Below are 115,343 nucleotides of genomic sequence, written 5' to 3' on the forward strand. Positions count from 1 at the left end.
AAAAAACCTCACAACTTGCTATTTTACAAGCAAAATATAGCTTAATTCAGGCAGAAAACGCCGTATATAGTTCAATGGCGGGCTATTATTCCCGTTAATGATGGTTAAATAAGGAAGTTTTGGCTTCCTTATTTTTTTACTCGGTTTATGAAAAATGAAAAAACAACTGACTTTTTATTTTATCCGCCATGGCAGAACCCTTTGGAATGAACAGGGTTTAATGCAAGGACATGGCGACTCGCCCCTCACGGAACAAGGCATTTTAGGCGCATAAAAAGCAGGAAAAGCATTACAGTCTATCCCCTTTGTCGCAGCTTATTCCAGCATTTTAAAACGCACCATTGATACGGCAGAATACATTATTGGCGAACGCAATATTCCGCTTTTCCAACATAAAGGGCTAAACGAACAATTTTTTGGAAAGTGGGAAGGTCAATGGGTTGAAACCTTGCGTGAGCAGGCTGAATTTAAACAAATGTTAAGCGATCCGGCAAATTACAAAGCCGAAACAAACGGTGGTGAAACCTTTGAACAACTCGCCGAGCGTGCCATGGCAGCCTTGCAGGATATCATAAAAATTCATGACAAGGGCAATATTCTCATCGTTTCCCACGGCCATACATTACGCTTACTTCTCGCTCTACTTGGCGGTGCGACCTGGCAAAATCACCGAGAAGAAGGTAAATCCGTTTCCCTGCTCAACACCGCTATTAGCGTTGTGCATTACGACAGTGAAAAAGGATTTAGCGTTGAAAAAGTCAATGATGTGGGGCATTTGGGAAATCTCCCCTAGCCCCTCTTTGTAAAAGAGGGGGATCTGTAAATCTCCCCTAGCCCCTCTTTGCAAAAGAGGGGAAGCTGTTCCAAATTGGTTCTACGCCCTCGGGGAGATCAAGATTTTTGCCTAATTCCACCCAACCGCAAGGAAAATGGAAATCCGATCCCACCGAGCCGAATAAACCAAACTCATTTGCCCAGCGGGCGAGCATTTGGCGTTGGTCTTTGGTTTGGCCGTAGCCGGAAATTTCCATGGCATCACCGCCCCAAGTTTTGAAATCAGCAATTAATTTGCGTATCCACTTTCCCGTTAGCTTGTAACGCAAAGGGTGTGCAATAACCGCCATTCCCCCTGCGGCCTGAATGGTTTCAATGGCGGTGGGAATATCCACCCACTCCGCTTTAACAAAAGCGGATTTTCCTTGTCCTAAATAGCGTTTGAAAGCCTGTCCGTCATTCGACACTTTACCAAGTTGGACTAAATATCGGGCATAATGAGCCCTTGTTACCTCTCCATTCGCCAAGGCTTTTGCGCCCTCATAAGCATTGGGAATACCGGCTTTTTCTAATTTCTCCCCAATTTCTTGCGCTCTTTTCTCACGCAGGGCTTTTTGCTTTGCCAAAAGTGCGGTCATTTTCGGGTGCGTTTTATCAAAATTCAGCCCCACAATATGAATTCCCCGCCCTTCCCAAGTGGTAGAAATTTCCACACCGGTAACCAATTCGATCCCCACCTCTTTTGCCGCTAAACGTGCCTCATCAATGCCGCAAACCGTATCATGATCGCATAATGCCAGCACATTTACGCCTTGCTCTGCGGCCCGTTGTACCACTTCAGTGGGGCTTAACACGCCATCTGATGCGGTGCTATGGCAATGTAAATCGTATATTTTTGTCATTATTTAATGGTTTTTACTAATTCTTTCACTAATTTCGGCCCGTGATAAATTAACCCGGAATACACCTGCAACAATTGAGCGCCGGCGGCCATTTTCTCTTGGGCATTTTGCACGCCATCAATGCCACCGCTACCAATAATCGGGATTTGCCCTTTCAATTCTTCATTTAATCGTTTAATGATCGCTGTGCTTTTCTGTTGCAACGGTTTACCACTTAATCCGCCCTGCTCTTCGGCATTTTTCAAACCGGCGACATTTTCACGGGAAACGGTGGTATTGGTGGCAATCACCCCATCCATTTTATGACGAACCAAGGCATCGGCAATTTGCACCAATTCTGCTTCCGACAAATCCGGTGCAATTTTCACCGCAATCGGCACATATTTATTATATTGATCCGCCAAAATTGCTTGGCGAGCCTTAATGCTTTGCAATAAATCATCAAAATAATCGCCGTATTGCAACTGACGCAAATCCGGCGTATTTGGTGATGAAATATTCACCGTAATATAACCGGCATAGTTATAGGCTTTATTCAAACAGAAAATATAATCGTCTTTGCCGTGTTCTAATGGGGTTTGTTTATTTTTACCGATATTGATGCCAATCACCCCACGATAGCGTGCTTTTTTCACATTTTCGATCAAATAATCAATGCCGTTATTGTTAAACCCATTGCGATTAATAATGCCTTCCGCTTCAATCAAACGAAATTGGCGGGGCTTCGCATTGCCATCTTGGGCAAGAGGGGTCACCGTGCCGACTTCCACGAAACCAAATCCCAACGCCCCAAAACCATCAATGGCATCGCCATTTTTATCCGCCCCCGCTGCTAATCCAATAGGGTTTGGAAAACGCACGCCCATCACGGTTTTCGCCAAACCTTTTGGCGTGCCAATAACGGATCTCAATAGTGGCTGCAACAACGGATGACCGGCAAATTTTAAACATTGGAGGGTGAAATTATGGGCGGTTTCCGCATCCATTTGAAAAATACATTGACGGAATAATTTATACATACTCGTTTATCTCTCAGGATAGTTGACTGTAAAAAAAGTGCGGTCAAAATCAACCGCACTTTGAAGATAGGGCTGTATTTATGAGTTGACTTTACGGCGTGCAATGGCCGCATCAGAAAGCTGTTTGAGTAAGATTTCTGTATCTTCCCAGCCGATACAGGCATCGGTGATGCTCTGTCCATAGGTGGCAGCTTTGCCGTTGACTAAATCTTGGCGGCCTTCCACTAAGTGGCTTTCAACCATTACACCAAAAATCTGTTTTGATCCGCCTGCGATTTGTTGGCAGACATCGTCACAAACTTCCATTTGTTTTTTAAATTGTTTGCTGCTGTTGGCGTGGCTGAAATCTACCATCACATGAGGAATACGGCCGGTTTTCTCAATTTCAGCACAGACTTTTGCCACATCTTCGGCACTGTAATTTGGCCCTTTATCGCCACCGCGTAAAATGATGTGGCAGTCTTCGTTACCTTTGGTTGAAACAATGGCAGAATGGCCAAATTTTGTAACCGATAAGAAATTATGAGGCGCTTCTGCCGAACCTACCGCATCTAATGCCACTTTTACGCCACCATTTGTGGCATTCTTGAACCCTACGGCACAAGATAAACCGGAAGCCAATTCACGGTGAACCTGTGATTCGGTCGTGCGTGCACCAATCGCTCCCCAGCTCATGAAATCGGCGACATATTGTGGGGTAATCATATCCAAAAATTCACCAGCTGAAGGGACGCCAAGATTATTAATATCAGAGAGTAATTTACGGGCAATGCGTAACCCGTCATTTAAACGATAAGTATCATTTAAGTAAGGATCGTTGATTAAACCTTTCCAACCCACTGTGGTGCGTGGTTTTTCAAAGTAAACACGCATAATAATTTCTAGGCTGTCTTTGTATTTTTCACGCAAAGGTTTTAAACGATTGGCATATTCCACGGCAGCTTTTGGATCATGAATAGAGCAAGGGCCAATAACCACTAGTAGTCTGTCATCTTTACCATGAATAATATTGTGTGCCTCTTGGCGGGTTTGTTTAACCAGTGCCGCAGCTTCTTCGCTGGCAGGGAATTTTTCTAATAAGGCGATTGGCGGTAAAACCTGATCAATCTTTTCGATACGCGTATCATCATTTGCGACAACGATTTTAACTTTTTCTTTTGTCATACATCACTCTCTTTTATTTTTAAATATTGTGTTTGAAAATTGCAAATACTCTACACTTATTTCTTGTACTAGTAAACTAGTTCATTGTGAAATAATTTACGTTTGTTTAATGACTACTCAACACTCGAGCCGGTTGGAGTTTGGCTGCCCGACTTGCCGGATAAAGGCTCGCCAAAAGACTTAAGACTAACGCTGCCACTAAAACTAACAAAACATCTTGCCAATGAAGCTCGCTAGGAAGAAAATCGACAAAATAAATGCCATCCGATAGCAATTGCTTTCCGGTTAAATATTCTAAGCCTTGAATAAGCGAAGTTAAATTCAACGCTAAAATGACGCCAAGAACGATGCCTATTAAACACCCTTTCATTCCTGCTTGCAAGCCGTACCATATAAAAATACGTTTAATAAATCCATTATTCGCCCCCAGTGTACGCATAATAGCAATGTCGCCTTGTTTATCTTTGACGGCCATAATCAATGTGGAAACGATATTGAAACAAGCCACCCCGATCACAAGCACCATTGCAATATACATGACAGTGCGGATCAGTTGAATATCACGATACATATAACCGAATTTAGCAATCCAGTTTTGCACATAAAGCAATTGTGGATAATCGTTCAGCTCAGAATAAGTCAGTGATTGAACCCTAAAAGGATCAGCAACTTGAATCTCTACACCACTAATTTGATCTGCCCGATAGCCCAGTAGGGCTTGTGCCTGTGGCAATGAAAGTAGGGCATAACTGTGATCAAGCTGACCGTCTAAACGCAAAATACCCGTGACTTGCACACGCTCTCGATGGGGTTGGGATAATTGTGCTTCCTCATTAGGTTGTGATATTAACAAAGAAACCCAATCGCCCTCTTTCACCTCAAGGGCTTTGGCAATACCGGAACCCAGTACTAATCCGCCCTCTTTTGCAAATTGTTGCCAGCCATTTCCCTCCACAAATTTTCCGAGTGAACTCACTTGATCTTGTGCAACTTTATCCACCCCTTTCACTTGCACGACTTTGAGTTTGTTGCCGTTTTCAACCAATGCCGTGAAACTAACAAAAGGTGAAAGTGCGGTGATTTTTTCATTCGTTTTTAACTTTTCTGCAAGGTTTTGCCAATGATTAATGGTTTTCTCATCGGCACTTTCATTCACCGTGATTTCAGCATGGGGAACCACCGCTAAAATACGTTGATTTAACTCCCGCTCAAAACCGTTCATGGCACTCAATCCTACAATCAATACGGCCACACCCAACGCAATGCCAATCGCTGAGAATTTGGCAATCAGTGCCACTAAGGGATTTTTTTGCTTACCACGCTGATAACGCCAGCTAATAAAAAACGGAGTATTCATTAGATACCTTCCCTTAATACCCCATCTTGCATCGTTAGACGGCGGGATAATTTTTCTGCTAAAGCCATATCATGGGTGACTAACAAAAAAGCGATATTTTGTTCTTGATTTAATGTTTGAATTAACTCAAAAATGCTTTCTGTGGTTTTATGATCCAAATTTCCCGTGGGTTCATCCGCCAATACTAAAGCGGGATGATTCACCAACGCTCGGGCAATGGCGACACGTTGACGCTCCCCCCCTGAAAGGGCTGAGGGACGATGAGCAATGCGATGACTTAACCCCACTGCATTGAGCATTTTTTCAGCACGATCTTTCGCCTCTGTTTTATTTTGGCGACCAATCAACAGCGGCATCATCACATTTTCAAGGGCTGAAAAATCGGCCATTAAATGATGAAACTGATACACAAAACCCAAATGCTGATTTCGCAATTTTGCCAACTCCGCTTCAGAGGCTTTTTGCAGTGACTGCCCTTTAATGAACACTTCCCCACTAGTTGGCTGATCTAAGCCGCCTAAAGTATGCAACAGCGTGCTTTTCCCAGAACCGGAACTGCCCACAATGGCCACCAATTCATTCGGTTGCATCGCAAAAGATACCCCTTTGAGTACTTGAGTTTGGTTATCACCTTCTTGATAAAATTTACTGATATTTTCGCACTGTAATAGATACTGACTCATACTTTACTCATAGCGTAATGCTTCCGCCGGTTCTGTTTTTGCCGCACGATAAGCTGGATAAATGGTTGATAATAAAGATAATAAAAGAGAAAAAGCAATGACAAAGCAAATTTGCCATCCCTCTAATGTGGTGGGTAAAAATACACTATTTGGATTGATCGCAGCAATGATCGAGGTCAAATTCAGCGTAATCAACACCCCCAATAGCGCCCCAATTAAGGTTCCGACCAATCCCACAAGCAGTCCTTGATAAATAAATATCGAACGCACTTTCGATTTTGTTAAGCCTTGGGTTTGCAAAATGGCGATTTCTCCTTGTTTATCCACCACCATAAGGCTTAGAGAAGTGACAATATTAGAAATCGCTACCACGATAATGAGGCTAATTAATAACCCCATCATATTTTTTTCCATACGCACTGCTTGGAAAAATTCGCCTTTTTGTTCCCGCCAATCGGTGATTTGTTGCTGAGGGAAATAGGTGGGCAATTCCGTAATTAAGAAAGGATCGGTCAAAAATAAACGGTAGCCTTGTGCTTGTTCCGGTTGAATACGCATTAGTCGCCCAATATCCGATAAATTGGCAAAGGCTTGATAACCGGATGCTTCGCTATAATCGAAATAAATGTCACTTACCGTAAATAAACGCTGCATAGGCACTCGCCCAAAGGGAGTGTATTGGCTGTTTTCCGTTATCATTAAACGAATTTTATCGCCCACATTTACGCCTAGTTTTTCCGCCAACTGATTGCCAATCACCAATTTAAATTCACCGGCGGGCAATAAGCGGTTAAAAGAAACCTGATCTAGGCTTTCCAATAAAGGATCATCAGAAAAGGCTTGTATGCCAATCACTTGCCCGGCACTCACGCCTTTGGCGGTTTGATAAATCACCTTTGTGGTGTTAATCGGCACGGCTTTTTGCACAAAGTGCGGTGGATTTTCTAACGGTTTTTTTATCGAAATCGGTTGTGCTTGGCTTACAATGGCATGGGGAATGGAGGAAAGCACCTGTTGCTTTTGATAGCCCTCCAATCCATTCATTACCGAAAGGACGATAATCAATGCCATCACACCTAAAACAATGCCTAAACTGGCGAGGTTCGTGACTAATCGACCAAAGCGATCGGCACTTTTCGCTCGCCAATAACGTAAGGCAATAGAAAGAGAAATGGGTAAATTCATATTACTTTTGGTTTAATTGTGCGACAAATTCTTCCATATTTTGCGTCACTTTTTTCACTAATGTCGTCACCGCACTATCACTCGCCCAAGCAATATGAGGCGTGATAATTAAGTTTGGCATGGTTTTTGCCGCAACAATCAATGGATTGTCTTTTTCCGGTGGCTCTTTAATCATCACATCTAAGGCTGCCCCCCCTAAATGCCCACTGGTTAATGCGTTTAATAACACCTTTTCATCGACTAAAGGGCCACGTCCTGTGTTAATTAAAAACGCCCCTTTTTTCATTTGTGACAGGGTTTCTTCATTAATTAAATTTTCAGTACTTGGTGTTAATGGACAGTGCAACGTAAGAATATCCGCTTGCTTTAATACCTCACTAAAAGGGGTATATCCCTCACGGCAAGTTGCCGCATCTTTATGTTCGGCATAAAGCACATTCATTCCCAAAGCTTGCGCTAAACGGCCCACTTCCGATCCTAAACAGCCTTTTCCTACCACTCCTAAGGTAGAACCCCGCACATCGGTAATAGGATAATCGAAGTAACAAAACTGTTGGCTTTCCCCCCATTTTGCCGATGTTTGATCACGCAGCCAACCGGCAAGACTGTGTTTTAAGGAGAAAATCAACCCCAACACATGCTCCGGCACAGTAACACTTGAATACCCTGTCACATTCTTCACTTCAACGCCCAATTCTTTTGCAGCAACTAAATCAATGTTATTAGTTCCTGTGGCGGTAATCGCAATGAGTTTAAGTTTCGGCAATTGCTCGAGAGTTTTACGATCAAAAATCACTTTACTGGTGATCACAATATCCGCATCTTTCGCCCGTTCAATGGTTTGGGAGGCGGAGGTATGAGGATATTCAATCCATTCATGCTCAAAGTTTGGGCGAGGAATAGGAATATGTTTTGGAATAGCCGTACTGTCTAAAAATACAATTTGCATGATGTTCTCCTTTTTTGAGTTAAAAGTGCGGTCAAAATTTCGGTTATATTGCAAATGCACAAAAACAGTCATTTCAATGAAATGTGGGGCACACTGTGTGTCCGGTTATCATCTATTTTATAGTGGACACACGCAGTGTGTCCCTACAAATAAACAACATATCATCTCAAAAAAATCTTCCTATTTTTAACCGCACTTTGCCATTAAATTGAGGTATCCAATTCCGGGAAAGATTTGACTAAATCGTCAATGGCTTTCATTTGTGAAACAAACCCTTCCAAGGCAGACAACGGCAAGGCTGATGGGCCATCACATTTGGCTTGATTTGGGTTTGGGTGGGCTTCTAAAAATAAACCGGCAATGCCCACTGCTAAACCTGCTCGAGCAAGTTCTGTCACTTGCTCACGGCGACCACCTGATGCGGCACCAAAAGGATCACGGCATTGGAGTGAGTGGGTTACATCAAAAATCACCGGGCTTCCTTTTGATACTTTTTTCATCACACTGAAACCAAGCATATCAACGATTAAATTATCGTAACCGAAATTTGTTCCTCGATCACAAAGAATGACTTTATCATTGCCACATTCTTCGATTTTTTCCACAATATTGCCCATTTGACCCGGGCTTAAAAACTGGGGTTTTTTCACATTAATCACCGCACCAGTGCGTGCCATGGCTTCCACCAGATCCGTTTGGCGGGCTAAAAAGGCAGGAAGTTGGATCACATCCACCACATCGGCTACCGGCTGACATTGATAAATTTCATGCACATCGGTGATGATTTTCACGCCGAAGGTGGCTTTTAATTCTTGGAAAATCTTTAATCCTTCTTCCATACCCGGTCCTCGGTATGAATGAATAGAGGAACGATTAGCTTTGTCAAAAGAAGCTTTAAAAACATAAGGGACATTGAGTTTTTCCGTCACTTTCACATAGGCTTCACACACCTGCATTGCCATATCACGACTTTCAAGGACATTCATTCCGCCAAAAAGCACAAAAGGTTTGTCGTTTGCTACGTCAATATGACCAATTTTTACACATTTGTTTTGCATAAGTTTTCCTTATTAATGAATAGACTGGCGATCTTTACCCATCTCGCCTTTCAGTTCTAAAAGTTGTACCCGAATCAAGGCAGCCGTGGGATCTTTCGGGCATTTATCCACAAAATATTCTAAATCCTTCAATGCTGCAGGATAAGCCCCAATTTGTGCCAATACAATTCCCCGATCACGGATATGGTAGGGATCTTCAGACCAACGAATGAGGTGTTCGATATAACGAAATGCGATCTCATTGTGTTCTTCCCGAATAAGGGCGTTTTTAGCAAGCTGCTCAAACCGCTCAGTCAAAAGTTTAAAATCTGCCCGTTCCAGTTCCTGTGGTTGCATTTGCGCACCAAACCCAAAGGTGGCTTCATACAATTGTTGTAATTTTTCTTGAGAAATATCGCTCCCGTTCCAAGGATCGATAAAGATCACTTTGTCATCAAGCTCTATGCGTAAAATTAATTGGGTAGGAAAATTGACCGGGTAAATCGGTAAATCAAAGACCTCGGCAAGATATAAGATGATCGCCCCTAGGCTAACCGGCATTCCCTCACGATATTCTAAAACATAGGGCAAATAGAGATTTCGTGCATAAAAATAATGTTCTGGATCGCAATGAAAGCCCCAGTCATCATAGACTAATTGCAGAAGACGATAAATGCGATCTTCCACTGTCCAATCCGGTGAAATTTCACGACGTGCTTTGCGAACAAAATGCCCCATTTTGCCACGCAATTGGGCTTCTGAGCTTTCATCATCAGAAACAATATGATAAAAACTCACAAATTCATCGTATAACGCTCTTCGATTATATTTCATGACTTTTCCAAAAACCGTAGGTAACCCGCTCATTGTCACCATAATCACGAAGGGTTGCAATCTTTTCCCAATGATTTTTCGCAAAAATTGACCGCACTTTTTCGCCTTGTTGCCAGCCATGTTCCAATAACAATGCGCCACCCTCATTCAAATATGCTGGGGCCTGTTCAATGATGTGGCGTAAATCACCATAGCCTTGTTCGGTTGCCACTAAGGCAGAAAGGGGTTCAAAACGCACATCACCTTGGCTTAAATGTTCATCGTTTTTATCAATGTAAGGAGGATTGCTGACAATCAAATCAAACGTTCCTTCAACCTGTTCAAACCATTGGCTTTGGAAAAAAAGCACATTGAGTTGATTTTTTTCTGCATTTGATTTTGCCAATGCCACCGCTTCAGGGATCACATCAATCCCAATAACCGTTAATTCGGTCGCTTGTTTTTCACAGATCCTTGTTAATTCTGAGGCCAAGGCCAAGGCAATTGCTCCTGTCCCCGTGCCAAGATCTAAGAGGCGAAAGTGCGGTGGATTTTTTTGCAGTTTTTCCTTTGCTATCCTCAATGCCTGTTCAACCAAAATCTCTGTATCAGGACGAGGGATTAAAGTGCTTTCCGCAACATTTAATGACAATGACCAAAATTCTTTTTCGCCTAAAATATAGGCAATTGGTTCGCCTTTTAAACGGCGATCTAAAAGTGCGGTTAAATTTGACCGCACTTTTTCCTCAATTTCCGTTTCGTCAAAGGCTAAAATCTGTGTACGGGATTTTCCGGTGGCAAACTGTAATAGTACCAACGCATCGGTTTTGCCATTTTCTTGTGGGTTGGCTTGGTTTAAGGCATTTGAGGCTTGTGCCAACCATTGTTGATAATTCATGATTTTGTAGTTTGAACAACCTGTGTGCCAACAATTAAATCCGTTAAAGAGCGGCGATCATCACGCACAAGCGCCACAATTCCACTGATAATGAGTAAAAAACTTGTCCAAGCAAACAGAAAATCAATGGCTTCCCGCCCAAGATATTTGCCAAAGCTTAAGGGTTGTTGACTTTGATAATCCAATACACGCAACCCTAACCAGCGTTTTGCGACAGTTTGTCCATAGGTTTTGATGAAATAAATTTGCAAACCTAAACACAGTAAAATAGACAATAAGCCGATAAAATCCCCAAACATAAAGCCCAAAGCGAGGATTACCCATGACAATACGTTATTCATCAAACTGGCAAGCCAGCGTTTAAAACGGCTTGCCAGCACCGGCTGTGAGGCTTGAGAATATGAAGAAAATTCTGCATCTTGCATTTTTTTATCCTTTGGATTTTCAACGAGCATTTTATTTTTCCCTAAAAGTAAAAAAGAGCATCTGAGATCAGATGCCCTATCCGTTAATTTGTTTCAGATAATGCCGCCAACTGATCTGCCTGATATTCCGTGATAATCGGTTGGATCAGCTCATCAATTTTACCGTTCATCACTTCGTCTAAACGATAAAGAGTTAAATTTATGCGGTGATCGGTCACCCGCCCTTGTGGATAGTTATAGGTGCGGATTTTATCTGAGCGATCACCTGATCCTAATAAATTACGGCGCATATCCGTTTGTTCTGCCGCTTGGCGTTCTTGCTCTGCTTGAACAATGCGTGAGGCAAGCACAGACATGGCTTTCGCCTTGTTTTTGTGCTGTGAGCGTTCATCCTGACATTCCACCACGATCCCCGTTGGAATGTGAGTAATACGCACTGCAGAATCGGTGGTATTAACGTGTTGCCCCCCCGCACCTGATGAACGGTAGGTATCAATACGCAAATCCGCAGGATTGATTTCCGGCATTTCCGATTCCGGCAATTCCGGCATCACGGCTACGGTGCAAGCGGAGGTGTGAATACGCCCTTGCGATTCGGTTTTCGGCACACGTTGTACACGATGCCCGCCCGATTCAAATTTGAGCTGACCATACACACCTTCACCACTAACTTTTACAATCACTTCTTTATAACCGCCCTGCTCGCTTTCGTTAGCACTAAGCATTTCCACACGCCAGCGTTTGCTTTCCGCATAACGGCTATACATACGGAATAAATCACCGGCAAAAATGCCTGCTTCATCGCCCCCGGTTCCGGCACGAATTTCTAAATAACAGTTATATTCATCATTCGGATCTTTTGGCAATAAGAGAATTTGAAGCTGTTGTTCCACCGCTTCGATTTCCTCTTTGGATTCGTCAATTTCCATTTGTGCCATTTCTTTCATTTCCGGATCATCGAGCAACAATTGTGCTTCTTCCACGTTGCGATTAAGCTGTGTCCAGCGATGAAAACATTTCACTACATCTTCCAGTTGTGCATACTCTTTAGAATAAGCACGAAATTTATCTTGATCACTAATCACCGAAGCATCGCCGAGCAAGGCTTCTAATTCTTCATAACGTTCTTTTAAACTTTCAAGTTTTGCAATAATGGATTCTTTCATCTTCTTTATTCTTTTCTCTTTCAAACCGCCAATAAAATCGGCGTATTCTAGCTGATTTTAAGGAAAATTGACAGCCTAGAAAGTGCGGTCAGTTTTGGCTGCGTTTTTTCAACATAGGCTTTGGCAACGGTGTCGAAACCCTAAATCACACCTAGTAGTGAGGGATAAAATAATTAAATTCGAGTAACATCAAATTTGCTTAAATCAATGCGATCTTCTGTGCCATAAAATTCAGCTAAGGCTTTTCGTAACTTTTCTGCCCGTTTAGGCAAGCCTTTTTGTGCATAGATTTTAACTTGTTCATAAACCGCTTGTTTGAAAGGTTGGGTATCCCCGGGATTGCCATTGAGATTATCGGCACTGGCAAAATAACGAAAACCGGCAGCAGTAGCAAGAATCCACTCTAAAGCTTGCGGTTTGACTTCCACTTTTTCAAAATCACGCTGGCGTTCCTCAGAGCGTCCATCCGGTTCATACCAATAACCAAAATCTTCTAATTGACGGCGTGCTTTGCCTGCCACCAGCCAGTGGGCAATTTCGTGCAATGCACTACTATAAAAGCCCCGTGCAAAATAAATGGCATGATAAGGCACATCTTCATTTGCCGGGATATAGATGGGTTCTTCGCCCCCTTTGACAAGGCGGGTATTATATTCTTGTTCAAAACATTGATTAAAAATGGCGATAATATCGGCGAGTTGATGTTCCATTTGTCATATAAAAAAGTGGGAGAAATCACGCTCATTGAGCATTTCATTCAAACTAAAAACAGGCCGGCAGTATATCACAAGAACGCTTTGCCCGTGAAATCGCTGAGGGGAATTTTCGTCCGTTATATGCGCTTCCCTTACCAATGGGACAATATAAAAAAACCAAGTAGGTGACATCCCTACTTGGTTCTTTAATTTTTATGCTGACATCATTTATCGCCAAGCTTTGAATTGGTTAATCAATCCGTTTGTTGAGCTGTCATGGCTTGATACCTTTTCACTGCCCGCTAATTCCGGCAGGATACGGTTAGCCAGTTGTTTGCCCAGCTCCACCCCCCATTGATCAAAGCTGAAAATATTAAAAATCACCCCTTGAACGAAAATTTTATGTTCGTACATGGCAATCAATGCCCCCAATGTGAATGGCGTAATTTTTTGCAGTAAAATCGAATTGGTCGGTTTGTTACCGGTAAACACTTTAAATGGAACGATGTCCTTCACTTCCTCTAAAGTTTTACCCGCTTTCACAAATTCCGCTTCCACCTCTTCTTTGGTTTTACCAAAGGCAAGGGCTTCCGTTTGGGCAAAGAAGTTAGACAACAATTTGTTATGATGATCCGCCAATGGATTATGGCTTTGTGCCGGTGCAATAAAATCACAAGGAATTAACGTTGTGCCTTGGTGAATTAATTGATAGAAAGCATGCTGACCGTTTGTACCCGGCTCACCCCAAATGATTGGGCCGGTTTGATAGCTATCAATCGCATTGCCGTTCCGATCCACATATTTACCATTTGATTCCATATTGCCTTGTTGGAAATAAGCGGCAAAGCGGTGTAAATATTGGTCATAAGGCAAAATAGCTTCCGTTTGTGCGCCCAAGAAATTAGTATTCCACAATCCCACAAGCGCTAATGTGGTCGGGATATTTTGTTCAATCGGGGCAGTGCGGAAATGTTGATCCATTTCATAGGCCCCCGTCAATAATTGCTCAAAGTTCTCAAACCCAATGGAAAGGGCAATAGATAAACCAATGGCAGACCATAGGGAATAGCGTCCCCCTACCCAATCCCAAAATTCAAACATGTTATCCGTATCAATACCAAACTCTGCCACCGCTTTGCTATTGGTAGAAAGCGCAGCAAAGTGTTTTGCCACCGCACTTTTATCTTTGGCAGCAGATAATAACCAATCACGCGCACTTTCGGCATTGGTCATGGTTTCTTGTGTGGTGAAGGTTTTCGAAGCCACCAAGAAAAGCGTGGTTTCCGGATTGACTTTCTTCAAGGTTTCAGCGATATGCGTGCCATCCACATTAGAAACAAAATGCATACTGAGATGATTTTTATAAGGACGTAGGGCTTCGGTCACCATATAAGGGCCTAAATCCGACCCACCAATCCCGATATTCACCACATCAGTAATGGCTTTTCCGGTATAACCTTTCCATTCCCCGGAAATCACACGCTGGCAAAATGCTTTCATTTTCGCCAAAACCGCATTCACTTCCGGCATCACATCTTTTCCATCAACGATCACCGGAGAATTAGCCCGATTACGCAAGGCGGTATGTAATACAGCACGGTTTTCGGTACGGTTAATTTTTTCCCCACTAAACATGGCCGCTTTGGCACTGTCTAAGGAACATTCTTGTGCCAGTTGGCGAAGCAGTGAAAGGGTTTGTTGAGTGATGTTGTTTTTTGAGAAATCGACTAAGATTTGATCCTGAAAAGTTAAGGAATAATCTTGAAAACGATCTTTTTCTTTTTGGAATAAATCACCAATAGTGACATTTGCCAATTCGCTTTGGTGCGTTTCTAGTGCTTTCCAAGCCTTTGTCGTGGTCGGATTGATATTTTTCATTGTCTTTCCCTCTCTATAATTAAACATTAATCTACATACTCGGTGATAACCCTTGGCGTTAATTTCGTAATCAATTCGTAACTTAATATGCCGGTAAATTGAGCCACGGTTTCAATCGGTAATGCCTTACCCCATAAAATCACTTCATCCCCCACCTGATCTTGGCTATCCGCCCCTAAATCAACCGTTAACATATCCATAGAAACCCGCCCGACAATCGGTACGATACGTCCGTTTAAGTAAACCGGGGTTCCCTCCGGGACATCACGGGGATATCCATCGCCATAACCAATCGCAACCACGCCGATTTTGGTATCATTTGGGCTTGTCCAAATTCCCCCATAGCCTACCGGCTCGCCTTTTTTATGATGACGTACGGCAATCAGCGAAGAGGTTAAATCCATCACCGGGGTTAAGTTAAATTCTGACCCTACGGTATCGGTTGGCGAAATACCGTACATAATAATACCGGGACGAATCCAATCTAAATGTGAGGCAGGCCAAAATAAAATCCCGCCTGAAGCCGCAATACTCCGCTCACCGATTTTATCTTCAGTGGCGGAAAGGAAACGCTCAATTTGGCATAGGGTATAATCAGACTCTAGTTCATCAGCACGGCTAAAATGGCTCACGAAGCCTAAGTGCGGTTGAATTTGGGGGAGTTTTTTCAATGCTTGATAAAATTCATCCACCTCTTCCAAAGCCACCCCCAAGCGGTGCATGCCGGTATCAATTTTAAGCCATACTTTAATTGGGCTTGGGAGGCTTGCTCGTTTTAAGGCTTCCAATTGTTCATGATTATGCACAATGGTTTCAATATTATTCACCGCAAGGATCGGCAAATCCTTTTCATCAAAAAAACCTTCGAGCAATAAAATCGGTTTTGTGATGCCGTGTGAGCGCAAAGCCAGTGCTTCTTCTAAACGGGCGACACCAAAACAATCTACCGTCTGTTCGAGTGTCGATGCCACAAAGACCACGCCATGCCCATAGGCATTGGCTTTCACTACGGCGATAATTTTACTCTGCGGGGCTTTTTGTTTAATGACGGCTAAATTATGTTTTAAGGCTTGAGAACTAATCTTTGCCGTTGCCGGTTTTACGTTCATTATTTATCCTTAATAATTATCATAATACTCACGTTGTTCAGCAAGATTATCAAAGCGGGAGAACTGTCCGTTAAATTTTAATCGCACCCGTCCAATCGGGCCGTTACGTTGTTTACCGATAATAATTTCTGCTACCCCTTTATCTTCCGAGTTATCGTTATAGACTTCATCACGATAAATAAACATAATCAAATCGGCATCTTGCTCGATAGAGCCGGATTCACGCAAATCCGAGTTAACAGGACGTTTGTCTGCACGTTGCTCAAGGGTACGGTTTAACTGAGAAAGGGCAATAACCGGCACTTCTAATTCTTTGGCTAAGGCTTTTAAAGAACGTGAAATTTCGGCAATCTCTAAAGTACGATTATCAGAAAAAGCCGGAGCGCGCATAAGCTGCAAGTAATCCACCATAATCAAACTTAACCCCCCATTTTCACGGTAAACACGGCGTGCCCGAGAACGTAATTCTGTTGGGGTTAAACCGGAAGAATCATCAATGTAAAGGTTATTTTTTTGTTTAAACATCCCAAATACACTGCTGATTTTATTCCATTCAATTTCATCCAACCCCTGCCCTGTCCGAATTTTGGTTTGATCCACCCGAGCCAGTGAAGCAATCATACGCATCATAATCTGTTCGGCAGGCATCTCTAAGCTAAACACTAGCACCGGTTTTTCACTTGCCATTGCGGCATTTTCACAGAGGTTCATCGCAAAGGTGGTTTTTCCCATGGAAGGACGGGCAGCGACGATGATCAAATCGGAAGGTTGAAGCCCGGCGGTTTTTTTATCCAGATCGGTAAATCCTGTTGTCACGCCTGTTACGCCGGAATGATTGTCTAATTTACTCAAGGTATCAATGCGGTTAATCGTATTTTCCAATACCTGGATGACATTTTGCGGCCCCTCACTGTCAGTACTCCGCTTTTCTGCAATGGCAAATACCTCACGCTCTGCCTCATCTAAAATCAGTTTAATATCTTGCCCTTTGGGTGAGTAACTGTTTTCTGCAATACGGTTACCTACGGCTATCAGCTCTCGCAAAATGGCTTTTTCACGCACAATATCCGCATAAGCCAAAATATTAATGGCATTGGGGGTATCGTTTGATAGCTCGGCAAGATAAGCAAACCCACCCACTTGCTCACTCATCCCCTTATTTTTTAATGCTTGATCGAGGGTAATAAGATCAATCGGTGATTGGTTTCGTATTAATTCTTCCATAGTTTGGAAAATCATACGGTGGGCAAAGGTATAAAAATCATCGGCAATCACCCGTTCGGCAATACCGTCCCAATGTTGATTGCTTAACATAATCCCGCCTAATACGGCTTGCTCGGCTTCAAGAGAATGAGGAGGAATGCTCACTTGGGCGGTTTGTTTATCGGATGATTTAATTTGTGGTTGAGATGCCATAAATACGTTGAGGTATAACAAAATTAGTGGCTATGATACCGCAAATAGCAGGGAGATTTAAGAAAAAAGTGCGGTCAGAAAAGACAAAGTTTTTTGAATGTTGGCTTTGCCAACAGCACCGAAGAGGTGAATAAATCACTTTGCTAATTGTTTTATCTGATGATGTTTTATCCCCCTATAAAAATAAAAAACGGTGGGAAAACCCACCGCTCTTTCTTCTCAATTTGCTGATTACTCAACGATTAAAGTACGACATACATTCGTATGTTTGATAGTTTCATCACCTTGAGTGAGTAATACCAAATCACCGGAATTTAAGTAGCCTTTTTCTTTCAGTAAAGCAATCGCGGCTTGTGCGCCATTCGCACTACGAGATTCTGTATCGCTAAATACCGGCGTTACCCCACGGTATAAGGCACAAAGATTAAGGGTTTCTTGATTACGGGATAAAGCGAAAATCGGCAACCCGGAGCTGATACGAGACATATATAATGCCGTACGGCCTGAATGGGTTAAGGTGATAATCGCCGCAATGCCTTTCATATGGTTAGCAGAATACATTGCCGACATCGCAACAGCTTCTTCAATATCTGTAAACTCTTTATCCATACGGTGACGGGAAACGTTCACACTTGGCATTTTCTCTGCCCCCAAACAAACACGCGCCATCGCAGCCACAGTTTCTGCCGGATATTGACCTGCAGCCGTTTCTGCTGAAAGCATTACCGCATCAGTTCCGTCTAACACCGCATTCGCCACGTCCATCACTTCTGCACGAGTTGGCATTGGGTTACTAATCATCGATTCCATCATTTGTGTCGCTGTAATCACCGCACGGTTTAATTGACGTGAACGACGGATTAATTTTTTCTGCACCCCGACTAATTCAGGATCACCAATTTCAACCCCTAAGTCACCACGAGCCACCATAATCACATCAGAGGCTAAAATAATGTCATCCATCGCCGCATCATCTACCACAGTTTCTGCACGTTCCACTTTTGCCACAATTTTCGCATTTAAACCTGCTTGTTGTGCCAGTTCACGGGCATAATTGAGATCAGCACTTGAACGAGGGAAAGACACGGCCAAGAAATCCACACCAATGCGAGCCGCTGTAATGATGTCTGCTTTATCTTTTTCCGTTAAGGCATCAGCCGATAAACCACCGCCTAATTTATTGATCCCTTTATTATTGGATAATGGGCCACCAACCGTTACTTCGGTAAAGACTTTCGCCCCTTCTGTGGATAACACTTTTAATTGCACACGGCCATCGTCTAATAAAAGAATATCACCCGGCACCACATCTTGCGGAAGGGTTTTGTAGTCTAAACCGACAGCCTCTTGATTACCTTCACCTTTTGGTAATTCCGCATCAAGAATAAATTTATCTCCGACATTTAAGAAAATTTTGCCATCTTTGAAAGTAGAAACACGAATTTTAGGCCCTTGTAAATCCCCTAAAATTGCCACCGTCTTACCTAATTTTTTCGCAATAGAACGAACACGTTCAGCACGCTCGATATGATCTTCAGGCGTACCGTGTGAGAAATTCATACGCACTACGTTTGCACCTGCCGCAATAATTTTCTCAAGATTATTATCGCGATCGGTTGCCGGTCCCATGGTACATACAATCTTCGTTCTTCTTAGTCTTCTAGACATTATTCTACTCCGTCAATATTAATATAAAAAAATAAAACCAACTCGCTCAAGCCTTTTGAGCAGAGTAAATCGGCGCGCATTATACGCTTAAAAAAACGCAAAATCAAAAAAGAGTTCCCCCTTTTCCCTCTTCGTTTTTTGTATATTTTTTTAGCATCTATAACAAATACCAAAGAAATTTCTTGTCTTAATAAAAAAAACTGTTTATTATCCACGCCATTCGATGCGACTATAGCTCAGTTGGTTAGAGCACCACCTTGACATGGTGGGGGTCACTGGTTCGAGTCCAGCTAGTCGCACCATCACTTATTTCAACGCCGTTCAATAGCGTTCAAAACAGAAACATAATAGCTAGATTTATCAAGGATCTAGCTATTTTTTTATCCGTTTTCGTTCAAAATTAACAATTAAGGATAATCATGCAACTTCCTGCTCTCCAATCTGCAAAATTAATTCGCCGTTATAAACGTTTTCTCGCGGATATTGAATTGCCCAATGGTGAAGTCATCACCATTCATTGTGCAAATACCGGTGCCATGACCGGTTGTGGCGAAAAAGGCGATACGGTTTGGTATTCTCATTCCGACAGTCAAACCCGAAAATACCCTCACTCTTGGGAACTCACCCAACTTGCCAATGGACAACTGTGCTGCATTAATACTCATCGTTCAAATCAGTTGGTGTTAGAAGCTCTGCAAAACAAGCAAATTAAAGAATTAGCGATGTATGATGAAATCTATCCTGAAGTCAAATACGGTGAAGAGAACAGTCGAATTGATTTTTTACTTAAAGGTGAAAACTTACCCGATTGTTATGTAGAGGTGAAATCCATCACCTTAGTAAAAGGCAATCTGGGGATGTTCCCAGATGCGGTTACTACAAGGGGACAAAAACATGTACGAGAGCTATTGGCAATGAAAAAGCAAGGTCATCGGGCCGTCGTACTTTTCGCTGGTCTGCATAATGGATTTGATCGTTTTAAAATCGCTGAATATATCGATCCCGATTACGATCGACTATTAAAAGAGGCTATAGCACAAGGTGTTGAGGCCTATGCTTATGCAGGTGAGTTTGAAATTTCAGCGGGAATTCCTACCGCACTTTCTTTAACCGAAGCCGTGCCATACATGAAATGATTTTTGAGAATTATTTTCATTTAGTTATTGACAGTGTTATTGATAATAATTATCATATCGACATTCTAATAACAACAAGCTGGTTTCAATAAAAAATATTCAGCGATAATCACTCCAACATTCCCGCCTATTTCCCACAAATAGGCTTTTTTTTTGTTCACAAATTTTTAAGATTCCCTATAATAAGCCCTTCTCAAAATCATAATTAGGAAATCAATAATGACTGATATTAATACTGTTCTCGCAGAACTGAAGCGTGGCACGGATGAAATTCTTTCCGAAGCAGATTTAATTGAAAAACTTAAAGAAAATCGTCCGTTAAGAGTAAAATTAGGTGCTGATCCTACTGCACCGGATATTCACTTAGGGCATACAGTCGTACTCAACAAATTACGCCAATTCCAACAGTTAGGTCATGATGTATATTTCTTAATTGGTGATTTTACCGGTATGGTGGGCGATCCTTCCGGCAAAAATACCACCCGCCCTCCCCTTAGCCGTGAAGATGTATTACGCAATGCGGAAACCTACAAAGAACAAATTTTCAAAATTCTTGACCCACAAAAAACCAAAATTGTTTTTAATTCCGAATGGTTAGGTCAATTAGGCACAGAAGGGATGATCCGTCTTGCCAGCAACTATACCGTTGCCCGTATGCTTGAACGTGATGATTTCAAAAAACGCTTTAACAACAATCAACCTATTGCGATTCACGAATTTATTTATCCACTCTTGCAAGGGCACGATTCTGTGGCATTAGATGCGGATGTGGAACTGGGCGGTACAGATCAGAAATTCAATTTATTAGTGGGACGTGAATTACAAAAATCAGCGGGTAAAAAACCACAGGTGGCGATCACCATGCCATTGCTTGTGGGCTTAGACGGTGAGAAAAAAATGTCCAAATCCCTCGGTAACTACATTGGTGTGACCGATGCGCCAAATGATATGTTCGGTAAAGTGATGTCGATTTCCGATGAACTAATGTGGGATTGGTATAATCTGCTTTCATTCCGTCCGCTAAGTGACATTGAACAACTCAAAAGTGATGTCAAAAATGGCAAAAACCCACGAGATGTGAAAATTTTACTTGCCAAAGAATTAATTGCCCGTTTCCACGATGAGGCGGCAGCCAATGCCGCAGAGCAAGAATTTATCAATCGTTTCCAAAAAGGTGCGATGCCGGATGAAATGCCGGAATTTACCTTTAATGGTGAAATTGGATTGGCAACGCTGTTAAAAGAAGCGGGGTTAGTGCCTTCCACATCTGAAGCGATTCGCTCAGCGCAACAAGGTGGCGTGAAAATCAATGGTGAAAAAGTTGATAATGTGAAAGAAAATGCGCCAAAAGGCACTCATGTTTACCAAGTGGGTAAACGTAAATTTGCACGAGTAACCGTGGAATAATAAAACACATCGAAAAATAACCGCACTTTTAAGGTGCGGTTTTTTCTAAAAGCAGAAGGCGAAAAGCATAAATCATTGATGCCTTCCTCTATTTATAAGGAAAATGACTATGAGCCATAAAATTTGGGTAACCGGTGATGCTGTGGTGGATCTCATTCCGGACGGTGAAAATCATTATTTACGTTGTGCCGGGGGAGCACCAGCAAATGTGGCAGTCGGCGTTGCCCGTTTAGGCAGTGAAAGTGCATTTATCGGCCGTGTAGGAAATGATCCACTCGGTCAATTTATGCAAGAGACCCTAAACTCGGAAAAAGTGGATACCTCCCATATGATTTTAGATCCGCAACATCGCACTTCAACAGTGATTGTTGGGTTAGACAACGGTGAACGCAGTTTCACTTTTATGGTCAATCCAAGTGCTGATCAGTTTCTGCAAACCAGTGATCTCCCGCCATTCCAAAGTGGGGAATGGTTACATTGCTGCTCTATCGCCCTCATTAATAACCCATCACGGGAAGCCACCTTTGAAGCCATTCGCCGTATCAAAGTAGCGGGGGGATTTTTCTCTTTCGATCCGAATTTGCGTGAGTCGCTGTGGTCGAGCCTAGAGGAAATGAAAACCGTGGTCATGGAAGCGGTCGCTTTAGCGGATGTATTAAAATTTTCCGAAGAAGAACTCACCCTTTTAACTAACACGGACAGTCTTGAAAAAGCCTTTGAAAAAATCACCGCACTTTATCCGGAAAAACTCATTATCGTTACTCTTGGAAAAGAGGGGGCGTTATATCACCTTGCCGGTAAAAAAGAGATTGTTGCGGGTAAAGCTTTAAAACCGGTTGATACAACCGGCGCAGGCGATGCTTTTGTGGGCGGATTATTAGCCGGTCTTTCTCAACATGAAAATTGGAAAGAGAACGACATATTAGTGAAAATTATCCGCCAAGCCAATGCTTGCGGAGCCTTGGCAACAACGGCAAAAGGGGCAATGTCAGCGTTGCCAAATAAAACACAATTAGCTGAATTTTTAGCAACCTCATCCAAAGGTGTGTGATTATCTCACTCACCTTCTTATTAAAGTGCGGTCATAAACGGAGGTATTTTTATGAAACTATGGTATTCCGATTCCAGCCCTTATGCGCGAAAAGTACGCACTGTGATGTATTATCACCAATTACAAAACCAAATTGAATTGTTACAAGCCACCAGTGGAATGGACAAAAATTCCCCCCACAATCAAGATAACCCCCTTGGGCGTTTACCTGCGCTTCAAATGGAAAATGGCGAATGGTTATACAACAGCTCACTGATTGCGGAATATCTCGATCATTTGGGTTCACAACCTTCTCTGTATGGTAGTGGGGAGCAACGTTGGCAAATTCTCCGGTTACATTATTTAGCCGATGGCGTGTTAGAAAATGAAATCGCCGTGATACCGGAGAAACGCCTACGCCCTCAATCAGAATGGTGGTTAGAGCGCCATCAACAAATTTTTCAGCGTACCGAACAAAGCCTTATTGCCATAGCGCAGTCGATTGATGTATTCGGTGAAGCGCTCAATATCGGTACAATCAATGCGGTCTGTGCCATTGATTTTCTGCTCTTCCGTGACGACTGGACGCATGCCTCTCAGCATTCCGCTATGGCCTCATTAAAATCTTGGGCGGAAAAAATGAATGCTCGCTATGCTTGTTTAAATGAAACTTATCCCAAATAGGACAACAATGATTATTTTCAATAACGGCAAATACAAAAGTCTTCTCGCTGCCGAACAAGGTGAACTTGATAGAATACGCAAAACAGTAGAAAGCGATAGAAATTTCTATCCGGTCTACCACCTTGCGCCTCCCACTGGGCTATTAAATGATCCGAATGGGCTGATTTTTGATGGCGAAAAATACCACCTTTTTTATCAATGGTTTCCCTTCGATGCCATCCACGGAATGAAACACTGGAAACATTTTATCACGACTGATTTCCAAACCTACCAAACCGCTGATGATTTAATCCCTTGTGAGTTATTTGAATCTCACGGTTGCTACTCCGGGGGGGCGTTAAAAGTGGGCGATAAACTGGCGATGTTCTATACCGGCAATACCCGCCGCCCGAGTGATAATCAACGCGTGCCTTATCAAAATTTAGCCATTTTTAACTTAGAGGGTAAATTGTTAAGCAAACGCCCCTTAATCGAAAATGCCCCTAAAGGTTATACAGAACACGTTCGAGATCCGAAGCCTTATTTCACAAAAGAAGGGAAAATCCGTTTTATTTGCGGGGCTCAACGTGAAAACCTTACCGGTACGGCTATTATTTTTGAAATGGATCATTTAGATGATACGCCACGTTTAATCGGTGAGTTGTCCATTCCTGCCTTTAATAATCAGGCGGTATTTATGTGGGAATGTCCGGATTTATTGAAATTGGCGGAGAAAGATATTTTTATCTGGTCACCACAGGGTAAACCTCATGAAGCACATCAATTCCAAAATAACTACCACGCCACTTATGCCATTGGACAATTAAAGGGTAATGAACTGGAGGCAGAGCACATTGCCGAATTGGATCAAGGCTTTGATTTCTATGCCCCTCAAACCTTTAGTGGATTGGAAAATAAAGCAAGCACCATTATGTTTGGCTGGATTGGCTTGCCGGATTTAACTTATCCAACAGATCAATTCAAATGGCATTCTACTCTCACTCTACCCCGTGAAGTGTGGTTAAACGACAATCGGTTATACCAACGCCCGATTGGCAAAATTTATGAAAAAATGACCGCACTTTCTACACAAACCTTACAACAACAAAGCCTCATTGCGCAGTTAGATCGTGCTTATTTGAAATTTGATGCGCAAAATCAGCCTTTCACCTTATCTTTCTTCACCAATGAAAGAGATGAAACTTTAAGGTTATCTTATAAAAACGGCTTAGTTTGTTTGGATCGCAGCCAATCCAAGCAAACGGAGCTGATGGAAAAATTTGGCGGGCAACGTTATTGTGAAATCGCCTCTCTTTATACCGTAGAAATTTTCTTTGATCGATCGATTGTGGAAATATTCTTAAATGACGGCGAAAAAGTGATGACCTCAAGATTTTTTATCGAAAATCGGGAAAACCTTGTCATATCTGATCGAGCCTTGACCGTTGAAATTGGCTATCCCCGGGCTATTGAATATTTTCATTCATAGTGGGGAAAAGAAAAAGTGCGGTCAGTTTTGACCGCACTTTGAAAGAAAAGTATTAACGATTGACGCCCCAATGACGGGTATCTTTATCAAATTTCATTCCTGAATGAGAACCTTCCGAACCATTAAAATACACATCTTTATTGGCACAAGCTGAAATCACCAATGCACCGACAATAACGAGTAATAATTTTTTCATAATACTGACCTTTTACTTCAATTAACATCGGCGCAAATTGTAACACAACACAAATTATTCCACAGCTTTATTTATTAGAACCTTCCGGATGCAAGCCAATTCCTTGATGACGCTCTTGTAATTTTGCAATCACATCACGCCATTCCAACCCTTGATGATGTAACAAGACGGTTAAGTGATAAATCAAATCGGCCGTTTCACTCACGATTTCCTGCTCCTCTCCCATCACGGCGGCTAAAGCAGTTTCAACCCCCTCTTCCCCAACTTTTTGGGCAATTTTCTTCATTCCTTTAGCATGAAGTGTCGCTGTGTAAGAGCTTTCAGGATCAGCATTTTTCTTCTCAGAAAGTGTGCGTTCCAATTTTGCAAACCACGTCCAATCCCCCTCACATTGGGTTTCAAATTGATGAAAACAACTTTCCGCTCCCGTGTGGCAGGTTGCACCAATAGGATTGGCTAAAATCAATAAGGTATCCTTATCACAATCAAGACTCATATCCACCACATGAAGAAAATTCCCCGAGGTTTCGCCCTTTGTCCATAAACGTTGTTTGGTACGAGAATAGAAAGTGACCCGCTTTTCATTTAAGGTTTTTTCCAATGCCTCGGGATTCATATAACCGAGCATGAGCACTTCGCAAGTTTTTGCATTTTGTACAATCACCGGTAAGAGATTATCGACTTTTTGCCAGTTGATGTTTTGCATATTTATTCCTTATCAAACCTAGCACGCTAAGTTGTGCGAGGTTACGCATTATTAAATCTGTATATCGGTGGCGACACCATTGAACTATACATGGACGATTGCGACAACGTCGCTATCGGTATTCGTAGAGATTAGCTTCTCACTTCCACGCCTTCCTCAGTCAAATATGCCTTCAACGCCCCAATTTGAATAATCTGTTTATGAAACACACTCGCCGCCAATGCACCGTCTACGTTGGCTTCAATAAAGGCATCGCGGAAATGCACCATTTCTCCTGCTCCGCCTGAAGCAATTAAAGGCACGTTGCAAATTGACCGCACTTTTTTGAGCTGTTCCAAATCATAGCCCTTTCTTACACCGTCTTGGTTCATCATATTTAGCACAATCTCACCGGCGCCTCGTTGTTGCACTTCTTTGACCCAATCAAGCAACTGCCATTGAGTTTGGTGGGTGCGTTTTTCATCACCTGTATATTGATTAACCCAATATTTCCCCGTTTCCTGCTCAAACCAACTATCGATCCCGACTACAACGGCTTGCACACCAAAACGATCCGCAAGTCGGGAGATCAAAGTGGGATCAGCGAGAGCGGGAGAATTGATCGAGATCTTATCCGCCCCAAAGGCAAACAGTTTTTCCGCATCTTCTACCGTCTTGATACCGCCTGCCACGCAAAACGGAATATCAATCACTTGGGCGACACGCTCCACCCAGCTTTTATCCACGGTGCGACCGTCTGATGAAGCCGTAATATCATAAAACACCAACTCGTCCGCCCCTTCCTGTGCATAACGTTGTGCAAGCGGGACAATGTCACCGATAATTTCGTGGTTGCGAAACTGCACGCCTTTTACTACTTGACCGTCTTTCACATCTAAACAAGGAATTATCCGTTTTGCCAACATTCGATCGCCTCCGCCACATTAAATTTTCCTTCAAGCAACGCCCGCCCTACAATCACACCAGCCACGCCTGTGCCTTTCAATGCTTCAATATCTGACAGACTTCCAATCCCCCCTGATGACTGAAATTGTACCTCAGGAAAAGCGCTACAAATTTCACGATAAAGCGCCACATTTGAACCAGCCAGCGTGCCATCACGGGAAATATCAGTGCAAAGAACCTGTTGTAAGCCGACTTCTCGGAAATCCTGAATTAAGGCTTCGAGTGAAACACCACTTGCCTCTTGCCAACCGCTAATCGCAATAATTTTTTGACCGTTTGCATCAATATTGACATCTAACGCCAATACAAATTTTTCTGCACCATATTTGCTAAACCAGCTTTTGACTAATGCCGGTTGCTTAACGGCCGTTGAGCCAATCACCACCCGATTTGCCCCAACTGCCAGTAAATCTGCCACATCTTGCTCTGAGCGAATACCACCGCCCACTTGGATCGGACATTGGACTTGCGCGATAATGTCACCAATCAGCTTGGTTTGGCGTTTGGCTGGGTCTTTCGCCCCAGTTAAATCCACCAAATGAAGCTGTTTGGCTCCCTGTTTCACATAATCCTGAAATTGTGCCACCGGGTTGTCACTATATAAGGTTTTTTGAGCATAATCGCCCTGATATAACCGCACGACTTGACCATCAATTAAGTCAAGGGCGGGGATAATTTGTGAGGTTTGCATATATTCTCCTATTCCTAGGGTAACAAGTTACCCTAGGTTAATCATAAACCTATCCCTTTGGGATAGTTATAAATGCTTTTCAAAATAGCTGTCGTTAAATGGTAAATCTTCTTCAAGAAAAAGATGTTTCATTTCATCAATAAAATTTTGAGAACGATGATGCTCTTTTTGTTTTTTAATATAGTTAATAATCTTTTGTTTATCTCGTTCGCCATAACTTAACGCACAATAACCAACAGACCATTCTGTAAAATCAGGAAATAAATCCGAGTGACTATCTAAAAATTGATGTGTCGTTATCTTTAATTTTCGAACAAATTCGGCAACAGACAATGTTTGATGAATACCGACAAATAAATGAATATGATCCGGCATCCCGTTTATACGATATAAAACACAGTGATGTTCCTGCGTAAATTTCCAAATATAGCGATACAATTCTTTCTCATATTGTTCATTAATACTTGACACACCGTGCTTTGTCCGAAAAATAATATGATATAACAAACGTGTATAGCTCATTTTTTCCTACCTCTACCCCAAGGGGGTAGGTTTATGCTTAACCTAGGGTAACTGCTTACCCTAGGCACAACAAATTACTATAATCCGAGGGTATAAATACCCACGGTTACGCATAAACATGTCCCTCTTGGAAACATATCTAGGGTAGTTTTGTTACCCTAAGCAGAAAAAAATTACAAGCTCCACTTCTAAGTTTTCGACCTCAATCACAAAACTAAATTTTTTCCACAAAATTCCGCAACAATAACGCTCCATTCTTCCCCGAGCGCTCGGGGTGGAATTGCACGCCGTAGAAATTATCTTTAGCAATAGCAGCAGAAAAATCTACGCCATAATGGCTGGTGGCGATAGTATTTTCATTCGGGCTGACTGCATAGCTATGCACAAAATAGAAATAGCTATTTTGCTCAATGCCGTCAAACAGTGGGCAGCCCTCCGTATAACGCACCTTATTCCAGCCCATATGGGGCAAAGGCAAACCTGTATCAGGAATTAACGCCGTTTGGCTTGGCATTAGATTCAGGGTTTCTACGTTACCCTCTTCGGAAAAAGCGGTCATTAGCTGCATCCCCAAGCAAATGCCCAACACGGGTTGGCGGAGGTTTTGGATCACCTCAATTAGCCCTCGTTCTTGTAAATTTTTCATTGCTGCAGCAGCCGTTCCCACCCCTGGCAGAATCAGCTTATCGGCAGATTGAATTTTATTGAGATCACTTGTGATCTCAGCCACATATCCCAATCGGTCAAAAGCGAATTTGACAGAGGAGAGATTGGCGCAGGCGGTGTCGATGATGGTGAGCATAAGTTATCCTAAAATTTAAAGAAATGGTGATGCTATCGTTATAATATCTGCAATAAAAGAACTTAATTTAGGGACTTTTTCTTTTACTTGTTCTAGAAAGTTTAAATCATTAATATCTTGTTTATTATTATCTAATAAATTATTTTCAATATTTTCTATTGAATTAATCAACTTAATAAAATCATTTCTTTCAAGAACATAGGAATTATTAATAATCTCTGATTTATTTGATTTTATACTCACAATAGCTTTTTTTGTATTAATAGTTATTTGAGCCACATTATTTATATTTACATTGCCTGAATCAATAATCATCTCTTGTTCTCTCATAAGAAGCACTTCTGCATAGTAAGGACCCAAAAATTTATTCAATAAATTTCCTATAAAATCTCCATCTTTTTTCCAGAACAATCCTTGTTCTGAATTTATAACTCTGTAATGTATATCATTGAAATATACATCTAAACCATGTTCTCCATATGCTAATTGGAATGCTTTCATAAATAAATCTCTATCCTTTTTAGAATATTCATATAGAATCTTAAAATTTGCACCATCTGGTTTAAGACCAGTGTTATTTCTTTCATTTAAATATTTAAATGCTTCATCTCTGTTCATTATATATTCCTTATAATATATAAAAGTTTTAAATTTACAAAAATCTTATAGCTCTAACCACACTTTAGATAAAATAGGCAAACTTGCTTAGTGTTCACAACACTCCCTTACTACTCGGCAACTCACTCCCATCAATTCTTATCGCCTGTCTTAAGGTTCTGCCAAACACTTTAAATAAACTTTCGATTTTGTGGTGGTCGTTGTCGCCTTTAGCTTTGATGTGTAGGGTGGCAAGCATAGTAAAAGCGATAGATTGGAAAAAATGCTCGGTCAATTCGGTGCTGAAATCGCCTACTTTATCCCGTTTAAATTCTGCTTTAAATTTAATAAACGGGCGACCCGATAAATCCAAGGCACATTGGGCTTTACATTCATCCATTGGTAGCACAAAACCAAAGCGGGCAATGCCCCGTTTATCGCCAATGGCTTGTTTTAATGCTGTGCCAAGTGCAAGGGCGGTATCTTCCACCGTGTGATGTTCATCAATCCACAGATCGCCCTTGCAAGAAATATTCATACGGAAACCACCGTGGGTGGCGATTTGGTCGAGCATATGGTCGAAAAAGCCCACGCCTGTGTTGATTTCGTTTACGCCGGTTTCGTCTAGCCACACTTCAACTTTGATATCCGTTTCTTTGGTTTTACGTTCTACAATGGCGTGGCGTGGTGGGCGTTCGCCGATATTGGTGACCGCTTCGCCTAATAATTTTTCCGTAATCAGCTCCCAGTTCAGTTTTTCCGGGTGATATTGCAATGCTCGAATGCCTAGATTTTCCGCTAATTGCACATCGGTGGCACGGTCGCCAATCACAAAAGAGCGGTCAGGATCGAATAAGTTTCTATCGATATATTTTTGTAATAGTTTGGTTTTCGGCTTGCGACATTCGCAATTATCCTCGGGTTTATGTGGGCAGATCAGCACCTTATCAAACTCGATACCCTGCGAGTTAAACAACGCCATCATCGCATTGTGTGGCTTGTCAAAATCTACTTGCGGGAAAGAGGCCGTGCCTAAACCGTCCTGATTGCTCACCATCACCAAACGGTAGCATTTTTGCAATTTCAGTAGGGCGGGAATCACGTTCGGCTCAAATTTGAGTTTTTCTAAACTGTCGATTTGAAAATCGGTTTTCGGTTCATCAATCAATGTGCCATCACGGTCGATAAAAAGGGTTGGTTGCATGTTATTCTCCTGTGTTTGCTCATATCCCTAGGGTAACTACCCTAGGTTAAGTATAAACCTACCCCGTTGGGGTAGCCTGTTCTCACTAATATTTCTATCACTTGTTCCCCCACAAGGGGAACGACTATAGGTAACCGTGGGTATTTATACCCACGGATTACAGTAATTTTTATTTCTTACCAGATAAAGCACTGATCGCCTCAATCACCCGCTCATTCTCCTCTTCCGTTCCCACAGTAATCCGAATACAATTTTGCAAATTCAATGCTTTATGTTGATCTCGGAGGATAATCCCTTGTTCCCAAAGTGATTGAAACACTTTTTGTCCGTCTTTGAATTTCACTAAAAGATAGTTGGCTTCGCTCGGGTAAACCTGATCGACAATCGCTAAATCTTCAAGATTTTTTTGCAATTCGGTACGGTTTTTTAGGGTTTCTGTTACCTGATTTTGCATTTGGCGTAAACCTTGTGGTTGCAAAGCTTGAGCGGCAATATCGGACACTGGCACAGGCAGCGGATAGGGTGCGATCACTTTTTGTAAGATTTGGATCAATTCCGCATTGGCAAGGGTAAATCCACAGCGCAATCCCGCCAATGCAAAGGCTTTGGAAAGGGTACGGATAATCGCCAAATGCGGATAATTTGCCAATTCAGTTACCATGGTGGCTTCAGGGCAAAAGTCGATATAGGCTTCGTCCACCACCACAATCGCACGTCCTGCGGTCATTTGTAATAGCGTTAGTAAATCTGAGCGATTAAGCAAATTACCCGTTGGGTTATTCGGGCTACAAACAAACACCACTTTCACATTATCAAGCTGACGTTCAATTTCCGCTAAATTCAATTGAAAATCGGCTGTCAACGGCACGGTTTTACAGGCAATGCCACAGGTTTCGGCACTCACCGCATACATGCCGTAGGTAGGCGGGCAATACAACACCTGATTGTCCGCCTCGCAAAAGGCACGGATAATCAGCTCTATGCTTTCATCCCCACCACGGCTCACTAACACATTATCAGGCAAAACACCGGCGTAGGTAGCATAGCCCTCCACTACGGCTTGCGGTTGCGGATCGGGATAGCGGTTAAAAGTGCGGTCGGTTAAATCAAAATTTGGTGAAGTCGGATATTCATTCGCATTCAGCCAAATATCTCCTTTTCCACCTAATCGCCGTGCGGATTGATAGGGCGTAAGTGCTTGAATGTTTTGACGTGATAACTTATTGATGTTCATTGTGTTTACCTTATTTTAGAAAAATTAATCTGCTTTTTTTAGCATATGCATAATCAGCCGAATGAGCGTTTCTTTTTGCTTTGGATCAGATTCTGCCACGAGAAGTGTAAGTGCCGCCAAGCCAGTATCATTTATCACAGGGTGATGTTCAGCATTAAACAATCGGTGATTTCGATGTAAAAAATCAATAAAGAGAAAGGCGCCGCTACGTTTATTACCGTCCGAAAAAGGATGATTTTTTACCACAAAATAAAGCAAATGCGCAGCTTTAGCTTCAATGGTCGGATATGCAGGTTCGCCAAAAACCGTTTGATCCAAATTACCTAAAATAGCGGCTAACCCCTCTTCTCTTTCTCGCCCGAATAAATCAGAAGCCTCGCCTTTTTCGATAAGTTGTTGCTTAAGCAATTGCAATGCCGAGCGTGCTTCATTGACTGTTGGCAATACACCACCCATTTGCGTTTTGGGTTCGCTTAAAAGCCCCTCGTCATATTGTTGTAACCATAAAAACGTTTGAGCATAACGACTGACAATATCAACCAACCCTCGGCCACTTTCCACTGTTAATTCAGAGGATCGTGCGGTTTTTTGAATTAATGCCAATGCTTGCTCCAACTCCACTGCATTTTGTTGCAAACGTTGTTGATTCAAGGCATAGCCTTTGACAAGATAATCTTTCAATCGAGCGGTTGCCCAACGTCGAAATGCTACACCTTGGGGGGATTTAATTCGATAGCCGACAGAAATAATCGTCTCTAGATCGTAAAATGTCACAGGACGATCTGCAGAAGCAATATGCATTTTTTGCATATTGCTTTTTTCATTGAGCTCACCTTCTTCAAGAGCGTTAGCAATATGACGTGAAATCACAGATTGATTTCGTCCGAATAATTGCACCATCTGAGCCTGTGAGAGCCAAACAGTCTCACTTTCAAACCGCACCTCCACTTGGGCTTGTCCGTCTTGGGTTTGGTAAATTTCAATTGGGTTTTGCATTTTGGTTCTCCTTTTATTAATTATTATTAATGTCAAATTACATCTTCAACTTCGCCAGCCTCACTTCCACCGCCAGTCTGTGCGCTTCAAGCTGTTCGGCACTTGCCATTGCCATGACGGTGGGTGCAAGGGTTTGGAAACCTTGTGGGTTGAGTTCTTGCACCGTCATTCGTTTGCTGAAATCCGCCAACCCTAGGCTTGAATAGGTGCGGGTGTAGCCATAAGTGGGCAGAACATGGTTCGTGCCACTGGCATAATCGCCCATACTTTCGGGTGAATATGCCCCTAAGAAAATTGATCCCGCATTATCAAGACTATTCAACAATGCCCGTGGATTTTGTGTTTGCACCACTAAATGCTCCGGCGCATATTCGTTGCTGATATGGACGGCTTGTTCAATACTTTCTGCAATGAAAATGCGGCTGTGGGCGAGCGCTTGCTCTGCGGTCTCTTTTCTAGGCAAGTTTTCAAGCTGTTTTTCAATGGAAAGTGCGGTCGCTTTTGCCAGTGTTTCACTGTTGGTGACTAAAATCACTTGGCTATCTACCCCGTGTTCTGCTTGGGAAAGAAGGTCACTTGCAACAAAATCAGGATCGGCAAATTCATCGGCAATCACCAAAACCTCTGAAGGCCCAGCCGGCATATCAATGGCAGTGCCTCGTTGCATCACTTGGCGTTTCGCCTCTGTTACAAAAGCATTGCCCGGCCCGAAGATTTTATCCACTTTTGCCACGGTTTCTGTGCCTTGTGCCATCGCAAAAATCGCCTGCGCCCCGCCCACTGTGTAAATGGTTTCCACACCACAAAGGTTTGCCGTATAAAGAATTTCATCTGCAATCGGTGGAGGGGAACAAAGCACAATTTTTTTACAACCGGCGATTTTGGCAGGAATGGCAAGCATCAGCACTGTCGAAAATAGCGGGGCTGAACCACCGGGGATATACAATCCAACCCGTTCAATCGGGCGGGTCAGCACTTGGCAACGCACACCGGGTTGTGTTTCGATATCAATTTCTTGATTTTGTTGTGCCTTGTGAAAGGCTTCGATATTCGCTTTTGCTTGTTGAATGGCTTGACAAAGTTCCGGTGAAATTCGAGCGCTTGCGGCTGCAATTTCCTCCTTTGATACGATGAGTTTTTGTAATTTCACTTTGTCGAACTTCTCCGCTAATTCAAACAAAGCGCCATCGCCATTTTGTGCCACGTTTTCACGAATAGTATCCACCGCTTGTTTAATGCTCTCTCCCACAGTTTGAGCCGGACGGGAAAGTGCGGTCATTTTTTCCGAAGTTTTTAAATTGTTCCAAATTAATGTTTGCATATGTTTTATTCCTCTATTCTTAATCTTGCTATTTTTCCCTTCTTTACCACCTTTATGAAATTTCCGTGAAGCAAAGAAAGTAACAAAATCACGCCATCATTTTTTCAATCGGTAACACTAAAATGGAGCTTGCGCCAATGGCTTTGAGTTGCTCCATCGTTTCCCAGAAGAGATTTTCTTGGCTAACAACGTGCATAGCGACCTGATTAGTGTCGTGTGCAAGAGGCAAAATGGTCGGGTTTTCAACGCCCGGTAAAAGGGCAGTAATTTCTTCAAGTTTATTTTTCGGGGCATGAAGCATGATATATTTTGATTCAGCCGCTTGTTGAACCCCTTGGATACGGGTGAGCAATTTATCAACGAGGCGTTGTTTATCCGTGGATAAGGCTTCTGCACGCTGAATTAAACAGGCTTTGGAGCGATAAATCACTTCCACTTCTTTTAAGCCATTGGCCTCCAGTGTTGCACCGGATGAAACCAAATCACAAATAGCATTGGCGATCCCCGCACTAGGCGCTACCTCCACCGAACCGTTCAGCAAACAACTTTTAAAGGGTACGCCTTGTTCTGCCATGTAACGTTTCAATAAATTCGGATAAGAGGTAGCAATACGGGCATTGGCAAAATCTTGTACGCCTTGGTAATGACAATCACGATCAATAGCCAAAGAAAGTCGGCAACCACCAAAATCAAGCTGACGGAGTTTTTTATATTGCACTGTTTCGCCCATCGCAAGACGACCCAGTTCTTCCTCTTCAAGCACATTTTCACCGATAATGCCAAGATCGACGACGCCATCAAAAATCAGTCCGGGAATGTCATCATCACGCACCCGTAAAATTTCAATAGGCATATTTTCTGCATAAGCCATTAAACGTTGCTCATTCCAATTGATTTTCACCCCACATTGTTTTAGAAGTGCGGCACAATCTTGACTAAGACGCCCCTTTTTTTGCAAAGCAATGCGTAAACGATTTGATGTTTGTGTTGTGTTTGTCATTGTTATTTTCCTATTGTTGTTAAGTTTAAAAAAACAAAAACCCCTCGAAAGTTTCCTTCCGAGGGGTGATGATTTGATGATGTTATCGCACTCGGAAGACCATTTTGTTATCTTCCAGCCACAAAAACACGCCTGAAAGATAATCAGGTGTGGTGATGATGGCGATAAGTACGGTTCATTTTCATCGTAAATTCCTTTAAAAATTAATTTCCCTCGAGTTTATGCTTAAAACGGCAGGCAATGCAAGCATTATTTTTAATATTTTTTAAATTTCCTCAAAAAATCAAGATAACTTGATAAAATCTCCCGCAATCTCTAAAATGCCCGCTCAACGTTGTAGTTCGCAAACCTCCTACATAAAAAAACTAGGTACAATCTCATGAATATTTCAAACCCAAACCGCAATCGAAAAGCGGTTGTCATCTTTTCTGGTGGGCAAGATTCCACCACCTGTTTATTCCAAGCTATCGCCGATTACGGCAAAGAAAATGTCGAAGCCATCACTTTTCAATACGGTCAACGCCATGCTATTGAGCTGGAAAAAGCCCGTTGGATCGCCCAAGATCTCGGCATAAAGCAAACCCTAATGGATACCTCGGTGATAAACACCATCACCCATAACGCCCTCATGGATAAACAGACGAAAATCGAACAAAAAAATAACGAGCTTCCCAATACCTTTGTTGATGGTCGAAATGCCTTATTTTTACTTTATGCTGCCATTTATGCCAAGGGGCAAGGCATTCAAGACATTATCACCGGCGTATGCGAAACGGATTTTAGCGGTTATCCCGATTGCCGTGATGTATTCATCAAATCCATGAATGTCACACTCAACCTTGCTATGGATTATGCCTTCACTATTAAAACACCGTTGATGTATCTCACTAAAGCCCAAACCTGGCAGCTTGCCGATGAATTAGGTGTATTCGACTATGTGCGCACCCACACCCATACCTGCTATGAGGGCATCGAAGGGGGCTGCGGACAATGCCCAAGTTGTCGATTACGCAACCAAGGCTTATCGGAATATCTCGCACAAAAAGGGAATGGCAATGTTTAAAATATCCAAAGAATTTAGTTTTGATATGGCCCATTTGTTAGACGGTCATGATGGAAAATGTCAAAACCTGCATGGCCATACCTATAAGTTACAAGTGGAAATGAGCGGAGATTTATCCCCATCCGGCACAAAAAAATCCATGGTGATGGATTTTTCCGATCTCAAAGCGATTGTGAAAAAAGCCATTTTAATCCCTATGGATCACGCCTTTATTTACGATGAAACCAACGAGCGTGAAAGTAAAATTGCGCAATTACTGCAAGAACTCCATTCTAAAACTTTCGGTGTCCCTTTCCGCACCACCGCTGAAGAACTGGCCCGTTTTATTTTCAATCGATTGAAATACGATGAAAAATTGCCGGTTTCCACCATTCGCTTGTGGGAAACCCCCACTTCTTTTTGTGAATATTCGGAGTAAAGTGCGGTGAAAAATCAAAACATTTTAGAACCGCATTTTAATATCGTGGAAATTTTTGAAAGCCTGCAAGGGGAAGGTTTCAATACAGGTATGCCGAGTATTTTTGTGCGTTTTGGCAAATGCAATCTCACCTGCCCTTGGTGCGATACCGCCTATAACCAATTTGAACGCCAATCCGCCTCGCAAATTTTGGCAAAAGTGCGGTCATTTTCTGCAAAGAATATTATCATCACCGGGGGCGAACCCACTATCGTGCCACACATTGAATATTTGCTCGAACAATTCAAGCAGGAAGGCTATTTCCTTGCCATTGAAACAAACGGATTAAAACCCGTTCCACCGCAAATTGACTACATCGCCACCAGCCCTAAACGACTTTATGCCCACAAGTATGAAAAACAATGTTTAAGCATTGCCAATGAGGTGCGTATTGTGGTGGATGAAAATATCCTGCCCTTTTGTGAATTGATCGAACAAAAAATTCAGGCTGAACATTACTATCTTTCCCCTTGTGAAAAAGAAGGAAAAATGAATTTACTGGAAACGATCACCCAGTTAGGCCAACTCAATCAACGCTCTCATACCCACAAATGGAAGCCAAAATGGCAACTGAGTTTACAAACCCATAAATTAGTAGGAATTGAATAAAAGGCGACCATAAAATGGGCAAACACAATGCCCTCATCTTTCTTTTTGGCTAGTCATTTTTTTGAAAATTTCGTACTATACGGCACCTTTTTCTCATTTCTCTTTGACAATGAATAATCTAGAACTTGAACAACTTCTTAACCAAACCCTCAACTCAAACCCAATTGCCGACTATGCGCCAAACGGCTTACAAGTAGAGGGCAAAGCCCACATCAAAAAAATTGTTACCGGGGTGAGCGCCAGCCAAGCCTTAATTGATTATGCAGCTAGCCAACAAGCTGACGCCCTGCTCGTCCATCACGGCTATTTTTGGAAAAGTGAAACCCCTTGTATTCGGGGCATGAAAGGTAAACGAATTAAAACTTTGCTCGTCAATGACATCAATTTATACGGCTATCACCTGCCTTTAGATGTGCATCCCGAATTAGGTAACAACGCCCAACTTGCCAAACTGTTAGGTATTGAAAATCTCCGCCCCCTTGAAAAGGGCACACCGAGTATTCCTGTTTGGGGCGAATTAAATCAACCGGTAACGGCGGAGGAATTTGCTTTACGCATTGAGCAAACCCTTTACCGAAAACCGTTAATTTGCACAGAAAACGGACCGAGCTTTATCCGTAAAATCGGACTTTGCACAGGTGGCGGACAAGGCTATATCGACTTAGCCGCCGCACAAGGTTGTGACGCTTTCATTACAGGGGAAGTATCCGAACAAACCATCCATTCCGCCCGTGAACAAGGCATCCATTTTTTTGCCGCCGGACATCATGCCACCGAACGTTACGGCATTAAAGCCTTAGGCGAATGGTTAGCCAAAGAATATGGTTTTGATGTGGAATTTAAGGATATTGATAATCCGGCTTGATGAGCGATTGGCTGGTTTAACCAAAAGTCATTGCGTTGCTCAATCAACATAAAACGGATATAATCCACGGCGTTTTTTATTCAACAAAATAGGAAAAGACATGGGTTTCTTAACAGGTAAACGAATTTTAGTGACAGGTCTTGCAAGCAATCGTTCTATTGCTTACGGGATTGCTAAATCAATGAAAGAACAAGGCGCAGAGCTTGCCTTTACTTATTTAAACGAAAAATTACAACCTCGTGTAGAAGAATTTGCGAAAGAATTCGGTTCTAATATCGTGCTTCCTTTAGATGTGGCAACCGATGAAAGCATCCAAAACTGCTTTGCGGAATTAAGCAAACATTGGGATAAATTTGATGGCTTCGTGCATGCTATTGCCTTTGCACCGGGCGATCAATTAGACGGTGATTATGTTAATGCCGCCACCCGTGAGGGCTATCGTATTGCACACGATATCAGTGCATACAGTTTCGTCGCAATGGCACAAGCTGCACGTCCTTATTTGAACCCGAACGCTGCATTGCTCACCCTTTCTTACTTAGGGGCAGAACGTGCTATCCCGAACTATAATGTGATGTGTTTGGCAAAAGCCTCGTTAGAAGCGGCAACCCGTGTGATGGCGGCTGATTTAGGCAAAGACGGTATTCGAGTCAATGCCATTTCTGCCGGCCCAATCCGCACATTAGCAGCATCAGGCATTAAAAACTTTAAGAAAATGCTTTCAGCCTTTGAGAAAACCGCCGCATTACGCCGCACAGTTACCATTGAAGATGTGGGCAATTCCGCTGCGTTTTTGTGTTCTGATCTCGCCTCAGGTATTACCGGTGAAATCGTTCATGTGGATGCCGGTTTCAGCATCACCGCAATGGGTGAATTAGGCGAAGAATAATTTTTCTTTTGATTTATTTCTAGGCAGACTTTTCGGTCTGCCTTTTCTCTTTTTAAAAATATAGCTATGTTCCAAAACAATCCTCTACTCGCACAACTTAAACAACAAATTCACGAAAGCAAAGAACGTGTGGAAGGTGTGGTAAAAAGCACCGATAAAGCCTATGGCTTTTTAGAATGTGATAAAAAAACCTATTTTATTGCGCCACCTGCCATGAAAAAGGTGATGCATGGCGATAAAATTACCGCCACTATTGAAAAACAAGGCGACAAAGAACAAGCCGAACCGGAAACTTTAATTGAACCAATGCTCACCCGCTTTATTGCCAAAGTGCGCTTCAATAAAGATAAGAAATTACAAGTATTGGTGGATCATCCAAGTATTAATCAACCAATTGGGGCGCAACAGGTCAAATCGGTAAAAGAAGAATTGCAAGAAGGGGATTGGGTGGTCGCTAATTTGAAAACCCACCCGTTACGAGATGATCGTTTTTTCTATGCCACTATTAACCAATTTATCTGTCGTGCTGACGATGAGTTTGCCCCTTGGTGGGTCACCCTCGCCCGTCACGAACAATCCCGTTATCCGGTGCAAGGTGCAGATCACTATGAAATGCTTGATCAACAAACTCGTGAAGATTTGACTGCACTTCATTTTGTCACCATTGACAGCGAAAGCACACAAGATATGGACGATGCGCTCTATATTGAACCAGTGGAGCAAAATGGGGAACAAACCGGTTGGAAATTAGTGGTAGCCATTGCTGATCCTACCGCCTATATCGCCCTTAATTCACAAATTGAAAAAGATGCGAAACAACGTTGTTTCACCAATTACCTCCCCGGTTTTAATATTCCCATGTTGCCACGGGAACTTTCCGATGAACTTTGCTCTTTAATGGCCAATGAAACCCGCCCGGCGCTGGTTTGCTATATTGAAACGGATTTACAAGGCAATATCACTGCTAAACCGCATTTTGTTTCGGCTTATGTTCAATCTAAAGCGAAACTTGCCTATAACAAAGTGTCTGATTATTTAGAGCAAACACCTGATGCGTGGCAACCGGAAACCGCTGAAATCACCACACAAATTCAGCGCTTACACCAATTCACCCTTGCCCGAATTAACTGGCGTAAAACTCATTCATTATTATTTAAAGAAAAACCGGACTATTCTTTTGTACTGGCTGAAAATGGTAAAGTGCAAGAGATCAAAGCGGAACACCGCCGTATTGCTAATCAGATTGTGGAAGAATCCATGATTATTGCCAATATTTGTGCGGCACAATTCTTAAACGAGCAAGCTCACACCGGAATTTTCAACACCCATAGCGGTTTTGATAAAAAATTCTTGGAAAACGCCCACCAATTCTTAATGGCAAATTTAGCCAATGAAGAAAACCAAGCGGAACTGAACGAACGTTATTCGGTGGAAAATTTATCCACCCTAAACGGTTATTGCCAAATGCGTCATGATATTGAACCTATTGAAGGGGATTATTTAGAGCTACGCTTACGCCGCTATTTAACTTTTGCGGAATTTAAAGCTGAACTCGCACCGCATTTTGGTTTAGGCTTGGAGGGATATGCCACTTGGACATCGCCTATTCGTAAATACTCCGATATGGTAAACCACCGCTTAATCAAAGCCGTGCTCACCCAACAGACTTGTGAAAAACCACAAGATGAGGTGCTCGCCCGATTACAAGAAGCCCGCCGCCAAAACCGCCTCGTAGAACGTGATATTGCCGATTGGTTATATTGCCGCTATCTTGCGGACAAAGTGGCTGAAAATGCTGGATTTGAGGCAGAAGTACAAGATGTGATGCGCGGCGGATTACGGGTTCAATTATTAGAAAATGGCGCTTCCATGTTTGTGCCCGCCTCTACGCTTCACAATAATAAGGAAGAAATCCAAGTCAATGCTGACGAACTCGCCCTTTACATTAAAGGTGAACGTACCTACAAAATCGGGGATATTGTCAGAGTGAAACTCACAGAAGTGAAAGAAGCCACAAGAAGTATTGTGGGATCGGTGATTTTATAAGTGAAAAAATGGCGTTTAAAAACGCCATTTTTATTTGGAAAATTGACCGCACTTTTCTCCCAATCACAAGGCAATCTCATCCAAAGATCGCCCGAAACTTGGCATAAATACTTGTAAGAAATAATCCATTTCTTGGCTATGCCATTGTTGCATTAAGGTTTCTAATCTTGCTTTGGCGGTTTTAAATTCTTGATTGCCGTTATCCAATTCAAACTGAGCTTTGACATAGGCACAAATGAGATCCGCTTGTTTAACGAGGTGTTTTTCTTTCTCAGAAAAGGTTTCGCTATCCAAATAAGGGGCAAAATCCTCTTGTAATTCTTGTGGTAAAAGGCTGATTAAATGAAGCTCTGCGGCACTCTCAATTTGCTTGTAAGCTTGGGTAATTTCAGGGTTGAAATATTTTATCGGGGTAGGTAAATCTCCGGTAAAAATTTCGGAGGTATCGTGATACATCGCCATCACCGCAATGCGTTCCGGGTTTACTTTTCCGCCAAAAAATTTATTTTTAATAATCGCCAAAGCTTGCGCTACAAAGGCAACCTGCAGGCTATGCTCCGCTAGGTTTTCTTTTTCAATATTACGCATGAGCGACCAACGTTGAATCAAGCGCAAGCGATCCAAACAAGCAAAAAAGTGACTGATTTTAATCTCCATACAACCTCTAATTAGACGGTAGCTCTTCCACTATTACTGGCACATCAAACACCCGTCCTAAACGCATAATCGTCACCATTACTTGCGTTTTCGGTTTGGTATTAGAAATGATCTGCATCACTTCTCGGGCTGAAATACTCTCTTGATTATTCAATTTTAAAATCACATCCCCCACTTGAATACCCGCTTTCGCCGCCGGGCTGTTGGCACTGACCCCGGTGATTAAAATACCTTGTTCGGTATTGGCGCTAATATCGCTTTGCACGCCAAAATAACCTCGAATTACCCGACCATCACGAATAATTTTGTGCAACACATCATTGGCGATATCCATTGGAATGGCAAAATTTAAGCCTTCCGCAATTTCATTGGAGGTTTTACCGATACTCAAAGTGCTAATTCCCACCAATTCACCGGCAGAATTAATTAATGCGCCACCGGAATTCCCTCGGTTAATGGAAGCATCGGTTTGAATAAAATTTTGTCTGCCAAGGGAATCGCCCACCGCACTGCGCCCAACCGCACTGATGATCCCCTGAGAAACACTTTGCCCAAGATTGTAAGGATTACCGATCGCCAACGCCACATCTCCCACATGCACTTGGCGATCCGCATTTTGCGGAATGGTGGCAAGATTATCAGCACGAATTTTTAGCACAGCAAGATCCGTTAAATTATCCGACCCCACCAAAATTGCCTCATAAATATTACCGTTTTGCAAGGCCACCACAATTTGGTCGGCATTTTGGATCACATGTTTATTGGTGAGAATGTAACCGTCTTTACTCATAATCACCCCTGAACCTAAATTGTTCACTTGCAATTGGTCGTTATCGTTAATACTTGCCGAGGAAAAAGAACGGTTATAAACATTAACGACAGCCGGTGAAGCAATACGCACTGCATTTTTAAAAGAAACAATGTCATCAGAGGTTAATATATTGCCCGAATTTAATCGAGGCACCGCAAAAAGAATGACCCCTGCGGCGGCAAGCCCCCATAGGGCGGCATGGAAAAGTTTTCTGAACATTTAAGATCCTTTTGGCGTGTAGCTCAGTTTGATGTCATCGCCAATTTGTTGAAATTCATTAAGTTGCCATAATGGCGCTTCGGATAATTGTGTTAAATGAGGGAGTTGGCATAAACCACGCGCCTTATCGCCCAATAATTTGGGCGCCATATAAATAATTAATTCATCGACTAATTTTTGTTCTATCAGACTACCGGCCAAATTCGCCCCGCCTTCCACCCAAAGTGAATTAATTTGACGATTTCCCAACGCCACCATTAGCGCTTGCAATAAATTTTCTTTAGGTAAAATAATTTGTTCGCAAAAAGGCGGGAAAGCGGAAAGATCTCTTTGCCGAGAGGAAACTAACCATACCGGCGATGTGGTATGAAATAACCGATGGGTTGGTTGAATACGATGTTGCGAATCTAAAATTACCCGAATAGGCTGACGTACCCATTCCTTAGGATAGTCTTTTTTGAGATCATCATCAAAGTCTTCCCAACGCACGTTTAAACTCGGATCATCGGCTAAAACCGTGGCAGAAGTGGATAAAATGGCCGATGATTTTGCCCGCATTTTTTGCACATCGGAACGGGCTTGTGCGCCGGTAATCCATTTGCTTTCACCACTTGCCATGGCTGTTCTGCCATCAAGGCTCATCGCCAATTTTAATTGCACAAAGGGAACGCCCTGACGCATTCGCTTTAGAAAGCCTTGATTAAGTTTTTCTGCAGAAGAATTCAATAAATTGACCGCACTTGCAATGCCCGCTTCAGCCAACATTGTTAACCCTTTTCCTGCGACTTGCGGATTAGGATCTTGCATGGCAGCAATCACTTTCACCACACCGGCTTCGATTAAACCTAATGCGCAAGGCGGAGTGCGACCATAATGGGAACAAGGCTCTAGGGTGACATAAGCCGTTGCCCCTTTGGCTTTATCACCGGCTTGAGCCAATGCCATTCGCTCGGCATGAGGCCGCCCCGCTTTAAAATGAAAACCCTCACCGACAATCTCACCTTGATTAACCAATACACAGCCCACGGCAGGATTGGGTGTGGTGGTATAAATCCCCTTTGCCGCTAAGGCTAATGCCCGTTGCATAAATTGATGATCTTGTGCGGTAAATTGATCCGACATAATTAATCCTTTAGGTTTTCAATTTCCTTAGTAAATTGATTGATATTATCAAAACTTAAATAAACGGAAGCAAAGCGAATGTAGGCGACTTTATCCAATTCTTTTAAGGCATTCATCGCTAATTTCCCCACCAACTGACTTGGCACTTCACGCTCACCGGTAGCTCGCAATTGCAAAATAATATGGCTAATGGCTTTTTCTACATCATCGGCACTGACCGGGCGTTTTTCCAAAGCATATTGAATACCACGGCGAAGCTTATCTTCATTGAAAGGCTCTCGTAGCCCATCATTTTTAATAATTTTAGGCACAATCAATTCTGCCGTTTCAAAAGTGGTAAAACGCTCGTGACAATTACCACATTCACGGCGGCGGCGAACTTGATAACCATCCGATACCAAACGGCTATCAATCACTTTCGTTTCTTCAGTGGAACAAAATGGGCAACGCATAGAAAATCCTCATAAAAATAGTCGCTTATCTTAGCAAAAAAAGTCGAGGTTGACGATTTACTTTGCTGATTTCTTCGCCGATTTTTTCGCTTCTTTTGCAAACAATATGCCAAACCAATCCGTTGTTTGTTTTAATAATGCCTGCAAATTTTCATGCTGTTCAAATTTTGTGGTTTGGGCCAACAAACGTGCCCAATAAGGATCGGCTTTTTGGGTATAATTTCCTGAGCGTTCCTCTTCTGCCAATTTTTGTAATTTCGTCAAAACGCCTTCAAAATCGACCGCACTTTCCTCTTTGATAATAAAATCCGTTATTTTCCCCACCGTAGGAATAGGCTGAATTTCTATCTGACTTTGCAAATACGCCTGCACATAGATTTGCAATTGTGCCAAGGCTTCCTCCCTTGAGATGGTTGGAAATTCAATCACTTGCTCTTTGGTGATTAATGTTGGCGGTATGGCATTTTGTTGAGTGACGCATTGAATTAAATAATAAAGCCAAGGACGAATACGATAACGATCTTTATAACGAGCAAAATGCCATTCAATCACCTGCTGTCCATCATTAAAAAGATTATCCATATAACCAAACAAGCGAATAGTTTGTTCTTTTTCTTGCCATATCACATCCAAAGCAAAGTCAACCGAGCAGTGAGAGGGTTGGCCCAGATCAACAATTTTTTCTTTAAATTCCAGCACCGTATGGCGTGTATGTTCCGCTGCGACCTGCCCAAATTGCGCTCGAGGCAGCACACCTTTTACTCTCGCTTGTGCGAAATATTCATCAAATTGGCTTTCATCGGCATACACTAAATCATTATTGAGCTGATAACTCTCTAAGCCGCTTAAAGTAAAATTCTCGCTATCGGCAATACGCTCATCTTCATCACGGAAATACACGCCCAGTTGTTTTTCAAAGAAAAATTTTACGGGGTTTTCCACAAATCCCACGAAGCGATCTAATTCGATTTCCGTTATCTTTTCTGTTTGTGCCATCACCGAGGCAAACTCTTTTGGCACGGTTTTTCCACCATTTTTTGCCATAGGCAACCATTTTGTGGCAAAAGAGCGGTTGAAATTATCCTCATTTTTGAAATTGCTTGGGCTGAATGCCGTCATTGGGTGCTGCTGAACTTGTAATTTATTCTCATCCTCTTGTTGTTGATTAATATAATCCATCAGTTGGCTCACCAACACCGAAGGCGCTCTTTCTTGGTTATCAATAATCGAACGCCCGATATAGCTGATATAACAGTAATTGCGGGCGGCAAGTAGTGCCTCGAGGAATAAATAACGATCATCATCACGGCGGATACGATCGCCTTTTTGATGATGATATTGCATCAAATCAAAGCTGTTTGGCGTTTGTGAACGGGGGTAATCCGCCTCGTTCATTCCCAACAAACACACCACTTTAAAAGGCACGGCCCGCATTGGAAGTAAGGTGCAAAAATTCACTTTACCGGCTAAAAATTTCAAACTATTGGGGGCGTCTTCCAATTTTGTGGTCATCACATCGGCGATAACATCCGACTGCAGAGGCAGATCAAAATGAAGGGTGGAAAGCTGTTCGGCAACCTCGTTAATTTTCTCTTGAATATAAAAAAGGGTGTCATGGGTTTGTTCATTTTGAACAAAGAAATCCGCTAAAAGTGCGGTCAATATTTCATGCCATTTTTCTATTGAGTGAGCTTGTTGAAGGGTATTATGCCAATGAGAAAGCACCGTGAAAAAATCAGATAACTTCCCTGCCAATAAACCTTTTAAGCCATAGCTACTATCCAACCCTAGACTTTCTTGCCAAATGCCATGCTCTTCACGCATTGCATAGCCCAATACCATTCGTTCCAAACCGGCCTGCCACGAGTTGAAATTCATTCCCTCTTGGTTTTTCTGCAACCCAAAACGGATGCCGGCATCCGCCACCCATTGTCGCACTAAAGGGAGCTCGGAAAGGGAAAGATCAAAGCGTTCACGCAATGCCGGAATGTCTAATAAGGTCAGCATCGCTTCTGCACTAAAGGGGCTTTCTTTTAGGCGTAATAAGGTTAAATAACAGGAAACCAACACATCGCTTTCGGATAATTTATTATCGGAAATAGAAAAAGGAATGCGCGGTGTTTCCCCATTTTTCTGACCGAACACCGCTTGAATATAAGGGGTATATTGATTAATGTCCGCCACCATCACCACCACATCTTTTGGTGTGAGTGTGGGATCTTGATTGAATAAATGCAACAGATAATCTTGCAACACTTCCACTTCCCGCATAGCACTATGGCAAGCATGCACAGTCAAAGAGCGGTCATTTTTTTCAAGGTTTAGGGGCTGATTGGTTAAATGCAAAATATGGGATTGCAATTGTCCAAGTAAGGTAGAAGCAGAGATTTCTTCGTAAGCATTCAATGAATAAGTAGGAATTCGCTCTTCATCCCGAACTAAGGTATAAAGAAAATCACGCCCCATTTTTCCCCAAGCCGCCAACAATGGGTTGCCCACTTGCAAATGTTCATTATGGTAAGTGGTTTCAATCAATCCTTGCTTCAAGGCAGATTGCCGGGCTTGTGAAAAGAGCGGTTGAATTTCATTGTGTTTTTGGCTGTTTCGGCGTGTGCGCTGAATAAGATAATCCACCTGTAAATCCCGAATATCTCCCCAATATTCTTGGCAGGGATTGTTAAAAAAGAGGTGAATATCCACCTCCGATGACATGGCTTGCAAAATAGACAGATAAGCAGTTGGTAAGGCCGGAATACCAAAAACAAACACGCGAGAAGGCAATTTTTTCGGTTGGTTGGGATGCTTTAATAAAGCAAGAAATTGCTCGTGCAAAGCAGCACGGTGAGTGGCATTTTCCCCTATATCCTTTTTAATATCCGCCACCAAAGCACGCCATAGCTCCCCTTGCCATGCCACGTTATCAAGAATTTGTTGTAACAGGGTTTCATTGAGGTGGGCTTGTTGGGCTTTAATTTGACTGACAATCCGTTCATCTTCCCCTTTTTCCCAAGCAAAAATCCACTCAGGACGGTAAACCAAATATTGGTCAAATAAATCCGCAATCTTACGACTTAATTGATAGCATTTATATTGTTCTGAATGGGGGGAAGAGGCCAAATAATGGGCTAAAGGAGCGAAGGCTTTCTGTGCGAGAAAATCGGGCATCAGCTTCATTAACCGCCACATCATTGAATCTTTATCAAAAGGATTTTGCAACGAAACCGCCGGTAGATTATCAGCATAAAGCTGCCAAATAAAGGTGGCGGGCATCGGAAAAGCCAAATGAGCGGAAACGCCATTTTTCTTGGCTAATTCCATTTGCAGCCATTGTGCCATACCGGGGCTTTGTACCAAAATTATCTCTTGTTGAAAAGGATCTTCTCGTGGCAGTGTGTTGAACAATTCGGCGAGAATTTCTTTCTGTTTTTCAAGTTGATTGGAATAGTAAACGATAAACACAATGACAACCTATTAGCTAAGCAAAATGATGTGTCATTCTACCTGTTTTTTAGTCATTTTTCAGGGAAAATTCACCCCAATGAGAACGAATAACCACTTGATTATGTTGACATTGTATTTGAAATGCCATGCCATTTTGTTTCAACTGTTGTTCGCAGGGTAAACCTAAAAATTGCCGTTGTGCCTGATTTTCCGCAATCTGTAACGCTTGAACATCATGATAAATTTTCACCGCCCGTTGTCGCTGATGGGCTGTCCATCGGTTAAATGCCAAAAATACGATACTTACCACCATCAGCGTGACCATCACAGACATCAACGATATTCCCTTATTGACTTGAGGCGTTAAAATCACTCCAACTTTTCTCCGCTAGTTGCCATTTGCTGTATTGTTGCGCTAAAAGCTCAACCTGCTTTTTACCATAGGCAACGATTACTCCGTCTAAACTCAGCTTTCCACCGGTAATCACCGCCCCACTCACCCGCCCTTTGCCACGCAAGACTAAATCGCCCTCTGCGATGAAAATGCCTTGTGCCGTCCCCCTCACTTCCCATTGGTTTTGCTTTCCATAAAACCAATATAACTGTGGCATAGCATTTACGAGAGGATAAGGAGGGGTTGCAAAGTGCGGTCGAAATTCATCAAGATTTTCTAAATCGATCAATGCCTTTAACAAACCTTGATTTTCTCCCTTTTTGGGCAATTTCTTGAAAAGTGCGATACGCTGACACCATAGCGAATACCGAATGGCCTCTTCTGCCCCAACCCTATTAATAAAAACCTGCCGAACCCGCTCTGAACCCGCCAAAGGGAGTGAAGAACAAACCTTTTGTTTTGCCTGCAATGTTTGTTTTTGTAGGGTTAAGGTTTGTTCCACATAGTATTGACGTTGCATTTGTTGCGCTCGAAAAAAACTTAAGGTGCTTTCATCAAAAAAGAGCATCACCGCGAATACACCGGAAAGGAAGATCAAAATACTGAGTGTGACGATCCCTTTTCTTCCGCTTGGCAACCTTATTGATTCCACAATGCCACCACCATTTCGGTTTCATACTGAATTATCGGATGGGCTTTTAAATTGCCGGCCAGTTGAATGGCAATGCCCTTTCCCTCTGCAATAAAATTGAATTGTAAATGGCTGATTTCATATTCATTTTCATCCACCAAATCCGTCCAGCCGCCCCCGGCGTTACAGGCGCTTTGTTGCAATGCTTTTTGACATGCCGTTGATTGACATTTGGCATTTATCGCATTTTTGTAGGTTTGTTTCGTTTCAATCATTTTATGATTTAATTTATAGCCGAAAAGCTCTTTTTCGATGTTTTTTGCGACATTGCTCTCTCCTTTCAAACAGGTGTTTTTTGTGAATTTTTCACCAATACATCCGTTTGCATTCAGATCGTAAAAAAACAACACACAACTCTTTTGCGGTGCATGATCGGCTTGAGAAATCAAAATTGCCGTCCCCTTTTTATCTAACTCAAACAATCGGACGTTGCTTTCAATCAACTTTGTGTTTAATGCCCGAAATCCGGCACGGCGAAGATCTTTCCCAATCAGCTGAATGATCCGTTGTAGCTCAGACTGCAGCTTCAATTTCAACAGCATCTGTTGGTTCTGGACTTGTATATGGGTGTAAAACCTTGATACCCCTAATAAAAGTGCCGATGAAATAGCTAATGAAATCATTAACGCCAATAAGGTTTGCCCTTTTTTCATCGGATTATCTCGTACAAGCACTGGCAGATTGGTTCGATTTCAATTTCACACTGCCTACGTTAAAAAAGGAAAAGAGAGTATGCTCTTCACCTGCCTGCAATAAAAAGCAATTGGCATCCACCGTATTACGAATACCGTTAAAACGAGCCACTTCAATGGGGTAAAGCTTCGGGCTGATGATTGTGGTTTGCCCTTCAAAATAGGGAAAATAAAAGTGGGCATAAAGCGTTTTGGGGCAAGTAGTCGGGTTGAAACAATCGCAGCGTTTTTCATGTTTTATCTGCGCTGTCATACACCAATGCTTCGTTATAGGGTGACGATTTGCCAAAATAAGCCAAATCTCAGCGGAATTTTCCGCCCGCCCCTGAATTTGTCGTAAGAATAAATAAAGACGATGTTGTTCTTTCGCTAAAATTCGCTTGGGATTTTCCATTTGCCAAAGAGGAAATGTGAAGCTCAATGCCATACTGAGTATCGCCAAACCAATGACTAATTCCACCAATGTTGCCCCTTTACGCATAAAAAACACTCCTTATTTCGACCGCACTTTAAGATAAAATTCCCCCCATGCCACAAAACGAAATTATTTTCTCGAACTTCCTCGCAAAATTTATACAAAAAGGGAAGAAAACCGGTGCTTATCACTGGTTATTTTTGCAAATCCCGTTATAATGGCGCGGAAAATTTTCAGTTCTTTAAAATCTGGTGGAATTATGAATCCAATGTTAAATATCGCGATTCGTGCAGCACGAAGAGCGGGCAATGTGATTGCTAAAAATTATGAACGTCGTGATGATATCGAAACCGCACAAAAAGGCATCAATGACTATGTGACGAGTGTCGATAAAGCGGCTGAAGCAGAAATTATTGAGATTATTCGAAAATCTTACCCTGAACACACCATTATCACCGAAGAAAGCGGAGCGATTGAAGGGAAAGACAACGAGGTGCAATGGATTATCGATCCACTGGACGGTACCCGTAATTTTATGAACGGTTTACCGCATTTTTCCGTCTCCATCGCTATCCGAGTGAAAAACCGCACCGAAGTGGGCGTGGTTTATGATCCTATCCGAAATGAATTATTCACTGCCGTGCGGGGTGAGGGGGCAAAATTAAATGAAGTACGCTTGCGTGTGGATGCCAAACGTGAACTTCAAGGTGCGATTCTTGCCACCGGTTTCCCATTCAAACAACCTAAACTTATGCCAACCCAATTTGCCATCATGAATGCCTTAATCGAAAATGTGGCCGATTTCCGCCGTACCGGTTCGGCAGCGTTGGATTTATGCTATGTGGCCGCAAGCCGTGTGGACGGTTATTTTGAAATGGGCATAAAAGCTTGGGATTGTGCGGCAGGCGATTTAATCGTACGCGAAGCCGGCGGACTGGTTTGCGATTTTGAGGCAGGCAACGGCTATTTGCGTAGCGGTAATATTGTGGCTGCGCCAAACCGTGTATTAAAAGACATGCTCAATAAAATTCGCCCTTGCTTAGGTGATGAATTTAAACATTAAAATAATGAAAAACCACCGCACATTGAGTTATCAAATGCGGTGGTTTTTCACTCAATCCCCTCACAAATTGCCCTATCTTTATTTTAAACAATCAAATCTATAGTCTTTGCAAATTAACTTTCTTGATTTTCATCAAAAAAATCTTGTGCTTTATTCACCATAATTGCCCAAACTTCATTTCTATCTCAGGAGAACAATATGAAAAAATGGATACTAGGCGCCGGTGCTGTTGCTATCCTCGGTTATTTAGGTGTGGTGGGATACCTTCATCAATTTGATAAAGCGCAGGCCAACCAATTTATGAAGGAAAATCAGTATTCCGGCGAACAGCAAAAAGTGGCAGAAACCATGGTCAGCAATGGCTGTCAATATTGCCATAGCCCTAATGCAACGCTTCCTTTCTATTCCGCACTGCCTATTGTGGGCGATAAAATGCACAGCGATATTGAAAAAGGACTTCGTGCATTTCGTATGGATCGTTTACTTGAAGGGGCAAAGGATTTAAGCAAACTTTCACAAGCCGATTTGGCAAAATTACAACGTGTGCTGGAAAATAACAGCATGCCATTGGCTGAATATATCCACTTACACTGGGGCTCTAAACCTGACGATCAACAAAAAGCTTTTTTACTCAATTGGATTCGTGAAAAACGCCAAATGTTATTGCCAAAAGAAACACCAAATGTGGATGCCAATCGCCTTGTTCAACCTATTCCGGAAACCCTCCCAACAGAAACGGCCAAAGTGGCACTTGGCCATAGCATTTTCTTTGATGGACGTTTATCCGGCGATGGCACAATTCAATGCCACACCTGCCACCAATTAGATAAAGGTGGAGTGGATCGTCTTGCCACCTCAACGGGAATTGATGGCAAAAAAGGCCCTATCAATGCCCCAACGGTATTTAACGCCGCCTTTAACTTTGTGCAATTCTGGGATGGTCGTGCCGCTGATTTAGCCGATCAAGCTAAAGGCCCGCCAACAAATCCTCTCGAAATGGGTTCAAACTCCTGGGATGAAATTGTCGCACGCTTTGAAATGGATGAAGTATTTAAGGAAAATTTCTTAAAAGAATATCCGGAAATCACCAAAGAAACGCTAACCCATGCCATCGGTGAATATGAAAAAACCTTGATTACCCCAAATAGTGATTTCGATCGCTATCTGAAAGGAGAACAAAACGCATTAACCCCACAACAACTTCGTGGCTATGAATTATTCAAACAGCATAAATGCGATACCTGCCACACCGGGGTTTCGTTAGGCGGACAATCCTATGAATATATGGGATTGTATGGTGATTATTTCAAAGATCGTGGCACCCCGTTAACAGAAGCGGATGAAGGTCGTTTTGCTCAAACAAAAGATCCTTATGATATGCACCGCTTTAAAGTGCCAACACTACGCAATATTGCACTCACCGCCCCTTATTTCCACGATGCTTCAGCAGCCGATCTGAAAGAAGCGGTTCGCGTGATGTTAAAATATCAAAGCGATGTTCAACAGCCAACACAACAAGATATTGACGATATCAGCTCGTTCTTAGAAAGTTTAACCGGCGAGTTCAACGGTGAAAAATTAAAATAGTTCTATCACTAAAATGGCCGCCAAAGCGGCCATTTTTCATCGCGATAATCAATAGCCTTATACAAAAGGCTAGATACTTAGATACTTAGATACTTGCAACATAGTTATTATAATCCTAGAAGAACATTCCTACTCTAAATCCTACCTAATCATAATCCAACCTCTCGATTACTTTAAATTGATAAAACAGGTTGGACCTTAACATTTTTCCAACAAAAAAATTGACATTTCCCTATTGACTATTACACTCAACTAGTCTTTATTACTAAATTAAATATCAAGGTAATCTAAAATGTTGAAATTTAGAATGAATTAGAAAGGTTTTAATTAAATATTTTAAGAATTAATAATTTTAAAGGAGAATTTTATGTTTAATAACTGCAATGAATTTAGAAATTATTTTAACTTAGAGAAGATCGTTTCTATTGATATGAGCTATCTTTCTAACGATATAGAAAAATGGTGGAATAAAGAACTTTTAATAAAAAGAGATTTCTTTCATAAAAAATCTCTTTTGATTAACTTAATTTTAGACAAGGTTAAAACTTCAGATTATGAATACTTTACTAAATTTAGTAAAATAAATCATCATATATCAGGTATTGTTCTACACAATTTATTTACTATCGATAGCCCTTCTTTATCTTTACTTGTTCATGAATCCTTATCTGATATTTTTAATTTAATGGATATAAAATACCCATATGAAGATCATAAGGCATTATTTTTAAAAAAATCTATAAATGAAATTAGTGAGTGGGGAAATGGCTCTGGTGATATTTCATTACACTCTGACGATTTATATGAAGATATAAGCTCCGATTATTTATCTCTAACTACTTGTAGGGACTTAAGTAATACCCCAACTTCTTACCTACTAGCTAAAGATATTTTAGATCTATTAACTGATAATGAACTTGAGATTTTATTAAATATTGAGGCGAATTTTATATCAGGAAAGAATGTAAATGGACTAAAGTCAAAAAAAGCTAAAATTTTAGAATCCTGTGAGGAAAGGGGATTTTTGTCTAGATTTGATTTTAGAATTGACAATGTAAATGGTCAAAGAATGACTATTGCCAATAATCCTTCTAAAGAAGAAGTTTCTGTTTTTGAAAAACTATTTGAGATTTCAAAAAATCTAAAAAGCCGAACAATAGATAACGGATTAGGTACCTTTCTTATAATTGACAACTACAAGGTTCTCCATGCTAGAAGTAGTGTTAAACACTACCCAAGTTCAGGATATGAACATCCAAAAGATGCTTTCCGGCTCCTCTATAGAAGCAAAGGTCCAAGAAAACAATTTTTTGATATAGAACAAGCGAGATATCTTTAATGAAATTATTATCCGACAAATCCTTTAATCATGGTCTAAAGGATTCAATATCCTTTGGACTTGCTTTTATTTTTTTGTATGTGCCTATTGGGGCGTTAGGAGCAAGTCAAGGGTTGAGTTTATTTGAAGTGATGGCAACAAGTCTTTTTATATTTTCGACACCATTACAATTTCTTCTTATTCAAAGCTATACTTCCGGCCTTGCTCTACTCCCCATTATTTTGGCATTAAACTCTCGATTTATTTTAATGTCATCTGCACTATCAGGGTATTTTAAGAATATTTCATATAGAAATATTTTTTTATCAAGTATTCTCATTGTTCCATCGGTTTTTTCAGCTTGTATCTCTCGATTTAAAAATAAAGAAGAAAACTATTTTTTATATTTCCTCGGTGTTGGCTTACCCATTTACTTTGTTTCCGTATTATCCACATTTATCGGTTACTATACTGGTTCCGGAATCACCTCACCGTTATTTTATGAAATCGTTAAAATTGTTTTACCTTTACAATTTACCGCTTTAGCTGCAAAACATTGGCCTGATTATCTTGATATTAGTGCCTACTGGATCGGCTTATTATTCGCACCGTTGTTTATCTTCTTATTTAAGGAATATACGATGATTATTGCCCCATTTTTAATTGGTATTTCATTAGCCGCTTTTGATTACATAGGTAAGAAAAAATGACAAATATAATCCTTTTAATTCTTTTTTCAGCTATTACGATTTTTATTTTCAGAATATCGCCTTTCTTTTTGAAAGAGAATAAACACTTAAATAACAAAGAGGGATTTATATATAAATCCATTAGTTATAGTGCACAAGCGATGATTGGGATCATTGTTTTTAACAGTGCATTTTCTGGTAAGAATATCCTTGAGCTCATTGATGATTTCAGCTTAAAAACGATTGTTATATTACTTCTATTGTTAGGAACATTTATTATGACGATCCTAACAAAGAAAATCATACCAAGTTTTATCATCACATTGGCATTATACAGCTTAATACTCTATTACTTCCCAATGTAACTTTCCGATATAAAAATGTATCTTCTCGCTTAGCCTACTCCCCCATCACAAATTGTTCCCGTAATTGGTGGAGTTGATCTCGAATAGCGGCGGCTTTTTCAAATTCCAGATCCTGAGCGAATTTATACATTTGCTGTTCCAGTTTTTTGACTTGTTGCTGATATTCCTTCGCATTTTTCGGGGCGTTATAAAGTGCGGTCGGTTCTGCCACCGTTTTGGCTCGTGCTTTGCCTTTACCTTTATTTGTTAAGCCCTGACCGATATCCAGCAATTCACCCACTTTTTTGTTCAATGCTTGCGGAACAATGCCTTTTTCTTCATTGTATTTCATTTGTTTTTCACGGCGGCGATTAGTTTCCGTGATAGCTTTTTCCATAGATTTGGTGATGCTATCGGCATATAAAATGGCTTTTCCTTTCAAATTACGAGCGGCACGGCCAATCGTTTGAATAAGCGAACGTTCGGAACGCAGGAAACCTTCCTTATCCGCATCTAAAATGGCGACAAGGGACACTTCAGGAATATCTAACCCTTCACGCAATAAGTTGATGCCAACCAACACATCAAATTCACCCAAACGTAAATCTCGGATAATTTCCACCCTTTCTACAGTGTCAATATCCGAATGGAGATAACGCACCCGAATGCCGTGTTCGTCCAGATAATCCGTGAGATCTTCCGCCATTTTTTTGGTGAGGGTTGTCACTAAAACACGCTCATTGTTTTCTGCTCTTTGGCGTGCTTCGGAAAGTAAATCATCCACCTGAATCGCAACAGGGCGAATTTCAATTTCCGGATCAAGCAAACCTGTCGGGCGTACCACTTGATCGATAATTTCATCACCGGATTTTTCTAATTCATAAGGCCCCGGCGTGGCGGAAACATAAATGGTTTGTGGAGCAAGGCGTTCAAATTCTTCAAAACGTAATGGGCGATTATCTAAGGCGGAAGGCAAACGAAAACCATATTCTACCAAGGTTTCTTTACGAGAGCGGTCGCCACGGTACATTCCCCCAATCTGTGGAACGGTGACATGGGATTCATCAATAATCAAAATAGCATCAGAGGGCATATAGTCAAACAAAGTCGGCGGCGGCTCGCCCTCATTCCGACCGGAAAGATAGCGTGAATAATTTTCAATGCCCGAGCAATACCCCAGTTCATTCATCATTTCAATGTCGAATAGGGTGCGTTGGCTAATACGTTGTTCTTCCAACAATTTATTTTCTTTGATGAAATATTCACGGCGTTGTACTAACTCTGCTTTGATTTTTTCAATAGCATCTAAAATACGTTCCCGAGGTGTCACATAATGGGTTTTCGGATAGACCGTATAACGGGGCACAGCACCTAAATGATGCCCTGTCAAAGGATCAAACAGGCTGAGCCGTTCAATTTCATCATCAAATAATTCAATTCTGACAGCAATGTCATCAGATTCTGCCGGGAAAATATCAATAATTTCACCCCGCACACGAAAGGTTCCCCGTTGGAAAGCTTGGTCGTTGCGGGTATATTGCAATTCGGCCAATTTCGCCAGAATTTGACGTTGATTGATAATCGCCCCTTGTTGCAAATGCAACATCATTTTCAAATAGCTATCGGGATCGCCCAAACCATAAATGGCAGACACGGAAGCCACCACAATCGTATCACGGCGTTCCAAAAAGGATTTTGTGGCGGAAAGACGCATTTGTTCAATTTGATCGTTAATAGAAGCATCTTTTTCAATAAAAGTATCACTGCTTGGCACATAGGCTTCCGGTTGATAATAATCATAGTAAGAAACGAAATATTCCACCGCATTTTCAGGGAAAAACGCCTTCATTTCCGCATAAAGCTGGGCGGCAAGGGTTTTGTTGGGTGCAAGCAACATCGCCGGGCGATTTAATTTTGCAATCACATTGGCAATGGTAAAAGTTTTCCCGGAGCCGGTTACCCCAAGAAGCGTTTGATGGGCCAATCCATCATCTAAATTTTCAGCAAGTTTTTCAATCGCTTGGGGCTGATCGCCGGAGGGTTTAAAATCGGAATGAAGAATAAAAGGTTTACTGTTAATTTTTTCTGCCATAAAAGTGCGGTTAAAATTGAATGTGTTTTTCGTGGCGGTATTCTAGCATATTTCTCATCCTATACAGAGTGAAAAGCATAAGTTTTACACAGTGTTAGCGATGTCAAGAGAAAAACCCTGCAAAATTAGAAACTTTTTTTAAATTCTTTACTGGACTTTATCTAACTTATTGATAAATAAGAAAATGTTATTTTGTAGCCAATTTTTAGCCCACCTTTTACAATCCCAGTATTTATCAGCGTTTCCCTCTCTTATTTTATTTTAATCCACAAAGTTATCCACAACCTTTGTGGATAGAAAAATCTCAGGATTTTTTTTCAATTTTTTTATTTTAATCCGTTGACAAGGGATAGGGAGATCATTAAAATGCGCGCCGGTTCGTTGCAATACAGTTGCAATATAAGAGTTATTCCTCCTTAGTTCAGTCGGTAGAACGGTGGACTGTTAATCCATATGTCGCTGGTTCAAGTCCAGCAGGAGGAGCCATTTTCTCTTTTGGTTTAGAATTCGTTTGTCTCCTTTTACGAATTCTAAATTAGCAACCAAAAGATTTTGGGCCCGTCATTTGATGGGCTTTATTTTTATCTCTCTTCCTCTAAAACTTCTCTTCCTCTTTAAGATGACTGCTTGATTATCTCGTTACCTATTTTCTTCAAAAAAACCTAATCATCTCTTCAAACTATACTTGATACACCTGTATTTTTTGCTAGAATTGCAACCTATTTTTAACAAAATATTAACATCAATATAAAAACGAATGGCAACTTGAGCAAAGAAAGCCATATCGCTCATTTCTTTTATTCGAGGAAAAATATATGTTAAAAAAATGTATCACACCTATTGCTATCACTATGGTCATGGTTGCTTGCAGCAATAATCCCCCTCCCCAGATAAGTGATAATGAGGCTCTAGCTCGACTTGAAGCTCTCGATCGCTTGGATGCGAAAGAATATCCCAAATTCCGTCAACGTGAAGAAGAAAAATATCAAAGCGCTAAACAAAGACGCCTAGACGATTTAGAAGCTGAGCGTATTCATTATCAAAATCAAGCAATTAAATACCAAAACTCACGTCAACAAACACGAGATATGATTGATGATTTAGGGAAAATTCAAATGAATAGAGCTAAAGCTATCAATAAGGCTTATGAAAATCGCAGTAAAAAACAAGATATCTATATTATTCGTTAACTTATTAGGAGAACCTATATGAAAAAATTACTGATTTGTACGCTAACCCTTTCTTTATTATTTGCTTGTGCAACTGAACGTAAAAGCATTGCTCAAATCAATGCCGAAAGAAATTCAGCGCAAGCTTATGTGACAACAGCCAGCCTTGAACAACAAAGAATGCAACGTCAAAATGAAATTGAAGAATCCATTTTAAGACGTCAACAAGATAGAATGGAAAATCAGACCAGCCAAGAAAAAACCAATCAAATCATGGGAATTATCGGTACAATTTTTCGCTAATTATTTTAGGGATTAGTTTCACACTAATCCCTGATTTTATTTGGATACAAAATTTATGAAAAAATGTTTTTTAATATTTAGCAGCTTAGCCTTATTAACCGGTTGTGCGCAGATTGAAGCAGTAAAAAGAGAGATCGTTCCCGCTCACTTTTCAGCAAAAGATTTTGTCGGCAAATGGTATTGTAGCAGCTCCTACGGGGATTGGAATTTGGTGACAAAGGAATATTACGATATGAAACCTAACGGTATGATGAAAAATACCGGTACAGTCACCGCACCGTTACTCAGTGGAGGAGCAGATCTTAAGTATGAATACAGTATCAATGCTTATTGGCAGGTAGAGGGTTGGTATTTAGTTCAAAAACAAGCAGGAAAAGGGACTGTAAAACGTCTGCATAGTGCCAAAGCATTGGCTGCGATAAAACAAGATCCCAAATTAAAACAAAAAGAATTAAGGCTGTATAACCTTTTTAAAAATATGGCTTCCGGTCATCATTCAGCCCGCCGGCAAATTGAAAGCGTAAATAAGAACGAGTTTACTACCCTTGCAAATACCTCTGCTGAAATTTGTAGTCGTGTTGATTAACCTTTCAGAAACAGCTATGAAACTCATTGCAACCTCTCAATTATTTTTGTTTCTATCTCTGATTTTCTCCACATGAAAAATGATGTCTTGGTGGGGAAATAAGTTAATACAAAGATAACCGCCATCACAACTCAAACTTAAGCGTAAACAAAGAGGTTTACGCTTTTATCTTCCAAACAACACTGCCCCACCACTGACGTCAAGCGTTGTGCCATAAAACAAACTGATCGCAAAAAAGAGCATAATGCTACCTGCAATGATTTTTACCCCCCGCCCACTATATTGCTTTAATGCTTTTGCGCCATACCATTGTCCAATCCGAATGCTCGCTTTTTTGGCATAACGTACAAGCATCGCAAAACAAGTCAGCATCAGCCCCGTTCCTAAAGACATCGCAAGGGTCGCAAAAATTCCCCAGATGAAAAGATCGAGCATATAGGCGAGGAAAAGCACAAATATCGCCCCACTGCAAGGGCGTAAACCGATACTCATTATCACCAAACATTGGCTTTTCCAACTATCCGCTTGCTTTAATTGAATCGCATTCGGCAAATGTTGATGCCCACAACCACAATCTGCCTTTAAAGTGCGGTTGATTTTAACCGCACTTTGTAATGGCAAAGGTATCATCTGAACAGATTTAATACGAAAACCCATTGGCTTACGAATGCCTTGGTAAATCCAATAGCAGCCTAACCCCATTAATAGTATCAATGCACTGCGTTCTAACCACAATTGGCTTAATTTGAAATATTGGGAGGAAAGATTGAGTATGACAACCAAAACTGAGGTAACCGTAATTGCCACAATGCCTTGCATCAATGAGGACAATAGGCTGAGTTTTACACTTTGTTTGAGTTCCGTTTCATGTGTAGATAAGTAACCGGCAATAATGAACTTTCCGTGTCCCGGCCCGAGGGTGTGTAATACTCCATAAAGAAAGCTCACACCAATTAATGCTATCCCGGCTGAAGTGGAATGTTGCAAAATAGCCTGAAGATTGTTAGAAATCAGTTGATTAAACCGCTGTTGCCACACCACTACATGTACAAAAACCCAAGGGAAAAACCAGAAGATCCCCACCAGTGCCAACACTAAAATAATGAGCCATTTGAACGGAAAAAGCGGTTTCATCATTTACTCACATTGAATATTCACTTTTTGGGCAAATATCACCCCTAAAGAATCATCTTCATCTTTTTGGGTTTTATCCAAAGAGGCGGCATAAGATTGTATTTTTTCATCCACTTGAGGCATCTCAACCTTTCCCTGACAATTTTTCGGAAGTGTGGAAAAATCGACCGCACTTTTGTCCTCAGGATAATACATCGAAACATAATAGGTGCGATCATAGGTCATCAGTGTCCATTGGTTATCTTGTAATGATTGAGGTTCGGCAAGAAGAAAATCAAAATAATATTGAACACGCATTCCTTTTATGTTCACACCATAATTTTTTACCTGTTTTTTATATTTGATTTTATTGTTATTTTTATCGAAGAAATAACTGAAATAATGTTCATTGACAACATTATTCATCACCTCATCTAACAATTGTTGTTTTGCCACTTCCCCGCCAGCCTGTTTCATATCATATAACACGGCTGATGAACTGGGTTCATCTAACGTCCATTTCATCGAAAATCCGACTAATTGATTTTGTACCACTAGGGGCTGGGTTTGCATTTCAATAAAGGCGTGGGGATGGGCTACAACCGCCCCTGTATAGAATAAAAAAAGGAAAAATAATTTTTTCACGTTTAGCCCTCAACAAAAAGAAGGATCATTCTAGCATAGACAAAAAAATTCTAAACAACGTTTGTTTTATAAACAAAAACAAATAATTCATCGAAATTTATTGACCTACATCAACAAACAATAAGATTAGGTTTTATTTTTGAAGAGGTTTTATGTACTATCCACTCCGTCAAGTGATTGCTTGATATTCATAAAGTTCCTAAATAAAATAATCATAAATATAGCTAAACTACTTTCCTACCACCCGATTCGGGTGGTTTTTTTTGCCTTCCAATTGGCTTATTTCAAAAACATCAAGTAAAATGACCGCACTTTTTTAACTCGTCAGTAAAGGACAATTATGTCATCACAATTTGTTTACACTATGCACCGTGTCGGGAAAGTTGTTCCACCGAAACGGCATATTTTAAAAGATATTTCTTTAAGCTTTTTCCCTGGTGCAAAAATCGGGGTGCTTGGCTTAAATGGCGCAGGGAAATCCACTTTACTTCGCATTATGGCGGGGATTGATAAAGACATTGAAGGGGAAGCCCGCCCACAACCGGGGATTAAAATCGGCTATCTGCCACAAGAGCCTAAACTTGAGCCACAACAAACCGTGCGTGAAGCGGTGGAAGAAGCGGTATTTGAAGTGAAAAATGCACTAACCCGCCTTGATGAAGTGTATGCCCTTTATGCCGATCCTGATGCGGATTTTGATAAACTTGCCGCCGAGCAAGCGGAATTGGAAGCCATTATTCAGGCACAAGATGGACATAATTTAGATAATCAGCTTGAGCGTGCTGCCGATGCGCTACGCTTGCCTGATTGGGATGCTAAAATTGAGCATCTATCCGGAGGGGAACGTCGCCGTGTAGCACTTTGTCGCCTCTTGTTAGAAAAACCGGATATGCTATTGTTAGATGAGCCAACCAACCATTTGGATGCGGAATCCGTGGCGTGGTTAGAGCGTTTCCTCCATGATTACGAAGGCACAGTCGTTGCCATTACCCATGACCGTTATTTCTTAGATAACGTTGCCGGTTGGATTTTAGAGCTTGACCGTGGTGAGGGTATCCCGTGGGAAGGAAACTATTCTTCTTGGTTAGAACAAAAAGAAAAACGCCTTGCCCAAGAACAAGCGGCAGAATCTGCCCGTCAAAAATCCATTGAGAAAGAATTGGAATGGGTTCGCCAAAATCCGAAAGGTCGCCAAGCGAAAAGCAAAGCGCGTATGGCACGTTTTGAAGAGCTTAATTCCGGTGAATATCAAAAACGTAATGAAACCAACGAACTCTTTATCCCACCTGGCCCTCGTTTAGGTGATAAAGTGATCGAAGTGCAAAACCTCACAAAATCTTATGGTGATCGCACTTTGATTGATAACCTTTCATTCTCAATCCCTAAAGGGGCTATCGTGGGAATTATTGGGGCGAACGGAGCGGGTAAATCCACCTTATTCCGTATGCTTTCAGGGCAAGAAAAGCCGGATAGCGGTTCTATCACCATGGGAGAAACCGTTGTGTTAGCTTCGGTGGATCAATTCCGTGATGCCATGGATGATAAGAAGACCGTCTGGGAAGAAGTGTCAAACGGGCAGGATATTCTCACTATTGGTAACTTTGAAATTCCAAGCCGTGCCTATGTAGGGCGTTTCAACTTCAAAGGGGTTGATCAACAAAAACGGGTGGGTGAACTCTCAGGTGGTGAACGTGGGCGTTTACATTTAGCCAAGCTATTGCAAGCTGGGGGGAATGTTCTCTTACTGGATGAACCGACCAATGATCTTGATGTAGAAACCTTGCGTGCATTAGAAAATGCGATTTTGGAATTCCCGGGCTGTGCCATGGTGATTTCCCACGACCGCTGGTTCTTAGATCGTATTGCAACCCATATTTTAGACTACGGCGATGAAGGTAAAGTCACCTTCTACGAAGGCAACTTCTCAGACTATGAGGAATGGAAAAAGAAAACCTTTGGCGCTGAAGCCTTACAACCACATCGTATGAAATATAAGCGTATTGCGAAGTAAAACGAAAAAGTGCGGTCAAAATTAACCGCACTTTTCTTCAATAAACATTGGGAGTGATTATGTTAATTTCTTTACACATTTTATTTGCTTTTTTAAGTTTAGGGCTTTTGATCGTTCGTGGAGGAATGCAATTAGCCGGGAGAGATTGGCGAGCGATAAAATTATTGAAAATTTTACCGCACTTGTCTGATACCCTTTTAATTGTTAGTGGTTTAAGCCTGTTTTTTCTATTGCCTTTTGAATTAGAGGCTTGGCTTGTTATCAAACTTTGTCTGCTGATTTTGTATGTTGTCTTTGCTGCAAAATTCTTCGGCAAAAAAGTGATAAAAGCCAATCCGATATTTTTATTACTTGCTCTGGTAAGCTTTGTTGGGGCAATTCTCGTTGCCTACCTTCATTAATTAGCGATAAAAAATCCATCTTTAATAAAGATGGATTTTTCTTTTCCTAACCGCCGACCAGTTTAACGGTGAAGCCCTTTTCTTCCAGTAATTGTTTGAGTAAATCTCGCTTTTCGCCTTGAATTTCAATACTACCGTTTTTTACCGAACCGCCTGTACCACAGCGTTTTTTGAGTGCTGTTGCCAGTTTTTTCAATTCTTCATCTGCTAAATCTAATCCGCTAATCACCGAAACCGCCGCCCCTTTTCGACCACTGGTTTGGCGTTGAATACGCACAATGCCATCGCCTTTTGGTCTTGATGGCTGTGCTTTTTCTTCTTTAATTCGCCCACTTTCTGTGGAATAAACCAGAACTGAATCAGACATCATGGTTGGGCAATAGAAGCATTAATAGAACGAAGCACCTCTGCCGGATTTTCCGCTTGTGTAATTGGTCGTCCAATCACCAGATAATCCGATCCTGAGCGAATGGCTGCCGCCGGGGTCATCACTCGGCGTTGATCGCCAAAATCCGCCCCTATTGGACGAATTCCCGGAGTGATTAATTTAAAATCAGCACCACAACTATTGCGTAAAATTTCCACTTCTTGTGGTGAACAGACCACACCGTCTAACCCTGCTCGTTGCGTTAAATGTGCAAGACGTAAAACCTGTTCCATTGGGGAGGCATTAATACCAATTTGAAGTAAATCTAAATCTTCCATGCTGGTTAACACAGTAACCGCAATTAACAATGGGGCATCTTTTCCATAAGGTTCAAGAATTTTTTTCGCCTCTTCCATCATTTTCAGCCCGCCACTGGCATGCACATCCACCATCCATACACCTAAATCGGCAGCAGAACGAACGGCGCGTGCCACGGTATTTGGAATATCGTGGAATTTTAAATCAAGGAAAACATCAAAATCACGCTGATGGAGTTGTTTAACAAAATTTGTGCCTAATGTGGTAAACATTTCTTTGCCAACTTTCAAACGGCACAAGCTTGGATCAATTTGATCAACTAACGCAAGGGCTTCGGCTTCCGTTTCATAATCCAGGGCAACAATCACTTTGCTCGTCATAATTTACCTCTCTGTGTCTTTCTTTATTCTGTCTAGTTAGATGGATAATGGCTTAATGGTTTCCCAATGGCGGCAAGATGGGCAATTCCAAAGGAGTTTATGCACCTGATAACCGCAATTTGAACAGCGATAAGCCGCACTTTGTTTAATACGCTCTCCCACCATTTTATGGAGCAAGATAAGGCTTTCTTTACCTCGACCTTCTTCTGCATCATCAATTTGATACTGGATAAAATGATAGAAAATAAGGGTACTTGGATTTTTGGTTAATTGTTGATAAAGCTTGGCTTGTGCCCCTGATTTTCCATCTTTTTCTTCAATTAATTTTGCAAGGGCTAAATCCACTTCATCATTTTTAACGGTTTGCTCTGCTCGAATTAAAAACAGTTCAAAATTATCGAGTTGATTTAATGCTTTATAGCAAGATTTTAAGGTAGGTAGCACTTCACCAATATAATCAGAATTCTGATAAAGCACATTTTCTAATCGGTTAATCGCCTGCTGATAGGCGTTTTCGCTGATATCGAGATTGGCCAGCAATATTGAGGCTCTGACACAGCTTGAAGAAACTTGAAGTGCATTTTGTAAAATACTGCGTTTTTCAACCGCACTTTCCGCACTTAAACTTTCTGCATATTCACAATAGCATTGTGCCAGCTCAACATTATTCTCAAGCGGTCTGATTTTCGCTAATTTTTCTGCAATATTAACCGCTTTTTTCCATTCTTTGGTTTTTTGGTAAATGACCAAAAGCTGTTGTAGGGCATTTTCTGCGAATTCAGGTTCATCCACTAATAAAATATAAAGGCTTTCTGAGCGGTCAAAAAAACCGACCGTCATAAAATCACGAGCCAGCTGTTGTTTTGCGAGAAGTTTCTGTTCAAAAGAATAATTAGGACTGCGATCTAACGCCTGATGGATACGAAGCGCCCGATCAACTTCACCACGAGAACGGAATAAATTGCCAAGCGTAAGCTCTGCTTCAAATTGGGAGTGGCTTTCTATTTCATTTTCGGCTTCCTGCTTCTGAAGCATATCCAAAAACAAATCAACCGCTTTATCGGTTTGGTTAGAAAGTAAAAAATTCACACCCGTGACATAATCACGGGAAAGTTTATTACTCATATCTTCCTGATCTTTCTTTGCACTACGCTGCCCCATATACCAACCATAGGCAGCAGCAATAGGCAAAAGCAGAAAGAGTAATTCAAGCATTATTCCGCCTTAGTTTTCTCACGGACAGAAGTTAATTCACTAATTTGTAAGCTCTGACGTTTAATTTGGCGATTCAGCGACATATTTTTTAATTTGAGCTTTAAATAGAAAAAACCGGTAATAAACCAACCTAAAATCAACCCTAAACCAAAGAGGATCGCCACTAATGTTGAAAGCTGAAATTGGCTTTCGGCCACAATATAATTGAATGTGATCACTTGATCATTATTCGCACCAACGGTAATCGCCACCAAAATAATAGCAAGTGCAATAATAAATCCAAAAATATATTTAATCATAATACAATCCTTCAAAATTTTCTTAAACTATGCCCTAATTACCTATGAAAAACGACACGGATGTGTCGCTATTTCATCATGTCTAGGAAAAGATATCCACCCTTTCTTTAAGCGACTTTCCTGCTTTGAAATGGGGCACACATTTTGCCTCTAATTTGACAGAATCGCCAGTTTTAGGGTTTCTCCCAATACGAGGTTGGCGATAATGAAGGGAAAATGTACCAAAGCCTCGAATTTCCACCCGATTTGCTTCTTCTAATGAGTGTGAAAGAAGTTCTAAAATATCTTTCACAATGGCTTCAACTTCTTTTGTAGATAAAGAAGGATGCTTTCTCGATAAATTTTCAATGAGCTCTGATTTCGTCACTCTGCTTCTCCTTTACTTCCAATCATGTTTTTTGTAAGAAATATTGATAATTCATAATATTACTCATCAATTATCAATAAATCCTAAAAAATAAGGCTGGGACTTGCCCAGCCTACAACCTATCAATTATTCGCCTTTAGCTGCTTTGAAAGCTTCAGCCATTGCATTTGGAATAGCCACTTCTTCTTGCTTGTTATTCACATTGGCTACTGCGGCTGCTTCTTCAGCTTGATCTTTCGCTTTAACAGATAAGTGAACGATACGAGCTTTGCGATCAACGCCGGTATATTTCGCTTCAATCACATCACCGGCTGCCACTTCATCAGTTAAATCTGCAGCACGGATATAACCTTCTGCACCACCAACTAATTCAACTTTAGCACCTTTGGCATCGGCTTCAACAACAGTTGCAGATACTACTGCACCTTTTTTGTTGATAGCAATGAAGTTATTGAATGGATCTTCTTCAAGTTGTTTAATACCTAAAGAAATACGCTCTTTCACCGCATCCACAGCTAATACAACGGCAGAAACTTCGTCACCTTTTTTGTAGTTACGAACAGCTTCATCACCTGATACATTCCAAGAAATATCAGATAAATGAACTAAACCGTCAATTCCACCTTCAAGACCGATGAAGATACCGAAATCAGTGATAGATTTGATTTTACCGGTTACTTTATCACCTTTATTGTGGGTTTCTGCAAATTGAGTCCATGGATTTGGTTTGCATTGTTTTAAGCCTAAAGAGATACGACGACGTTCTTCATCAATCTCTAATACCATCACTTCAACAGTATCGCCTAAGCTTACCACTTTAGACGGATGAATATTTTTGTTTGTCCAATCCATTTCAGAAACGTGAACTAAACCTTCAACACCATCTAAGATTTCAACGAAACAGCCATAGTCTGTTAAGTTGGTCACTTTACCGGTTAATTTGCTGTTTACCGGATGATTTTCCGCGATAGCCACCCAAGGATCTTGACCTAATTGTTTTAAGCCTAAAGAAACACGGGTACGATCTTTATCGAATTTTAATACTTTAACGGTAACTTCATCACCCACGTTCACGATTTCACTTGGGTGTTTAACACGTTTCCAAGCCATATCTGTGATATGTAATAAACCGTCAACGCCACCTAAATCAACGAATGCACCGTAGTCTGTTAAGTTTTTAACGATACCTTTAACTTCTGAACCTTCTGCAAGGTTTTCTAACACTTGCTCACGTTCTTGACTGTTTTCAGATTCAATCACCGCACGACGGGAAACGACCACGTTGTTACGTTTTTGATCTAATTTGATCACTTTGAATTCTAATTCTTTACCTAGTAAGTGATCCGCATCACGAGCAGGACGGGTATCCACTAAAGAACCCGGTAAGAACGCACGAACACCGTTTAACTCAACTGTGAAACCGCCTTTCACTTTACCGTTGATTAAACCGATAACGGTCGCTTTTTCTTCGTATGCTTTTTCTAACTCAATCCAAGATTCGTGGCGTACTGCTTTTTCACGAGAAAGTTTAGTTTCACCGAAACCGTCTTCCACCGCATCTAAAGCAACATTCACCGTATCACCAACTTGAATATCAAGCTCACCCTGTGCATTTAAAAATTCTGCCACAGGAATTGCAGATTCAGATTTCAAACCGGCATCAACAAGGACGAAACCTTTTTGGATAGCGACGACAGTACCGTTAACGATTGAACCTTGACGGGTTTCAAGGCCTTTTAATGATTCTTCAAAAAGTTGAGCAAAAGATTCTGACATATAAATAATCTTCTTTAAAAGTTAATAACATCCACATTTAATCCCTAAGATGTGGGGTTGAGAACAAACGTTTATTCATCCTTGAATAAACAGGGTTAAGGATTGATACGCTGTTGAATATAACCGAGTGCTTGGCTTATCACTTCATCAATAGTTAATGTCGTGCTATCAAGCAACAACGCATCTTCTGCCGGTTTAAGGGGGGCAATTTCACGATTTCTATCACGAAAATCACGTTCCTTTATCTCGGCTAAAATCTGCGCAAAGTTACCACTAATTCCCTTGCTTTGCAACTGTTTATAGCGTCTTTTTGCACGTTCTTCTGCGCTGGCATCTAAAAAGAGTTTCACTTGTGCCTGAGGAAAGACCACCGTTCCCATATCACGCCCATCGGCAATTAATCCTTCATTTTGGGCAAAATCTTGTTGAAGCTGTAATAAAGCGGCTCGAACCTGCGGAAAAACAGCCACTTGGGAGGCCGCATCCGCGACCTCTTGTGTACGGATAAGATGACTGACGTTTTCCCCATTAAGGAAAATATGCACTTCCCCATTTTGCGGAACAAATTGGATATCCAAATGACGGGCTAATTCAGCCAATGCCAATTCATCTTTCAGATCAACCGCACTTTTTAATGCAGCTAACGCTGTGACACGATAAATTGCGCCACTATCTAACAAGGCATAGTCTAACTTTTCTGCCAAGGCATAGCATAATGTGCCTTTGCCTGCACCACTTGGCCCATCAACGGTAATAATAATGCCCATAATCAATCCTATAATTTATCTAACATACCTAAAACCAATGCCGAGGATTGTCTTGCCGCCAAAGGTAAAAACTCCTCAAAAGACAAACTCGCCTCCCCATCTCCGCTATCCGAAATAGCACGAACCACAACGAAAGGCACATTAAACGCATGACAGACTTGTGCAATGGCAGTAGCTTCCATTTCAACAGCAGTGACCTGAGGAAAATCATTTTTGATTTCTGAAAGTTTTTGTTCACTGTGAATAAAACTGTCACCGGAACAAATCAGCCCCCGTTTCACGGATTGACCTTGTGCTTCAGCCACATTTTGCGCCAGATCCGCTAATTTTTTATCCGATAAAAATGCCGCAGGATTTGCCGGTAATTGCCCTTTTTCATAGCCAAATGCGGTGACATCGACATCGTGGTAACGGGTTTCATCGGAAATCACAATATCCCCGACTTTTAACCCCTTTGCCACGCCACCGGCAGAACCGGTATTGATTACCACATCGGGTTTTGCCAATTGCAACAATGCGGTTGTACCTAAGGCTGCCGCCACTTTACCAATGCCGGATTGTAATAATGCCACCGCTTTTCCGTTAATTTTACCTTCAAAAATGACCGCACTTGCGACACAGGTTTGTGTTTTTTCGGTCATTAACCCGCTCAAAATCTCAACTTCTTGCGCCATCGCCCCTACGATACCGATTTTCATTTTCTCTGCTCCTTTTCTAATTTATTCACTAAATAATCCAGCACTGCCACACTATAATCGTCATTATAAAGCGTGCTTGCGGTTAGCACATATTTCCCCCCCACAACCACATAAGGGTAGGTAAACACACCATATTCTTCCGTTAATTGAATGGCCTGTTGGACTTGTTTTTTGACCTCAGCAGAATGTTGGGCTTCCATAAAACCGGTTTTATCCAGCCCTTTTTCCTCGACCCAGTTTAAGATATTGGGCAATGAACTCAGCTCCACATAACGGGATTTTTCTGAAGTTTCAAACAACAATGCATCCGATAATTCATTGGCGTTCAATGCTTTTAATGTGTAAAACACTTTCGCACTAAAGGGATTATCAACGGTGGCGACCGGGTATTCTTCCAAAAGAATTTTATCGGCACGAATTTGGCTATACAACGCCAAAATATCCTGTGCAGATGAGCATACCCGGCAATCGTAGTCAAAAAAGAACTGGATCAGGGTTTTGTTATCCGCACGCACAGGCTGTGCTATCGCTTCTCGATAAGAAAAATAATCCCTACCGTCTTCAAATTTTATCGTATCCGCTGAAGGCAAATGGGGTTGGTTTTGCACAGAAAAATCTTTCGGATTGGCTGTGGCAACACTCAATTGGGCAATGCCTAATAGGCTTAACCAACGCCCTCGCCAGACTGTCATTTTTTTAATCATCGATAGGCTCAATATAATTCACTCGCAATTGCACACTACGATGACCACGAAATTCATTGATATCCAGCTGATAAGCTAAACGGGCCTGTTTAATGGATAAATCAGGATATAATCTTGTATCAATGTTAAAGGCAATCGCATCTAAAAGTGGGCCACCTTGTTTGGGTTCAATTAACATTTTGAGATGATTTTGATTTTGCCCAATGGCACGCTGTTCTAAAATGTTAAATTCACCGTCAAAGCAAGGCTCGGGAAAAGCTTGTCCCCAAGGGCCGGAAGAGTGCAATAGTTCCGCAGTTTCAAGGATGAACTCTTTAGCTTCTAATTCGCCGTCTGTCCAAATCACCTGCTGTAAATGCGCTTCGCCCAACCAATCTGCCACTGTTTGATTAAAAACTTGCTGAAAGGTTGAAAAACCCTCTTCTCGAATACTCAACCCCGCCGCCATCGCATGGCCACCAAATTTTAAAATCATCTCTGGATGTTGGGAGTGAATTCGTTCTAAGAGATCCCGTATATGTAATCCTTCAATAGAACGGGCCGATCCTTTTAAAATTCCCTCACTATCTTGAGCAAAGGCAATCACCGGACGATGATACAAATCTTTCAAGCGGGAAGAAACGATCCCCAATACACCTTGATGCCAATCCGCTTGATAAAGGACGATTCCCATTGGCGACTCATTGTAAAGTGCGGTCAAATTTCGGCAAATTTCCATGGCTTCCAGTTTCATTCCCGCTTCAATTTCTTTACGGGTTTGATTGAGTTGATCTAAATCTAATGCCAATTCACGCGCCTTTTGCATATCTTCAGCAAGCAATAATTCAACACCAAGCAACATATTATCCAATCGCCCTGCGGCGTTTAAACGAGGGGCAATGGAAAACCCAAGATCGCTTGCTGACATTTGCTCAAGGTTGCGGTTTGCCACTTCGGCTAAAGCGATAATGCCCGGACGGCAATATTTCGCCCGAATACGCATCAACCCTTGGTGTACTAAAATACGATTATTTTGATCCAGCGGCACAACATCTGCCACTGTTCCTAATGCAACAAGATCGAGTAATTCGCTGAAATTAGGTTGGGTTTTCTCATTAAAAATACCCATTTCACGAAATTTTGCCCGCAACGCCAGCATTAAATAAAAGGCAACCCCCACCCCAGCAAGGGATTTTGAGGGAAAACCGCATTGGGCAAGATTAGGGTTGACTATCGCATCGGCAGGCGGTAAACATTCCGGCGGTAAATGGTGATCCGTCACCAACACTTGCACGCCTTTTTCTTTTAAAAACGCCACGCCCTCAAAAGAAGACACACCGTTATCGACCGTCATCAACAGTTCTACACCTTTTTCTCGTGCCATTTCCGCCACGGGAACACTCAATCCGTAGCCCTGTTCAAAACGGTTCGGTACTAAATAATCCACATTCTGAAAGCCAAGCTGTCGTAGGGCTAACACCGACAACGCTGTACTGGTTGCCCCATCGGCATCAAAATCCCCGACAATGACAATTTTTTGCTGAGTTTGGTAGGCTTTAACCAGTAAATCGACCCCTTGCTCAATACCGTATAGGCGATTCGGGTTAAGCATGGATTTCAAGGTACGATCTAATTCTTGAGGATGTTGAATATGACGGGCCCGATAAAGACGATCTAACAAGGCATTTTCACTAACGGAATTTCCTTTTGGCACTTCTCGGCGTTTGATGAATTTATTCACAACGATAACAAATGTAATACAGTAAAAAAATCGGTGGGGATTACCCCACCTTCTCTCTTCGTTTTATTCTTCCAAGGCTGCGAGTAAATCTGCAGGTTTTAAATAGCCGCCAATCACTTCGCCGGTTGAGGTCACGATACTTGGTGTACCCCGTACACCGAATTGAACCCCTAATTCATAATGTTTTTTCACGATATTTGGTGTTTTCAGCGATTTTGGTAAGTTGCCTTTTTCCGCTTCATTCAGTGCAAATACGGGATCTTTTGCCGTCCAAATCGCTTCCATTTGTTTTGCCGTTTCCGTGTTCATACCGGCACGAGGGAAAGCCAAATAACGTACGGTAATCCCCAAATCATTATAGGCCTGCACCTGTTGATGTAATAAATGGCAATAATGGCAGGTAATATCCATAAACACGGTGACAACATGTTTTTCATTTTTTGCTGGATAAACGATCATTTCGTTTTTATAAGCATTCAGTTTATCCATTAATAGCTTGCCTGAAACATCCACCGGGCCTTTGTTCGTTAATTCATAAAGTTTCCCTTGAAAGGCATATTTTCCATCTTCTGTCACATAAATAATACCTTCATCGGTCACCGCGGTTTTAATACCGGCAACAGGCGAATTTTTAATCTCAATCTGCTTTGCGCCAAGAGCTTTTAGTCGGCTTTGAATTGCTACATCATCTGCCATCGCATTGAGCGTAATACCACATAAAAGTGCGGTCAAAATTTTATTCATTTTTTATTCCTAAATTCACTTAACAAGAAAGTTTAAAATTATAAAGAGATTGCCAATTTGTGCAAGCCTCGCTACCCAAAAATCCGAAAATAGCATATAATCCGCCAAATTGTGAATAAACTCAATTGATTATGTTTGAAATAAATCCTGTAAAAAATAAAATCACCGACCTTGCCGAACGCACCACGCTGCTTAGGGGGTATCTTTGACTTCGATGCCAAGGTTGAGCGATTAGAAGAAGTCAATGCCGAATTAGAGCAACCCGATGTCTGGAACGATCCCGACAAAGCCCAAGGGTTAGGGAAAGAGCGGGTTTCTCTTGAACAAGTTGTCAATACCATTAAACATTTGGAACAAGGTTTAGAAGATGTGGACGGTTTACTCGAACTTGCCGTGGAAGCGGAAGATGAAGAAACCTTTAATGAAGCCGTATCGGAATTAACCGAACTTGAACAACAACTTGAGAAATTAGAGTTTCGCCGTATGTTTAGTGGCGAACACGATGCCTGCGATTGCTATATCGATTTGCAAGCCGGCTCCGGCGGCACAGAAGCGCAAGACTGGACAGAAATGTTGTTGCGAATGTATTTGCGTTGGGCGGAAAGCAAAGGCTTTAAAACCGAATTAATGGAAGTTTCAGACGGTGATGTCGCCGGATTGAAATCTGCCACCGTCAAAGTGACAGGTGAATATGCTTTCGGTTGGTTACGAACAGAAACCGGTATTCATCGTTTGGTGCGTAAAAGCCCTTTTGATTCCAATAACCGCCGCCATACCTCTTTTAGTGCAGCTTTCGTCTATCCTGAAATTGATGATGATATTGATATTGAAATCAACCCGGCGGATTTGCGTATTGATGTTTATCGTGCCTCCGGTGCGGGTGGTCAGCATGTGAACAAAACCGAGAGTGCGGTGCGAATTACCCATATGCCAAGCGGTATTGTGGTGCAATGCCAAAATGATCGTTCCCAACACAAAAATAAAGATCAAGCCATGAAACAACTTAAAGCGAAGTTGTATGAATTGGAATTGCAAAAGAAAAATGCCGATAAACAAGCTATGGAAGATAATAAATCCGATATCGGCTGGGGAAGCCAAATTCGTTCCTATGTGCTGGATGATTCCCGTATCAAAGATTTACGCACCGGCGTAGAAAACCGCAATACCCAAGCGGTACTAGACGGTGATTTAGATCGCTTTATTGAAGCCAGTTTAAAAGCCGGATTGTAAAAGTGCGGTCATTTTCACTCCTATTTTTAATGTTAAAAATTTACTAAGGTAAACAAAAATGTCAGAACAAGAAGTCAAAGAATTAGACCTAAACGGCGAAATGTTAGTACGCCGTGAAAAATTAGCGGCATTACGCGCCAAAGGCAATGCATTTCCAAACCAATTCCGTCGTGATGCGCTCGCGCAAGACTTACACGATAAATACGATAGTGAAGAGAGCGAAACCCTAAAAGAAAAAGCTATTGAAGTGGCGGTTGCTGGTCGCATTATGACCCGCCGAGCCATGGGAAAAGCCACGTTTATTACCCTGCAGGATATGAGCGGTAAAATTCAGCTTTATGTCGCCCGTGATAATCTTCCTGAAGGGATTTATAAAGAAGAGGTCGGCACTTGGGATTTAGGCGATATTGTTGGTATTAAAGGCACTTTGTTTAAAACCAAAACAGACGAACTGACGGTGAAAGCCACGGAAGTTCAGTTATTAACCAAAGCCCTCCGCCCTTTACCGGATAAATTCCATGGTTTAACCGACCAAGAAGTACGTTATCGCCAACGCTACTTAGATTTAATTTCAAATGAAGAATCCCGTCGTACCTTTATTATCCGTTCTAAAGTGGTTGCCGGTATTCGTGAATATTTCCTTTCCAAAGGTTTTATGGAAGTGGAAACCCCAATGTTGCAAGTCATCCCGGGTGGTGCGGCAGCGCGTCCTTTCGTCACTCATCACAATGCCCTTGATGTAGATATGTATTTGCGTATTGCACCGGAACTTTATTTAAAACGTTTAGTTGTCGGTGGCTTTGAACGGGTATTTGAGCTTAACCGTAATTTCCGTAACGAAGGGGTTTCTGTGCGCCATAACCCGGAATTTACGATGCTTGAATACTATCAAGCCTATGCGGATTATCACGATTTAATGGATAACACCGAAGAATTATTGCGTAAATTAGCCCTTGATATTCTTGGTACAACCATTGTGAAATACGGTGAATACGAATTCGACTTTGGTAAACCTTTCGAGCGTATTACATTACATGATGCCACCCTAAAATACGGCGCAGATAAAGGCATTGTCAAAGAAGATTTATATGATTTCGACCGTGCAAAAGCCACGGCAGAACGTTTAGGCATTGAAGTGCAAAAATCTTGGGGATTAGGCAGTATCGTCAATGCGATTTTTGAAGAAGTGGCAGAACACCACCTTATTCAACCGACATTCTTAATGGCTCATCCGGCGGAAATTTCCCCGCTCGCACGTCGTAACGATGAAAACCCGGAAGTGACCGATCGTTTTGAACTCTTTATTGGTGGACGTGAAATTGGAAATGGTTTCTCTGAATTAAACGATGCAGAAGATCAAAACGAACGTTTTGATGCGCAGGTTGCCGCCAAAGAAGCCGGTGATGATGAAGCCATGTTTAAAGATGAAGACTTTGTGGTAGCCCTCGAACACGGCTTACCACCAACAGCCGGTGAAGGTTTAGGGATTGACCGTTTAGCGATGCTTTATGCCAATGCCCCATCCATTCGTGATGTGATTTTATTCCCGGCAATGCGTCAAAAATAACATCCGATGATTTAACCATGAGCGCCTTTCACAGACCGCTCAAATTGAGATAAAAAAATGAGCCCTTTTAAAGGGCTCAACTTTTATTTTCTATTTTTTTAATCCTCTCATTCGGATATTCAATATTTCCACAATGGTAGAGAATCCCATCGCAAAATAAATGTAGCCTTTTGGAATATGAATATCAAAACTTTCTGCAATGAGGCTTACACCCACTAAAATAAGGAAAGCTAAAGCAAGAATTTTTAAGGTTGGGTGGGTATCCACAAAATCACCAATTGGTTTCGCTGCAAACATCATCACCCCTACTGCAATAATAATCGCCAATACCATCACCGGTAAATGATCCGCCATTCCTACGGCGGTAATCACTGAATCAAGAGAGAACACAATATCTAATATAGCAATTTGAATAAGTACACCTAAATAGCTTACTTTCTTTTGATTTTCATTTTCGTGATGTTCCTCCGGATTGAGCTGTTCTTTTATTTCACCAATACTTTTGACAATTAAGAACAATCCTCCCAAAAATAAAATTAAATCCCGTCCGGAAATCTCTTGATTAAATAAGGTAAATAATGGCTGAGTTAATTTCATCATCCAAGCCAATGACATCAACAGTAAAACCCGGGTGATCATGGCTAAAGATAAACCGATAAGGCGTCCTGATTGGCGTTGATGAGCCGGTAAACGCCCGACTAAGATACTGATAAAAATAATGTTATCAATCCCTAAAACAATCTCAAGTGCGGTTAATGTCGCAAGAGAAATCCAAGCTTCAGGATCGTTAATCCACTCCAACATAGTATGTTCCTATAAAATCCAAAAGTGGGGATCATAATCACTTTATTGAGAAAATCAATCGCTATTTCTTTTTATTTATTTTTGAAAAAATCGTCCCTAAGGTCACAATAAGGAAACTAACTTTTTAAGGTTTCATAAATAGTTTCTGCCAATTTTTTCGAAATTCCCGGAACAGAGGCAATTTCATCCAATGTGGCCTTTTTCACTCCTTGTAAACCGCCAAGGTATTTCAACAGCGCTTGACGGCGTTTTGCGCCAACCCCTTCAATGGTTTCCAAGCCACTTTGAGTAAAAGCATTTTGCCGTTTTTTGCGGTGTCCGCTAATAGCATGATGGTGGCTTTCATCACGAATATGTTGGATTAAATGCAGAGCCAAACTGTCATCGGGCAAATGAATTTCACGATGTTGTTTACTGATAATCAACACCTCCTGCCCGGCTCGGCGATCGACTCCTTTCGCCACGCCAATTAAGTGCGGTCGATTTTTATCCCATTTTACATTCAAATTCTGAAATACATCCAAAGCACGGTTGAGCTGCCCTTTTCCACCATCAATAAAGATCACATCAGGAATTTTGTCTTCTTCCAAATCACGGTCATAGCGTTTTTTGAGCGCCTGCTCCATTGCGGCATAATCATCCCCCCCAGTAATGCCTTCAATATTAAATCGGCGATAATCGGATTTTAATGGGCCTTCTTGATTAAATACCACGCAAGATGCCACTGTTTGATTTCCCATGGTATGACTAATATCAAAACATTCCATTCGCTTAATTTCCGACATCCCCAATAATTCGCATAATGCCTGATAACGCTCGGCCATTCGTGAGGATTGCTTGAGTTGGGTTGCAAGCGCGGCTTTGGCATTCACCTGTGCCAGTTGCAGATATTTTCCTTTATCCCCTTTCACTTTTTCTTGGATCATCACTTTTCTGCCGGCTTGTTCTGTGAGCAGGGTTTCTAATTCCGCTTTTTCCCTGAGTTTGCGATCCACAATAATGCTATTTGGAATCGTTCTGCCTTGATGCCCTTGCAAATAAAATTGCCCTACAAAGGTTTCCGTTAGCTCGGAAAGATCCGTATTGGCCGGCACTTTAGGGAAATAACTCCGATTACCCAACACTTTTCCCTGGCGGATAAACATCACTTGCACACAAGCCAACCCTTGTTGATAGGCAATGGACATAATGTCCATATCATCTAACCGCTCATTCGATACAAATTGTTTTTCAATCACCGATCGCACTGTTTGGATTTGATCCCGATAACGTGCAGCCTGCTCAAAATCCAACTCACGGCTAGCCTGATCCATTTTGCCAATTAAATAATCCAACACTTGTTGATCTTTACCTTGTAAAAATAAACGTGCCAATTCCACTTGTTGTGAATAGTCTTCATCAGTGACATAGCCTGCAATACAAGGTGCAGAACAACGCCCGATTTGATATTGCAAACAAGGGCGTGAACGATTTCTATAAACGGAGTTTTCACACTGTCGTACCGGAAATAATTTTTGCAGCAAAGATAAGGTTTCCCGCACCGCCCCGGCATGGGGATAAGGGCCAAAATATTCACCGGCAATTTTTTTCGCCCCTCGGTAAGCCGTTATACGGGGGTGATGTTCTTTGGTTAATAAGATAAAAGGATAGGATTTATCATCACGCAACAGCACATTATAACGGGGCTGATAAAGCTTGATGAAATTGTGTTCCAACAATAAGGCTTCCGTTTCAGAAGAGGTGATCGTGGTGTCAATATGATGAATGGAAGCAACCAAGGCTTCGGTTTTTTTACTGCTGAGATTGGAACGGAAATAGCTCGACAGGCGCTTTTTTAAATCTTTCGCTTTTCCCACATAAATCACCTGATCTTTATCGTCATACATACGATAAACACCCGGTTCATGGGAAACCGTTGTCAGAAATTTTTTTGCATCAAACATCTTAATTCGCCGTTAAAATCGACCGCACTTTTTCCAAATCTTCAGGCGTATCCACCCCGACTGCCGGCACTTCTTTTGCCAGTTCCACATGGATTTTTTCACCATTCCACAGCACTCGTAATTGTTCCAGTTTTTCTAAATTTTCTAACTGTGTCGGCGACCATTGCACATATTTTTTAATAAAACCGGCACGATAAGCATAAAGACCGATATGGCGTAAATACACATTCGCCAACGTGGCTTTTGTGATCTCTTGCAAGCCTATAAATTGATCCCGATCGTAAGGAATGACGGAACGGGAAAAATACAGCACATAGCCGTCTTTGTCCGTTACCACTTTGACGACATTCGGATTAAATAATTCTTCCGCTTCATTAATTTTCACAGCAAGGGTTGCCATATTCACATTAAACTTGGCTAAGTTTTCCGCCACCTGACGAACAATAACAGGAGGAATAAGGGGTTCATCTCCTTGAATATTGACGATAATTTCATCATCGGAAATCGCCAGTTTTTCTACCACTTCAGCCAAACGTTCTGTTCCGGAATTATGATGTTCGGATGTTAAACAAACTTCTGCCCCAAAGCCTTGTGCAACGGAGGCAACATTTTCGTTATCCGTAGCAATAATCACACGGTTTGCCCCCGATTGCTGTGCTTTTTCAAAGACATGTTGAATCATCGGTTTTCCGGCAATTTCTGCAAGGGGTTTCCCCGGCAAACGGGAGGAGGCAAAACGGGCGGGGATAATCACAGTAAATGACATAAACTCTTCCTTTTGACTTTTAACTATTCTCAGGCATTTAAATTTAAACGTTAATCCGTCATCTTCTCTGCTTTTTCCGCTACTAACAGCGGCACACCGTTTTCAATGGGATAAGCCAACTGTTCATAGCGACAAAGAAAGCGTTGATTTTTAGCATCATATTGCAAGCGAGCCAAACAACGGGGACAGGCGATCACTTCAAGCAATCTTGGATTAAGCGGTTCAGACACTTTTATATCGCTCCTCTATTTTTGTATCGTTTCACTCTTTTTATATCGTTCCATTCTTTTTATATCGTTTCACTAGCACTTCTATTTTTTCCCAAAAGTGCGGTAAGTTTTCACCTTGTTTTTCCGCTTCCACCACTTCGGCCACCACCGGTACATACCACCAGTTTTCTTGCGCAAAGGCTTGGCATTTTACCGCATCTTTTTCTGTCATAAATAGCGGTTGATTTTGCGGAAATTTTTCCAATTGTGAGTCATTAAAATGTTGATGATCTTGGAAACTTTGGGTTTGTATTAGGGTTATCCCTAATTTTTCCAACATGGTGAAAAAACGTGGCGGATGGCCTATACCGGCAATGGCAGAGCCTGATTGAAAATCATTCAAAGGGCGTTTTTCATTGGTTTTTAAGTTAATCGCATAATGAGGCACTAAGGTCATCACCGCATCGGAATATTGATTTTTACCGCCATTGGTAATCACAAAATCCACGGTTTTTAACCGACTTGGCAATTCACGCAAAGGGCCGGCAGGTAGCACAAAGCCATTACCAAGAGCACGTTCAGCGTCCATCACCACAATTTCTATATCTCGTTGTAATTGATAATGTTGTAGTCCGTCATCGGAAATAATGATGTCGCAATCACTGTGTGCCAAAAGTCGTTCAATCGCTTGTCGGCGGTTCGGTGAAATCACCACCGGCACACCGGTACGTTGTGCGATAAGAACCGGTTCATCGCCCCCCTCAAAGGGATCAGTCTTTGCTGTCACCAATAAAGGATAGGTTTTCGCATGGCTACCATAACCACGGGAAATCACCCCAACCTGCAATCCCCGTTTTTTTATTTCTTCCACCAGCCACACCACCACCGGTGTTTTTCCGTTCCCCCCAACGGATAAATTCCCTACAATCACCACCGGTTTAGGGGCGCGATAGGAAGCCTTCAGCCCAAGAGAAAACAAGAGAGCACGAATTTGGCTAATTAACCAAAATAACAGTGAAAACGGCAGAAGAAGCCAAGCAAGTTTTGAGTTGGAGTACCAGAAAGACATAATGAAGCCCTGCTCACATAATAGGCACTAATCCCTATTCATTTAATAAGAATTTTGTTTTGATGATTTGAAATCAATAATATAAACACGCTCACGACCAATTAGAAATTTCACTTGATATTTTCCATTTAAAATTGAAATTTCTTTTTTCTCTCTTAAACGGTAAATATCCGTTGTAAAAGAAAGTTTATCCACTTCACTTTTTATCGCATCATAAAAATTTTCAGCAATAATGGCATTTTGTGATTGCTGTAAAATATATTTTGCTTGATTTAACAATTTATTTTCAGCAATGCTATACCAGCGAATTTGATAATCAAATCTCATCAAGGTTGAGAACCTTTTTTAAGTTTTCCATCACTTCATGATGAGGTTTTGTTTCAAGCTTGCCACTTTCTAATTGTTCTAGCAAATGCTGTTCTTCACCGGTATAAAAAGAGGATTTCTCTTTCAACAAGTCGTCCTTTGGTAACACAATTTGCATCATGATTTCTCCCTTTTATGATCTCAAATAATCTATGATTACCCGCTAAACTGCATACTATGTAATTGTTTATAAGCGCCCTCTAAGGCGAGCAGTTCGTGGTGATTACCCCGCTCACGAATTTCGCCGTGTTCAATCACTAAAATTTCGTCGGCATTCTCAATTGTCGATAAGCGGTGCGCTATCACCAAGACGGTACGATCTTTTTTCAGTTCATCCAGTGCCAGTTGAATTGCTCTTTCAGATTCCGTATCAAGGGCTGAGGTGGCTTCATCTAAAATTAATACAGGAGAATTGCGCAATAAGGCCCGAGCAATGGCTAAACGCTGGCGTTGCCCACCGGATAAACTCGCCCCATTTTCACCGATGACGGTATCAAAACCTTGCGGTAATTTTTCAATAAATTCTAAGGCATAAGCCGCTTTGGCAGCAGCAATAATTTCTTCACGGGTGTATTTATCTTTTGCCGCATAAGCGATATTGTTCGCAATCGTATCGTTAAACAAATGCACTTGTTGTGAAACCACCGCACAATTTTGACGCAAATTGGATAAACGGTAATCTTGAATATTCACGCCATCAAGCAAAATTTCACCTTGTGAAATATCGTAGAAACGGGTAACCAGATTGGCAATCGTGGATTTCCCTGAACCGGAACGTCCCACCAATGCCACCGTTTTACCTGCCGGAATGTTGAACGAAATGTTATTTAATGCAAGCTCTTCTTTCCCTTCATAAGCAAAACTTACATTTTTAAATTCCAAGTTCCCTTTTGCCGGTTCTGCTTTGTAACTCCCGTTATCTTTTTCCGGTTCTAAATCTAAAATGGCAAATAGGGTTTGGCAAGCCGCCATGCCTCGTTGAAACTGAGCATTAACATTCGTTAAAGATTTTAGCGGACGCATCATAGCAAGCATTGAAGAAAACACCACTGTAAAAGCACCGGCACTTAAATGATCATCAGCAATTAACGGGGTGGTCGCTAAATAAAGTACGGCGGCTAAAGCAAGAGAGGCAATAATTTGCACCACCGGATCAGAAATCGCATCGGCGGTCACCATTTTCATCCCTTTACGGCGCATATCGTTACTCACCTGATTAAAACGTTCTTCTTCCACATACTGCCCCCCAAAAGAAAGCACCACTTTATGCCCTTTTAACATTTGTTCTGTGGTAGAAGTGAGTTCTCCCATGGAGTCTTGTAAATTTTTACTGAGTCTACGGAAGATTTTCGACACAATCCGAATCAGCACGGCGATAATCGGCCCGATCACAAACAGCACCAAGGTTAATTCCCAGCTGGTGTAAAACATCACGGCAAGTAAGGAAAGAATATACGCCCCTTCCCGCACAATAGTGACTAAGGAATTGGAAGAAGAATTGGCGATCATTTCGGAATCATAGGTAATTCGGGAAAGCAATTTTCCTGCAGGGTGACGATCAAAAAAGCTGACCGGCATAAACATCAAATGTTTAAATAATCGGCGACGCATTGTCATCACCACTTTGCCGGACACCCAAGCCAAACAATAGTTGGAGATAAAGCTACTCAATCCACGCAAAAAAATCATTCCTACCACAACAAAGGCCATGGTTTTCAAAAAAGAATGATCTGTTTTACCAAATCCCTCATCAAGTAAGGGTTTTAATAAATAAATTAAGCCAGAATCCGCTAACGCATTGAGCACAAGTGCCACTGCCGCTACCACTAATCCTGATTTGAAAGGCTTAATCATTGGCCACAAACGCTTGAAAGTTTGCATTGTGGAGAGGTCTTTATCTTGCATTTTTTGATCTTGCATAATCATTATCTTCCGAAAAAAATTCGTCGCATTGTACCTTTTATTCTGTTGATAATCCAATCACTCGCACATACCAAGGTGAAAAAGCCGTTCTTGCCCGATCGATTTTCCACTGTTTTTGGTAAAAGCTCACCCGAATTTGTCCTGATATGGCGGTATTTTCAATATGACTTTGATGGCGTTTAAGACGTGCAATGACGGCTTGATGAGGAAATTGCCAAGGGTTCCAACGTCCACTTGAAATTATTGCAAGAGTAGGCTTGGTATGAGAAAGCAACACCTCACCGGTGGAAGTTTTACTGCCATGATGCCCTACTTGTAGCACATCAATTTTCCCTAAAGTGCGGGCAAAAATCCGTTCATTTTGAATTTCTGCATCACCGGTCAGCAAAACTTTATATTTGCCGTCATCCAGAAAAATCACGCACGAATCCGGATTATCCGCCCGTTTTACCGACTTTTGCGGAGATAACACTTGAAAGCGGATACCTTGCCATTCCCATGCATTGCCTGCCACACAAAAAGTGCGGTCAGTTTCGCCATAGTTTTTTTCCGAAGGGCTGGTTAATGGGATATGGGGAAAACGCTGTAATATCGCCTTTGCTCCGCCTGAATGATCGTTATCGTCATGGCTTAATATTAATCTATCCAACACAATGCCTTCACGCTGTAAGTAGGGCAAAATTTCCAACGCTGCCATCGTCCCGCTTTTCCATGCTGCCCCACTATCGTACAAAATCCCTCGACCATTTTTGACAATCAAGGTGGCTAACCCCTGCCCGACATCTAAGGTATCTAACTGCCAAATGGGTTTGCTATATTGCCGTATCGCCACTGTCAGCAAAGATAAAACTATGATCACCGTTGCTCCCCCTATTGCCTGTTTTTTCTCAAACGGAGATAACCCATGATGGCTGCTCAGGGTAAAAAATTGTGCGGATTGAGTGATGCCCATTTGCGGAATAGTTGCTTTTTCACGATAAAGAAAATGAATGAAGAGAAGAAAAAAGCAAGCTGCCAGTGCAGTGACAATAAAGGAGAGATTGAGAGAAACGCTGAACCAATAGCCTTGAAAAAAAGCAAGAATTTGTGTCACCCACTCCACAAGGCTATTTGCCCATTGCCAAGAAGAGAATGCACCATTTGTTAACACCGCAAACAAAATCAAAGGGATGAGGAAAAAACTGTATAAGGGAACGGCAATAAAATTAGCCAAAAAACCATTTAATGAAACACCATTAAATAAGTAGATTTGCAGTGGGGTAAACAATAATAACAAGCCAAACTGTAAATGAAATATCCCTAAAATCCACCGCACTTTTCTAGAAAAAGGTCGAGAAAAAGGACGATATTGCCATTGAAATAAGGAAAGTGGTACATAACGATACCAAATAATCAAGCAACCTACCGCCCCGATAGAAAGCCAAAAACTTGTAGAAAGCGGCATGAGTGGATCGCAAAATAAAAGAAAAGCCACAACGCAAATAAAAAGTCGGAAAGGCGAATAATAGTTTCGGGAAAGTTGAAGCCCCAAAACCAGTACCAATGCGGAAATCGCTCGAAAAGTGGGCAGGCTGATACCGGCAAGATAGGCATAGAAAGCGGCAAAAATCACACCACATAACAAAGGGAGAAAAGGAGAAATCAGCCTTGAGGGCAGAAAAAATTGCACGATACGCATCAGTAAAAATCCGCCCCCCATTGCCAACCCGATATGTAACCCCGAAATCGCAATTAAATGGGCTGTATTGGTTTGCCGATAAACCTGCCAACGGCTGTTGTCTAACCATGCTCTTTCACCAAAGGCTAACGCCATCAATAACCCTTGTGATGATAAATCCTCGGTTTGTTTAAGCGCCTGTTGTAATTTTTTCTCTCGCCATGAAAAATCATCGTCAATTTTAACCGCACTTTTTAAACTTCCAGTGGCAATCACCCTTTTAGAAAAATACCACTGCTGGCGATCAAAACCGCCAAAATTTAATCGGGCAGAAAGGGGACGCAGTGCAACAACCCCTTGCCAACGTTCGCCTAAAAAAGGTTTCTCTTTCGCTTTCCAATTAAGAAAAATCCGCTGTGGTTTTTCCCCAGCTTCTAATGCAGCGCTGACGATGAGCGTTTGATATTCCTGCTGATGTAGGATTTCTTCAATGGTGAAGGATAAGGTCTGTTTTCTCACTGCGATTTTCTCAGCTTGATGCAATAAATCCAACGCAAAGGAATGACTGTAACCCAATGCCAATATCAGAATATTCAAATGTAGCCCAATGCGAGCGAAACCCCATTTTTTGAACCAGTATAAACACCCCGTGACAAAGCTTAGGATACCATTGCACCACAACATGGTTTTTCCTGTGATAAGCATAAAATCAGGTAAGAACACTAATGATAATGACGCCACAATCAGACTTGTAGCAAAGGTAAACACAGTCAAGGGCATAAGGGAAAAATGATGCAACAAAATGTATGAAAACTAGGCATTTTGGCCTGAATAGACAATCTTTCCGTATAAATTTTGCGACATTGATCGCAAAATAAGATTTTTCTAGGGAAATTTTATTTGCTAAAAGCAAAAACTTTTGCTATTTATATCGCCCTCAAAAAATCGGGTTCTCAGAAGTCGTGGAGAACAAATGTAAATGATGACAGGAAGTCGTGAACATCACGCTTAAATTCTGTTCGTATTAGGAGTGAGAGATGTCAAAGACATCGTTAAGTTTATTAGAGCTAGCCGGTGTAAAACCATATCAACCTAAAAAAAATGAAGAATATATGAATGAGGATCAACGCCTTCACTTCAAAAAAATCTTAACGGCTTGGCACGAACAAATTGTGGAAGAAGCTTCCCGCACAGTTGCTCATATGCAAGATGAGGCGGCGAACTTTCCTGATCCGGCGGATCGAGCAACGCAGGAAGAAGAATTTAGTTTAGAATTACGCAACCGGGATCGGGAACGTAAATTAATGAAAAAAATCGAATACACGCTTAAAAAATTGGATACGGATGATTTCGGCTATTGCGACTCTTGTGGTGAAGAAATCGGAATTCGTCGTTTAGAAGCCCGTCCGACAGCCGATTTGTGTATCGATTGTAAAACCTTGGCGGAAATCCGTGAAAAACAAGTCGCCGGTTAATTGATTTAGCGAAAAAATCAGAAGTGCGGTAAATATTGACCGCACTTTTTTATTGAGATATAGCCTAATAACCACCCGCTTTTAAAAGAAGCCACACCTTTTTATCAAAGTTCTACAAACTATCATTTCGAAAATATTTGAAAAATACATCCTATGGGCTAGCCCGTTTTATTTTGTTTAACCCCATCCTCTCCACCTCTTCTCTGCTGATTCAATAAGAATAAAATTTAGCTTCTCCTCCCCTGTTATTATTTCCTATAAGTAAATAATATTTTAACCAAAAGACTATTTTTCTTTTTATCCTAAAGCGTATGATATGCGCCATTAAACAAGCACGGTGTATAAACCGTCTTTTAAGTTAATCGAAGGAGTATTTATGAAAACTGTATTTCATTCTGCCAATTCTCGTGGTAACGCAGATCATGGTTGGTTAAAAAGCCGTCATACTTTTAGTTTTGCTAACTATTATGATCCTGATCGTATTCATTTCGGTGCATTACGGGTGATTAATGATGATTTCGTTGAAGGTGGCCGAGGTTTTGGAACACACCCCCATGATAATATGGAGATTATCTCTATTCCACTAAGTGGCGACTTAGCCCATCGTGACAGTATGGGAAATGGTAGTGTGATCCGCCATGGCGATATTCAAGTGATGTCGGCCGGCACCGGCATTACTCACAGTGAAATGAACCCGAATGCGAATACCCCGGTAAAATTTTTACAAATTTGGGTGTTTCCGAACAAACGTGATGTTACCCCACGTTATCAACAAATCAATATTGCAGAGGGGGCGAAAGCCAATGAGTTCCAACAAATTCTCTCCCCTAATGCGGAAGATGAGGGCGTGTGGATTCATCAAAATGCGTGGTTCAACTTGGCAAAATTTGATAAAGGCACCGCAAAAGACTATCGCTTACACGATGTGAAAAATGGTGTTTATGCCTTTGTAATTAAAGGCACGGCAAAAATTGCCGGAGTCTCTCTTGCCGAACGTGACGGACTCGGGGTTTGGGATGTGGAACATTTCAATGTGGAAGCAACCGATGATGCGGAAATTTTGTTGATGGAAGTCCCAATGGAACTCACCGTAGCATAAACTGAAACATCAGATCATGAGCGGTCATTACCGCTCATTTTTAAATAAATGTAAATTTTCTTAACAGGGAAGGATTAATCGTTAGAATGTGCATTTTTTAGAGAAAATACAATTTCAGTCTTGGTATGAATATTAAATACCATTTCTAATCCCAAACTGAATAAAGTGCGGTTGAATTTTGGTGTATTTTCGATATTATGTAACGCCCCTTGCAAAAAGGGAAAATAGAGGATGTCGCTCATCCTCTAAAACAAATGGTTTCACTATGTCAAAAAGACGCCACTATGGCGTCCTAAACAATCAATAAATGGAGTTGGTTATTCTTACTTATATTAAAAATTTGTTTGGTAAAAAGAAAAAAACGGCATCACAAAATAGCGTAAAACAAAGCGTCCAAACAAAGGCTCATTCTAGAAGAGTTGAGCATTCAAACACACCGCGTAACACAAAAAATAAAACCGATAAATCGCATAAAAATGTGATTAAAGCAGCCCATTTTGGCATCACTCCCCGCCAGTTTAGTCGCAACGCCTTGATGGTTGTCGAAAAATTGCAACGTCAAGGATTTGAAGCCTATATTGTTGGCGGTTGTATTCGTGATCTTTTGCTCGGTAAACAGCCAAAAGATTTTGATGTGGCCACTAATGCTCGTCCGGAACAAATTCAAAAAATTTTTCAGCGTCAATGTCGCTTAGTCGGTCGCCGTTTCCGTCTAGCCCATATTATGTTTGGTCGGGATATCATTGAAGTGGCAACTTTCCGTGCCAATCACAATGATGCCCGCAGCGAACATCAAGCCAAACAAAGTGATGAAGGAATGCTTTTGCGTGATAATGTTTATGGCACCGTTGAACAAGATGCCGAACGCCGTGATTTCACCGTCAATGCCCTTTATTACAACCCTCAAGATAATACCCTGCGTGATTATTTCAACGGCATTGAAGATCTCAAAGCCGGAAAATTACGTTTAATCGGCGATCCCGTTACCCGTTATCAAGAAGATCCGGTACGAATGTTACGTTCAATCCGATTTATGGCGAAATTAGAGATGTTCCTTGAAAAACCAAGTGAACAACCTATTCGTGAATTAGCCTATTTGCTGAAAAACATTCCCCCTGCCCGTCTTTTTGATGAAAGTTTGAAATTGTTACAAACCGGTCATGGTGTAAAAACCTATCGTTTATTGCGTCAATATGGCTTATTTGAACAACTCTTTCCTAGTCTTGTTTCTTTCTTTACGGAAAAAGAGGACAGTTTTGCCGAACGCATGATCCTCACCTCACTCACCTCAACGGATGAGCGCATTGCCGATAAATTGCGTATTAACTCTGCTTTTTTATTTGCCGCATTTTTTTGGTATCCATTGCGTGAAAAAGTGGAAATATTAAAAAACGAAGGGGGCTTAAATAATCACGATGCCTATGCCCTAGCGGGAAATGAAATTTTAGATCTATTCTGTCGCACCTTGGCCGCACCACGTCGTCATACAGCAGTGATCCGTGATATTTGGTTCTTACAATTGCAATTATTAAAACGCACCGGTTCAGCGCCAATGCGTACAATGGAGCACCCTAAGTTTCGTGCCGCTTTTGATTTGTTGGTGATGCGGGCTGAAATTGAAGGGGGAGAAATCGTTGAGCTGGCTAAATGGTGGCATGAATATCAGTTCAGTAATAGTGAGCAACGTCATCAACTTGTGCAAGAGCAACAGCGTTTACATCCCAAGCCAAAGAAAAAATACTTTCGTGCCCGTAAACCCCGCCGTTCAAAAAACTCAGCATAACCGGGTGGAGCGAAACGATGATCACCGCTTATATTGCTTTGGGGAGTAATTTAAACACCCCTATTGAACAACTGAACAGTGCATTGAAAGCCATTGAAAACTTACCGCAAACCCGACTTCTTGCGGTAAGTGCCTTTTATCAAAGCAAACCCCTTGGGCCGCAAGATCAACCTGATTATGTGAATGCCGTGGCAAAAATTGACACAGCCCTTGCGCCTTTGTCTTTATTAGATGAATTACAACGCATCGAAAATGAACAAGGGCGTGTCCGTTTACGCCGTTGGGGGGAGCGAACGTTAGATTTGGATATTCTGCTTTACGGCAATGAGATTATCCAAAATGAACGCCTCACCGTTCCTCATTATGATATGCACAATCGAGCGTTTGTTATCATACCTTTAATGGATATTTCAGCAGATTTAGTTCTGCCCAATGGCACAACGCTTGCCGAATTAGCCAAGCATTTCGCTCATCATTCCCTGAAAAAAATCTAAAAAAATAACCGCACTTTTGTTGGCTTAAAGTGCGGTTGTTTTCTCATTTATTTTTTATGTAGTAATTTTATTGGATTTTTTCAGTAAATTCTCATGGGATTTTTTTTGTTCTTTCATTTTCGCACTAATTTCACGGCGTTGTGTGGAAAGCTCTGCACTACGAATTGTATAATCATCAACCCGTGCTTCATAGTCATCACGCATATTTTCAATAATGGCACGGACATCTTCAATATCCATATCATCACGAATATATTGGTTTAAATTATCAAGTAATAATACCCGTTTTTGGTTATCACGAATTTTACGGCTGATGTCTTCAATATCACGTTTTAGCTTATTTTTTAAACGATACATACGCACATATTCCAACACTTCTTGAAAGGATTGTTTGTTTACGGTTTCCATAGTTGCTCTCCCTATTGACAAAATAATCGTCCGTAATTTAGCTTTTTTTTCCCTTGTCGTCAAAACCTTAAATTTAAATTTTAAGGCCTATATCAAAAAAACCGTGGATTTTTCTAAAAACCGTTGATTATCCGCTTTTCTAGTGATAAAACGTAGTCCGTTATTTTTTCAAAATAAGGAAAGCACCATGTCTCAAGTTTTCAATTTTAGTGCCGGTCCGGCGATGATTTTTCCTGAAGTATTACACAAAGCGCAAGCGGAACTCACTAACTGGTTAGGGCAAGGTGTTTCCGTAATGGAAGTCAGCCACCGTGGTAAATATTTTATGGAACTTATCGCAGAAGCCGAGAAAGATCTGCGTGAGGTTTATCACATTCCGGATAACTACCGGGTGCTCTTTTTACAAGGTGGCGCACGGGGGCAATTTGCGGCATTGCCGATGAACCTTATTGGCAAAAAAGGAAAAGCCCTTTATTTAAACAGCGGGCATTGGTCTGCCACCGCAGCAAAAGAAGCCCGTAATTTTGCAGAAATTGATGAGATAAGCATTGTCGAACAGGGGGATAACACCCGCATCACTGCTTTGGATTTCAGTGATATTGCCGATCAATACGATTATGTACACTATTGCCCGAATGAAACCATTAGCGGAGTAGAAATTTTTGAAATACCGAATGTGGGTGATGCCGTTTTGGTAGCCGATATGTCATCAAATATCCTTTCTCGTGAAATTGATATTAGCAAATTTGGCGTCATTTATGCCGGTGCACAAAAAAACCTTGGCCCGGCAGGGATTACATTAGTCATTATTCGTGATGATTTAATTGGTCACGCCCGTAAAGAAACCCCTTCTATTTGGAACTATGCTGTGCAACGGGATGCGGATTCCATGATCAATACACCACCGACTTTTGCATGGTATCTCTGCTCACTGGTGTTCAAACATCTTAAAGCTATCGGTGGCTTAAAAGTGATAGCAGAACGTAATGTCCGCAAAGCGCAAACCCTCTATGATTATATTGATGGAAGCCAACTATATCGTAACGTGGTTGCAAAAGAAAATCGTTCAACGATGAATGTGACCTTTGTAACCGGCAATCCGGAGCTTGATGCAAAATTCGTTGCACAAGCCACTGAGGCAGGATTACAAGCCTTAAAAGGCCATAAAGTGTTGGGGGGAATGCGAGCCTCTATCTACAATGCGATGCCTTTGGAAGGGGTGGAAGCCTTAATCCAATTTATGAAAAAATTTGAAGCGGAAAATCTGGCTTAATACCATAAAAACACAATTATTATTTCATCCTCAATATTGGGCGTTACCCTACGCCCATTTATCTTAATAAACGTAACACTATGCAATATATTACTATCGCCAATCCCGGGGTAAAATCCCTTTCCCCTTATCAAGCGGGTAAACCCATTGAAGAACTTGAGCGTGAACTGGGTATTACCAATATCGTCAAACTGGCATCAAATGAAAACCCTTTCGGTTTTCCCGAAAGTGCAAAACAGGCTATCATCAACCAATTAGATCAGCTCACCCGCTACCCGGATGCCAATGGTTTTGAACTGAAACAAACCATCGCTAAAAAATTTAGCGTTCAACCAAATCAGATTACGCTTGGTAATGGTTCAAATGATTTACTTGAACTCTTCGCCCATACTTTTGCCGCTGAAGGCGATGAAATAATTTATTCGCAATATGCTTTTATCGTCTATCCCCTTGTAACCAAAGCCATTAATGCCACAGCAAAAGAAATTCCGGCAAAAAACTGGGGACATCATTTAGCAGGATTTTTAACCGCACTTTCCGATAAAACCAAACTGATTTTTATCGCCAATCCCAATAATCCCACCGGTAATTTCTTAACCGAACAAGAACTTGATGATTTCTTAGCAAAAGTGCCTGAAAACGTCATTGTGGTATTAGATGAAGCCTATACGGAATTTACCCTCCCCGAAGAACGGGTTAATTCTTTCGGTTTATTGAAAAAATATCCAAATCTCATCGTTTCCCGCTCCCTCTCGAAAGCCTATGGATTAGCTGGTTTACGCATTGGCTATGCGGTGTCTAATCCTGAAATTGCTGATTTATTAAACCGTGTTCGCCAGCCTTTTAACTGTAACAGTTTAGCGATTACCTCCGCCATTGCAGTGATGAATGACGATGACTTTATCAAAAAAGTGGCGGAAAATAACCGTGTTGAAATGGCTCGCTACGAACAATTCTGCCGACAATATGGTTTGGATTATATTCCCTCTAAAGGCAATTTTATCACCATTGATTTCAAACAACCTGCACAGCCAATTTATGAGGCATTATTACGAAAAGGGGTGATTGTTCGCCCTATTGCAGGCTATGGTATGCCAAATCATTTACGCATTAGTATTGGCTTGCCACAAGAAAATGACAAATTTTTTACCGCACTCATTGAAGTGCTCAATTTAACTCAAACTGACTAGGAGCTTTTATGAACAAAGTAACCATGATGGGTAATCCCATTGAAATTAAAGGTCATTTCCCACAAAAAGGGGAAAAAATTGAAAACCTCACATTAACCAATAAAGACTTAGCCGATGTTGGCTTAGAGGCTTTTGCCGGCAAACGTAAAGTATTAAATATTTTCCCAAGTATTGATACCGGGGTTTGTGCCACATCTGTTCGTGTATTTAATCAACGTGCGGCAAACTTAGAAAATACCGTTGTCTTGTGTATTTCAGCGGATCTTCCTTTTGCACAAGCCCGTTTCTGTGGCGCTGAAGGCATTGAAAATGTACAAACCCTCTCAACTTTCCGCCATAAAGCGGTTCATGAAGCCTTAGGAGTAGCAATTGTCACAGCCCCAATTGCCGGTTTAACCGCCCGATCTGTGATCGTATTAGATGAAAACAACCAGGTATTACACAGTGAATTAGTATCTGAAATTAAAAATGAACCGAATTATGATGCAGCAATCGCTGTATTGTAAGTCATAAAAAAAGTGCGGTTAAAATTGACCGCACTTTTTTCATCGTTATCCCTGTATTATTTACCGATAACCTCCAAGCCACCCATATACGGGCGCAATACTTCCGGTACGGTAATTGAGCCGTCAGCATTCTGGTAGTTCTCAAGCACCGCCACGAGGGTACGCCCAACTGCCAGACCAGAACCGTTTAATGTGTGAACCAAACGGGTTTTCTTGTCCCCTTTTGCTTTACAACGAGCCTGCATGCGGCGGGCTTGGAAATCCCACATATTAGAACAAGATGAAATCTCACGGTAAGTATTTTGTGCCGGAATCCAAACCTCTAAATCATAAGTTTTGCAAGAACCAAAGCCCATATCACCGGTGCAAAGTAACACTTTACGATAAGGTAAATTCAATAATTGCAACACTTTTTCTGCATGACCGGTTAATTCCTCAAGGGCTTCCATTGATTTATCCGGATCGACAATTTGCACCATTTCCACTTTATCAAATTGGTGCATTCGAATTAAACCTCGGGTATCCCGACCATAAGATCCCGCCTCAGAACGGAAACAAGGTGTATGTGCCGTCATTTTAATTGGTAATTCTGCCTCATCTAAAATCACATCACGCACTAAGTTAGTGACCGGCACCTCGGCTGTTGGGATTAAAGCGTAAGGTTGCTCCCCTTCCAAGGCATTGGTGTGGAAAAGATCCTCACCAAACTTTGGCAATTGCCCTGTGCCGTAAAGGGTGGCATGGTTCACCAAATAAGGCACATAGGTTTCTAAGTAACCATGTTGTTCGGTGTGAAGATCCAACATAAATTGTGCTAAAGCACGATGTAATTTTGCAATTTGACCTTTCATAACAGCAAAACGGGCACCCGCTAATTTCGCCCCGGCGGCAAAATCTAATCCCTCTTTTTGCTCGCCTAAGGTCACATGATCTTTTACTTCAAAATCAAAGGTTCTTGGCGTACCCCAACGTAAAATTTCAAGGTTTTCCGTATCATCTTTACCAAGGGGAACTTCATCTGCCGGAAGATTTGGAATGCTTAGAGCAATTTGATTGATTTCTGCCAACACCGCTTCAAGCTGCGTTTTTGCTTCGTTTAGCTGCTCGCCCATATTGTCCACTTCAGCAAGCAGTGGGGCGATATCTTCACCACGGGCTTTTGCTGCACCAATGGCTTTTGAACGTCCATTACGTTCTGCTTGCAAGGTTTCGGTTTTCACTTGGAGGGCTTTGCGCTGCTCTTCTAATGTGGTGAGTTTTTCTGTGTCAAGAATAAAGTGACGTTTAATTTTTAATTTTTCTGCCACTTCCGCTAAATTATTACGGAGTAAATTTGGATCGATCATGGGATTTCCTTACTTTTTATTAAAATAAAATGCCCCTATTCTAGCGTGGATTCAGCAAATAAACCAGTTAAAACCCAATAGAGAATAAGGATTTTATTTTGTGATCCACTTCAAATTTTTACGATTCACTTCTATGAATTTTTTATAAATGAGGTAAAGTAAGAACAGTTTTTAACCCTTCACAGGAGCTTACCTATGTTTCCCGAATTTAGAGACTTAATCACCAAACTTAAAAATCATGATGCTTATTTTGAACGTTTGTTTAATAAACATAATGATTTGGATCAGGATATCAAAAATAAAGAGGAAAACATTACGCTCGCCACGCATACGGAAATTGAAATCTTGAAAAAAGAGAAATTAAGGATTAAAGACGAGCTTTATGCTTATTTGAAAAAGAAAGCGGAAGAATAGAAAGCAAGTGCGGTTATTTTTAACCGCACTTTTTGTTTTGCAATATTATGTAGAACGCATCAAAGCTTTTTAGCTTTTACAAGCCGTTTCATCACATATCTCCGCATAATGCTGTTGCCTTTGTTTCATACAAACTGCATCCACAATGGTAGGCATGCGCCAATAAAGAGTAAAATAAATAAGGAATTCACACTCAAAGCCCATTTTCGAATACTGTGTATGGCTAATATTGCCGCGATGGCCAAATGGCAAATAAAGTAAATCCCATAGGCAAAAACGCTTTCAGAATTAACCGCACTTTCTAAGCCGTTTAATATCAAAAAAATGAACATGACTGTCGCATTTAAAACCAGCAAAATAACCATTACAAAGGGGAATAGCGCCATCAAAGCTTGCAAGCGGCTTTTGGCGATAACAAGCGATAAATTAGCCAAAATGACGCCCTCTAAAATCGGCGCCATCGGGTTATATTCGGCAAATGCGGACAAAGGGAGTTGGCTCAGCAACATCACATAACCCAACAAGCCCAAACCACCCACTAATGTTGCCATCAACAAAAAACTGTTGCGGAGTTTTTCTGCTTTGGGCTGTTTCCAAATGAAATACACCACAGATAAACCACATAGACAGACCACATTGGTAAAAGTAGGTTGAGAAGAGAAAAAACTCATTCCCCACCAAACCATCCAATATAAGGCGAACGCTAAATTCACTTTAATTAACCGGCCACGCTGCCCCGGGCAAATTTCCCCTTTATAAAACACTAATAACGATATTAACTGTGCCACTAGCACGGTCAATCCCAAATGGGGGATCACTTGCTGTTGAGATGGCAAAGAAAAGAGAAAAAGATCGATAGCAAGCACCATCGCAATTGCAAGTATCGACAGTGGCACTAAGAAAGATTTTGAAGCTTGTTCAGACATGGTTAAAAAATATAAAAAAATAATTCGCCATTATGCTAAAAATTGATTGTTTTTTAAAGTAGAATGAACTCAATTTTGACCGCACTTGAGGAACCCGAATGTTATTGAGCATTTTATATATCATTGGTATTACCGCCGAGGGGATGACCGGTGCACTGGCGGCTGGTCGGGAAAAAATGGATATTTTCGGTGTGATTATCATTGCCTCTGTCACCGCAATCGGTGGGGGCTCTGTGCGTGATGTGTTACTTGGGCATTATCCTTTAGGTTGGGTAAAGCATCCCGAATATTTTTTAGTGGTCGCTGGGGCGGCGGTGATGACGGTGTATATTGCTCCCTTTATCAATCATTTTATGCGTTATTTCCGAATGATTTTCTTGGTGTTAGATGCCATGGGTTTAGTGGTTTTTTCAATTATTGGGGCACAAATTGCCATGGATATGGGTCATGGAGTCACTATCGTTTGTATCGCAGGCTGTATTACCGGGGCATTTGGCGGTGTCTTGCGTGATATGCTTTGCAACCGTATTCCTCTGGTCTTCCAAAAAGAGCTTTATGCCAGTGTTTCACTCTGTGCCACCCTCACCTATTTTGCTCTGATAACCTTACAAGTCGAGCAAACGATCGCGGTGCTTATCACCCTATTCAGTAGCTTTACACTTCGCATTTTAGCCATTCGTTTTGAGTGGGGACTACCGGTGTTTAACTATCAAGAATTGAATACCGATCATCAAGATAAATTACCAAAGAAAAAGAAATAAGAAAAAACGGCTGATTATTCAGCCGTTTGTTTTTTTAATTTTCCTCTAATTCATCCGCCATTGCCGCTAAAATTTCACGGGTTAAATAGGCTAAAGAACGATAAAACGGCAAGGTTGCATAGGTTTCAATTTGGGTCAAAAATTTTGCCGCACAAGGTAGCAGAAAACCTTCAAAGAGCGTTCGCTGTGCGGAAATAGAACCAACGTTATCCTCCAACCATGAAGCGCTTAGCAAAAGTAACGCAAAATGATCCGCACTTTCGACTTCAGGCATACCACGCTCGTGACGAAAAGCGATAAACGCCTCGACATCAATATCATAAGCCGAAATGGCTATGGCGACTTTCCCCGCTGTGCCAAATAATTTTTGGTATTCTTCATTGAGCAAGCTGAGATCAATGGTTAATTGAAGATTGTCTAACGCAGTTTGACTTTCTTTATCGGCATCTAATGCCCAAACTTGATTTAAGCCTTTTTGTTGTAACCAATCAAAAACCCCGCTCAATACGGGATCCGTTGGCGCTCGATAAAATAAATTACCGAATAAACGGCTAATTAAAGAAAAATTATTGAGTGTCTTTTCTGTCGTCATACTGCTTTTCCATTTAAAAGTGCGGTCAATTTTTCCTGTGTTTTTTGCTCAACAATATCCAGCATTGCACGGCGTGCTTCATCATCAATGAGATGAAGATCACCCAATAGCTCATAGGTGACATTTTCAATGCCACAATAGTTAAACAACCCGTTCACAAGGCAATGATCGAGGGATTGATCAATACCCAATTCTTTATATTTCTCAACATTACTGCCAAGGGTGATAAATTGTTGCATTTGCTTCCCTTTAAGCAATCCCACCGATTCGCCGTTTTCGGTTTTATAAGCAAATCCATGGCTTAACACTCGATCCAAGTAGCCTTTCAACATTGCAGGAAAACCCATCCACCAAAGAGGATAAACAAGCGTAATTAACTCTGCTTGGCGAATAAGATCATGCTCATATTGAACCGCTTTAGGAATAATACCTGTGTTCACCGCTTGTAATTCTTCAAAAGAGATAATTGGATCAAAATCGAGTGTGTAGAGATCACGAAGTTGACTTTTCACTCCAAGGGTTTCACTCGCTTTCACCACACGATCGACCACTGCCCGCCCAAAGCTTCCTTGAGAATTCGGATGAGCAAAAATAATAAGATGATTCATTCTGTTACCTTTTCAACAATCAGCGTGATCCCTTCTACACGCACCACTTTAATCAGATCATTCACGGCAAGATGCTCACCTTGAATACGCCAGGTAGTATCACCAAAGGCACCACGTCCAATACCGTTAACCGCCATATCCCGCACTGTACCCTGTTTACCAAGCATCGCATGATCACGCTGGTTTAAAGAGGTTTCTCTCTGATTTTGGCGATCTTTATTGTGTTGATATTTCCACCAACCAACCGATAAGATACAGGCTAAAACGGCATAGAAAATGGCTAAACCAACCAATGAGAAAGTCGGAAAAAGGAACTGCACAAGCGCGGTGAATAAGGCGGCTAATCCCCACCAAAGTAAAAATACACCGGGGGCAACCACTTCAGCGATCAATAAAACAAAGCCTAATACCAACCAATGCCATAGTGTCCATGTGGTTAACCATTCAGCCATATTCCCTCCTTTGATAAAAAGTGCGGTTACAAAAAACAACGTTTTTTGAACGTTGGCTCTGCCAACGGCTCTGAAAGAGTGAATAAATTACGTTAGTAATTTATGAATAATTTCAAATATACTTTGAAAATAAAATCTTAGGCTTTTTTATCGCCTTTTAATAACTCCGCAATGCCAGCCACAGAACCAATTAAATTTCCGGCTTCTAACGGCATTAAGACCACTTTACTATTTTGTGCTCCGCCAATCTCTTTTAAGGCTTCCGTGTATTTTTGTGCAATAAAGTAATTGATGGCTTTGGTATCACCACTTGCAATAGCCTCAGAAACCATTTGTGTGGCTTTCGCTTCCGCTTGTGCTGCACGCTCACGGGCTTCCGCTTGTAAAAAGGCCTCTTGACGTTCCCCTTCTGCTTTCAAAATACGGGCTTGTTTTTCCCCTTCCGCCCGTAAAATTTCTGCTTGGCGAATCCCTTCGGCTTCTAATACTTCTGCCCGTTTATTACGTTCCGCTTTCATTTGGGCATTCATTGAATCAATCAATTCACGAGGTGGGCGAACATCTCGAATTTCGATACGGGTCACTTTAATCCCCCATGGATTCGTGGCTTCATCCACAATAGCAAGCAAACGACCATTGATAGAATCTCTTTGTGAGAGCATTTCATCCAACTCCATCGAACCAAGCACCGTACGAATGTTCGTCATGGTTAAATTAATGATCGCCTGTTCAAGGTGATTGACTTCATAAGCTGCACTTCGGGCATCAATCACTTGGACGAAACACACGGCATCAATGGCAACATTCGCATTATCTTTGGAAATCACTTCCTGTGAAGGGATATCCAACACTTGCTCCATCATATTAATTTTGCGCCCCACCCGATCCACAAAAGGCACAACAATATTCAATCCCGGCATTAATGTGCGGGTATAACGCCCAAAACGTTCAATTGTCCAGTTATACCCTTGTGGTACGGTTTTAATGGTTGAAAATAAAATAACGATAATGAGTACAAGAAAAACTAATGTCGTTAAGGTTAATCCATCCATTTTGATATCCTCTATTCGATTTGAATAAAAAAAGTCTAACAAATCAGACCGCACTTTGTATAGCGAAATCTCAAACCCAAAAACAAAGGCGGACTTTCGTCCGCCTTATCATAAAAAACAGGGAATTAGGCTTGATTTTTGCGCTCTTCTTCCATACAGACGGCTGCGGTAAATAATACATCGGTAGAGGAGTTTAATGCGGTTTCCGTGGAATCTTGCAAAATACCAATCACAAAACCCACCCCAATCATTTGGGCTGCCACATCATCAGAAATACCGAACAAACTACATGCCAACGGAATCAGCAATAACGAACCACCGGCAACACCCGATGCTCCACAAGCACAAAGGGCTGCGACCACACTCAGCAACAATGCGCTCACAAAGGACACCTCCATGCCCAATGTATGCACTGCCGCTAAAGTAAGCACAGTAATGGTGATTGCTGCTCCCGCCATATTGATATTCGCCCCTAACGGGATTGCCACCGAATAGGTTTCTTCATCAAGATTTAAACGTTTTGCCAACCCGATATTCACCGGAATATTGGCGGCAGAACTGCGGGTGAAAAAGGCGGTAACCCCACTTTCTCTCACACAAGTCCAAACCAACGGATACGGATTTTGACGAATTTTCCAATAAACTAAAATAGGATTAAGCACAAATGCCGTAAAGAGCATCGTACCGATTAGAACGACCAATAGGTGAATATAACCACCTAAAGCGGCCAAACCTTTATCCGATAAGGTTTCTGCCACTAAGCCAAATACCCCAAAAGGTGCAAATGAAATAATAACATGGACGATTTTTGAAATCCCCTCTGCAAAATCAGCGACCACTTGTTTTGTGGCTTCAGAAGCATGGCGTAACGCCAAACCTAAGCCGATAGACCAAGCCAATACGCCAATAAAGTTCGCTTTAAAAATCGCATTGAGTGGATTATCCACCACATTCAGTACTAAAGTTAATAACACTTGAGTAACGGATTGTGGTGCAGAGGTCACATCTTCTTTAACCGACAATGCCACTTCGGAAGGGAAAAGCATACTGGCAATCACCGCTGCCAATGCGGCCAAAAACGTGCCTAAAAGATAAAGCACGATAATTTCCTTCATATTGCTTTTAGAGCCAACTTTTTTGTTCGCCAATGCCGCCATCACAAGGAAGAAAATTAAGATTGGCGCTACCGCTCTCAGGGCCTTAACAAAAATCTGCCCTAATACGCCAACACTTGAGGCAAGATCAAAACCTAATGCTTGTTCAATGCTTGGATTAACCAAGGCAACAAGGATCCCGAGAACTAGACCAACGGCAATTCGTTTGACCAAATTACCTTGGAAAAGAAAATGAAATAAACGTGATGTATTCATAGTAAATGGTTAAATAAAAATAAGATTAAACTTCGGATCATTGCTGATCCCCCTAGGCTGAACAAAGATAGCTTAAATTTAATCTAAAATAAAACGTTTTCTTTGGTTTTTGCTGATACGTTAAGCATTTGTTTTATTCTCTTTTTTCTAATACTTTGCCTGATTAAAAATTTTTTCTATCCCCCCGTTGACAACCTGTATGAAACACCAGTATCATACACCTGTATAAACAACCATGATATTAACGAAGGAAAAGATGATGAACTACGCAAATGCTATGACCCAAAATGAGATGACGTTTTCTTATCATCCAATACCATTTTTTAACGATATTGAAAAAAATTCAAAATTCAGTAAAAAACTGGATTTAAACCTTTACTGTATTAAACGCCCACAACAAACCTGTTTTATTCGTGTAACTAACCCAAATATGCTAGCTTGGGGGATTGAACAAGGGGATATGTTGGTCGTTGAAAAAAACGATCATCTTTCTATGGGGGATCTCGTTGTATTAGAAAAAGGAGAAGAATTTCATCTCTATGAATTCATTGTGCATCAAGATGAATTTATCTTTATGGCGTTAGATTCTCAAATGCAGAATATTAAAACCAAAGATTGGGCTTCCCTTCCAATTATTGGCACTGTAACCAATACGATTCACCAAATTCAACCAAAACGTCATTTACAAAAATTCCCAGCCTAAGGGAGATTGAAAGCGTAATATTGAGGCCCCTTCCCCCTCTAAAAAAAGTGCGGTCAGTTTTGACCGCATTTTTGTAAGTAATATTCATTAATCATAAAGATCTTCGCCATCTTTTCGTGTTCTTAATAATTGTAAAATCCAAACATATTGTTCCGGGGTGGGCGTGACAAAAGCCTCGATTTCTTCATTCATGGCTCGAGCTGATTTTTCAGGTTCATCATTCAATATCATAGGCGGATGAATTTCCATTTCATATTTCCCACTTTCGGTGTTATAACGGGGGAACATGGGAATGACGACTGCCTTCGCCAACTTCGCCATTTTATTTAAGCCCGGAAGCGTGGCTTTATAAGTGCCAAAAAAATCCACAAAAACACTTTGTTCTGCACCAAAATCTTCATCAGGCAAGTAATACCCCATTTCCCCCTGACGAACATGGCTTAAAAAAGGCTTAATGCCATTTTGACGGGCGTGCATTTTTCCCCCAAAACGCTGACGAACCATTGTCCAAAGCCAATCCACTAAAGGATTGCGATGGGGGTTATACATGGAGGTCATCGGCATCCCATGGGTATGTAAAATAATCCCGGAAGCATCAATCGCCCAACCATGAGGCACCATTAAAATAATGTTATACCCCTCGGCTTTGGCTTTTTGAATATGCTCAATCCCGATAAATTCACTGCGTTTTTGTAGATGTTTTTTCGAGCGGACAGCAATCTCACCAATCCCTAACATGACTTGAGCCACCACCGCAAACATCTTATCGATCACTTGCTCTCGTTGCTGCTCAGTCCATTGTGGAAAGCAGTAGCTCAGATTAATTTGTGCCCGTTTACGCTGTTTTTTTGCCTTGTGTCCAATCCATACGCCTAACTTTGCTGCGAATTTATCACGCAGCCGAAAAGGTACAAAGGCCAATAAAAGCAAAAAGAAAATACCAACCCAAATACCCCAGTATTTTGGTTTTAAATAGGACCACGAAAAATGTGGCTCATAGCCTACACGAGCTGTTAAGCGAATATGTTGTTGAGAATCTGTCATACTAAAAACAGCGGCGAAATAAACCGCACTTTAAATACTAAACCAACCTTGATCATAGGCCATTTTTGCCGTCATCAAAAACGACATCACCACAACCATAGGACGAATTAAGGTTTTCCCCTTTGTCATTACCATTTTAGCGCCCCAATTTGCCCCCAGAATACTCCCGATCATCATCACAATACCTGCACTCCACAAAATTTGTCCACCGGCTAAGAAAAGTAAAAAGGAAGCAAGGTTTGAAGTAAAATTCATCACCTTGGCATGGGCCGTGGCTTTGGCAAGATTGAAACCTAATAGGGTTACGCAAGCCAAACTCATAATAGACCCTGTGCCTGGTCCAAAAAAACCATCATAAAAACCTAAAAACGGACTAAGAGCAACACCAAAAACGCCATAGGTTAAACGTTGTTGACGATCTTCATCACCCAATTTAGGGGTAAAGAGAAAATACAGTCCGATGGCTAAAATAAGAAAAGGCAAAATTTTCTTAAACACCGCGACATCAAGCAGTTGAATTAAGATCGTACCCAGTGCCGAGCCGATAAAAACGCAAAGCAAAATGAACCAAACTTGCCGTAAATTGACCGCTCTTTTCCGTAAAAAATAGAGGCTTGCAGAAAATGCCCCGCCCATCGCTTGCAATTTGTTGGTGCCCAGAGCCATTGCAGGCGGCATTCCTGTCATCAGTAAAGCAGGAATGGTAAGTAGGCCACCACCGCCTGCAATGGCATCAATAAATGCAGCGATAAAGGCCACGACAAATAATATTGCTAAAATATCAACGCCCAATTCCATATCACTTTCTCTTTATCTGCCGACAATTTATTCTAACCATTCACTTCGATTCGGCGAGTTCAATATTTGTTGGCATAAAAAGGGTTCAGGTGGCACGACTTTTGGCTTGCTTGAGCCAGCCCCCGGTTTTGCCGGCTCAAACCAAGAATAAAGTTCATCACCACAGCCATCACCTGCCGGCACTGGGGCTTGATCTTCACAATAAGCGGCATCCGCCGGGCATTTTAAACGAACGTGAAAATGTGAATCATGGCCAAACCAAGGGCGAATTTTATTTAGCCAGCCTCTGTCATGACCTGCCGTTTGACAAAGCTTCACTTTAATCGCCGGGTTGACAAAAATACGGGTTACATTTGGCTCTTGTGCCGCAAGCTTAATTAATGTGGCGTGATGTGAATTCCAAACACGCTCATCAACACGTTGTGCTTTACGATCCACCACTAATAATCCTTTGCCATCAGAATTTAACGCATCGGCATCAGACATTGCCCCCATTCGCAACCAAATATCTGCATCTAATCCCATTTGGTGGCTGGCATGACCGGTTAAAAAACGCCCTCCCCCCGGCATAGCAATATCCCCCACTAACATAGTCGGCAAACCGGCCGCTTTCGCTTTTTCACCCAACCGTTTTAGGTAGCTGATCATCTCCGGGTGACCATAATAACGGTTTCGATTCATACGAATCACCTGATAGCCTTCACCTTTTATCGGTAAAGCTTGAGCACCAATAATACAGCCGTTAGAATAACTCCCGATAGGCTTTGCCATGCCGTCTTCGCTTGGGATAGGTCGCTTAATTTGTTGCCAATCTTGGGGAGAGGCCTGTACACCTAACGCAAAAAGTGCGGTCAATATTACCGCTGTTTTTACTGCTTTTTTATTCATTTCACACAACCTACTACTTACACTGTGCTTTAAAACGTAATAAATGATCCAATAACACAATGGCAACCATCGCTTCTGCAATAGGAACGGCACGAATCCCCACGCAAGGATCATGACGCCCCTTTGTCACCACTTCCACGGCTTCGCCATCAAGATTTACGGAACGGCCGGGGATGGTTATGCTGGAAGTCGGCTTCAATGCAATAGTGGCAATAATCGGCTGACCGGAGCTAATCCCGCCTAAAATCCCGCCAGCATGATTACTTTCAAACCCATTTGGAGTCATTTCATCACGATGTTGGCTACCTCGCTGTTCCACGACGGCAAATCCATCGCCAATTTCCACCCCTTTTACCGCATTAATACCCATTAAGGCATGAGCCAAATCCGCATCTAAGCGATCAAATACCGGCTCCCCTAACCCCACAGGAACATTTTCAGCGATCACCGTGAGTTTTGCGCCGATTGAATCTCCTTCTTTTTTGAGTTCACGGATCAATTCATCAAATTTTTCGACCGCACTTTCATCGGGGCAAAAGAAAGGATTGCTCTCGACAGTCTGCCAGTCGATCTTTCCCACCGTTTGTGGCGCAATTTTCACTTCGCCAATTTGACTTAAAAACCCACGAACCTCAATACCAAATTGCTCCCGCAAATATTTTTTGGCAATGGCGCCGGCAGCCACTCTCATTGCGGTTTCACGAGCGGAAGAACGTCCGCCACCACGGTAATCTCGGATACCGTATTTTTGTTGATAGGTAAAATCCGCATGACCCGGACGAAAACGATCTTTAATTTCACCGTAATCTTGGGAACGTTGATCTGAATTTTTAATGATCATCCCAATACTCGTGCCGGTAGTTTTCCCTTCAAAGACACCCGATAAAATTTGCACCTCATCGGCTTCCCTGCGTGGCGTGGTGTAGCGGGAAGTGCCCGGTTTACGGCGATCCAAATCCGGCTGAATATCTGCCTCTGATAAGGTCATATTCGGGGGAACGCCATCTACAATGCAGCCCAGTGCAATGCCGTGGGATTCCCCAAATGTCGTCACACGGAAAAGTTGTCCTATTGTGTTGCCTGCCATAGTTTACCTCTTATTTTTTGATTATTTTTGAGCCGATAATCCGGTTGCATTGGTATCCTTAAAACAAATTTCTTCACCGGTATCATGATTTTTAATAAACACATCAAGTTGATTAAATGCAATATCAATATTATTTTCAGCGAAAAGCTCGTTGATGCGACGATTGAGCGCATCTATCGTATTCGTACGTTCAGAAAGTTGCCCCACATAAACCCGTAATTCGTGATCCAAGGTGCTGGCACCAAAGGATAAAAATAACGCTCGAGGCTCAGGCTCTTTCAATACCGCCGGTTGCTCATTTGCTGCTTGAAGGAGTAGTTTTTTCACTAATTCCAAATCAGAACCATAAGCCACCCCGACGGTGAGCACCAAACGTGTCATTGCATTTGAAAGCGCCCAGTTTATCACCTGACCGGTTACAAAAGATTTATTCGGTACAATCACTTCTTTACGATCAAAATCAATGATGGTAATCGCACGAATACGGATCTTCGCCACCGTTCCGCTCATCCCGTTGATCGTTACGGTATCGCCCACCCGAATCGGGCGTTCAAACAGCAAAATAATGCCGGAAACAAAATTCGCGAAAATTTCCTGCATACCGAAACCCAACCCCACAGAAAGGGCGGCAAACAGCCATTGTAATTTAGACCAAGACATTCCCAATGTGGCAAACGCCCAAGCACTGCCCACCGCTACAATGATATAAGTGAGTAAGGTGGTAATGGTATAAGGCGTACCCTGTGATAATTTCAAACGTGAAAACAGCAAAATTTCTAAAATACCTGAAATATTTCTCACCAGTACATAGGTAATGCCTACAATAATCAACGCCACAAGTAAATTAAACAGCGTGATACTTTCCATCACATTTGCACCATCCACCACAGAAACTTGCTGCCATAGGGTGATATCACGCAGGTAAGCGGCTACAGTAACAAGATCTGACCAAACAAAATAGAAAATACCAAATAATGCCGACCAAATAAATAAATCCGCAAAACGTAACAATTGGCTTCTCACCTCATTTAAGGCCAAGCCTTCTTCTTGATCGGTAATCACCACCACATCATCTGAGGGGGCGCCATCATTAAATTCTTCCGCTTTTTGATTACGTTTTTCCATTAGACGACGATGCGCTAAACGGCGTGATGATACCGTAATGCCACGGTAGATCACATTGCGTAAAATAAACCAGATACACCAAGCAATATAAGAATTAATAATATGCTGGATTAAATTCAATGCGGTGTAGTAATACCCCAACACAATCAATAAAATCAAACCAATAGGCACTAACTGTAATAAAATCTGAATGCTTTTCACAATCACATTATTACGTTGTGCTTGGTTTTCTTCATAAGCCCGAAGGGCTCGATTAAAGCGAGGCGCAATAATAACGGTACAGAAAATTAAAGCGGCAATGGTATTAATTTCACCTAACACATCATTTGCCAAGCCATTATCCATTACATTACTAAATACCGATGTATTCAATAATAAAACAACCGCAATAATAATCCGTTTTACCACCCCACGGAATTTCTCGGCATCTTCTTGTGCAAAGCCAAAATGGCGGACAAAAATGCCATTTGGACGGAAAATCGCAAACCATACATTAAAGAACCACCAATAACCCGCCATTTGGAAAGACCAATCCCAAAATTCCTGCGGATTGCGGAAGAAGAAAAAGCCTATCATCTGACAAACGGCAAGGAACCAAAGCGTACCGGATAAATTTAATAATCCCGTTAAAATCAATGCTATCGGCGTATGCCACTGGCTATCTGCACGCAGGGTATTAATTTCCCCGTTGATCATCGCTAAACGATGGGTAATCGCCGGTTTAAATTTAAAAATCGCGCCACCCACCACAATCAAAATAAACACATAGGTGAGCAACGAGAGGAGATTATCAAAATTAGTTGGGAAACCTAAATGCTTCATCATGCCATTCAACTGCGCTTCTAATGACATCGGCAACATTTTGAACCAATCTAAATTGATCGGGTTGTTACTTTTCACCCAGAAACTTTGTTGATCAAGTTTCGACTGAATTTGATCGCTAATTTGCGTAATTTGTTGTTGGGTTAATTCTAAGGAAATCGCTAAATTTAGCTGATTATTGAGTGACTTAATTAGATCAGAACCCATTTTACGGCGTTCCGTCAGTAAAGTGGTTAACTGGGCTTTTTCCGTTGCGCTAAAGCGTTGGTTTTCCTCTAATTCCACTTTTTGGATATAGGCGTCTAAATCATAAAGCTCATTGCGGCGCTGGGTAATATCAAAAATTTGTACCCGTAAATCGGAAATTTGTTTTGATAAACCTTGGATATTCAGGTTTGTCGGTAATTTTTGCTTTTGTTGCTGAATAATACGGGAAAGTAGCAAAGTGCCTTGCAAGGCACTAATTTGCCCGTCAATGGTACGCTGGGTCTGCGTTAAACTATCTAACACATTGCGCATTCTCAGCTCATCTTGAGATAAGGTATTGGTTTTTTCGGTTTGTTCCAATAAAAGTTTGCTCAACATGGCATTACGATCCAGTTCTTTCTGGATGTAATCATTTTTAACCGCACTTTGTTGCTGTTGTTGCGCCTGTTCAACTTTATTTTGGCTTTGCTCTAAATTTTTCTGATTAATCATCTCTTGAATAGCCGAAATTTGCTGTTGTTGAACCTGTTGTTTAACATTGAGCAAATCGTAACGACTTTGATAGAGCACAGAAAGTTGATCACTATTTTTCAGTAAGGTTTGATTATAGGTATTTTTCAGATCAATGAGCTGTAATTCCAATTGGTATTGCTGTTCTTGCGAGCTATTTGCCGTGCCGTCTGAAAGAGATTGATTTAACACTTGGCTACGTTTTAAATTCTCCGCCAATGCAGTTTGCGCACGTTCAGACACAGCACTTTGCTCAGCCACAAGCGCATTGGCCGCACTCAGTGCCGTTTGGGTTTCCTGTTGTTGATTGTTCAGGGTTTCTAAATCGGCTTGCAGATCCGTTAATGAAGTCGATTGATAATCATCGGCACGGGCCTGATCCAAGCGTTTTTTAAGATTTTGTAACTCCGCATTATTTTTTTGCGTTTCCGCATCCGCAAGCGCCAAAGTATTATTTAACTCATCATTGCTGTTTTGCTGAGTTTGAATTTGTTTTAACAAATCGAGAGAGGTTTGCAATTCATCAATGCGTGATTTTTTTGCTTCCGCATTATCAATTTTTTGTGCTGCCTCCAATTCGGTTTTGAGGCTTTGTTCTGTGGGTAATGAGGTTTGCCCAACCGCCATAGCAGACTGTGAAAGCGTAAACCCCATAATACAAGCCGCTGAAAGTGCGGTAAAAAAACGAGAGAGTGTCATAGTTTTCCTATTTATTGTTGTTCTTGCGCGATTGTTGTTCTTGAGACGCCAGCCATTGTGCTAACGCTTTACGAGAAATTTTAATTGCCCCTTGTTGTATGCCACAAGGGAGCGGGTAATAAGCGATAGGTTGCTTAAATCTTGCTAAATGTGTTTGTAAAAAAACACGCAATTTTTCGACCGCACTTTCCGTGAACTGTTCATAAAATTCAACAATGGCAACCGGTCTTGCTCCAAATTCCCTATCTGCTTTAGGCAATACCCAGACTTGTTTCACCAAAGGGGATTGCAGTATCATCCGTTCAATTTCTTCCGGTTGGATATTTTCTCCACCGGAGATAAACATATTGTCTAAACGGCCGACAATGACTAATTCATTATTTTGCCAAATCCCTTTATCTTTTGTTTGCAACCAACCTTGCTCATTGGTAAGTGAAATGATCTCACCGTTTTTCCAATACCCTAATGCCAGCCCTGCCCCTTTCAACCAAATTTCTTCATTCACCAGTTGAAATTGACGCCCGAAAAGAGGCTGACCGACACCGGGTGAGTTATCTGAGGGTTTGGCAAAAATCGTTGAGGCCATTTCCGTCATACCATATCCACTATAAGCGATGATGCCATATTGCCGAACCGCTTGGGTTAATTCCAACGGAATATGTGCCCCCCCCAATAAAATATGTTTTGTGTTAATCGCAATTTGAGGAGAGGTATGCAGATAATCCAGCAAACGTTGAAGTTGTGTAGGCACAAGCGACACATGGCTGGCTTGTAAAAGAGAAGCAAAAAAATCCTCTTGGGGAAAATGTAACACCGCCCCACAAAGCAACCAACGCCATACAATGCCCTGCCCCGATACATGATATAAAGGCAGTGATAATAACCAAGATTGCGAGGCATTAAAGTGCATTAATTGACAAACCCCTCGGGCATTGTCCAAATGAGCTTGAATATGATGCACCACCGCTTTGGGTAAACCGCTTGAGCCGGAGGTGAGTGTCATTGTCGCCGGGCGTAAAAAATCTGCATTATGATAAGACAATTGCTCAGATGGCGATCCTGCCGGAATATCCAACAAATCCTCATCAAAAAAACATCTGTCAATAGCATATTCAGCACACAACGCATGAATTTTTTCTGCGGGGAATGCCGGATTTAAACCAAGGATTTTTGCGCCGATCTGAATTGTCGCCAAATAAAGAAAAAGGATCGCCTCAGAATTTTTACCACAAAAAGCAACCAAACTTTCCGAGCTGATCCCTCGGTGTTGTAAAAACGCCGCCGTTTGATCGATTTTTTGCCCAATCTCCTGCCAAGTAAAAACATCACCTTGCGATGAACGCAAGGCGATTTTCTCACGGTATTGAGGATCATTGGCAAAGGCTTGCCAAGGAAAAGCTTTAGTTACTGACAAAATAGGCACGCACTTCATCGATCAGGCTTTCCGGCAAATCCATGGATTGCATTGCCCCTTCTAACATCAACATTTTTCGTCCACTGTTGGTGTTGGTAATCACCCAATAAGGCGTATCCGGAATTTGTTTAGGTTTGGTGTGATTTCCCGCCATTAACAATGTCCCTTCATCACGCGCAAAATAAACCCGAGTGCGTCCTTGTAGCGATTCCGTTGCCTGCGCAAAACTTTCCGGATTTGTCCGATAAAGCACCCGCAAAATGGATAAAAAACGCACAACGGCTTTGCTTTCTTCTTTAAATTCTGGAGAATTGAGCAAAGCCCGCACTTTGTCCGTCATTTGGCTGATCGCCGTTTCCGATTGTTTTCTCACGGTTTTCGATACGGCTGGCTCAAGGTTTTTAACGGCAGATGTCGATGAGGATTGAGAAACATTCTCCGATGGAGTTTCTTTTGGCAAAACCGCATCGGATTTGACCGCACTTTTATTCGCCTCATCAAAGGAAACAAAATCTAATGTGCTGTTTGGATTGGCAGGTAAATTTAACAAACGGCGAAGAATATCGGAAGCGCTTTCGCCAATGGATTGAGTTTGTTTTGCAATATATTGGTAGAGTTCTTCATCCACTTCAATAATCTTCATTTTTGTTTCTCTCTCTGCTAAAATTTTGCCCATTATAACGATTTCTCAGCCAATTCTCACGCGAAAATTATGCCTAACCCTCAATTATTAAATTTCCAATTTCATCAAGCAAAACAAGCAATTAATAAGCCTACCCTGGTTTTTATTCATGGCTTATTCGGTGATATGAATAACCTTGGCGTGATCGCCCGTGCTTTTAGTGAACAGTATTCTATTTTACGCGTGGATTTGCGTAATCATGGACAAAGTTTCCGCACTGAATTAATGGATTATTCCCTGATGGCAGAAGATCTCTTTACTCTCATTCAGCACCTCAAATTGACAAAGGTCATTTTGATCGGACACTCAATGGGGGGCAAAACGGCAATGAAATTGACCGCACTTCATCCTGAAATTGTCGAAAAATTAATTGTGATTGATATTGCTCCCCTACCTTACGGCAATCAAGGACATCAAGATGTTTTCCAAGGTTTATTTGCCGTCAAAAATGCCATGCCCGAAACACGCCAACAGGCAAAATCCATTTTAGAGCAACATATTGCCGATCCTGCGGTGATACAATTTATGCTGAAATCCTTTGATCCCCATTCATCAGAATTTTTTCGCTTTCATTTAAGCACACTTTTTAACCAATACCCCAATTTAATGGACTGGCAAGCTGTGCAGGTAGAAACCCCGACTCTGTTTATTCGAGGAGGAAATTCATCCTATATCAAACCGGAAAATACCGAGGCAATTTTGAGCCAGTTTCCTCATGCCAATTCATTTACGATAAATGGCTGTGGGCATTGGGTTCATGCGGAAAAACCGGCCTTTGTCATTCGTGCCATTGAGCGTTTTCTAAATAAGAATTAATCAGTTCAAATGAGAATGGATTTATGATATAGTTCGCGCCAATCTCAACATCCCCCTTAACGGGTTTATCATTTTTAAACAGTGACTTAAAGGAAAGAAAAATGGCAGTAGTAGGTTTATTTTATGGTAGCGATACAGGCAATACCGAAAATATCGCTAAGATGATTCAAAAACAACTGGGTCATGAACTTGTGGATATTCGTGATATCGCTAAAACCACCAAAGAAGATATCGAAGCCTATGATTTTTTACTTTTCGGCATTCCAACTTGGTATTATGGTGAAGCACAAGCAGACTGGGATGATTTTTTCCCAACCCTAGAAGAAATTGATTTTACCGATAAATTAGTGGCTATTTTTGGCTGCGGCGATCAAGAAGACTATGCCGATTATTTCTGCGATGCGATCGGTACCGTGCGTGATATTGTCGAGCCTCATGGCGCTATTGTGGTGGGAAACTGGCCAACTGAAGGTTATACCTTTGAAGCATCAAAAGCACTTTTAGATGAGGGAACATTTATCGGTTTATGTATTGATGAAGACCGTCAGCCGGAGCTTACCGCTGAACGGGTGGAAAAATGGTGTAAACAAATTTATGAGGAAATGTGTTTAGCGGAACTTGCTTAATACGCAATCATATCAAAAGGAAACATTATGTCTGAAGAAAATATTAAATTACTCAAAAAAGCAGGCCTAAAAATTACCGAGCCTCGCTTAACCATTTTAGAATTAATGCAAAATCACAAAAATGAGCATTTTTCTGCAGAAGATGTATATAAAATCTTGTTAGAACAAGGCAGTGATATCGGACTTGCCACCGTTTACCGTGTGCTAAATCAATTTGATGAGTCAAATATTTTAATCCGTCATAATTTCGAAGGGAATAAATCGGTTTTTGAACTTGCTCCAACAGAACATCACGACCATATTATTTGTGAAGATTGTGGCAAAGTCTTTGAATTTTCCGATAATCTGATCGAGCAACGTCAACGAGAAATCAGCGAACAATATGGGATTAAGCTAAAAGCACATAGCTTGTATCTTTATGGTAAATGTAGCGATATTGACAAATGCGAAGAAATTAAGAAAGACGAAAAATAATCCTGAAAAATACCCGCTCTCTCAAGCGGGTATTTTTATTGCCCGATTTCCACTTTTCGCCATAGATCCTTACTATAAATCGCCCCAATCGGATTCTTCTGTGCCCCCATGACAGAGGGAGCGATATAAACCGGTGTGGTATATTGAAAAAGCGGAAGCAGCAAATTTTCTTGTTGAATAATCTCACTTAATTTTAAGTAAATATCTGACCGCTCTTTTGCTGATAAGCTTGCCAAGGCTTGCTCAAAAAGGCGATCATAATCAGGATTGGCATAACCACTTTTATTATCCGGACTTTTGGAATAAAACAAGCCTAAAAATGCAGCAGGATGATTAAAATCTCCACACCAGCCCGAGCGAATGATCTGAAAATCTGCCTTTGTCCGCTTTTCCTGTAATGCCTGCCAACTCGTTTCTCGGCTTTCTACACGCAATAAATCTGATTCGGATAACTGCTGCACTAAACGCTGGGCTATATTTCGATGAACCGATGCATCATCATAGGTTATCTGCAATATGAGTGGACGCTTTTCTGTAATCTGCGCCTTTGCCAGTAACTGCTCTGCTACCACCGGTTCCCAGCGTGAATCTTGCCCTTGTAACATCGCCTTGGGTAAAAAATAGGAACTGGGAATGGCATGAGGCATTTCATGCATCGTCATATTGGTAACCGAAACCAAGGAAGCAATGGCTTTTCTTACCAAAGGATTTTTAAGCTGTTTGTTGCGTAGATTAAATTCATAAAAATAACCACATAGTTGAGGAAAATATCGGGTATGTTCTGATATTTGATGAGGCGACCAAAGCACATCAAATTCGGACAATGAAGCCCCATTGTTGGTCACATAATCGTAGGGCACATAATCGACTTTTTTAAAGGAAACTGCATTTTTGTTCCAATAATAAGGATTTTTTATCAACTGTATGCCTGTTTCATCACGGAATAACAAACTATAAGCCCCATTGGATACCCATAAATCGGCATCACGATATTGTGGCAACAATGCAATATGAGCCAACATTTCCGGCAAATAAGGGGTCGGTTTATCGAGGGTGATCAATAAAGTGCGGTCATTTTCCGCTTGAATACCAAGATTTTTGAGTGGTAGCTTTTTCTCTAATACCGCCTTCGCCTCTTTTAAATTCAAATACAATAAATAAGATTTTAACGGACTTTCAGATTGCGAAAGGGCCTGCCAAGACAACACAAAATCTTGTGCTGTTAAAGGCGCGCCATTCGACCACCTTAGCCCTTCACGCAAAACAAAGGTCCAATGTTTATTGTCTTTCGTTTGCCAACTTTCTGCCGCACCCGGCACAATATTGCCTTGAGCATCATAGGCAGTAAGCCCTTCAAAAAGATCACGAATGAGAGAGGTTTGCTCTGTTTCCGTTACTTGCCAAGGATCTAAAACCATAGGGGAGGCCATACCTCGGGTTAATTTATCTCTATCGTAGGTTGGCGTTTTTGGCAGATTTTGCCCTTCCGTCATCACAGAAGGTGATGATGGCACTTGAGAAGACCTTGGGCTATTGAATTTATCGCATCCATTTAACGCTAAAATCGTGATAAAAATGACCGCACTTTTTAGCCCCAGCATGAATCTATTCCACATTTTGTTTTCTCTTTTTATTTGTTTTTCCCTTTATCTCTCAACAGGCTCTTCTTCAGTTTTCACCCAAAATAAGAAAAAACCATATTTTATGACAATCAGCAAAGCGATAATCGTCCGTCCTAGCACCGTTGGAGTAAAATAAAAACCAATCAATAAAATACCGGTGGCAAAGCTTAAAATCGACAATTTTGCTTTTTTTGTCATCGCTCGGCGCTCATTAAAAGATTTCAAATATTTTTGATAGATTGTCGTACTCAAAAACCAATTTTCTAAGGTTTTCGACCCTTTGGTGAAGAAAAATAAGGTCAGCAATAAGAAGGGTGTGGTAGGCAAAATAGGAAGAAAAATACCAATAATACCGAGCGTTAAAGAAAGAAAACCTAATAGAATATAAATATATTTCATAAGATGTCTGATGAGCCTAAATGCGAACCATTATTGCTGATTTTTTAGATTTTTCAACCTTGATATTATAGAATTCGCCGTCATATACCAAACAGTTTTAAAAAGGAAATCGCTATGTCAAACCCATTACTTAACATCCAAGGCTTACCGCCTTTTTCACAAATCAAACCCGAACATATTCAACCGGCCATTGAAAAATGCATTCAAGATTGCCGTGATACAATAGAACAGGTTTTAAATCAACCGCACTTGAGTTGGGACAATTTCATTTTACCTTTAACGGAAGTAAGCGATCGTCTAAGCCGTGCTTGGTCACCGGTTTCTCATTTAAATTCCGTCAAAAACAGCCCTGAGCTACGGGAAGCTTATCAAGCTTGCCTGCCTCTACTTTCCGAATACAGCACTTGGGTTGGGCAACATAAAGGACTTTACAATGCTTATCTTGCCCTCAAAAATAGCCCTGAGTTTGCCAATTACAATGTGGCACAGAAAAAAGCCATTGAAAATGCCTTACGGGATTTCGATCTTTCCGGCATTGGCTTACCTGAAGACAAACAAAAACGCTATGGCGAAATTTCAGCAAAATTATCGGAACTCAGCTCACAATTTAGCAATAATGTGTTAGATGCCACAATGGGCTGGGAAAAACTGATCGAAGATGAAGCCGAACTCAAAGGCCTTCCCGAATCCGCATTACAAGCGGCAAAACAATCGGCTGAAAGCAAAGGATTGAAGGGCTATCGTTTTACCCTTGAAATTCCAAGCTATTTACCTGTTATGACTTATTGTGAAAACCAAGCATTGCGTGAAGAAATGTACCGTGCTTATGTCACCCGTGCATCAGAGCAAGGCCCTAATGCCGGTAAATGGGATAATAGTAAGATCATGGAAGAAATTCTCAGCCTGCGTGTAGAATTGGCGAAATTACTTGGATTTAATACTTACACCGAGCTTTCCCTTGCCACAAAAATGGCAGAAAATCCGCAACAAGTGTTAGATTTCTTAGATAATTTGGCAAAACGGGCTAAACCACAGGGTGAAAAGGAACTGGCGGAGCTTAACGCCTATTGTGAACAAGAATTTGGCGTTACCAACCTTAAACCTTGGGACATTGCTTTTTACAGTGAAAAACAAAAGCAACATCTCTATGCCATCAATGATGAGGAACTACGCCCTTATTTCCCTGAAGATCGTGTGCTTTCCGGTTTATTTGAACTGATTAAACGCATTTTCAATATTCGTGCGGTTGAACGTTTTGATGTGGATACTTGGCACAAAGATGTGCGTTTCTTTGATCTTATTGATGAAAAAGATCAGCACCGTGGCAGTTTTTATCTCGATCTCTATGCCCGTGAGAATAAACGAGGCGGCGCATGGATGGATGATTGCATTGGTCGAAAACGTAAAGCTGACGGCACAATTCAAACCCCGGTGGCCTATTTAACCTGTAATTTCAATGCACCTATCGGCGATAAACCTGCATTGTTTACCCATGATGAAGTGACCACCCTTTTCCACGAATTCGGACATGGTATTCATCATATGTTGACACAAATTGATGTGTCTGA

At 41.5% G+C, this 115,343-nt stretch carries 117 protein-coding genes, 2 tRNA genes, 1 pseudogene, 1 riboswitch and 1 other annotated feature (2 of these 122 cut by a window edge); of the genes and pseudogenes, 41 read left to right on the forward strand and 79 right to left on the reverse strand.

The window, feature by feature from the left end; all coding sequences use genetic code 11:
* On the forward strand, positions 1-98 hold the 3' end of the coding sequence (gene tdeA, locus BKK48_RS00835) for a toxin/drug exporter TdeA (protein ID WP_077426335.1). Its footprint begins 1,270 nt before the window's first position; 98 of the gene's 1,368 nt are visible here — the last part of the coding sequence; its start codon lies beyond the left edge, outside the window; it ends in the stop codon at positions 96-98.
* A gap of 56 nt (positions 99-154) precedes the next feature.
* A pseudogene (locus tag BKK48_RS00840) lies at positions 155-793 on the forward strand (histidine phosphatase family protein).
* A gap of 37 nt (positions 794-830) precedes the next feature.
* On the opposite strand, the gene rnm reads toward BKK48_RS00840, so the two are convergent.
* From rnm to pyk, 17 genes are all read right to left on the reverse strand, one after another.
* On the reverse strand, positions 831-1,676 hold the full coding sequence (gene rnm / locus BKK48_RS00845; protein ID WP_077426336.1) for an RNase RNM: 846 nt from the start codon (positions 1,674-1,676) through the stop codon (positions 831-833).
* Positions 1,676-2,695, reverse strand: coding sequence for a quinone-dependent dihydroorotate dehydrogenase (gene pyrD / locus BKK48_RS00850; protein WP_077426337.1), 1,020 nt, complete (start codon positions 2,693-2,695; stop codon positions 1,676-1,678). The genes rnm and pyrD overlap by 1 nt, the downstream gene beginning before the upstream one ends.
* A gap of 78 nt (positions 2,696-2,773) precedes the next feature.
* On the reverse strand, positions 2,774-3,859 hold the full coding sequence (gene aroG / locus BKK48_RS00855; protein WP_077426338.1) for a 3-deoxy-7-phosphoheptulonate synthase AroG: 1,086 nt from the start codon (positions 3,857-3,859) through the stop codon (positions 2,774-2,776).
* 106 nt (positions 3,860-3,965) lie between these two features.
* The gene (gene lolE, locus BKK48_RS00860) at positions 3,966-5,216 is read right to left on the reverse strand and encodes a lipoprotein-releasing ABC transporter permease subunit LolE (protein WP_077426339.1); all 1,251 of its coding nucleotides are present in this window, start codon (positions 5,214-5,216) and stop codon (positions 3,966-3,968) included.
* Positions 5,216-5,899 (reverse strand): lipoprotein-releasing ABC transporter ATP-binding protein LolD, encoded by a 684-nt coding sequence (gene lolD / locus BKK48_RS09810; protein WP_143538728.1) that lies wholly within the window; start codon positions 5,897-5,899, stop codon positions 5,216-5,218. The genes lolE and lolD overlap by 1 nt, the downstream gene beginning before the upstream one ends.
* A gap of 3 nt (positions 5,900-5,902) precedes the next feature.
* On the reverse strand, positions 5,903-7,084 hold the full coding sequence (locus BKK48_RS09815; RefSeq protein WP_143538730.1) for a lipoprotein-releasing ABC transporter permease subunit: 1,182 nt from the start codon (positions 7,082-7,084) through the stop codon (positions 5,903-5,905).
* 1 nt (position 7,085) lies between these two features.
* The gene (locus BKK48_RS00870; RefSeq protein ID WP_077426340.1) at positions 7,086-8,033 is read right to left on the reverse strand and encodes a 2-hydroxyacid dehydrogenase; all 948 of its coding nucleotides are present in this window, start codon (positions 8,031-8,033) and stop codon (positions 7,086-7,088) included.
* A 203-nt stretch (positions 8,034-8,236) separates the two neighbouring features.
* Positions 8,237-9,091 (reverse strand): 3-deoxy-8-phosphooctulonate synthase, encoded by an 855-nt coding sequence (gene kdsA, locus BKK48_RS00875; protein ID WP_077416910.1) that lies wholly within the window; start codon positions 9,089-9,091, stop codon positions 8,237-8,239.
* 12 nt (positions 9,092-9,103) lie between these two features.
* Positions 9,104-9,904, reverse strand: coding sequence for a SirB1 family protein (locus tag BKK48_RS00880; protein ID WP_077426341.1), 801 nt, complete (start codon positions 9,902-9,904; stop codon positions 9,104-9,106).
* Positions 9,894-10,781 carry a peptide chain release factor N(5)-glutamine methyltransferase gene (gene prmC, locus BKK48_RS00885; RefSeq protein ID WP_077426342.1) on the reverse strand — a complete coding sequence of 296 codons (888 nt, stop codon included), beginning with the start codon at positions 10,779-10,781 and terminating at the stop codon, positions 9,894-9,896. The genes BKK48_RS00880 and prmC overlap by 11 nt, the downstream gene beginning before the upstream one ends.
* On the reverse strand, positions 10,778-11,236 hold the full coding sequence (locus tag BKK48_RS00890) for an RDD family protein (protein WP_077426343.1): 459 nt from the start codon (positions 11,234-11,236) through the stop codon (positions 10,778-10,780). Before BKK48_RS00890 ends, prmC begins: the two co-directional genes overlap by 4 nt.
* A 53-nt stretch (positions 11,237-11,289) precedes the next feature.
* Positions 11,290-12,372: a peptide chain release factor 1 gene (gene prfA / locus BKK48_RS00895; RefSeq protein ID WP_077426344.1), complete on the reverse strand. Its 1,083-nt coding sequence runs from the start codon at positions 12,370-12,372 to the stop codon at positions 11,290-11,292.
* 173 nt (positions 12,373-12,545) lie between these two features.
* On the reverse strand, positions 12,546-13,082 hold the full coding sequence (locus BKK48_RS00900) for an elongation factor P hydroxylase (protein WP_077426345.1): 537 nt from the start codon (positions 13,080-13,082) through the stop codon (positions 12,546-12,548).
* A 213-nt stretch (positions 13,083-13,295) separates the two neighbouring features.
* Positions 13,296-14,945, reverse strand: a complete 1,650-nt coding sequence (pgi, locus tag BKK48_RS00905) for a glucose-6-phosphate isomerase (RefSeq protein ID WP_077426346.1) — start codon at positions 14,943-14,945, stop codon at positions 13,296-13,298.
* A gap of 26 nt (positions 14,946-14,971) precedes the next feature.
* Positions 14,972-16,054, reverse strand: coding sequence for an alanine racemase (gene alr, locus BKK48_RS00910; RefSeq protein WP_077426347.1), 1,083 nt, complete (start codon positions 16,052-16,054; stop codon positions 14,972-14,974).
* A 9-nt stretch (positions 16,055-16,063) separates the two neighbouring features.
* The gene (locus tag BKK48_RS00915; RefSeq protein WP_077426348.1) at positions 16,064-17,470 is read right to left on the reverse strand and encodes a replicative DNA helicase; all 1,407 of its coding nucleotides are present in this window, start codon (positions 17,468-17,470) and stop codon (positions 16,064-16,066) included.
* A 231-nt stretch (positions 17,471-17,701) separates the two neighbouring features.
* On the reverse strand, positions 17,702-19,138 hold the full coding sequence (pyk, locus tag BKK48_RS00920) for a pyruvate kinase (RefSeq protein ID WP_077426349.1): 1,437 nt from the start codon (positions 19,136-19,138) through the stop codon (positions 17,702-17,704).
* 225 nt (positions 19,139-19,363) lie between these two features.
* Between pyk and BKK48_RS00925 the strand changes: the two genes are divergently transcribed.
* The 6 genes from BKK48_RS00925 (at position 19,364) to BKK48_RS00950 (ending at position 24,863) form a co-directional block, all read left to right on the forward strand.
* Positions 19,364-19,440, forward strand: a tRNA-Val gene (locus BKK48_RS00925).
* 117 nt (positions 19,441-19,557) lie between these two features.
* Positions 19,558-20,274, forward strand: coding sequence for a DNA/RNA nuclease SfsA (gene sfsA, locus BKK48_RS00930; protein ID WP_077426350.1), 717 nt, complete (start codon positions 19,558-19,560; stop codon positions 20,272-20,274).
* A gap of 219 nt (positions 20,275-20,493) precedes the next feature.
* The gene (tyrS, locus tag BKK48_RS00935; protein ID WP_077426351.1) at positions 20,494-21,681 is read left to right on the forward strand and encodes a tyrosine--tRNA ligase; all 1,188 of its coding nucleotides are present in this window, start codon (positions 20,494-20,496) and stop codon (positions 21,679-21,681) included.
* Positions 21,682-21,790: 109 nt separating this feature from the next.
* Positions 21,791-22,732: an aminoimidazole riboside kinase gene (locus BKK48_RS00940; protein ID WP_077426352.1), complete on the forward strand. Its 942-nt coding sequence runs from the start codon at positions 21,791-21,793 to the stop codon at positions 22,730-22,732.
* A gap of 51 nt (positions 22,733-22,783) precedes the next feature.
* Positions 22,784-23,395: a glutathione S-transferase N-terminal domain-containing protein gene (locus BKK48_RS00945; RefSeq protein WP_077426353.1), complete on the forward strand. Its 612-nt coding sequence runs from the start codon at positions 22,784-22,786 to the stop codon at positions 23,393-23,395.
* Positions 23,396-23,402: 7 nt separating this feature from the next.
* Positions 23,403-24,863, forward strand: coding sequence for a glycoside hydrolase family 32 protein (locus tag BKK48_RS00950; RefSeq protein WP_077426354.1), 1,461 nt, complete (start codon positions 23,403-23,405; stop codon positions 24,861-24,863).
* A 52-nt stretch (positions 24,864-24,915) separates the two neighbouring features.
* Here the strand turns inward: BKK48_RS00950 and BKK48_RS09820 are convergent, their stop codons facing one another.
* From BKK48_RS09820 to hisG, 12 genes are all read right to left on the reverse strand, one after another.
* Positions 24,916-25,059, reverse strand: a complete 144-nt coding sequence (locus BKK48_RS09820) for a hypothetical protein (protein ID WP_143538731.1) — start codon at positions 25,057-25,059, stop codon at positions 24,916-24,918.
* 67 nt (positions 25,060-25,126) lie between these two features.
* A complete protein-coding gene (gene hisIE / locus BKK48_RS00955) occupies positions 25,127-25,765 on the reverse strand; it encodes a bifunctional phosphoribosyl-AMP cyclohydrolase/phosphoribosyl-ATP diphosphatase HisIE (RefSeq protein ID WP_077426355.1) in 639 nt (212 codons plus the stop codon).
* Between the two features lie 131 nt (positions 25,766-25,896).
* Entirely contained in the window at positions 25,897-26,670 is a 774-nt protein-coding gene (gene hisF, locus BKK48_RS00960; RefSeq protein ID WP_077426356.1) for an imidazole glycerol phosphate synthase subunit HisF, read from the reverse strand.
* Positions 26,652-27,401 (reverse strand): 1-(5-phosphoribosyl)-5-[(5-phosphoribosylamino)methylideneamino]imidazole-4-carboxamide isomerase, encoded by a 750-nt coding sequence (hisA, locus tag BKK48_RS00965; protein ID WP_077426357.1) that lies wholly within the window; start codon positions 27,399-27,401, stop codon positions 26,652-26,654. Before hisA ends, hisF begins: the two co-directional genes overlap by 19 nt.
* Before the next feature lie 66 nt (positions 27,402-27,467).
* A complete protein-coding gene (gene tnpA, locus BKK48_RS00970) occupies positions 27,468-27,923 on the reverse strand; it encodes an IS200/IS605 family transposase (RefSeq protein WP_077426358.1) in 456 nt (151 codons plus the stop codon).
* Between the two features lie 214 nt (positions 27,924-28,137).
* Positions 28,138-28,725 (reverse strand): imidazole glycerol phosphate synthase subunit HisH, encoded by a 588-nt coding sequence (gene hisH, locus BKK48_RS00975; protein WP_077426359.1) that lies wholly within the window; start codon positions 28,723-28,725, stop codon positions 28,138-28,140.
* 15 nt (positions 28,726-28,740) lie between these two features.
* Positions 28,741-29,343, reverse strand: coding sequence for a hypothetical protein (locus BKK48_RS00980; protein WP_077426360.1), 603 nt, complete (start codon positions 29,341-29,343; stop codon positions 28,741-28,743).
* 94 nt (positions 29,344-29,437) lie between these two features.
* Positions 29,438-30,526: a bifunctional histidinol-phosphatase/imidazoleglycerol-phosphate dehydratase HisB gene (gene hisB / locus BKK48_RS00985; RefSeq protein ID WP_077426361.1), complete on the reverse strand. Its 1,089-nt coding sequence runs from the start codon at positions 30,524-30,526 to the stop codon at positions 29,438-29,440.
* Between the two features lie 169 nt (positions 30,527-30,695).
* The gene (hisC, locus tag BKK48_RS00990; protein ID WP_077426362.1) at positions 30,696-31,760 is read right to left on the reverse strand and encodes a histidinol-phosphate transaminase; all 1,065 of its coding nucleotides are present in this window, start codon (positions 31,758-31,760) and stop codon (positions 30,696-30,698) included.
* A 24-nt stretch (positions 31,761-31,784) separates the two neighbouring features.
* The gene (locus BKK48_RS00995) at positions 31,785-32,756 is read right to left on the reverse strand and encodes a virulence RhuM family protein/type II toxin-antitoxin system death-on-curing family toxin (RefSeq protein WP_077426363.1); all 972 of its coding nucleotides are present in this window, start codon (positions 32,754-32,756) and stop codon (positions 31,785-31,787) included.
* A gap of 37 nt (positions 32,757-32,793) precedes the next feature.
* Complete coding sequence (gene hisD / locus BKK48_RS01000) at positions 32,794-34,077, reverse strand: histidinol dehydrogenase (protein ID WP_077426364.1); 1,284 nt, start codon at positions 34,075-34,077, stop codon at positions 32,794-32,796.
* A gap of 88 nt (positions 34,078-34,165) precedes the next feature.
* Positions 34,166-35,077, reverse strand: coding sequence for an ATP phosphoribosyltransferase (gene hisG / locus BKK48_RS01005; protein ID WP_077426365.1), 912 nt, complete (start codon positions 35,075-35,077; stop codon positions 34,166-34,168).
* Positions 35,078-35,109: 32 nt separating this feature from the next.
* Positions 35,110-35,239 (reverse strand) — a sequence feature (His leader region).
* A gap of 168 nt (positions 35,240-35,407) precedes the next feature.
* Positions 35,408-35,452: riboswitch (PreQ1 riboswitch) on the forward strand.
* 4 nt (positions 35,453-35,456) lie between these two features.
* On the opposite strand from hisG, the gene queC reads away from it, so the two are divergent.
* The 6 genes from queC to rnb all read left to right on the forward strand — a co-directional run bounded on the left by queC (position 35,457) and on the right by rnb (position 41,006).
* Complete coding sequence (queC, locus tag BKK48_RS01010; protein WP_077426366.1) at positions 35,457-36,140, forward strand: 7-cyano-7-deazaguanine synthase QueC; 684 nt, start codon at positions 35,457-35,459, stop codon at positions 36,138-36,140.
* Complete coding sequence (queD, locus tag BKK48_RS01015) at positions 36,133-36,558, forward strand: 6-carboxytetrahydropterin synthase QueD (RefSeq protein WP_077426367.1); 426 nt, start codon at positions 36,133-36,135, stop codon at positions 36,556-36,558. The genes queC and queD overlap by 8 nt, the downstream gene beginning before the upstream one ends.
* A 6-nt stretch (positions 36,559-36,564) precedes the next feature.
* Positions 36,565-37,206: a 7-carboxy-7-deazaguanine synthase QueE gene (locus tag BKK48_RS01020; RefSeq protein WP_077426368.1), complete on the forward strand. Its 642-nt coding sequence runs from the start codon at positions 36,565-36,567 to the stop codon at positions 37,204-37,206.
* A gap of 109 nt (positions 37,207-37,315) precedes the next feature.
* A complete protein-coding gene (locus BKK48_RS01025) occupies positions 37,316-38,071 on the forward strand; it encodes a Nif3-like dinuclear metal center hexameric protein (RefSeq protein WP_077426369.1) in 756 nt (251 codons plus the stop codon).
* A gap of 100 nt (positions 38,072-38,171) precedes the next feature.
* Complete coding sequence (locus tag BKK48_RS01030; RefSeq protein ID WP_077426370.1) at positions 38,172-38,960, forward strand: enoyl-ACP reductase FabI; 789 nt, start codon at positions 38,172-38,174, stop codon at positions 38,958-38,960.
* Between the two features lie 66 nt (positions 38,961-39,026).
* The gene (gene rnb, locus BKK48_RS01035; RefSeq protein ID WP_077426371.1) at positions 39,027-41,006 is read left to right on the forward strand and encodes an exoribonuclease II; all 1,980 of its coding nucleotides are present in this window, start codon (positions 39,027-39,029) and stop codon (positions 41,004-41,006) included.
* Between the two features lie 63 nt (positions 41,007-41,069).
* Here rnb and yfbR read toward each other — a convergent pair whose 3' ends face one another.
* Genes yfbR through BKK48_RS01080 form a run of 9 tightly spaced genes read right to left on the reverse strand, consistent with a single transcriptional unit; the run spans position 41,070 to position 49,966 of the window.
* A complete protein-coding gene (yfbR, locus tag BKK48_RS01040) occupies positions 41,070-41,663 on the reverse strand; it encodes a 5'-deoxynucleotidase (RefSeq protein ID WP_077426372.1) in 594 nt (197 codons plus the stop codon).
* A 7-nt stretch (positions 41,664-41,670) separates the two neighbouring features.
* Positions 41,671-42,693: an outer membrane-stress sensor serine endopeptidase DegS gene (gene degS, locus BKK48_RS01045; protein WP_077426373.1), complete on the reverse strand. Its 1,023-nt coding sequence runs from the start codon at positions 42,691-42,693 to the stop codon at positions 41,671-41,673.
* A complete protein-coding gene (gene ribD, locus BKK48_RS01050) occupies positions 42,694-43,815 on the reverse strand; it encodes a bifunctional diaminohydroxyphosphoribosylaminopyrimidine deaminase/5-amino-6-(5-phosphoribosylamino)uracil reductase RibD (protein ID WP_077426374.1) in 1,122 nt (373 codons plus the stop codon).
* A gap of 2 nt (positions 43,816-43,817) precedes the next feature.
* The gene (gene nrdR, locus BKK48_RS01055; RefSeq protein WP_077426375.1) at positions 43,818-44,267 is read right to left on the reverse strand and encodes a transcriptional regulator NrdR; all 450 of its coding nucleotides are present in this window, start codon (positions 44,265-44,267) and stop codon (positions 43,818-43,820) included.
* A 57-nt stretch (positions 44,268-44,324) separates the two neighbouring features.
* A complete protein-coding gene (recC, locus tag BKK48_RS01060; RefSeq protein ID WP_077426376.1) occupies positions 44,325-47,726 on the reverse strand; it encodes an exodeoxyribonuclease V subunit gamma in 3,402 nt (1,133 codons plus the stop codon).
* Positions 47,727-47,775: 49 nt separating this feature from the next.
* Complete coding sequence (locus BKK48_RS01065) at positions 47,776-48,042, reverse strand: DUF5374 domain-containing protein (RefSeq protein ID WP_167366151.1); 267 nt, start codon at positions 48,040-48,042, stop codon at positions 47,776-47,778.
* 13 nt (positions 48,043-48,055) lie between these two features.
* A complete protein-coding gene (locus BKK48_RS01070; protein ID WP_244154845.1) occupies positions 48,056-48,754 on the reverse strand; it encodes a DUF2572 family protein in 699 nt (232 codons plus the stop codon).
* Positions 48,742-49,446, reverse strand: coding sequence for a PulJ/GspJ family protein (locus BKK48_RS01075; protein WP_077426377.1), 705 nt, complete (start codon positions 49,444-49,446; stop codon positions 48,742-48,744). The genes BKK48_RS01070 and BKK48_RS01075 overlap by 13 nt, the downstream gene beginning before the upstream one ends.
* Positions 49,447-49,450: 4 nt before the next feature.
* The gene (locus BKK48_RS01080) at positions 49,451-49,966 is read right to left on the reverse strand and encodes a type II secretion system protein (RefSeq protein WP_077426378.1); all 516 of its coding nucleotides are present in this window, start codon (positions 49,964-49,966) and stop codon (positions 49,451-49,453) included.
* A gap of 193 nt (positions 49,967-50,159) precedes the next feature.
* Between BKK48_RS01080 and suhB the strand changes: the two genes are divergently transcribed.
* From suhB to BKK48_RS01105, 5 genes are all read left to right on the forward strand, one after another.
* The gene (gene suhB, locus BKK48_RS01085) at positions 50,160-50,963 is read left to right on the forward strand and encodes an inositol-1-monophosphatase (protein WP_077426495.1); all 804 of its coding nucleotides are present in this window, start codon (positions 50,160-50,162) and stop codon (positions 50,961-50,963) included.
* A 198-nt stretch (positions 50,964-51,161) separates the two neighbouring features.
* On the forward strand, positions 51,162-52,550 hold the full coding sequence (locus BKK48_RS01090) for a cytochrome c peroxidase (RefSeq protein ID WP_077426379.1): 1,389 nt from the start codon (positions 51,162-51,164) through the stop codon (positions 52,548-52,550).
* Positions 52,551-52,917: 367 nt separating this feature from the next.
* Positions 52,918-53,889 carry a Fe(II)-2OG oxygenase family protein gene (locus BKK48_RS01095; protein ID WP_077426380.1) on the forward strand — a complete coding sequence of 324 codons (972 nt, stop codon included), beginning with the start codon at positions 52,918-52,920 and terminating at the stop codon, positions 53,887-53,889.
* On the forward strand, positions 53,889-54,578 hold the full coding sequence (locus BKK48_RS01100) for an AzlC family ABC transporter permease (protein WP_077426381.1): 690 nt from the start codon (positions 53,889-53,891) through the stop codon (positions 54,576-54,578). Before BKK48_RS01095 ends, BKK48_RS01100 begins: the two co-directional genes overlap by 1 nt.
* Positions 54,575-54,922: an AzlD domain-containing protein gene (locus BKK48_RS01105; protein ID WP_077426382.1), complete on the forward strand. Its 348-nt coding sequence runs from the start codon at positions 54,575-54,577 to the stop codon at positions 54,920-54,922. Before BKK48_RS01100 ends, BKK48_RS01105 begins: the two co-directional genes overlap by 4 nt.
* A gap of 34 nt (positions 54,923-54,956) precedes the next feature.
* Here BKK48_RS01105 and uvrB read toward each other — a convergent pair whose 3' ends face one another.
* Positions 54,957-56,993 carry an excinuclease ABC subunit UvrB gene (uvrB, locus tag BKK48_RS01110; protein ID WP_077426383.1) on the reverse strand — a complete coding sequence of 679 codons (2,037 nt, stop codon included), beginning with the start codon at positions 56,991-56,993 and terminating at the stop codon, positions 54,957-54,959.
* 410 nt (positions 56,994-57,403) lie between these two features.
* Between uvrB and BKK48_RS01115 the strand changes: the two genes are divergently transcribed.
* From BKK48_RS01115 to BKK48_RS01130, 4 genes are all read left to right on the forward strand, one after another.
* A tRNA-Asn gene (locus BKK48_RS01115) sits at positions 57,404-57,479 on the forward strand.
* Between the two features lie 329 nt (positions 57,480-57,808).
* On the forward strand, positions 57,809-58,183 hold the full coding sequence (locus BKK48_RS01120) for a hypothetical protein (RefSeq protein WP_077426384.1): 375 nt from the start codon (positions 57,809-57,811) through the stop codon (positions 58,181-58,183).
* Positions 58,184-58,201: 18 nt separating this feature from the next.
* On the forward strand, positions 58,202-58,465 hold the full coding sequence (locus tag BKK48_RS01125) for an NGK_0946 family protein (protein ID WP_077426385.1): 264 nt from the start codon (positions 58,202-58,204) through the stop codon (positions 58,463-58,465).
* 55 nt (positions 58,466-58,520) lie between these two features.
* The gene (locus BKK48_RS01130; protein ID WP_077426386.1) at positions 58,521-59,051 is read left to right on the forward strand and encodes a hypothetical protein; all 531 of its coding nucleotides are present in this window, start codon (positions 58,521-58,523) and stop codon (positions 59,049-59,051) included.
* 165 nt (positions 59,052-59,216) lie between these two features.
* Here the strand turns inward: BKK48_RS01130 and zevB are convergent, their stop codons facing one another.
* Both zevB and zevA read right to left on the reverse strand, forming a co-directional pair.
* Positions 59,217-60,185, reverse strand: coding sequence for a zinc transporter permease subunit ZevB (zevB, locus tag BKK48_RS01135; protein ID WP_077426496.1), 969 nt, complete (start codon positions 60,183-60,185; stop codon positions 59,217-59,219).
* Positions 60,186-60,188: 3 nt separating this feature from the next.
* Positions 60,189-60,809 (reverse strand): zinc transporter binding subunit ZevA, encoded by a 621-nt coding sequence (gene zevA / locus BKK48_RS01140; protein WP_077426387.1) that lies wholly within the window; start codon positions 60,807-60,809, stop codon positions 60,189-60,191.
* Positions 60,810-61,149: 340 nt separating this feature from the next.
* Here zevA and ettA point away from each other — a divergent pair, with 340 nt between their 5' ends.
* Together ettA and BKK48_RS01150 are read left to right on the forward strand one after the other, a co-directional pair.
* Positions 61,150-62,820 (forward strand): energy-dependent translational throttle protein EttA, encoded by a 1,671-nt coding sequence (ettA, locus tag BKK48_RS01145; RefSeq protein WP_077426388.1) that lies wholly within the window; start codon positions 61,150-61,152, stop codon positions 62,818-62,820.
* A gap of 59 nt (positions 62,821-62,879) precedes the next feature.
* A complete protein-coding gene (locus BKK48_RS01150) occupies positions 62,880-63,221 on the forward strand; it encodes a SirB2 family protein (RefSeq protein WP_077426389.1) in 342 nt (113 codons plus the stop codon).
* 46 nt (positions 63,222-63,267) lie between these two features.
* Here BKK48_RS01150 and yciH read toward each other — a convergent pair whose 3' ends face one another.
* The 11 genes from yciH to dsbC form a co-directional block, all read right to left on the reverse strand.
* The gene (gene yciH / locus BKK48_RS01155; RefSeq protein WP_077426497.1) at positions 63,268-63,588 is read right to left on the reverse strand and encodes a stress response translation initiation inhibitor YciH; all 321 of its coding nucleotides are present in this window, start codon (positions 63,586-63,588) and stop codon (positions 63,268-63,270) included.
* Complete coding sequence (gene pyrF, locus BKK48_RS01160) at positions 63,588-64,286, reverse strand: orotidine-5'-phosphate decarboxylase (protein ID WP_077426390.1); 699 nt, start codon at positions 64,284-64,286, stop codon at positions 63,588-63,590. Before pyrF ends, yciH begins: the two co-directional genes overlap by 1 nt.
* 36 nt (positions 64,287-64,322) lie before the next feature.
* Positions 64,323-65,501 (reverse strand): lipopolysaccharide assembly protein LapB, encoded by a 1,179-nt coding sequence (gene lapB / locus BKK48_RS01165; RefSeq protein WP_077426391.1) that lies wholly within the window; start codon positions 65,499-65,501, stop codon positions 64,323-64,325.
* The gene (locus tag BKK48_RS01170; RefSeq protein ID WP_077426392.1) at positions 65,501-65,800 is read right to left on the reverse strand and encodes a LapA family protein; all 300 of its coding nucleotides are present in this window, start codon (positions 65,798-65,800) and stop codon (positions 65,501-65,503) included. The genes lapB and BKK48_RS01170 overlap by 1 nt, the downstream gene beginning before the upstream one ends.
* Positions 65,801-65,882: 82 nt before the next feature.
* Entirely contained in the window at positions 65,883-66,167 is a 285-nt protein-coding gene (locus tag BKK48_RS01175; RefSeq protein WP_077426393.1) for an integration host factor subunit beta, read from the reverse strand.
* A 126-nt stretch (positions 66,168-66,293) separates the two neighbouring features.
* Entirely contained in the window at positions 66,294-67,943 is a 1,650-nt protein-coding gene (rpsA, locus tag BKK48_RS01180) for a 30S ribosomal protein S1 (RefSeq protein WP_077426394.1), read from the reverse strand.
* A gap of 95 nt (positions 67,944-68,038) precedes the next feature.
* A complete protein-coding gene (cmk, locus tag BKK48_RS01185; protein WP_077426395.1) occupies positions 68,039-68,710 on the reverse strand; it encodes a (d)CMP kinase in 672 nt (223 codons plus the stop codon).
* An 8-nt stretch (positions 68,711-68,718) separates the two neighbouring features.
* Entirely contained in the window at positions 68,719-69,408 is a 690-nt protein-coding gene (locus tag BKK48_RS01190) for a 5'-methylthioadenosine/adenosylhomocysteine nucleosidase (protein ID WP_077426396.1), read from the reverse strand.
* The gene (locus BKK48_RS01195) at positions 69,405-70,100 is read right to left on the reverse strand and encodes a thiol:disulfide interchange protein DsbA/DsbL (RefSeq protein ID WP_143538733.1); all 696 of its coding nucleotides are present in this window, start codon (positions 70,098-70,100) and stop codon (positions 69,405-69,407) included. The genes BKK48_RS01190 and BKK48_RS01195 overlap by 4 nt, the downstream gene beginning before the upstream one ends.
* 4 nt (positions 70,101-70,104) lie before the next feature.
* On the reverse strand, positions 70,105-71,832 hold the full coding sequence (gene recJ / locus BKK48_RS01200) for a single-stranded-DNA-specific exonuclease RecJ (RefSeq protein ID WP_077426398.1): 1,728 nt from the start codon (positions 71,830-71,832) through the stop codon (positions 70,105-70,107).
* Between the two features lie 63 nt (positions 71,833-71,895).
* On the reverse strand, positions 71,896-72,576 hold the full coding sequence (gene dsbC, locus BKK48_RS01205; protein ID WP_077426399.1) for a bifunctional protein-disulfide isomerase/oxidoreductase DsbC: 681 nt from the start codon (positions 72,574-72,576) through the stop codon (positions 71,896-71,898).
* A 131-nt stretch (positions 72,577-72,707) separates the two neighbouring features.
* Here dsbC and prfB point away from each other — a divergent pair.
* Together prfB and lysS are read left to right on the forward strand one after the other, a co-directional pair.
* Positions 72,708-73,806 (forward strand): peptide chain release factor 2 gene (gene prfB, locus BKK48_RS01210; protein WP_143538735.1). Its coding sequence is split into 2 segments (ribosomal slippage): positions 72,708-72,782 and positions 72,784-73,806, totalling 1,098 coding nucleotides; the frame shifts between segments, so codons are not numbered across the junction.
* A gap of 58 nt (positions 73,807-73,864) precedes the next feature.
* Entirely contained in the window at positions 73,865-75,373 is a 1,509-nt protein-coding gene (lysS, locus tag BKK48_RS01215) for a lysine--tRNA ligase (RefSeq protein WP_077426400.1), read from the forward strand.
* Between the two features lie 90 nt (positions 75,374-75,463).
* Here lysS and BKK48_RS01220 read toward each other — a convergent pair whose 3' ends face one another.
* From BKK48_RS01220 to BKK48_RS01255, 9 genes are all read right to left on the reverse strand, one after another.
* Positions 75,464-76,177: a TerC family protein gene (locus BKK48_RS01220; protein ID WP_077426401.1), complete on the reverse strand. Its 714-nt coding sequence runs from the start codon at positions 76,175-76,177 to the stop codon at positions 75,464-75,466.
* Between the two features lie 116 nt (positions 76,178-76,293).
* On the reverse strand, positions 76,294-78,120 hold the full coding sequence (gene uvrC, locus BKK48_RS01225; protein WP_077426402.1) for an excinuclease ABC subunit UvrC: 1,827 nt from the start codon (positions 78,118-78,120) through the stop codon (positions 76,294-76,296).
* A gap of 1 nt (position 78,121) precedes the next feature.
* Positions 78,122-78,886 carry a 3-deoxy-manno-octulosonate cytidylyltransferase gene (kdsB, locus tag BKK48_RS01230; RefSeq protein WP_077426403.1) on the reverse strand — a complete coding sequence of 255 codons (765 nt, stop codon included), beginning with the start codon at positions 78,884-78,886 and terminating at the stop codon, positions 78,122-78,124.
* A 50-nt stretch (positions 78,887-78,936) separates the two neighbouring features.
* Positions 78,937-79,116, reverse strand: coding sequence for a Trm112 family protein (locus tag BKK48_RS01235; protein ID WP_077426404.1), 180 nt, complete (start codon positions 79,114-79,116; stop codon positions 78,937-78,939).
* A gap of 40 nt (positions 79,117-79,156) precedes the next feature.
* A complete protein-coding gene (lpxK, locus tag BKK48_RS01240; protein ID WP_077426405.1) occupies positions 79,157-80,164 on the reverse strand; it encodes a tetraacyldisaccharide 4'-kinase in 1,008 nt (335 codons plus the stop codon).
* A 42-nt stretch (positions 80,165-80,206) separates the two neighbouring features.
* The gene (locus BKK48_RS01245; RefSeq protein WP_077426406.1) at positions 80,207-80,491 is read right to left on the reverse strand and encodes a plasmid stabilization protein; all 285 of its coding nucleotides are present in this window, start codon (positions 80,489-80,491) and stop codon (positions 80,207-80,209) included.
* Positions 80,481-80,651 (reverse strand): hypothetical protein, encoded by a 171-nt coding sequence (locus BKK48_RS09930; protein WP_158074348.1) that lies wholly within the window; start codon positions 80,649-80,651, stop codon positions 80,481-80,483. The genes BKK48_RS01245 and BKK48_RS09930 overlap by 11 nt, the downstream gene beginning before the upstream one ends.
* A gap of 35 nt (positions 80,652-80,686) precedes the next feature.
* Positions 80,687-82,450: a lipid A ABC transporter ATP-binding protein/permease MsbA gene (gene msbA, locus BKK48_RS01250; RefSeq protein WP_077426498.1), complete on the reverse strand. Its 1,764-nt coding sequence runs from the start codon at positions 82,448-82,450 to the stop codon at positions 80,687-80,689.
* A 40-nt stretch (positions 82,451-82,490) separates the two neighbouring features.
* The gene (locus BKK48_RS01255; protein WP_077426407.1) at positions 82,491-84,890 is read right to left on the reverse strand and encodes a DNA internalization-related competence protein ComEC/Rec2; all 2,400 of its coding nucleotides are present in this window, start codon (positions 84,888-84,890) and stop codon (positions 82,491-82,493) included.
* Between the two features lie 257 nt (positions 84,891-85,147).
* Here BKK48_RS01255 and dksA point away from each other — a divergent pair, with 257 nt between their 5' ends.
* Together dksA and BKK48_RS01265 are read left to right on the forward strand one after the other, a co-directional pair.
* Positions 85,148-85,585, forward strand: coding sequence for an RNA polymerase-binding protein DksA (gene dksA / locus BKK48_RS01260; protein ID WP_077426408.1), 438 nt, complete (start codon positions 85,148-85,150; stop codon positions 85,583-85,585).
* Between the two features lie 376 nt (positions 85,586-85,961).
* Positions 85,962-86,684: a pirin family protein gene (locus tag BKK48_RS01265; protein ID WP_077426409.1), complete on the forward strand. Its 723-nt coding sequence runs from the start codon at positions 85,962-85,964 to the stop codon at positions 86,682-86,684.
* A 74-nt stretch (positions 86,685-86,758) separates the two neighbouring features.
* Here the strand turns inward: BKK48_RS01265 and BKK48_RS10005 are convergent, their stop codons facing one another.
* On the reverse strand, positions 86,759-86,926 hold the full coding sequence (locus tag BKK48_RS10005) for a hypothetical protein (protein ID WP_208604170.1): 168 nt from the start codon (positions 86,924-86,926) through the stop codon (positions 86,759-86,761).
* 98 nt (positions 86,927-87,024) lie between these two features.
* Here BKK48_RS10005 and pcnB point away from each other — a divergent pair, with 98 nt between their 5' ends.
* Complete coding sequence (gene pcnB, locus BKK48_RS01270) at positions 87,025-88,467, forward strand: polynucleotide adenylyltransferase PcnB (RefSeq protein ID WP_425271799.1); 1,443 nt, start codon at positions 87,025-87,027, stop codon at positions 88,465-88,467.
* A 17-nt stretch (positions 88,468-88,484) separates the two neighbouring features.
* Positions 88,485-88,961 carry a 2-amino-4-hydroxy-6-hydroxymethyldihydropteridine diphosphokinase gene (gene folK, locus BKK48_RS01275; protein WP_077426411.1) on the forward strand — a complete coding sequence of 159 codons (477 nt, stop codon included), beginning with the start codon at positions 88,485-88,487 and terminating at the stop codon, positions 88,959-88,961.
* A 54-nt stretch (positions 88,962-89,015) separates the two neighbouring features.
* On the opposite strand, the gene BKK48_RS01280 is transcribed toward folK, so the two are convergent.
* Positions 89,016-89,369 carry a DUF496 family protein gene (locus BKK48_RS01280; protein WP_077426412.1) on the reverse strand — a complete coding sequence of 118 codons (354 nt, stop codon included), beginning with the start codon at positions 89,367-89,369 and terminating at the stop codon, positions 89,016-89,018.
* A 187-nt stretch (positions 89,370-89,556) separates the two neighbouring features.
* Here BKK48_RS01280 and serC point away from each other — a divergent pair, with 187 nt between their 5' ends.
* The 3 genes from serC to tpx all read left to right on the forward strand — a co-directional run bounded on the left by serC (position 89,557) and on the right by tpx (position 92,338).
* The gene (gene serC, locus BKK48_RS01285; RefSeq protein ID WP_077426413.1) at positions 89,557-90,642 is read left to right on the forward strand and encodes a 3-phosphoserine/phosphohydroxythreonine transaminase; all 1,086 of its coding nucleotides are present in this window, start codon (positions 89,557-89,559) and stop codon (positions 90,640-90,642) included.
* Positions 90,643-90,722: 80 nt separating this feature from the next.
* Positions 90,723-91,832, forward strand: coding sequence for a histidinol-phosphate transaminase (hisC, locus tag BKK48_RS01290; RefSeq protein ID WP_077426414.1), 1,110 nt, complete (start codon positions 90,723-90,725; stop codon positions 91,830-91,832).
* An 8-nt stretch (positions 91,833-91,840) separates the two neighbouring features.
* Positions 91,841-92,338, forward strand: coding sequence for a thiol peroxidase (tpx, locus tag BKK48_RS01295; RefSeq protein ID WP_077426415.1), 498 nt, complete (start codon positions 91,841-91,843; stop codon positions 92,336-92,338).
* A gap of 56 nt (positions 92,339-92,394) precedes the next feature.
* Here tpx and serS read toward each other — a convergent pair whose 3' ends face one another.
* A complete protein-coding gene (gene serS, locus BKK48_RS01300) occupies positions 92,395-93,684 on the reverse strand; it encodes a serine--tRNA ligase (RefSeq protein ID WP_077426416.1) in 1,290 nt (429 codons plus the stop codon).
* Between the two features lie 195 nt (positions 93,685-93,879).
* Here serS and BKK48_RS01305 point away from each other — a divergent pair, with 195 nt between their 5' ends.
* Positions 93,880-94,098, forward strand: a complete 219-nt coding sequence (locus BKK48_RS01305) for an HP1242/YdcH family protein (RefSeq protein WP_077426417.1) — start codon at positions 93,880-93,882, stop codon at positions 94,096-94,098.
* Between the two features lie 125 nt (positions 94,099-94,223).
* On the opposite strand, the gene BKK48_RS01310 is transcribed toward BKK48_RS01305, so the two are convergent.
* Positions 94,224-95,024 carry a hypothetical protein gene (locus BKK48_RS01310; protein WP_077426418.1) on the reverse strand — a complete coding sequence of 267 codons (801 nt, stop codon included), beginning with the start codon at positions 95,022-95,024 and terminating at the stop codon, positions 94,224-94,226.
* A gap of 98 nt (positions 95,025-95,122) precedes the next feature.
* On the opposite strand from BKK48_RS01310, the gene BKK48_RS01315 reads away from it, so the two are divergent.
* Positions 95,123-95,785 (forward strand): trimeric intracellular cation channel family protein, encoded by a 663-nt coding sequence (locus tag BKK48_RS01315; protein ID WP_077426419.1) that lies wholly within the window; start codon positions 95,123-95,125, stop codon positions 95,783-95,785.
* 34 nt (positions 95,786-95,819) lie between these two features.
* Here the strand turns inward: BKK48_RS01315 and BKK48_RS01320 are convergent, their stop codons facing one another.
* The 5 genes from BKK48_RS01320 to sstT form a co-directional block, all read right to left on the reverse strand.
* The gene (locus BKK48_RS01320) at positions 95,820-96,377 is read right to left on the reverse strand and encodes a TorD/DmsD family molecular chaperone (protein ID WP_077426420.1); all 558 of its coding nucleotides are present in this window, start codon (positions 96,375-96,377) and stop codon (positions 95,820-95,822) included.
* Entirely contained in the window at positions 96,374-96,985 is a 612-nt protein-coding gene (locus BKK48_RS01325; RefSeq protein WP_077426421.1) for an NAD(P)H-dependent oxidoreductase, read from the reverse strand. The genes BKK48_RS01320 and BKK48_RS01325 overlap by 4 nt, the downstream gene beginning before the upstream one ends.
* Complete coding sequence (locus BKK48_RS01330) at positions 96,982-97,437, reverse strand: NfeD family protein (RefSeq protein ID WP_077426422.1); 456 nt, start codon at positions 97,435-97,437, stop codon at positions 96,982-96,984. The genes BKK48_RS01325 and BKK48_RS01330 overlap by 4 nt, the downstream gene beginning before the upstream one ends.
* A gap of 137 nt (positions 97,438-97,574) precedes the next feature.
* Complete coding sequence (locus BKK48_RS01335; RefSeq protein WP_077426423.1) at positions 97,575-98,489, reverse strand: SPFH domain-containing protein; 915 nt, start codon at positions 98,487-98,489, stop codon at positions 97,575-97,577.
* A 125-nt stretch (positions 98,490-98,614) separates the two neighbouring features.
* Positions 98,615-99,859 (reverse strand): serine/threonine transporter SstT, encoded by a 1,245-nt coding sequence (sstT, locus tag BKK48_RS01340; protein ID WP_077426424.1) that lies wholly within the window; start codon positions 99,857-99,859, stop codon positions 98,615-98,617.
* A 259-nt stretch (positions 99,860-100,118) separates the two neighbouring features.
* Here sstT and BKK48_RS01345 point away from each other — a divergent pair, with 259 nt between their 5' ends.
* Positions 100,119-100,562 carry a LexA family protein gene (locus BKK48_RS01345; protein WP_077426425.1) on the forward strand — a complete coding sequence of 148 codons (444 nt, stop codon included), beginning with the start codon at positions 100,119-100,121 and terminating at the stop codon, positions 100,560-100,562.
* A gap of 87 nt (positions 100,563-100,649) precedes the next feature.
* Here the strand turns inward: BKK48_RS01345 and lpxM are convergent, their stop codons facing one another.
* Genes lpxM through seqA form a run of 7 tightly spaced genes read right to left on the reverse strand, consistent with a single transcriptional unit; the run spans position 100,650 to position 109,832 of the window.
* The gene (gene lpxM, locus BKK48_RS01350; protein WP_077426426.1) at positions 100,650-101,606 is read right to left on the reverse strand and encodes a lauroyl-Kdo(2)-lipid IV(A) myristoyltransferase; all 957 of its coding nucleotides are present in this window, start codon (positions 101,604-101,606) and stop codon (positions 100,650-100,652) included.
* Between the two features lie 30 nt (positions 101,607-101,636).
* Positions 101,637-102,404 carry a TSUP family transporter gene (locus BKK48_RS01355; protein ID WP_077426427.1) on the reverse strand — a complete coding sequence of 256 codons (768 nt, stop codon included), beginning with the start codon at positions 102,402-102,404 and terminating at the stop codon, positions 101,637-101,639.
* A gap of 27 nt (positions 102,405-102,431) precedes the next feature.
* Entirely contained in the window at positions 102,432-103,292 is an 861-nt protein-coding gene (mepA, locus tag BKK48_RS01360) for a penicillin-insensitive murein endopeptidase (RefSeq protein ID WP_077426428.1), read from the reverse strand.
* A gap of 13 nt (positions 103,293-103,305) precedes the next feature.
* A complete protein-coding gene (gene aroC / locus BKK48_RS01365; protein ID WP_077426429.1) occupies positions 103,306-104,379 on the reverse strand; it encodes a chorismate synthase in 1,074 nt (357 codons plus the stop codon).
* A 21-nt stretch (positions 104,380-104,400) separates the two neighbouring features.
* Complete coding sequence (mscK, locus tag BKK48_RS01370; RefSeq protein ID WP_077426430.1) at positions 104,401-107,742, reverse strand: mechanosensitive channel MscK; 3,342 nt, start codon at positions 107,740-107,742, stop codon at positions 104,401-104,403.
* Between the two features lie 7 nt (positions 107,743-107,749).
* On the reverse strand, positions 107,750-109,174 hold the full coding sequence (gene menE / locus BKK48_RS01375) for an o-succinylbenzoate--CoA ligase (protein ID WP_077426431.1): 1,425 nt from the start codon (positions 109,172-109,174) through the stop codon (positions 107,750-107,752).
* On the reverse strand, positions 109,143-109,832 hold the full coding sequence (gene seqA / locus BKK48_RS01380; RefSeq protein ID WP_425271798.1) for a replication initiation negative regulator SeqA: 690 nt from the start codon (positions 109,830-109,832) through the stop codon (positions 109,143-109,145). Before seqA ends, menE begins: the two co-directional genes overlap by 32 nt.
* A 36-nt stretch (positions 109,833-109,868) precedes the next feature.
* Here seqA and BKK48_RS01385 point away from each other — a divergent pair, with 36 nt between their 5' ends.
* From BKK48_RS01385 to fur, 3 genes are all read left to right on the forward strand, one after another.
* A complete protein-coding gene (locus BKK48_RS01385; RefSeq protein ID WP_077426432.1) occupies positions 109,869-110,654 on the forward strand; it encodes an alpha/beta fold hydrolase in 786 nt (261 codons plus the stop codon).
* Positions 110,655-110,755: 101 nt separating this feature from the next.
* The gene (gene fldA / locus BKK48_RS01390; RefSeq protein ID WP_077426433.1) at positions 110,756-111,280 is read left to right on the forward strand and encodes a flavodoxin FldA; all 525 of its coding nucleotides are present in this window, start codon (positions 110,756-110,758) and stop codon (positions 111,278-111,280) included.
* Between the two features lie 27 nt (positions 111,281-111,307).
* A complete protein-coding gene (fur, locus tag BKK48_RS01395; RefSeq protein ID WP_077426434.1) occupies positions 111,308-111,754 on the forward strand; it encodes a ferric iron uptake transcriptional regulator in 447 nt (148 codons plus the stop codon).
* 35 nt (positions 111,755-111,789) lie between these two features.
* Here fur and BKK48_RS01400 read toward each other — a convergent pair whose 3' ends face one another.
* Together BKK48_RS01400 and BKK48_RS01405 are read right to left on the reverse strand one after the other, a co-directional pair.
* On the reverse strand, positions 111,790-113,370 hold the full coding sequence (locus tag BKK48_RS01400; RefSeq protein ID WP_077426435.1) for a peptide ABC transporter substrate-binding protein: 1,581 nt from the start codon (positions 113,368-113,370) through the stop codon (positions 111,790-111,792).
* A gap of 30 nt (positions 113,371-113,400) precedes the next feature.
* Positions 113,401-113,775 carry a YbaN family protein gene (locus tag BKK48_RS01405; RefSeq protein ID WP_077426436.1) on the reverse strand — a complete coding sequence of 125 codons (375 nt, stop codon included), beginning with the start codon at positions 113,773-113,775 and terminating at the stop codon, positions 113,401-113,403.
* 114 nt (positions 113,776-113,889) lie between these two features.
* Between BKK48_RS01405 and prlC the strand changes: the two genes are divergently transcribed.
* On the forward strand, positions 113,890-115,343 hold the 5' portion of the coding sequence (prlC, locus tag BKK48_RS01410; RefSeq protein ID WP_077426437.1) for an oligopeptidase A. The gene runs 586 nt beyond the window's last position; the window shows 1,454 of its 2,040 coding nt (coding positions 1-1,454); the start codon lies at positions 113,890-113,892; its stop codon lies beyond the right edge, outside the window.

The organism is Rodentibacter heidelbergensis (assembly GCF_002000125.1).
In the GTDB taxonomy this organism is placed as follows: Bacteria; Pseudomonadota; Gammaproteobacteria; order Enterobacterales; family Pasteurellaceae; genus Rodentibacter; species Rodentibacter heidelbergensis.

What these genes read in the sequence shown, in the direction of transcription:
- queC (WP_077426366.1), top strand. Translation starts at nt 35,457, where the DNA reads ATGAATATTTCAAACCCAAACCGCAATCGAAAAGCGGTTGTCATCTTT.
- fur (WP_077426434.1), top strand. Translation starts at nt 111,308, where the DNA reads ATGTCTGAAGAAAATATTAAATTACTCAAAAAAGCAGGCCTAAAAATT.
- BKK48_RS01280 (WP_077426412.1), bottom strand. Translation starts at nt 89,369, where the DNA reads ATGGAAACCGTAAACAAACAATCCTTTCAAGAAGTGTTGGAATATGTG.
- serS (WP_077426416.1), bottom strand. Translation starts at nt 93,684, where the DNA reads ATGATCGATCCAAATTTACTCCGTAATAATTTAGCGGAAGTGGCAGAA.
- BKK48_RS09815 (WP_143538730.1), bottom strand. Translation starts at nt 7,084, where the DNA reads ATGAATTTACCCATTTCTCTTTCTATTGCCTTACGTTATTGGCGAGCG.
- aroC (WP_077426429.1), bottom strand. Translation starts at nt 104,379, where the DNA reads ATGGCAGGCAACACAATAGGACAACTTTTCCGTGTGACGACATTTGGG.
- BKK48_RS01255 (WP_077426407.1), bottom strand. Translation starts at nt 84,890, where the DNA reads ATGCCCTTGACTGTGTTTACCTTTGCTACAAGTCTGATTGTGGCGTCA.
- BKK48_RS01075 (WP_077426377.1), bottom strand. Translation starts at nt 49,446, where the DNA reads ATGAAAAAAGGGCAAACCTTATTGGCGTTAATGATTTCATTAGCTATT.
- lolD (WP_143538728.1), bottom strand. Translation starts at nt 5,899, where the DNA reads ATGAGTCAGTATCTATTACAGTGCGAAAATATCAGTAAATTTTATCAA.
- fldA (WP_077426433.1), top strand. Translation starts at nt 110,756, where the DNA reads ATGGCAGTAGTAGGTTTATTTTATGGTAGCGATACAGGCAATACCGAA.
- hisH (WP_077426359.1), bottom strand. Translation starts at nt 28,725, where the DNA reads ATGCTCACCATCATCGACACCGCCTGCGCCAATCTCTCCTCTGTCAAA.
- kdsB (WP_077426403.1), bottom strand. Translation starts at nt 78,886, where the DNA reads ATGTCATTTACTGTGATTATCCCCGCCCGTTTTGCCTCCTCCCGTTTG.
- sfsA (WP_077426350.1), top strand. Translation starts at nt 19,558, where the DNA reads ATGCAACTTCCTGCTCTCCAATCTGCAAAATTAATTCGCCGTTATAAA.
- kdsA (WP_077416910.1), bottom strand. Translation starts at nt 9,091, where the DNA reads ATGCAAAACAAATGTGTAAAAATTGGTCATATTGACGTAGCAAACGAC.
- BKK48_RS01105 (WP_077426382.1), top strand. Translation starts at nt 54,575, where the DNA reads ATGACAAATATAATCCTTTTAATTCTTTTTTCAGCTATTACGATTTTT.
- BKK48_RS00945 (WP_077426353.1), top strand. Translation starts at nt 22,784, where the DNA reads ATGAAACTATGGTATTCCGATTCCAGCCCTTATGCGCGAAAAGTACGC.
- BKK48_RS01345 (WP_077426425.1), top strand. Translation starts at nt 100,119, where the DNA reads ATGAACTACGCAAATGCTATGACCCAAAATGAGATGACGTTTTCTTAT.
- BKK48_RS00940 (WP_077426352.1), top strand. Translation starts at nt 21,791, where the DNA reads ATGAGCCATAAAATTTGGGTAACCGGTGATGCTGTGGTGGATCTCATT.
- BKK48_RS09930 (WP_158074348.1), bottom strand. Translation starts at nt 80,651, where the DNA reads ATGATGCAAATTGTGTTACCAAAGGACGACTTGTTGAAAGAGAAATCC.
- tpx (WP_077426415.1), top strand. Translation starts at nt 91,841, where the DNA reads ATGAACAAAGTAACCATGATGGGTAATCCCATTGAAATTAAAGGTCAT.
- lapB (WP_077426391.1), bottom strand. Translation starts at nt 65,501, where the DNA reads ATGCTTGAATTACTCTTTCTGCTTTTGCCTATTGCTGCTGCCTATGGT.
- BKK48_RS01400 (WP_077426435.1), bottom strand. Translation starts at nt 113,370, where the DNA reads ATGTGGAATAGATTCATGCTGGGGCTAAAAAGTGCGGTCATTTTTATC.
- ribD (WP_077426374.1), bottom strand. Translation starts at nt 43,815, where the DNA reads ATGTCGGATCAATTTACCGCACAAGATCATCAATTTATGCAACGGGCA.
- BKK48_RS01130 (WP_077426386.1), top strand. Translation starts at nt 58,521, where the DNA reads ATGAAAAAATGTTTTTTAATATTTAGCAGCTTAGCCTTATTAACCGGT.
- BKK48_RS01195 (WP_143538733.1), bottom strand. Translation starts at nt 70,100, where the DNA reads ATGACAGTCTGGCGAGGGCGTTGGTTAAGCCTATTAGGCATTGCCCAA.
- BKK48_RS01355 (WP_077426427.1), bottom strand. Translation starts at nt 102,404, where the DNA reads ATGGAATTGGGCGTTGATATTTTAGCAATATTATTTGTCGTGGCCTTT.
- hisC (WP_077426362.1), bottom strand. Translation starts at nt 31,760, where the DNA reads ATGAACATCAATAAGTTATCACGTCAAAACATTCAAGCACTTACGCCC.
- BKK48_RS00870 (WP_077426340.1), bottom strand. Translation starts at nt 8,033, where the DNA reads ATGCAAATTGTATTTTTAGACAGTACGGCTATTCCAAAACATATTCCT.
- yciH (WP_077426497.1), bottom strand. Translation starts at nt 63,588, where the DNA reads ATGTCTGATTCAGTTCTGGTTTATTCCACAGAAAGTGGGCGAATTAAA.
- uvrC (WP_077426402.1), bottom strand. Translation starts at nt 78,120, where the DNA reads ATGTTTGATGCAAAAAAATTTCTGACAACGGTTTCCCATGAACCGGGT.
- hisB (WP_077426361.1), bottom strand. Translation starts at nt 30,526, where the DNA reads ATGCAACCAACCCTTTTTATCGACCGTGATGGCACATTGATTGATGAA.
- lysS (WP_077426400.1), top strand. Translation starts at nt 73,865, where the DNA reads ATGTCAGAACAAGAAGTCAAAGAATTAGACCTAAACGGCGAAATGTTA.
- queD (WP_077426367.1), top strand. Translation starts at nt 36,133, where the DNA reads ATGTTTAAAATATCCAAAGAATTTAGTTTTGATATGGCCCATTTGTTA.
- lolE (WP_077426339.1), bottom strand. Translation starts at nt 5,216, where the DNA reads ATGAATACTCCGTTTTTTATTAGCTGGCGTTATCAGCGTGGTAAGCAA.
- mepA (WP_077426428.1), bottom strand. Translation starts at nt 103,292, where the DNA reads ATGAATAAAAAAGCAGTAAAAACAGCGGTAATATTGACCGCACTTTTT.
- hisC (WP_077426414.1), top strand. Translation starts at nt 90,723, where the DNA reads ATGCAATATATTACTATCGCCAATCCCGGGGTAAAATCCCTTTCCCCT.
- BKK48_RS00995 (WP_077426363.1), bottom strand. Translation starts at nt 32,756, where the DNA reads ATGCAAAACCCAATTGAAATTTACCAAACCCAAGACGGACAAGCCCAA.
- seqA (WP_425271798.1), bottom strand. Translation starts at nt 109,832, where the DNA reads ATGGGCAAAATTTTAGCAGAGAGAGAAACAAAAATGAAGATTATTGAA.
- BKK48_RS01190 (WP_077426396.1), bottom strand. Translation starts at nt 69,408, where the DNA reads ATGAAAATCGGTATCGTAGGGGCGATGGCGCAAGAAGTTGAGATTTTG.
- hisF (WP_077426356.1), bottom strand. Translation starts at nt 26,670, where the DNA reads ATGTTGGCAAAACGGATAATTCCTTGTTTAGATGTGAAAGACGGTCAA.
- pyrD (WP_077426337.1), bottom strand. Translation starts at nt 2,695, where the DNA reads ATGTATAAATTATTCCGTCAATGTATTTTTCAAATGGATGCGGAAACC.
- uvrB (WP_077426383.1), bottom strand. Translation starts at nt 56,993, where the DNA reads ATGGCAGAAAAAATTAACAGTAAACCTTTTATTCTTCATTCCGATTTT.
- lpxK (WP_077426405.1), bottom strand. Translation starts at nt 80,164, where the DNA reads ATGTCTTTCTGGTACTCCAACTCAAAACTTGCTTGGCTTCTTCTGCCG.
- aroG (WP_077426338.1), bottom strand. Translation starts at nt 3,859, where the DNA reads ATGACAAAAGAAAAAGTTAAAATCGTTGTCGCAAATGATGATACGCGT.
- BKK48_RS01065 (WP_167366151.1), bottom strand. Translation starts at nt 48,042, where the DNA reads ATGTCTGTGATGGTCACGCTGATGGTGGTAAGTATCGTATTTTTGGCA.
- rnm (WP_077426336.1), bottom strand. Translation starts at nt 1,676, where the DNA reads ATGACAAAAATATACGATTTACATTGCCATAGCACCGCATCAGATGGC.
- BKK48_RS01125 (WP_077426385.1), top strand. Translation starts at nt 58,202, where the DNA reads ATGAAAAAATTACTGATTTGTACGCTAACCCTTTCTTTATTATTTGCT.
- BKK48_RS01245 (WP_077426406.1), bottom strand. Translation starts at nt 80,491, where the DNA reads ATGAGATTTGATTATCAAATTCGCTGGTATAGCATTGCTGAAAATAAA.
- BKK48_RS01170 (WP_077426392.1), bottom strand. Translation starts at nt 65,800, where the DNA reads ATGATTAAATATATTTTTGGATTTATTATTGCACTTGCTATTATTTTG.
- BKK48_RS01090 (WP_077426379.1), top strand. Translation starts at nt 51,162, where the DNA reads ATGAAAAAATGGATACTAGGCGCCGGTGCTGTTGCTATCCTCGGTTAT.
- BKK48_RS01220 (WP_077426401.1), bottom strand. Translation starts at nt 76,177, where the DNA reads ATGTTGGAGTGGATTAACGATCCTGAAGCTTGGATTTCTCTTGCGACA.
- pgi (WP_077426346.1), bottom strand. Translation starts at nt 14,945, where the DNA reads ATGAAAAATATCAATCCGACCACGACAAAGGCTTGGAAAGCACTAGAA.
- BKK48_RS00915 (WP_077426348.1), bottom strand. Translation starts at nt 17,470, where the DNA reads ATGGCATCTCAACCACAAATTAAATCATCCGATAAACAAACCGCCCAA.
- alr (WP_077426347.1), bottom strand. Translation starts at nt 16,054, where the DNA reads ATGAACGTAAAACCGGCAACGGCAAAGATTAGTTCTCAAGCCTTAAAA.
- rpsA (WP_077426394.1), bottom strand. Translation starts at nt 67,943, where the DNA reads ATGTCAGAATCTTTTGCTCAACTTTTTGAAGAATCATTAAAAGGCCTT.
- rnb (WP_077426371.1), top strand. Translation starts at nt 39,027, where the DNA reads ATGTTCCAAAACAATCCTCTACTCGCACAACTTAAACAACAAATTCAC.
- hisA (WP_077426357.1), bottom strand. Translation starts at nt 27,401, where the DNA reads ATGCAAACCTCACAAATTATCCCCGCCCTTGACTTAATTGATGGTCAA.
- prfA (WP_077426344.1), bottom strand. Translation starts at nt 12,372, where the DNA reads ATGAAAGAATCCATTATTGCAAAACTTGAAAGTTTAAAAGAACGTTAT.
- BKK48_RS00900 (WP_077426345.1), bottom strand. Translation starts at nt 13,082, where the DNA reads ATGGAACATCAACTCGCCGATATTATCGCCATTTTTAATCAATGTTTT.
- hisD (WP_077426364.1), bottom strand. Translation starts at nt 34,077, where the DNA reads ATGCAAACATTAATTTGGAACAATTTAAAAACTTCGGAAAAAATGACC.
- lpxM (WP_077426426.1), bottom strand. Translation starts at nt 101,606, where the DNA reads ATGACAGATTCTCAACAACATATTCGCTTAACAGCTCGTGTAGGCTAT.
- cmk (WP_077426395.1), bottom strand. Translation starts at nt 68,710, where the DNA reads ATGGGCATTATTATTACCGTTGATGGGCCAAGTGGTGCAGGCAAAGGC.
- BKK48_RS09820 (WP_143538731.1), bottom strand. Translation starts at nt 25,059, where the DNA reads ATGAAAAAATTATTACTCGTTATTGTCGGTGCATTGGTGATTTCAGCT.
- BKK48_RS01330 (WP_077426422.1), bottom strand. Translation starts at nt 97,437, where the DNA reads ATGGCTGAATGGTTAACCACATGGACACTATGGCATTGGTTGGTATTA.
- BKK48_RS10005 (WP_208604170.1), bottom strand. Translation starts at nt 86,926, where the DNA reads ATGAGCGACATCCTCTATTTTCCCTTTTTGCAAGGGGCGTTACATAAT.
- BKK48_RS01305 (WP_077426417.1), top strand. Translation starts at nt 93,880, where the DNA reads ATGTTTCCCGAATTTAGAGACTTAATCACCAAACTTAAAAATCATGAT.
- BKK48_RS01080 (WP_077426378.1), bottom strand. Translation starts at nt 49,966, where the DNA reads ATGCGTAAAGGGGCAACATTGGTGGAATTAGTCATTGGTTTGGCGATA.
- zevB (WP_077426496.1), bottom strand. Translation starts at nt 60,185, where the DNA reads ATGAAACCGCTTTTTCCGTTCAAATGGCTCATTATTTTAGTGTTGGCA.
- serC (WP_077426413.1), top strand. Translation starts at nt 89,557, where the DNA reads ATGTCTCAAGTTTTCAATTTTAGTGCCGGTCCGGCGATGATTTTTCCT.
- BKK48_RS01030 (WP_077426370.1), top strand. Translation starts at nt 38,172, where the DNA reads ATGGGTTTCTTAACAGGTAAACGAATTTTAGTGACAGGTCTTGCAAGC.
- msbA (WP_077426498.1), bottom strand. Translation starts at nt 82,450, where the DNA reads ATGCAAGATCAAAAAATGCAAGATAAAGACCTCTCCACAATGCAAACT.
- pyrF (WP_077426390.1), bottom strand. Translation starts at nt 64,286, where the DNA reads ATGACGAGCAAAGTGATTGTTGCCCTGGATTATGAAACGGAAGCCGAA.
- suhB (WP_077426495.1), top strand. Translation starts at nt 50,160, where the DNA reads ATGAATCCAATGTTAAATATCGCGATTCGTGCAGCACGAAGAGCGGGC.
- ettA (WP_077426388.1), top strand. Translation starts at nt 61,150, where the DNA reads ATGTCATCACAATTTGTTTACACTATGCACCGTGTCGGGAAAGTTGTT.
- tnpA (WP_077426358.1), bottom strand. Translation starts at nt 27,923, where the DNA reads ATGAGCTATACACGTTTGTTATATCATATTATTTTTCGGACAAAGCAC.
- BKK48_RS01325 (WP_077426421.1), bottom strand. Translation starts at nt 96,985, where the DNA reads ATGAATCATCTTATTATTTTTGCTCATCCGAATTCTCAAGGAAGCTTT.
- pyk (WP_077426349.1), bottom strand. Translation starts at nt 19,138, where the DNA reads ATGTCTAGAAGACTAAGAAGAACGAAGATTGTATGTACCATGGGACCG.
- menE (WP_077426431.1), bottom strand. Translation starts at nt 109,174, where the DNA reads ATGAAGTGCGTGCCTATTTTGTCAGTAACTAAAGCTTTTCCTTGGCAA.
- BKK48_RS01405 (WP_077426436.1), bottom strand. Translation starts at nt 113,775, where the DNA reads ATGAAATATATTTATATTCTATTAGGTTTTCTTTCTTTAACGCTCGGT.
- BKK48_RS01320 (WP_077426420.1), bottom strand. Translation starts at nt 96,377, where the DNA reads ATGACGACAGAAAAGACACTCAATAATTTTTCTTTAATTAGCCGTTTA.
- BKK48_RS00890 (WP_077426343.1), bottom strand. Translation starts at nt 11,236, where the DNA reads ATGCTCGTTGAAAATCCAAAGGATAAAAAAATGCAAGATGCAGAATTT.
- mscK (WP_077426430.1), bottom strand. Translation starts at nt 107,742, where the DNA reads ATGACACTCTCTCGTTTTTTTACCGCACTTTCAGCGGCTTGTATTATG.
- BKK48_RS01265 (WP_077426409.1), top strand. Translation starts at nt 85,962, where the DNA reads ATGAAAACTGTATTTCATTCTGCCAATTCTCGTGGTAACGCAGATCAT.
- nrdR (WP_077426375.1), bottom strand. Translation starts at nt 44,267, where the DNA reads ATGCGTTGCCCATTTTGTTCCACTGAAGAAACGAAAGTGATTGATAGC.
- BKK48_RS01310 (WP_077426418.1), bottom strand. Translation starts at nt 95,024, where the DNA reads ATGTCTGAACAAGCTTCAAAATCTTTCTTAGTGCCACTGTCGATACTT.
- BKK48_RS01315 (WP_077426419.1), top strand. Translation starts at nt 95,123, where the DNA reads ATGTTATTGAGCATTTTATATATCATTGGTATTACCGCCGAGGGGATG.
- BKK48_RS00950 (WP_077426354.1), top strand. Translation starts at nt 23,403, where the DNA reads ATGATTATTTTCAATAACGGCAAATACAAAAGTCTTCTCGCTGCCGAA.
- BKK48_RS01385 (WP_077426432.1), top strand. Translation starts at nt 109,869, where the DNA reads ATGCCTAACCCTCAATTATTAAATTTCCAATTTCATCAAGCAAAACAA.
- BKK48_RS01095 (WP_077426380.1), top strand. Translation starts at nt 52,918, where the DNA reads ATGTTTAATAACTGCAATGAATTTAGAAATTATTTTAACTTAGAGAAG.
- degS (WP_077426373.1), bottom strand. Translation starts at nt 42,693, where the DNA reads ATGTTCAGAAAACTTTTCCATGCCGCCCTATGGGGGCTTGCCGCCGCA.
- BKK48_RS01100 (WP_077426381.1), top strand. Translation starts at nt 53,889, where the DNA reads ATGAAATTATTATCCGACAAATCCTTTAATCATGGTCTAAAGGATTCA.
- tyrS (WP_077426351.1), top strand. Translation starts at nt 20,494, where the DNA reads ATGACTGATATTAATACTGTTCTCGCAGAACTGAAGCGTGGCACGGAT.
- yfbR (WP_077426372.1), bottom strand. Translation starts at nt 41,663, where the DNA reads ATGGAGATTAAAATCAGTCACTTTTTTGCTTGTTTGGATCGCTTGCGC.
- dksA (WP_077426408.1), top strand. Translation starts at nt 85,148, where the DNA reads ATGTCAAAGACATCGTTAAGTTTATTAGAGCTAGCCGGTGTAAAACCA.
- BKK48_RS00980 (WP_077426360.1), bottom strand. Translation starts at nt 29,343, where the DNA reads ATGAACAGAGATGAAGCATTTAAATATTTAAATGAAAGAAATAACACT.
- folK (WP_077426411.1), top strand. Translation starts at nt 88,485, where the DNA reads ATGATCACCGCTTATATTGCTTTGGGGAGTAATTTAAACACCCCTATT.
- BKK48_RS01120 (WP_077426384.1), top strand. Translation starts at nt 57,809, where the DNA reads ATGTTAAAAAAATGTATCACACCTATTGCTATCACTATGGTCATGGTT.
- hisIE (WP_077426355.1), bottom strand. Translation starts at nt 25,765, where the DNA reads ATGCAAAACATCAACTGGCAAAAAGTCGATAATCTCTTACCGGTGATT.
- sstT (WP_077426424.1), bottom strand. Translation starts at nt 99,859, where the DNA reads ATGAATACATCACGTTTATTTCATTTTCTTTTCCAAGGTAATTTGGTC.
- BKK48_RS01025 (WP_077426369.1), top strand. Translation starts at nt 37,316, where the DNA reads ATGAATAATCTAGAACTTGAACAACTTCTTAACCAAACCCTCAACTCA.
- BKK48_RS01335 (WP_077426423.1), bottom strand. Translation starts at nt 98,489, where the DNA reads ATGGATGGATTAACCTTAACGACATTAGTTTTTCTTGTACTCATTATC.
- prmC (WP_077426342.1), bottom strand. Translation starts at nt 10,781, where the DNA reads ATGAATTATCAACAATGGTTGGCACAAGCCTCAAATGCCTTAAACCAA.
- BKK48_RS00880 (WP_077426341.1), bottom strand. Translation starts at nt 9,904, where the DNA reads ATGAAATATAATCGAAGAGCGTTATACGATGAATTTGTGAGTTTTTAT.
- BKK48_RS01150 (WP_077426389.1), top strand. Translation starts at nt 62,880, where the DNA reads ATGTTAATTTCTTTACACATTTTATTTGCTTTTTTAAGTTTAGGGCTT.
- hisG (WP_077426365.1), bottom strand. Translation starts at nt 35,077, where the DNA reads ATGACAAACACAACACAAACATCAAATCGTTTACGCATTGCTTTGCAA.
- dsbC (WP_077426399.1), bottom strand. Translation starts at nt 72,576, where the DNA reads ATGAATAAAATTTTGACCGCACTTTTATGTGGTATTACGCTCAATGCG.